Genomic DNA, 102691 nt, shown 5'->3' with positions numbered 1-102691 from the left:
CTCTGGTCCGCCAACGGCACCTGGGAACGGCTCCTGCAACAGGTCCAGGCCGCGGCCGACGCGGCCGGCGAGATCGACTGGGACATCTCGGTGGACTCCACCATCGTGCGCGCCCACCAGCACGCGGCCGGCGCCCGCACCGACCCACCGCCGGCCCTCACCGACTCAAAGGGGGACGAGGCGCTGGAACACCAGGACGAGACTCCGTGGCAGAGCCTCGTCGGCCGGCTGGTGGAGGTGGTGCGGGAGGCGAGGGCCTGGGGCGTTCACGCGGCGGCTTCACCAGCAAGATTCACCTGAGCGCGGACGGTTTCTGCCGCCCGCTGTCCCTGATCGTCACGCCGGGGCAGCGGGCCGACTGCACCCAGTTCCTGCCGGTGCTGGAGAAGATCCGGGTCCCGCGGTTCGAGTCGGGCAGGCCCCGTAAGAAGCCGGACAGCGTCGCGGCCGACAAGGCCTACAGCAACGGCCCTTGCCGCGAGTATCTGCGGCGGCGCGGCATCCGGCACACGATCCCGGAGAAGGCCGACAGCCGGGCCGCCCGCCTGCGCAAAGGATCGCAAGGCGGACGGCCACCCGGCTTCGACGAGGACCGGTACAAGAAGCGCAACACCGTCGAGAGGGCCATCAACAAGCTGAAGAACTCCCGCGCCGTCGCGACCCGCTACGACAAGCGCGGCTACGTCTTCCTCGGCACTGTCACCGCGGCCACCCTGGTCATCTGGCTGCGGGCTTGAGGCCCTCTCACAGGGCGAAGGGCCGGTATTCCAGAGCCTGATCGACGACCTCGACAGCTGTCAGCTCCCGCCCCGTGGGCCAAAAGATCAAGTTGCCCACATAGCCGGCCGGACAGCCGAGGGCTTCGCCCAATGCCTCCAGTACGCCGTACGTTTCAGCATCGTCGGCGTAGTGCGCATCCATGATCTTCTGCACCAACGCAACGGCCGTTGCACGAGTCATCACCGTCACAGCCACCCCTTCCAGAAGAGGGTCAGCCTAGACAGTCACATGATCGACCGGACAGCTCCTAGGCGCTTCCCGAGCGTTGGGCTGCTGACCACCGGAAACATCTTCTGGATCGGGGGCGTGATGACAGCCAAGCGAAGTCGTCTTGAGAAGCGGCGTACGGCTCTGGGCTACAGTCAAGAGAAGATCGCCGAACTGCTGCGCATCGCGACGTCCACCTACGCGCGTTGGGAGACCGGCAAGGCTGATCCTCGGCCTTACCAGCGGCCGAACCTTGCCAAGGTTCTCCGGGTCACACCCGACGAGTTGGAGGGCCTCCTCGCACCCGAGGTGACAGCACTCAGACATCCGGCGGCCGATGGCCCCCTTGCGTCCCCTGGTGATACTGACGACATGAAGCGTCGCGACGTCTTGAGTCTGCTCGCCGTGACCGGCGCGCTGATCGCACTGCCGCGCCCCAACACTTCCCCGACACGTCGGGCTCCTGCCAGCTCCCTCGTTGAGACCGGCCCCGAGCTGAATGCGCACTTGTGGAAGGTGTTCAGCCTCTCCGACTCAAAGCAGGCTGTCCTCCCCATCGTCCGGCATCAGCTCGGGCTCGTCGCGAAAGGGCTGGAGGAGAGCCGGACAGACGCCTCCCGCAAGGAACTCTGCGCACAGGTCGGGGATCTGTATCAGCTCGCCGGCGAGATCTTCTTCGACGCCAACCGGTACATGGACGCGGCGCGCTGCTACACGCTGGCCGCCAGCGCGAGCCGCGAGGCCGGCAACGCGGACATGTGGGCGTGCGCCCTGACGCGGCATGCCTTCGTCGAGCTGTACGAGCGGCGCTTCGCGATGGCGGCGCCGATTCTGTCTGCGGCGTCCCAGGTGGCTCAGAGGGGCGATGGGCAGCTCTCCACGCGGCATTGGGTGGCCGCGGTCCAGGCCGAGGCGTACGCGGGCCTCGGCGACCTCGATGGGTGCAGGCGCGCACTCGACGAGGCCGAGCAAGTTCACGGCTTGTCCGGACAGATCCACAACGGTGGCTGGCTGCGGTTCGACGGCTCGCGGCTGGCCGAGGAGCGCGGGACCTGCTACCTGGAGCTCGGCCGGCCGGACCTGGCCGAGGCAGCGCTGACGTCGGCCCTTGAGCAGAAGCTCTCTCTGCGTCGCCGAGGGGCGGTGCTGGCCGAACTGGCGACGCTGGGCGCGGAGCGCGGTGACCTCGATCAGGTGGTGCACTACAGCCGCGCTGCTATGGAACTGGTCGACCAGACGGGCTCGGGCTACATCGGCAAGAAGCTGGAGGGCCTCCAGGCCCGCCTTGTCCCGCTCATGGGCGATAGGCGAGCCTCGGAGCTGCACCAGCAGATTTCGGCGCTGTCGAGCGCCGCCTGACGAAGGAGCAACTGAATGTCGGACGAGGGCCGGATCTTCCGCGAGGCGTGGATCGCGGGCGTGACGAAGCACTACCCCGGCGAGCCGAGGCCGGGCTACATCGCCCCCTGGGAGGAGACCCCCCACTGGGAGCGGCAGTGCGCCGCCGCCGTCTACGGGCAGGTACTGGACTTCGTTCGGGTAAGCGCGGGCAACACGGCCAAGCTCAGCCGTGAGCAGAAGGGACGCTTTGTCGCGACCTGCTGGATCGCGCAGATCCACAAGCACATCGAGAATCCCAAGCCGGGCTACGTAGCGGATTGGGACGAGCTGCCGAAGTGGCAGCAGGAGACCGACGCGGACGTCTTCGAGCGCATCGAACAACAAGCGAGCTAGTGCCGCATCAGGCAGTACTCTCCCCCGCTGCGCCGTGCTTGGCCGGTGTGGTCGTTGTGCCGGATCGCCGACTCCGGCCCGCTCGGGTTCGCCCTTGTGGGCCGGACGGAGCAGGTAGACGCCCACGCGTCGAGTTCACGTTCGAAGATGCGGCCGTCGTGGTGCCGGTCACCGATCAAGGTCTGCCCCGGCGGGGATCCGGCATGGTCTGGTTCGACGTGGAGCATGCCGAGAAGGGCCTGACAGAAATGGCCCTCCGACCAGAGGATGCAGGTCAGAGGGTTCCGTCGGTAAGGCGGCGGACGAGCAGGCCTGTACGCCGGGTTCTGTCTCCCGGGGTGCTTGCGCGGCCCGGGGAGGCGGCCATCCATCTAGGGCTGCCGTTGCCGGCAGCCTCGTGCGGTCTACCCGCGGACTCGGGCGAGCAGCCCTCGAACATCCGCGCACGGTGCCCGAGGGCACCGATCTTGACCTTGCTCCGAGTGGGGTTTACCTAGCCGGCCGAGTCACCTCGGTCGCTGGTGGTCTCTTACACCACCGTTTCACCCTTACCTGCGGCCGAAGCCGCCGGCGGTCTGTTTTCTGTGGCACTGTCCCGCGGGTCACCCCGGGTGGGCGTTACCCACCACCCTGCTCTGTGGAGCCCGGACGTTCCTCGGCGGGCCCCCGAAGGTGCCCGACGCGGCCGCCCGGCCGGCTCGTCCGCCGTACTGGTCATCGTAGCGGTTCGCGGTGGCCGCCCTGGACGGGCACCCGCGGTGGCGGGTCGAGGCGGTCGGCCACCCGGGCCGCCGTGCCGGCCGCCCAGGGCGTGGTGGAGACCAGGCCGACCAGCAGGATCACCACGCCGAGGCCGGCCACGATCCACCAGCCGCGGTGGCTGGCCTCGGTGAACCCGGGCGACCCGGCCGCGGCCGCCGCGGTGACCACGGTCCCGAGCACCGCGACGCCCAGCGACTGCCCGATCTGCCGGCTGGTGGAGGCGACGGCCGCGGCCACCCCGGCCTGGGCCAGCGGCATCCCGGACACCGCCGCGTTGGTGATGGGCGCGTTGACCAGGCCGAAGCCGAGCCCGAACAGCGCGTACGCACCGATCAGCAGGCCCGCCGGGGAGTCGTCGGCCAGCCCGGTGAGCAGCACGCCGCTCGCGGCCATCGCCGCCCCCGCCACCAGCAGCGGCAGACGCGGCCCGCGCCGGCCCACGATCCGCCCGGAGAGCGGTGCGCAGACCAGGGTCAGCCCGGCCATCGGCAGCGTCCACAGGCCGGCTTCGACCGGGCTGTAGCCGCGGACGTCCTGCAGGTAGAGCGTGTTGAGGAAGAGGAAGCCGCCGAGCGAGGCGAAGGCGCAGACCGCGGTGACGGTGGCGCCGGTGAACGGGACGCTGGCGAAGAACCGGGGGTCGATCAGCGGTTCGGCGACCCGGCGCTCCCACAGCGGGAAGACCGCCAGCGCGGTGAGCGCGACCGAGCCGAGCAGCAGGATGACGGGTGAGGTCCAGCCGAAGCCGGGCCCCTCGATGATGACGGCGGTCCCGGCCCCGAGCAGCAGCACCATCAGCGCCTGCCCGACCAGGTCGAAGCGGCGCGGCCGGGGTGCCCGGGACTCCGGGACGTAGCGCCAGGTGAGCAGGAAGGCGGCCAGGCCGACCGGGATGTTGATCAGGAAGATCGACTGCCAGCCGGCGCTCTCCACCAGGCCGCCGCCGATCAGCGGGCCGAGCGCCATGCTGATGCCGACCACTCCGCCCCAGACGCCGATCGCCTGGGCCCGTTCGCGCCGGTCGGTGAAGGTGTTGGTGATGATGCCCATGGCGACCGGGTTGAGCATCGATCCGCCGACGGCCTGCACCGCCCGGAACGCGATCAGCCAGCCGAGCCCCGGCGCGAGGCTGCACAGCAGCGAGCCGAGGACGAAGACCACCAGCCCGGTGAGGAAGATCCGCCGCCGTCCGACCCGGTCCGCGACCGAGCCGGAGAGGATCAGCAGTGAGGCGAGCACCAGGGTGTACGCATCGATGATCCACTGCAGGCCCGAGGTCGGCGCGTGCAGGTCCTGCTGGATGGCCGGCAGCGCGATGTTGACCACGGTGTTGTCCAGGCCCACGATGAACAGGCTCAGGCAGCAGATCGACAGGATCAGGACGCGGCGCCGCCGGTCCGGGCCGGGGGCCGGGGCACTCGCGGGGGTCGGGGCACTCGCCGGGGTCTGTGCGCTCACACCGTTGATCATGCCACCGGCCCGGGCCGCACCGGCCCCGCGCAGCGGCGGGCCGCTCAGGCCGGGGCGAAGCGGACGGTCCGGGTGACCGGGTCCGCGGTGGTGAGCCGGACCAGGATGCGTTCCCCGAGCGGCAGCCGCAGCGACCCCTCGCACTTGGCGACCACCGCCGGCTCGCGCAGCTGGACGGTGCCGCTCTCCGGCCGGCGCTCGTCGACGTCGATCACCACCGCCTCGAAGTCCTCCCCCACCCGGCCGCGCAGCAGCTCCGCCTCGACCAGGTCCACGCAGGCCCGTTCCAGCTCCCGGGCACGCCGGTCGCCGCTCTCCATCAGCCCGGGGACGGCCGCCAGCGACTCCCGGACCCAGTCCGGCACGTCGGCCCCGGCCGCCACGGCCACGCAGATCTCCTGCGCGTAGCGGTCGCCGAGCCGGCGCAGCGGGGCGGTGCAGTGCGCGTACGGCGCGGCGAGTGCGGCGTGGCCGGGGTCGGCGGGCGGCCGGACGCCCTTGGCGGCGTCGAAGGCGTGGTAGCCGGCGCCGCGCAGCAGGCCGGTGCACTCGTTGAGGAAGGCGGCGTCGGCGGTCCTGGCCGGGTCGAGCGAGCGGATCAGTTCCGGGTAGGGCATCCGGTCCGGCCACTCGACGTGCAGGGCGGCCGCCACCCGGCGCAGCCGGGCGTACGCGGAGGCGGGTGCGGCGGGCAGGGTGCGCAGCAGGCCGATGCCGGCGTCCAGCATCAGGTCGGCCGCGGCCATGCCGGTGAGCAGGGAGACCTGGGCGTTCCAGGCGTCGGCGGGCCGGGGCGCGCGGTAGACCAGGCGGTAGCCGCCGTCGGCGGTCTCCACCTCCTGTTCGGGCAGGGGCAGGCTGACGCCGCCGCGGTCGCGCTCGCGGGCCTCCCGGAGGCTGCCGATCTCGGCGAGCAGGGCGAGCTGGGGGTCGGCGGTGCCGGTGTCGACGGCCTGCTGGACGCCGGCGTAGTCGAGCCGGCGGCGGGAGCGGACCTGGGCGCGGCGGACGTCGGCGAGCAGGACGGCGCCGTCGGCGTCGAGGTCGAGCTGCCAGAGCAGGGCGGGGCGCCGTTCGCCGGGCAGCAGGCTGGCGGCGCCCTCGGAGAGCCGGGCGGGGTGCAGCGGGACGTTGAGGTCGGGGAAGTAGTAGGTCTGGATGCGGCGGTGGGCCTCGATGTCGACGGCGCCGCCGGGGGTGACGAAGGCGGCCACGTCGGCGATGGCGTAGTGGACCCGGTAGCCGGTGCCGCGGCGGGCGAGGTGCATGGCCTGGTCGAGGTCGAGCGAGCCGGGCGGGTCGAGGGTGAAGAGTTCCAGGTCGGTCGCGTCGAGTTCGGGCAGCCGGGGGAGGGAGGCGGTCCGCTCGGCCTCGGCCAGCACCTCGGCGGGCCACTCGGCGCGGACCTCCAGCCGGCTGCGCAGCTCGGCGAGTTCGGTGTTGATCCGCGCGGTTTCGGCGGCTCGGACCCTCAGGTGTCGACGCGGCATGGTCGCAGCGTACGGCCGGGGCGGCCGGTGGGCGCGTTGGAACGGCTCGTAAGGTGGTTGTGGCGAACGGCGGTTGTGGCGAAGGGGGATCGACGTGACGCGCAGGGAACCGGCCGCTCCCCCGGTGGTGCGGGGTGCCGGGGCGGCGGTCTCGGGTGCGCTGGCGGCGGTCGGCGTGCTGCACGTGGTGTGGATGCGCTCGCCGTGGCCGCTGGAGAGCCGGGCGGCGTTCGCGGACGCGGTGGTGGGGGTGGCCGAGGAGCAGGCGCCGACACCGGCGATGTGTGCGGGGGTGGCGGGTCTGCTCGGTGCGGCGTCCTGGCTGCTGGGGCGGCAGGCCGGGGTGGTGCCGGGGCCGGGTGCGGGCGGACTGCCGCGGGCGGGCAGCGCGACCGTCGCGGGGGTGCTGCTGGTGCGCGGCGTGGCCGGGCCGGTGCTGTTCGGCCGTGGCCGGATCCGGCGGTCGGCGCGTTTCGTCCGGCTGGACCGCCGGTACTACGCGCCGCTGTGCGTGGCGCTGGGGGCCGGGGCGGCATTGGTGGCGGCCCGGGGGCGGGGCGGCGGCGCGTAGAGTGGCGGGGTTCGCTGCCACAAACTGTTGAGGGGTGTCGCCGTGCTGGTCCTGCTGCCGCCGTCGGAGGGGAAGGCCGCTTCGGTGGCCGGGGCGCCGGTCGAGCTCGGTGCGCTGTCGCTGCCCGGGCTGACCGGGGCGCGGACGGCCGTGCTGGCGGCGCTCGTGGAGCTGTGCGCCGGTGACGAGGAGCGGGCCCGCGAGGTGCTGGGCCTGAGCGTGGGGCTGCGCGGTGAGGTGGCCCGCAACGCCGGGCTGCCGGCGGCCGGCACGCTGCCGGCCGGTGAGGTGTACACCGGGGTGCTCTTCGACAACCTGGGGCTGGCCAAGCTGGACGAGGCGGCGTACGCGCGGGCCGAGCGGTCGCTGCTGGTGTTCTCGGGGCTGTGGGGTGCGGTGCGGATCGGTGACCGGATCCCGCCGTACCGCTGTGCGATGGGGGTGAAGCTGCCGCCGCTGGGGGCGCTCGGAGCGTACTGGCGGGGCGCGCTGGCCGATGCGCTGCCCGAGGTCGCGGACGGGCTGGTGCTGGACCTGCGCAGCTCGGCGTACGCGGCGGCGTGGAAGCCGGCCGGTGAGGTGGCCGCCCGGACCGCGACCGTGCGGGTGCTGCACGAGCGCGAGGTGGACGGCGAGCTGAAGCGCTCGGTGGTGAGCCACTTCAACAAGGCGACCAAGGGCCGGCTGGTGCGCGACCTGCTGACGGCCGGGCTGGAGCCCGGCTCGCCGGGCGAACTGGTGGACGCACTGGCGCAGCTGGGCCACCGGGTGGAGGTGTCCGCGCAGGGCACCGCGCGCCGGCCGTGGCAGCTGGACGTCGTGGTGGCGGAGATCCACTGACGGCGGGACACCGGCGGGTGGGGGCCTGGCCGGCCCCCACCGGTCAGCGCAGGTGGGCGGTGTCGTTGAGCAGCCGCACCGAGGCGTTGCCGTCGGAGTAGTACTGGACGGCGCACAGCGAGGCGGCCGACAGTTCCATCCGGTACACCGAGTCGGGCGGGGCGCCGAGCGCCAGCCGGACCAGGGTCTTGATCGGGCTGACGTGCGAGACCACCAGCACGGTCTTCCCGGGGTAGCGGGCGAGGATCTTGTCGCGGGCGACGCCCGTGCGGTGGGTGAGGTTGGTGAAGCTCTCCGTGCTGCCGGTGGGCCTCGCCTTGGCGGAGCCGAGCCAGGCGTCGAGGTCCGCCGGGTACCGCTGCTGGACCTCGGCGAAGGTCAGGCCCTCCCAGGCACCGAAGTCGAGCTCGCGCAGCCCGTCCTCGATCCGGACCTCGAGGCCGAGCCGGTCCGCGACGGCCTGGGCGGTCTGCCGGGTGCGCTGCATCGGCGAGCAGACCACGGCCTGCACGGTGCCCCGGGCGGCCAGCGCCTCGGCGGCCCGCTCGGCCTGCCAGCGGCCCTTCTCGGAGAGCGCCGGGTCGCTGCCGCCGCTGCCGGAGAACCGCTTCTCCGGGGTGAGCGGCGTCTCGCCGTGCCGCAGCAGCACGAAGGTGGTGGGCGTGCCGAGGTCGGCGGGAGCGGCCCAGCCGGCCCTGGGTGCGGCGGGCTCGGCGAGCGGTTCCCCGGCCACCGGGGCCGCCGCGTCGACCGCGGGCGCGGCGGAGGGTCGGGTCGTGGGCTCCCACGGGCGGCCGGCCTGGCCCGCGTCCATCGCCTCGTTGGCCAGCCGGTCGGCGTCCTTGTTCTGCTCGCGCGGGATCCAGCGGTAGCTGACCTGGGCGCGCGGCAGGACGGTGCGCGCCTCGGCGGCGAGCGGCTGCATGTCCGGGTGCTTGATCTTCCAGCGTCCGGACATCTGCTCGACCACCAGCTTGGAGTCCATCCGGACGTCCACGGCGGCCTCCGGGTCGATCGCACGGGCGGCCTCGAGGCCGGCGATCAGGCCGCGGTACTCGGCGACGTTGTTGGTGGCCCGCCCGATGAACTCGGCTGCCTCGGCGATGATCAGGCCGGTGTCGCCGTCGCGGACCACCGCGCCGTAGCCGGCCGGTCCCGGGTTGCCCCGGGAACCGCCGTCGGCCTCCACGACCAGTCTGCGGGGGGCCACCGGGTCAGGCGCCCGAGTCCGCGGTGCGGACCAGGATCCGTCCGCAGTTGTCGCAACGCAGCACCGCGTCGGCCGGCTCGGCCTTGATCGCGTTCAGGTCGGAGACCGCGAACTCGACCCGGCAGCCCTCGCAGCGGCGCTGGTGCAGGCGGGCCGCGCCGACGCCGCCCTGCTGCTCCCGCAGCCGGGTGTAGAGCTTCAGCAGGTCGGCGGGCACGGCGGCGGCGACCACCTCGCGGTCCCGCTGGACCTTGGCCACCTCGGCGTCGATCTCGGCGAAGGCGGCGTCGCGGCGAGCCTCGGCCTCCTTGAGCACCACCGTGGCGTGCTCCAGACGGGCGGTCAGCTCGGTGACCCGGGTCTCGGCGGACTCCAGGCGCTCCATGACCTCCAGGACCACGTCCTCCAGGTCGCCCTGGCGCTTGGCCAGCGAGGCGGTCTCGTGCTGGAGGTTCTCCAGGTCCCGGGGGGAGGTGACGGCGCCGGAGTCCATCCGCTGCTGGTTGCGGGCGGCCCGGGCACGGACCTGCTCGACGTCGCCCTCGGCCTTGGCCTGCTCGCGGGAGGTGTCGCCGAGCTGGGCCTGGGCGGCGACGACCAGGTCCTTCAGCGCGGTGTGGTCGGCCCCGGCCTTGTCGATCTCGGCGTGCTCGGGCAGGCTGCGACGCCGGTGGGCCAGCTGGTCGAGGCGGGAGTCGATGGCCTGCAGGTCGAGCAGGCGGATCTGGTCGGCGGGCGCGGCGTTCAAGCGGGGAGCTCCTGGTGTCAGTCGGGCGGCTGCGGTTCGGTCAGCCGGCGACGCGGTCGGGTGGTGACGGCGGGCGGGCCGCGTCGTGGGGTGTCAGGGGGTGAACGGCATCGGCGCGTGCGCCGTCCACGGGTCGGTGACCAGGTCCGAGACCCGGGCCTCCAGCAGCCAGCCGTTGCGGTTGGCGACGGTGAGCAGTTCGCTGGCGGCGAGGCCCAGCCAGGGCCACTCGGTGGCCCAGTGCGCGGCGTCCAGCAGGGCGATCGGGGCGGCCTCGGTGGCCTCCGAGACGGGGTGGTGGCGCAGGTCCGCGGTGAGGTAGGCGTCCACCCCGGCGGCCCGGGCCTCGGCCAGGAAGCTGTCGCCGGAACCCCCGCAGACCGCGACCCGGCCGATCATCCGCTCCGGGTCGCCCGCCACCCGCACGCCGGCGGCGGTGGCCGGCAGGCCGGCGGCGACCTGGGCCGCGAACGCGGAGAGCGGCAGCGGCGGCTCCAGCAGGCCGATCCGGCCGGAGCCGCGGCGGCCCTCGGGGTCGGTCGGGTCCGCCACCAGCGGGCCGGTGACCCGCAGGCCGACGGCGTCGGCGAGGGCGTCGGAGACCCCGGGGGCGGCGTGGTCGGCGTTGGTGTGCGCCACGTGCAGGGCGATCCCGGCCCGGATCAGGGTGTGCACCACCCGGCCCTTGAAGGTGGTCGCGGCAACACTGGTGGTGCCGCGCAGGTAGAGCGGGTGGTGGGTGACGATCAGGTCGGCGCCCCACTCCACGGCCTCGTCCACGACGGCCTGCACCGGGTCGACCGCGAACAGCACGCGCTCCACCTCGGCCTCGGGGTCGCCGCAGACCAGGCCGACGGCGTCCCAGGACTCCGCCCAGCGCGGCGGGTAGACCTCTTCGAGCACGGTGATCACGTCGGACAGTTTCGGCACCTGTCGAGACTACCGCGAAGCGCAGGCGGCCCAGTCCCGGCAACCCGTACAGCTGCTCGTCAACCCGCGCGCCGGGGCGCATCGGCGCCTCCCCCGCCGGCCGGACCGGGTGCCGGGCGGTCGCGGCGGTCCACAGCGCGGGGGTCGCAGGTAATCGAAAACGAATCGAGATCACCCTTACGAGTGAAGTGACCCGAGGGGCGTTGAGTGGCTCCCGTTTCCGAAAGTAACTTCGGTGCTGCAAACGGGAGCCGCCCCGGCCAGGGGGGTCGGAAAAGGGGCGCTCCGCCGAACTCCGCACCGCGCCGTTCACGGCGGCCCGGTGCCGGACCGGAACCGGCGGGGCGGGAGGCGGCACCCGTGAATCCACCAGGACCGACCGGCAGACGAAGGGGTGTGAAGCGGATGGGGAAGGGCACACCGCTGCGTCCGGCCGGGGAGGCAGGGCCGGTCCACGACGGGCCGGCCGGCCGCGACGGCACGCTGGTGGAGCTGGTACGGGCGGCCGCGGCCGGCACCGGGGCAGGGGAGGACCACGACGGCGGCCGGCTGACCGCCGTCGAGGGCCCGCGGTGCACGGTCCGGCCGCCCGGCCGGGACCTCCCCGCGCGGGGGTGGGGGCCGCACCTCGGCCCGGCCGACGTGCCCGACGCGGTCGCCGTGGCCACCGCCGTCGATCCCCGCGCCTTCGAATTCGCCGCCGACCGGGAGAAACGCCACGAGCCGAATTCCCGCGACGGCGGCCGCGGTCCGGCCGGGGAATTCACCACGCCCCGTCCCGCCGACGATCCGCAATTCCGCCGGCCCGCCGAGGAACTCCACCGCGCCACCCGCGGCCTGCCCGAACCGGCGGCGCTCCCCGGTTCGGCGCTCCCGGACCGGCCGTACGCGCCCGGCGGCCGGGGGCACCCCCGGTTCGGCGCCGCCGGCCGCGCCGAACCAGCCGCCGGCCGCGGCGAACCGGGGAGCGCCAGCGCGTACCGGTCGATACCTGCCGGACCCGGCGGGGCCGCCGCCGAGGACGTCCGCACGGCGGGCCCGCGCAGACCCCCGTGGGCGGTCGACCCCGTCGAGGGGAGGGGGTCGACCGGGCGGCGGGGTTCGGCCCGCCCCGCCGTGGCCGGCCGGCGCCCGGGCGGGGTCCTGCTGGGCGGCCGGTACGCCCTCACCTCGGCGGTGCGCAACGGCGCCGCCGGCGGCGTCTTCCTCGGCCGGGACACCGTCACCGACACCGATGTGGTGGTCAGACAGGCCCGCGCCCGGATCGGGGCGGGCCGCTCCGGCACCGACGCCCGGGCCGCGCTGAGACACGAGGCCCGGCTGCTCGGCCGGCTCGACGGCCTGGAGCTCGCCCCCCGCCCGCTGGAGCTGATCGAGCAGGACGACGCGCTCTTCCTGGTACAGGAACGCGTCCCCGGCCACCCGCTCGGCAGCTGGGTCGCCGCCCGGCTCCGCCGGGACGCCACCGCCGGCCTGCCCTGGGCCGAGGCCGGCCCGATGGCCCTGGCCCTCACCGGCCTGCTCGAACGCGTGCACGCCGAGCGGCTGGTCCTGCGCGACCTCTCCCCCGGCCACGTCATGGTCCGGCCCGACGGCGCGCTGCGCCTGGTCGGCCTGGAGCTCGCCACCGGGACCGGCACGGTCGCCGGCTCCGCCGGCACCCCGGGGTACCGCGCGCCCGAGCACCACTGCCTGCGGCGGATCGTCCGCACCGAACCCACCGCCGACCTGTACGCCCTCGGCGGCCTGCTCTTCCTGCTCGCCACCGGCCACGACCCGCTGCTGGCGGAGGACCTCCCGCGGGCCCGGCCGGTCGAGGAGCGGCTCACCCGCTGGCTCGCCCTCGCCGCCCGGGAGGGCGGCACCGCCCGGCGGCTAGCCCCCGTCGTCCTCGCCCTGCGCGAGCGCGCGCCCGAGCGGCGCCTGCCGCTGGCCGGGGTCCGCGCCGCACTCGCCGCCGGCGCACAGCCGACCGCCACACCGATGCCGGCCACCGCACCACCGCAGGCCACCCCGCCGCCGCCTGCCACCACCCCGCCGCAGGCCACCGCACTCACCCGACCCGCCCGACCCACCCCAGCCACCGCACCCACCCCACCCGAACGACCGGAAGCCGACCGGAGGTGACCCCCGGTGAGCGAGACCCCCACCCGGACCGGTGCCGCCCACGCCCTGCGCCGCCTGAGCTTCACCTTCGCGGCCGACGGCTCGCACGCCGCCTGCCTGGCCGCCGGCCCCGACGGCGGCTGGTACCCGGAGAGCTGGCGGCTGCCCGACCACGGCCCCGCCGAGCCGACCGCCCTCCCGCTGCCGGGCAACCGCTCCGAGCACCTGCGCACCCAGCTGGTCTCGCTGCCGGACGGCCGGGTCCTGGCCTGCCGGCACGACGGCGACCGGCACGCCCTGGTCCTGCTGTCGGCGGTGCCCGGCGGCCCGTACGCCGAGGAGCGGGAGCTCGCCGCGCTGCGGCTGCCCGGACTGCGGGTGCTGCCGCTGCCCGGCGCCGGGCCCGGGCGGCCGGTCGCGGTCGCGCTGGGCTCCGACACCCGCCCGGTCACCACCGTCTGGCTGGTCCACGCGGACGGCACCGCCCCCGCCCAGATCGCCGAACTCCCCGGCCTGCACGGCGGCGGTGTCTGGCTCGACCGGACCGGCCGGCTGCTCGCCCTGGACCGGGTCACGGGCACCACCGTGAAGTCCGTCGTGCTCGACCTCGAACTCGGCCTGACCACCCCGCTGCTGGAGATCGGCGAGGACAGCAACGACCGGCTGGTGCTGTTCGACCCGGACACCCGCTTCGGCATGGTGCGCAGCGACGCGCCCGGCGCCGACCGGCTCGGCTGGGGGGTGATCGGCGGCACCGATCCGCTGCGCTTCCCCGACGGCCTGCACCTGCCGGGGGTGTTCCTGCACCCGGTCGCGCTGGCACCCGGCAGCGCCGACGAGCCGGCCGCGCCGCGGGTCGCCGTGCAGCTGGACCGCGGCGCCGGGTCCGCGCTGGCGCTCTGGCGGCCCGGCGGCGGCCTGGAGCCGGTCCCGGTGCCGCCCGGGCGGCTCGGCGCGGTCGGTGACTGGTCGTCGGCGGGGCTGCGGATGCCGTACTCGGCGCCGGACCGGCCGGCCGCGCTGGCCACCATGGACGTGGACGCGCTGCTCGGCCGGCGGCCCGGGAGCGTACCGGGCGCGGTGGCCCTGCCGCTGCAGCTGGCCCCGCTGGCCGGTGGCGGGCCGGGCGGGCCGCCACCGGCGCAGCCGTGGCAGGCCGCGGTCCGGCATCCGAGCGGGGTGCCGGCCGGCTGGCGGCTGGACGCCTCCGCGGTCCCCGGTGACGGCGGGCCGTGGCAGCCCGCCCGGAGCCTGGAACTGGCCGGCCCGGCGGGGCCGGTCGAGGCCGTGGTGTACGGCGGGGACGGCTGGCTGGGCGCACCGCACCTGGTGATCGCGCTGCACGGCGGACCGGCGGACGCCTGGCGGCTGGAGTTCGACCCCGCGCTGCAGCGGATGGCCGCCGAGGGCCTGGCCGTGCTGGCGCCCAACCAGCGCGGCTCCACCGGGTACGGCGACGAGCACGCGACGGCGATCCGGGGTGCGTGGGGCGGGCCCGACCTGGACGACGTGCTGCACCTGGTCGACGCGGTGGCGGGGCAGCGCGCGGCGCTCGGGCTGGAGCCGCCCGCCCTGTTCGGCGTCAGCTACGGCGCGTTCCTGGCCCTGCTGGCCGCGGCGTGGGCGCCGGCCGGCCAGGTGGCGCGCTGCGCGGTGGTCGCGCCGTTCCTGTCCGGTCCGCGGCTGCTGGCCGAGGGGACGGCGCCGGTCCGGGCGCTGACCAGCCGGCTCGGCGGGGACGTCCCGCTGGACGACGCCCGCGGGCCGCGCGACGTGCTGCGGCTGGCCGACCGGCTGACCGCACCGCTGCTGGTCCTGCACGGCGACCAGGACGAGGTGGTGCCGGTGGGCCAGTCCCGTGCGCTGCGGCACGAACTGCTGCGGCTCGGCCGCACGGAGGGCACCGACTTCCGGTACGTGGAGGCCGCCGGCGCCGGGCACGAGCTGCTGGTCGAGGAGGGGGCGGCGGTGCTGCACGAGGTGCTGGCCGGCTTCCTGCGGACCGGCCGGCCCGGGTAGGCCCGGGCCCGGCACGGGAGCCCCGGGTACGGCCGCGCCCCACCCCGCACCGGCCGGCCACCGGCTCGGCGGCGCCGCGCCCGGCCGGGGTGCCCGCCGGGGCGCGGATGCCCGGAAGCCGGGCGCCGCACGGAGGGTCTCGGTGGGCCGCGTCCGACCCGGCCGTTATGGTGATCCGGTCCGGGCGTGCCACCACCGCCCATCCGACGCTGCCGAACGCAGCACCCGTTATCCGCACGGAGAAGACGAGCTCATGTCCGAAACCCTGACCGACACCACCGAGCACGACCTCGGCGCGGCCCGCGCCGAGGAGGCCGCCGACGGCGGCGCGCACGGCCGCCACCGCGGCACGACCGCCCCCGACGACAGCCCCGAGAGCGACCCGCACGGCCGCCACCGCCGCTGAACGCTCCGCGGCCCGGGAACGGCGGGGACGGCATCCGTCCCCGCCCCCGGGCGGCTCCCGGGACGCTCCCGGACCGTTCCCCGGCCGGCGTCAGTCGAGGGTCAGCACCGTGCGCAGTGCCTCGCCGCTGCGCATCTGGGCGATGGCCTCGTTGACCGCCGCCAGCGGCAGCCGGTGGGTGACCATGCCCGCCAGGTCCAGCCGCCCGGCCCGCCAGAGGTCCACCGCGCGGGCCATCGTCCGGCGCACCTCGCCGCCGCCGTACATCGACGGCAGGATCCGCTTCTCGTTGAAGAACAGTTCGGCCATGCTGAACGGCACCTGGTCGTCCTTGGCGCCGGCGCCGATCACCACCACCGCGCCACCGCGCCGGGTGGCGTCGTACGCGGCCCGGACGGTGGCGGACCGGCCGACCGCCTCGAAGACGTAGTCGTAGCCGCCGCCGTCCTGGCCCTTGGCGGCCGCCTTGAGCTCCTCGGGGGCGACGGTGTCGGTGGCGCCGAAGGCCAGCGCCCGCTCGCGCCGGGAGGCCACCGGGTCGACCACGGTGATCCTGGCGGCCCCGCAGACCCGGGCGCCCTGCACGGCCGCGATGCCGACCCCGCCGGCGCCGATCACCGCCACCGAGGAGCCGGGCTCGACCCGGGCGGTGTTCACGGCGGCGCCGAGGCCGGTGGTGACCCCGCAGCCGATCAGCGCGGCCAGTTCGTAGGGCAGGTCGGCGGGCACGGCGAGCACGCTGTCGGCGGCGACCACCACCTCCTCGGCGAAGGTGCCGGTGCTGTAGAAGCCGTAGGCGTCGGTGCCGGCGAAGCGGAAGGTGGGCGTCGACAGCCGGCGCAGGCTCGCCACGCACAGGTGGCTGCGGCCGCCGCGGCACTGCGCGCAGGCGCCGCACGGCGGCATCCAGCACAGCACCACCCGGTCGCCCGCCGAGACCCCGGTGACGCCCTCGCCGACCTCGACCACCTCGCCCGCGCCTTCGTGGCCGGGGACGAACGGCGCCGGCTGCGGCATGATCCCGGCCATCGCCGACAGGTCCGAGTGGCACAGGCTGGTCGCCCGCAGCCGCACCCGCACCTTTCCGGGGCCGAAGCCCACCGCCTCGACGTCCTCGCGGACCTCCAGCTCGTCCTGGCCGGTCTTGTGCAGGATCGCTGCGCGCATGGGCTGCTCCCGGGTTCGCGTCGGTGGGGCCGGTCGTCGGCGCTACGAGAATAGGTTCTGGAACACGTTCCAGGAACAGGGGTCCGACCGCCCTGGCCGGATATTCGACCGACCGACCCCGCCGCGTTCTGGCATGATCACCCGCCATGCCGACCCCCGCACCCGCCGGTGCCGCCGACGCCTCCGTCCCCCGTCCGGCCGGCCACCCCGCCGCCTGCCCCGACTGCCACGCACCACTCGACACCGACCCCGGGTTCCCCGTCTGGTGCCCCGCCTGCGAGTGGAACCTGGTCGTCCCGCCGCGCGCCGAGGGCGCCCCCACCCCGCGCGAGCAGCGGCGCCGGGACCGCGAGCGGCGGCGCACCGAGCGCCGCGAGCAGGCCGTCCGGGCCCGCACCGAGCAGGTGTACGCCGGGGTGGCGGACGACGCCCCGGCCCACCGGGACCTGTCGGGGCCGTTCGCGTCCGTCCTGGCGGGGCTGGTCCACCTGGTGACCCTGCTGGTGCTGGCGGGATCGGTGACGCTGCTGGTGATGGGTCCCTGGCCGCTGCGGGTGCTCGGCGCGATCGGCCTGCCGGTGGCCTACGTCATGCGGCCGCGCTTCGGCCGGCTGGCCCCGGGGGTGACACCGCTGCGCCGCGAGGAGGCCCCCGCGCTGTACGCCCTGGCCGACCGGGTGGCCGCCGCCGTCGGCAGCCGCCCGGTCGACACGATCGTGGTGAGCGGCGACTTCAACGCGAGCTACGCCCGGTACGGGGTGCGCAACCGCAGCCTGCTGGTCCTCGGACTCCCGCTGTGGGCGGCCCTCACCCCGCAGCAGCGGATCGCCCTGCTCGGCCACGAGTTCGGCCACGACGTCAACGGCGACTCGCGCCGCGGCCGCTGGCTCGGCTCGGCCCTTTGGGCGCTGGAGGAGTGGCACCGGATGACCCTGCCGGACCGGTCCCGCTCCGAAGGGGTCGACCTGGTGTTCTTCCTGGCGGGCACCGTGCAGCGGCTGCTGATGGGCGGCCTCAACGCCCTCGTGACCGGCCTGTACCGCGCGCTGGAGCGGCTCACCGTCCGGTCCGGCCAGGCCGCCGAGTACCGGGCCGACGCGCTGGCCGCGGAGACCGGCGGGACCGCCGCCGTCCGCGGCGTGCTGGAGGTCCTGCTCCTCCACGCCACCGCCGAGTCGGTCGTGCTGCGCCGGCGCAACCTGGCCCGGCCCGTCCGCCGGACCAGCGACGCCACCGCGGACGGGCCGGACCTGTGGACCGAGCTGGCGGACCGGATCGCGGCGGTCCCGCCGTCCGAGCGCGAGCGGCGGCTGCGGCTGTCCGCGCGCGAGCTCGGTGCCGTGGACGCCACGCACCCGCCCACCCACCTGCGGCTGCGGCTGCTGACCACCCGTCCGCCGGTCACCGGACCGTCGGTGACGGCCGATCCGGCGCAGCAGGCCGCCGTCGAGGCGGAGCTGGCCCCGCACCGGGCGCGGATCGCCGAGGAGCTGCGACAGCAGGACTGAGCCGCCGTCAGGCCGCCGGGCCGGCCAGCAGCTCGCAGTCCTGGAAGTTCATGCACCCGCAGGCCAGGCAGGCGGCGACGGCGTCGCGCAGCTGCTGGGTCTGGCGGATGAACAGGTCCAGCTCCGGGAGCTTGCGTTCGGCCAGGTCCCGCCACTGCCGGGTGGCGGGACGGTCGGGCTCGCCCGCCAGCAGGCCGCGGATCTCGGCCAGGGTGAACCCCGCCCGCTGCGCCATCCTGATCAGCGCCAGGCGCCGCAGCACGGTGGCCGGCCAGACCCGCCGCCCGCCCTCCCGGCGGGCGTCCGGGAGCAGCCCGAGGCTCTCGTAGTACCGCAGTGCGGAGGGCCGCAGGCCGCTCCGCCGGGCCAGTTCACCGATGCCCAGCTGTCGCACGGCGCCTCCTCGCTCCGCCCGGCGGCGCCCCGCCGGTTGACTTCAAGCGCGCTTGAACCGCTTGCCTGGCCGCATGATCTCAGCCCTGCTCCCGCGGCTGCTGCCGCGGGGATACCGTCCTGTGCTCGCCGACCGCCGGTTCGCCCGGCTGCTGACCGCGCTCGCCGTCTCCGACCTGGGGGACGGCATGAGCACGGTCGCGGTGGCCTGGCTCGCCGTCCGACTCGCGCCGCCCGGGTCGGCGGGCCCGCTGGTGGGGGCGGCGCTGATCGCGTACGTGCTGCCGGGGGCCGTCGGCGGGGTGCTGCTGGGGCGCCTGATGCGCCCGCTGGCGCCGGACCGGCTGATCCGGGCGGACGCCGCGCTGCGGGCGGTGCTGCTCGGCTGCGTACCGCTCGCCCAGGTGCTCGGCCTGCTGCGCCCTGCGGTCATGGTCGCGCTGCTGGCCGGCTCGTCGGTGCTGCACGCGTGGGGCAGCGGGGCGCGGTACGCGATGGTCGCCCGGCTGCTGCCGCCGGAGCACCGGCTGGCGGCCAACGCGCTGCTGTCCACCAGCACCTGGGTGTCGACCATCGCCGGGCCGGTCCTGGCCGGTCTGCTGACCGGGTGGGCCGGACCGGCCTGGATCATCGGCCTGGACGCGGCCACCTTCGGGCTGCTGGCCGTCCGGGCCGGCCGCCCCGGACCCGCGGCCCCGCAGGCCCCGGAAACCCCGGAGACCGCGCAGGCCGCCGCCGGCGGGACGGGCGCGGGTCTGCGGGTGCTGCGGGCCCGGCCGGAACTGCTCGGGCTGATCGGGGTGACCTGGCTGTTCAACCTCTGCTGGGGGCCGGTGGAGGTCGCCCTGCCGCTGTTCGTCGCCCAGGACCTGCGGGCCGGGTCCGATCTGCTCGGCCTGTACTGGGCGGTGTTCGGGGTCGGCGCGGTGGCGGGTTCGCTGACCGCCGGGGCGCTGCGCCGGCTGCCGCTGTGGCCGGTGGTGCTGGGCGTGCTGGCCGGGCACGGCGCCGCCATGCTGGCGTTCGGCCCGAAGGCCCCGGCCGCCGCCTCGCTGCTCGGCTTCGCCCTCGGCGGGGTGGTGTACGGCCCGTACAGCGCGCTGGTCGCCAACCTCTTCCAGGAGCGCACCCCGGCCCGCTGGCTGACCACCGTGCTGGCGCTGCGCGGGACGGTGCTGCTGACCGCGGCGCCGGCCGGGGCGGCGCTCGGCGGGGCGCTGGCCCCGGTGCTGGGGCCCCGGCAGATCCTGGTCGGCACCGGGCTCGCGATGATCGCGGTGGCCGGGGCCGCCGCCCTGCTGCGGGCGCTGACCCGGGCCGCCCCGGCGGCGGCGCCGCTGCCTACCATCGAGTAGGGTCCAGCCACCCACCGACAGCGCGAGCAGGGAGCACCACCATGACCGACCTCCTGGCGGCCACCGCCCACCCCGCGCCCGAGGTACTGGCGGCCTTCGAGGCGGCCACCGGATTCATGCCGGCCGACGAGGGCCTCGCCCTGTACGCGGCGGCGGTGGCCGCGGCGGGCCGCACCGGGCTGCCGCTGCTGGAGATCGGCACCTACTGCGGGCGCTCGGCGATCCTGCTGGCGGACGCCGCCCGGCGGTGCGGCACGGTCGCCCTGACCGTGGACCACCACCGGGGCTCGGAGGAGCAGCAGCCCGGCTGGGAGTACCACGACCCGACGCTGGTCGACCCCCAGGTCGGCCTGATGGACACCCTGCCGGTCTTCCGCCGCACCCTGCACCGGGCCGGGCTGGAGGAGCACGTGATCGCCCTGGTGGGCCGCTCCCCGCAGGTGGCCGCGGTCTGGGGCGGTCCGCTCGCACTGGTCTTCATCGACGGCGGGCACACCGACGAGCACGCCACCGGCGACTACGAGGGCTGGGTGCCGCACCTGGCGCCCGAGGGCCTGCTGGTGGTCCACGACGTCTTCCCGGACCCCGCGGACGGTGGCCAGGCCCCCTACCGGGTCTACCTGCGGGCGCTCGCCGAGGGCTTCGAGGAGGTCTCGGTGACCGGCTCGCTGCGGGTACTGCGCCGAACCGGGGTCTGACCGCGGCGGACTGCGCCGGGTCCCTGCGCGAACGATCAGCGATGCTCTAACGTCGTCCGGGACGGCCGTCCCGCAGGGGTACCGCCGTGGCCCGGCGGCACGGCCGCCGGGTAGCGTGTCGGCGGCAGCCGGAGGCCGGGGGCCGGCCGGCGGCGCACCGGTGCCGCACGAGCCAGGGCCCCGCCACCGTGCCGGGTCCGACTGACAGGTGAGACAGGTCGTCGGGGGCGAGGGCAGGGGCATGACGGATCAGGAGAACACTCCGCCGGCGGTCTGGGATCCGACCGCGCGCGGCGGTGCGGGCGGCTGGGTGCGCCGCAGGACGGACCAGGGTGCCCCGGCACAGCCGCCGGCCCCGCCGGCGGCGCCGTCCGGTTTCCCGTCCGGTTTCGGGTCCGAGCCCGGTTACGGGTCCGAGGTCCGGCCGGGCTTCCCGCCGCCGCAGGCCCCCGCAGCGTTCCCCGTGCCCGGCGCCGATCCGTTCGGCGGCGAGCCGACCACCGTCCTGCCGCCGGTGACGGGGGCCGCGGACGCGCCGCCGCTGTTCCGCTCCCCGCCGCCGTCCGGGCCGCCGGCCGGCTTCCCCGAGCACGTCACGCCGCACCCGGCACCCCACGCGGCGCCGCACCCGGGCGGCTACCCGGCGCCGCCGGGGCCCCCGCACGGCGGCGCGTTCCCGGGGCCGGACGGGAGCGCCCGCCCGCCGTTCCCGGGCGGGTTCGGCGGGCCGCCGCAGCAGCCCGCGTACCCGCCGCCCGGCGACCGTCCGGGTGTCGACGAGGACGAGCCGCCGCGCAGCCGGACGCCGCTGTTCATCGCCCTCGGCGTGGCGCTGGTCGTGGTGATCGGCGTCGGGGTGACCTGGGCGGTCCGCAACAGCGGCACCGACTCCGGGGACCGGGCCGGGCAGGCGCCCGCCGCCACGGCCGGACAGCAGCCGCCGCCGCAGTCCGGGACCGCCGCGCCCGCGCCCGGTGCCTCCGCGCCGGCGGCCGCCTCGCCGTCCGCCTCGGCGGGCCCGGCCGGCGCCGGTCCGAACGCGGCCGCCCAGGCCACCGCCCTGGACGCGCTGCTCGCCCAGGCGGAGAGCGCCCGTTCGGGCATCGGCAGCGCGGTCGCCAAGGTGCGCAGCTGCCCGGCCAAACCGGACACCGACGCCGCCGTGGCGGTCTTCGACAGCGGCGCCCAGCAGCGCGACCAGCTGATCGCCGCCCTGGCCAAGCTGGACCTCGGCGACCTGCCCGGCGGCCCGGACCTCGCGAAGACCCTGAACGCCGCCTGGCAGCAGTCGGGCGACATCGACCGGGCCTACGCGGCCTGGGGCCGGGTGGTCTCGGCCCAGGGGTGCGTGAACGGCACCGCGCCGAGCACGGCAGACTACAAGCGGGCCGGCGACCTCAACCCGCAGGCCACCCAGTCGAAGAACGACTTCGCCGGAAAGTGGAAGCCGATCGCCGAGGCCTACGGCCTGACCCCTCGCACCGCGGACAGGATCTGAACCACTCGTGACCCGCCCCACCAGCTCCCCCACGCCCCCCGAGCACCCCGAGTACGCCGACGGGCCGGCCGGGCACCCCGCCCGCCGCCGGCGGCTGCGCCGCACGGTCCTGCTGGGCTGCGCGGCGGTACCGATCTGCCTGGGCGGCTGGCTCGGCTGGCAGGCCCTGGCCGACAGCGGGCCCGCCGCGTCCGCCGGCTCGGCCGACCGGGCGGGCGCGGCGGGTACGCCGGCGGACCAGGCGGGCGAGGGCCACCTGGACGGCACCACCGGTGCACCGGCCGAGCAGTCCGGCACGCCGGGCGCCGCGGCCTCCCCGGACGCGCCGTCGGCGGCCGCCCCGCCGGGCACCCCGGCCGCGGCGGGCGGCGCGACCCCGCTGGCCGGCCGGACGGTGCTGCTCGACCCGGGCCACAACACCGGTAACGCCAAGCACACCACCGAGATCAACCGCCAGGTGGACATCGGCAACGCGCGCAAGGAGTGCGACACCACCGGCACCTCGACCAACAACGGCTACAGCGAGGCCGAGTACACCCTGGACGTGGCCCGCCGGGCCCGGCAGATCCTCCAGGACCGCGGCGCCAAGGTGGTCTTCACCCAGGACGGCGACCGCCCGTGGGGACCGTGCATCGACGAGCGCGCCGGGATCGGCAACGCGGCCAAGGCCGACGTGGCGCTGTCGGTGCACGGCGACGGCGCGCCGGCCTCGGCCAGCGGATTCCACGTGATCATGCCGGGCAGGGTGACCGCCGGGAAGGCCGACACCTCGGCGATCGTCGAGCCCTCGCACCGGCTCGGCCTGCTGCTGCGGGACACCTTCAAGGCGGCCACCGGCGAGCCGTTCGCCGACTACATCGGGAAGCAGGGGCTGGACACCCGGACCGACCTCGGCGGCCTGAACCTGTCCACGGTGCCGAAGGTGTTCATCGAGTGCGGCAACATGCGCAACGCGGGCGACGCCGGCCGGATGACCGACCCGCAGTGGCGGCAGCGCGCGGCCCAGGGCATCGCGGACGCGCTGACCGCCTACCTGACCACCTCCTGAGCCGTTCCGCGCCGTCGCGGACCGGTCGCCGGCGGCCCCGGGGCGGTCCCCGGCGGGGTGTCCGGAGCCGACCGTTCTGCAACGAGTGCGGACCGTTCCGGGAGGGCGCTGTGCACGTCGCGGCTGCTTGGCCCTAGGCTTTTGCCCCGATCGGCCGGACCGGGCCCGCCCGGCTCCGCCGAGTACCACCCGCCGTCCACGACACACCAACGAGGGGAACGTTCGTGAATCTGCGCGCTCTCACCAGGGGAGACGCCGCCGTCGCAGGTGCGGCTGTCCTGCTCTTCGTCTTCTCCTTCCTCCCCTTCTACGAGGCCAACACCTCGGTGGGCGGACCCTGCCAGACGAACTGCTCGTACAACGTCTGGCACAGCGGCTTCCTGTCCATCCTGGCCACGGTCTTCCTGACCGGCGTCGCCGGTGCCGCCCTGATCCTGCTGGCCCGCTTCCAGGGCGAGGCGGCCGAGACCCGGCTGGTGGCCGGCCTCAAGCTCCGCCAGTGGGGCGTGGCGCTGTCCGTCTTCGCCGCCTGGGGCGGCCTGTGGGCGCTGTTCACCAACGGTGGCGGCTACCTCTCGGCGGCCGACACCACCCGCGGCCTGGACCCCTCGGACCTGGTCGACCACGCGTTCGGCGCCTGGCTGTCGGTGATCGTCGTGCTGGTGCTGGCCGCCGCCGCGGTCGCGGGTCCGCTGGTGCCCGCGCTGCAGGCGCCGCTGCTGACCGACAAGCCCGCCGCCGCCCCGCAGCAGCAGGGCTACGCGCCCTACACCCCGGGGCAGCCCGGCCAGGGCGGCCAGCCCGGCCAGTTCAACGCCCCCCAGGGCGGCCAGTACGGCTACCCGGGCACCCCGGCGGGCCAGGGCGACCCGGCGGCCCAGCAGGGCGGCTACGCTGCCGCCCCGCCGGCCGGCGGCTACGGCTACCCGGCCGCCACGGTGCCGCAGGACGCGGTCCAGGTCCCGGCGCCCGCCCCGGCGGCCCCGGCCGCGCCGTTCACCCCGTTCTGGTTCGCGGTGCCGGCGCTGCGCCAGCTGACCCCGCGTGACAACCCGGCCGGCCCGCCGGTCGGCGACCTCGTCCCGGGCACCTGGTACCTGGCCGTCGAGCAGCGCGGCAGCGCCCTGGTCGCCCAGCTCCAGGACGGCACCCACGGCCTGCTCAACGACACCACGGGCATCCAGCGCGGCTGACCCGCGCCGCGCGACGACGGCGGCCGCGGCTCAGCAGCAGTCGTTGACCACCAGCCCGCTGGGCAGCTGCTCGCCGCCGAAGACCGCGACCGTGGCGGGGTCGCCGCCGAGCGCGGCGACGGCCAGCAGCAGCGCGCCGGCGGTCCAGGTGGTGCGCTCCTCGGGCCAGATGGCGTCGTCCTCGAAGACGTAGCCGGTCCAGTACGAGCCGTCGGTGTGCCGCAGGTGCTGGATCCAGCGCAGGATCTCCACCGCCCGGTCGGACTGGCCGCAGGCCCACAGGGCGAGGGCCAGCTCCGCGCTCTCGCCGCCGGTCACCCAGGGGCGGTCGCTGACGCAGCGCACGCCGAGGCCGGGGACCACGAAGCGGTCCCAGTCGCGGGCTATCCGCTCGGCGGCGGCGGGGCCGCGCAGGGCGGTGCCGAGCACCGGGTAGTACCAGTCCATCGAGTAGCGGTCCTTGTCGAGGAACCGCTCCGGGTGGTGGGCGATCGCGTGCCGCAGCCGCCCGGCCGCCAACTCCCAGTCGGGCTTGGGCTCTTCGAGGTAGTCGGCGATGGCCAGACCGCAGCGCAGGGCGTGCAGGATGCTGGCGGAGCCGGTGAGCAGCGCCTCCTCGACGGGGGTGCCGTCCTCGTCGAGGCGCCAGGCGATCGGGCCGTCCGGCAGCCGCAGGCCGACCGTGAAGTCCAGGGCGCGGCGGACGGTCGGCCAGATCCACTCCAGGAAGGCGTCGTCGCCGGTGCTGAGGTGGTGGTGCCAGGCCCCGACCGCGATGTACGCGCAGAAGTTGGTCTCCTTGGACGCGTTGGTCACCTCGCCGTCGGTGTACGCGGCGTACCAGGAGCCGTCGGTGTTCTGCCGGCCGGCCAGCCAGCGGTAGGCGGCCTCGGCGGCGGCGTGCTCGCCGGCCGTGTCGAGGGCCATCGCGGCCTCGGTGTGGTCCCACGGGTCGAGGTGGCCGCCGCGGAACCACGGGATGGCGCCGTCGCCGTCCTGGTCCGCCAGGATGGAGCGGACGGTGGCGGCGGCCCGGTCCGCGTCCAGCACCCCGTCGAGCAGCAGCACCTCGGGGACGGCGGCGGTCACTTGCCCGCCAGGTGCGGCTTGGAGGCGTACACCACGAAGCTCTTGCCGATCACCGGGTTGAGGGCCTTCTCGGCGGCCCTGGTGAGGGTGCTGATCACCGGGGTGCCGACGATGTCCCAGACCAGCAGCTGGTGGTACGCCTTGACCGGGAGCGCCTTGTCGTTGTCGACGCCCATCGCGCACTTGATCCACCAGTACGGGGAGTGCAGCGCGTGCGCGTGGTGGCTGCCGTACGGGGTGAGGCCGGCCTCGCGGACCTTCTCCACCAGCTCGTCGCCCTTGTAGATCCGGATGTGGCCGCCCTCGACCTCGTGGTACTCGTCGGACAGCGCCCAGCAGATCTTCTCGGGCAGCCAGCGCGGCACGGTCACGGCCAGCAGGCCGCCGGGCTTGAGCACCCGGACCATCTCGGCGAGCACGCCCTTGTCGTCCGGGATGTGCTCCATCACCTCGGAGATGATCACCTTGTCGAAGGTGCCGTCCTCGAAGGGCAGGGCCAGCGCGTCGCCCTCCATCGCCACGGCGGAGGCACCGGCCGGGGCCTCGCCGGCCAGCTCCATGGCGGTGAACCACTTGCGGACCTCGGCGATCTCCTCGCTGTTCTGATCCAGCGCGACCACGTTCGCGCCGCGCCGGTAGGCCTCGAACGCGTGCCGGCCGCCGCCGCAGCCCAGATCGAGCACCCGGTCGCCCGGGGCGAGCGGAAAGCGGGAGAAATCGACGGTCAGCACTGCGGGGCTCCCATTCGTTGCTGCGGTACTGCTGAGGGTTGAGGGTCCGGCGGGCCGGGGGACGGTCAGACGTAGCGCCAGCCGGCGCCGGCCCTGGCCCGGCGCCCCGCACCGGTGGCGATGGCCGCCCGGTAGCGCTCGACGGTCAGTTCGGCGGCCCGCTCCCAGCTGAAGCCGGCCAGCACCCGGGCCCGGCCGGCCTCGCCGAGCGCGGCCCGCAGCGCGGGGTCGTCGAGCAGCCGGCCGAGGGCGGCGGCGAGCGCGCCGGCGTCGCCCGGCGGGACCGCCAGGCAGGTCTCGCCGTCCGGGCCGGCCACCTCGGGGATCGCGCCGCCGGTGGTCGCCACCAGCGGGGTGGCGGTGGCCATCGCCTCGGCGGCGGGCAGCGAGAAGCCCTCGTACAGCGACGGCACGCAGGCCACCTCGGCGGAGCGGTACAGGTCCACCAGTTCCTGGTCGGTCAGCCCGGTGCGGAACTCGATGTGCGCCTCCAGGCCGAACCGGCGGACCGCCTCGGCGACCGGGCCGTCCTCGGCCCGCCGCTTGCCGACCACCACGAGGTGGGCGTCGCGCTCGGTGCGCAGCTTGGCCAGCGCCTCGACCAGGTAGACCAGCCCCTTGAGCGGGACGTCCGCGCTGGAGGTGGTGACGATCCGTCCGGGCACCACCCCGACGGCCCCGGACGGGGACCACAGCCGGGTGTCCGCGCCGATCGGGACCACCGAGACGGCGCGCGGTGCGGCGCCGAGGTGCTCGGTGATCTCGGCCTTGGAGCTGGCGGAGACGGTGATGATGTGGTCGAGGCGGGCCGCGACCCGGCGCTGCATCCGGGTGAAGGCGTACCAGCGGCGCAGCGAGAGCCGGCGCAGCCGGGTGGCGGCGGCGTCCAGTTCGAGCTTGCGGTCCACGGTGACCGGGTGGTGCACGGTGGTGACCAGCGGGAAGCCGTGCCGGGCGAGGCCGAGTAGGCCGTAGCCGAGGGTCTGGTTGTCGTGCACGATGTCGTAGCGGCCCTTGTGCCGGGCCAGGTACTGCCGGGCCCGCAGCGAGAAGGTGAGCGGCTCGGGGAAGCCGCCGGTGCGCATCCCGGCCACCTCCAGCACGTCCACCGCGCCGCGGTACTCGGCCAGCGCGGGGGTGCGGAACGGGTCGTCGGACCGGTACAGGTCGAGGCTGGGCAGCTCCACCAGGCGGACGCTGCCCGGTCCCTCGACCTCGTCCAGGACGGGGTACGGCTGGGCGCCGATCACGTCGACGTGGTGGCCGAGGCGGGCGAGCTCGCGGGAGAGGTGGCGGACGTAGACGCCCTGGCCGCCGCAGAACGGGTCACCGCGGTAGGACAGCAGGGCGATCCGCAGCGGTCGCGGCAGCGCGGTCATCCTGGCCCCTTATCCCTACTCACCGCAGTGGGCACGGCCGGTAAAGTAGATCACGTTTCATGGTGGTGTGGAGCTCGCTGTTGGGCGGGTGAACAACGAGAGACCTCGAAGATACCGGCCCGTAGCTTCCCGTTCTGAGCCAGGGCAGGTGATTCACGCCACGCTGGGACCCGACATCGCGACCAGCCGTCCGGGGGCTTCCTTGACCACCACCACCGCGGCCCGCACCGCGCTGACCCCGCGCCAGGCCGAGCGGCGCCGCGGCATCCTGCGGGCCGCCACCGCGCTGGCCGCCCGGGGCGGCTACGAGGCGGTCCAGATGCGCGAGGTCGCCGAGGGCGCGCAGGTGGCGCTGGGCACCCTGTACCGGTACTTCCCCTCCAAGGTGCACCTGCTGGTCGCGGTGGCCCGGGAGCAGCTGGAGCAACTGCACGGGCAGGTCCGGCGCCGGCCGCCGGCCGGCGAGGATCCGGCCGGCCGGGTCGCCGAGGCGCTGACCACCGCGTTCCAGGCGCTGCAGCGCGAACCGCGGCTGGCCGAGGCGATGGTGCGGGCCCTGTCGTTCGCGGACCGCTCGGTCAGCCACGAGGTGGACGAGGTGTCGCGGCTGACGTCGGCGATCGTGCTGGCGGCCGCGGCCCTGCCCGGCCCGCCGGGCGCGGAGCAGCAGGCGGCGCTGCGGGTGATCGGCCACACCTGGCACGCGACCTTGATCGGCTGGCTGTCGGGCCGCTCCTCGCTGGCCGAGGTCCGGGCCGACCTGCACACCGCGGCCCGCCTCCTGACTCCTCGCTGAGGGGTTCGTCCGGTCCGCGGCGGTGCGCCGCCCCCGCGCACACCGGGGGACACCCCCGCGCCGCGGGCTGGTGAGGGGACGTCGGCCGGGCGGTCCGGCGGCGGGGCCACCTGGCACCTGATGCCCTCTCATCCCGTTCCCCGCCCACGGCGGATCGCACCCGCCCGGGCGGGGCCGTGCCGCCGTGCGACCGAGGCCACACCGTGTTGGCACGGGAGCCGTCCGCCGGGCCGTTAGAGTCGGGGCACGACAACTCCATCCGCCTCCCACCAGGGCAAAGGCCGTACCTGACGCGGTACCGGCCGAGCCGCCGCCGGCCCGTCAGGGCCCGTCGGCGGGCCTGAAGGGGGCGAGCGCCCCGGCGGCACCCCCGTCCGGCTCCGCCCGGGTCCGGGCGGCCCGGCCGGGCCGCTGCCACCGCCCACCGAAAGGCACCACCCCCCATGCCGACCGCCGCCCGTCCGGTCACCGCCGCCGTGGCCGCCCTGCTGCTCGCCGGCCTCGCCGCCGCGCCCGCACTGGCCGACACGCCGTCACCCTCGTCCGCCCCGGTGGCCGTGCCGGCCGGGCTGTACGGCAAGGGGGACCCGACCTACGACGGTGTCTGGCGCCAGTCGCTGGCCCTGCTCGCGCTCGCCGACGACCAGGTCGTGCCCGCCGACTCGGCGGTCTCCTGGCTCACCGGCCAGCAGTGCGCGGACGGCGGCTGGCCGTCGTACCGGGCCGACCCGGCCACCGCCTGCGACCCGGCCACCGAGGACAGCAACGCCACCGCCGTCGCCGTCCAGGCGCTGGTGCGGCTCGGCGGCCACCAGGACGCGGTCTCCAAGGGCACCCAGTGGCTCAAGACCGTCCAGAACGCGGACGGCACCTGGGCGTACAACCCGGGCGGCCCGGGCGACGCCAACTCCACCGCGCTGGCGGTCAACGCGCTGGTCGCGGCCGGCACCGACCCGGCCGGCACCGCCAAGGCCGGCAAGAGCGCCTACGACGGCCTCGCCGCGTTCCAGCTGGGCTGCGCCGCGCCCGCCGACCAGCGCGGCGCCTTCGCCTACCAGCCCGCCCCGGACGGCTCGCTGGCCCCGAACACGCTCGCCTCCGCCCAGGCCGCCCTGGCGGCCGCGGGCGGCAGCCTGCCGGTGGCGCCGCCCACCGGGACCGGCACCTCGCCCTCCCCCACGGCCCCCGCCTGCCCGGCCGGTTCCACCGCGGCGACCGTGCCGCACGCGGACGCGGCCGAGGCCGTCTCGGCGTACCTGACGGCCCAGCTGTCCGCGGGCGGCGACCACCTGGTGCAGAACACCCCCGGTGCCACCCCCGGCCCCGACTTCACCGCCACCTCCTGGGCCGTGCTCGGCCTGGTCCGCGCGGGCCACCCCGACCAGGCCGCCCCGGCCGCCAACTGGCTGGCCAAGAACGGCTACCCGTGGGCCGCCCAGGGCAAGGACGGAACCGACGCCGCGGCCGCCGCCACCCTGCTGCTGGCGGCGCACGCCGCCAAGGTCGACCCGTACGACTTCGACGGCCACAACCTGGTCCAGCTGCTGATCGACGCCGGGCCGGCCCCGCAGTCCGTACCCACCGCCACCAAGGCGCCGGGGGCGACCATCCCGAAGACCGACCCCGGGCTGTCGACCGGCTGGCTGATCGGGGTCGGCCTGCTGATCGGCGTCGGCGGCGGCCTGCTGATCAGCCTCAGCCGCCGCCGCGGCGCCCGGCACCTGAGCACCCACCACCACCCCGAGCACCCCCACACCGCGGAGGCGGCCACTGCGGAGGCGGCGCCGGCCGCACAGCCGTCCGCCGGGCAGCCGGCCGCGGAGCAGCCGGCCACCGGGCAGACGCCGGGCGAGCAGCCGGCCACCGGGCAGGCCGAGCCGCCGCAGGCGCCTGCGGAGCAGCCGCAGGCCGACGCCGGGCGGCCCGAGGACCACAAGGGCGGCCCGGACGACCGGGGCGGCCCGGGCGGCCAGGACGACCAGGGCGACCAGGGCGACCGAGGCGACAAGGGCGACGGGCCCAAGTGACCGGAGCCGTACGCCGGACGGCGGCGGGCCGCCCCGCCGCCGTCCTCGCCGGGCTGCTCGCCCTCGCCCTCGCCGTCCTGCTCGGCCTGGCCGCCGCCCCCGCCGAGGCGGCCGGGTACCGCTACTGGTCGTTCTGGAAGTGGTCCGGCGACGCCTGGGTGTACCAGCAGCAGGGCCCCACCACGTACGTCCCGCCGGACGGCGGTGTCGACGGCTGGCGGTTCGCAGACAGCCCGGACGGCGGCCAACAGGCCGCGCGGCCCGGCGGCACCGTGGACTTCGCCGCGGCCTGCGGGGCCACCGCCGCCGCGGCGGGCCGCAAGCGGGTCGCCGTGGTGCTGGACTTCGGCACCGCAGCGGACGCCCCGCCCGGCGCGCTCGACCCCGGGCAGTCCCCGCCCGCGCCGCGCACCGCCTGCGCGTCGGTGCCCTCCGGCGCGACCTCGGCCGAGGTGCTGGCCGCCGTGGCGCCGCCGCTGCGCTACGACTCCGCCGGCCTGCTGTGCGCCATCGCCGGGTACCCGCGGGCCGGCTGCGGCGAACCGGTGGCGGCCACCTCGAAGTCCTCCGGCGGCGGTGGCCCCTCGGTCGGCCTGATCGCCGGTGCGGCGCTGGTCCTGCTGCTCGGCGCGGGCGCCGTGGTGCAGGCCCGCCGCCGACACCACTGACCCTCCACCAGGATCCCCACCCCGTGCCCCGAACCCCGAAAACCGGAACACGTTCCACCATCGGCCCTCGCCTGCTCCACCCCGGCGCCTGGTGGCTCTGGGCCCTCGGCCTGGCCGCCGCCGCGTCCCGGACCACCAACCCGCTGCTGCTCCTGCTGATCGTCGCCGTGGCGGGGTACGTGGTGGCGGCCCGCCGCAGCGACGCCCCCTGGTCCCGTTCGTACGGCGCGTTCCTCAAGCTCGGCCTGCTGGTGGTCGCGATCCGGATGGTGTTCGCCGTGCTGCTCGGCTCACCCGTCCCCGGCAGCCACGTGCTCTTCACCCTCCCGCAACTGCCCCTGCCCGACTGGGCGCGCGGCGTGCGGATCGGCGGGCCGGTCACCCTGGAGGGCCTGCTGTTCGCCCTCTACGACGGCCTGAAGCTGGCCACCCTGCTGATCTGCGTCGGCGCGGCCAACTCGCTGGCCTCCCCGTCCCGGCTGCTGCGCTCCCTGCCCGGCGCGCTGTACGAGGCCGGGGTGGCCGTCGTGGTGGCGATGACCTTCGCCCCGAACCTGGTCGCCGACGTCCAGCGGCTGCGCGCCGCCCGCCGTCTGCGCGGGCGCGCCGACCGGGGGGTGCGGGCCGTGTTCAGCGTCGGACTGCCGGTGCTGGAGGGCGCCCTGGAACGGTCCGTCGCGCTGGCCGCCGCGATGGACACCCGGGGTTTCGGCCGCACCGCCGACGTCCCGCGCCACCTCTCCCGGGCCACCGCCGCGCTCACCGTGCTCGGCCTGCTCGGCGTCTGCGGCGCCTGCTACGGGCTGCTCGCCCCGGGCGGCGCCGGATGGGCGTTCCCCGTCCTGGTGCTCGGGCTCGCCGTCACCGGTGCGGGCCTGGCCCTGGGCAGCCGCCGGGCGGTGCGCACCCGCTACCGGCCCGACCCGTGGGCGCCGCCGGAGTGGCTGGTCAGCGCGAGCGGGGCGGCCGTCGCCGCGCTGACGATCTGGTTCTCCGGCCGCTACCCGGACGCGTTCACCCCGTCCGTGGTCCCGCTCGCCGCCCCCACCCTGCCCCTGCTGCCGGCCGCCGCGATCCTGCTCGGCCTGCTGCCCGCCGCCGTCGCGCCCGAACCGCCCCGGAGCACCCAGTGATCACCTTCGACCGGGTCTCGGTCCGCTACGCCGACTCCGCCGGATTCGCCCTGCACGGGGTCGACCTGACCGTCCCCGAGGGCGAACTGTGCCTGCTGGTCGGCCCGTCCGGCTCCGGCAAGTCCACCCTGCTGGGCACCGTCAGCGGCCTCGTCCCGCACTTCACCGGCGGCGAGCTGACCGGCCGGGTCACCGTCGACGGCCGCGACACCCGCGACCACCGCCCGCGTGAACTCGCCGACCTGGTCGGCACGGTCGGCCAGGACCCGCTCGCGCACTTCGTCACCGACACCGTCGAGGACGAACTCGCCTACGGCATGGAGTCGCTGGGCCTGGCCCCCGCCGTGATGCGGCGCCGGGTCGAGGAGACCCTCGACCTGCTGGGCCTGGCCGAGCTGCGCGGGCGCGCCCTGCGCTCGCTCTCCGGCGGCCAGCAGCAGCGGGTGGCGATCGGCTCGGTGCTGACCGTCCACCCCAAGGTGCTGGTGCTGGACGAGCCCACCTCCGCGCTCGACCCGGGCGCGGCCGAGGAGGTGCTCGCCGTGCTGCAGCGCCTGGTGCACGACCTCGGCACCACGGTGCTGCTGGCCGAACACCGGCTGGAGCGGGTCGTCCAGTACGCCGACCAGGTGCTGCTGCTGCCCGGCCGGGGCGAGCCGCCGGTCCTCGGCGAGCCCGCCGAGATCATGACCCACTCACCGGTGCACCCGCCGGTGGTCGCCCTCGGCCGGGCGGCCGGCTGGTCGCCGCTGCCGCTGTCGGTCCGCGACGCCCGCCGCAGGGCCGCCCCGCTGCGGACCCGGCTGGCCGGCCACTCCCCCGCCCCCACAGCGCCCGCCACCGGCGAACCGGTCGCCGAGACCGTCCGGCTGGCGGTCCGGCGCGGGCCGGTCGCGGCGCTGCGCGGCGTCGACCTCACGCTGCGGCCCGGCGAGATCACCGCGCTGATGGGCCGCAACGGCGCCGGCAAGTCCACCCTGCTGGGCAGCCTGGTCGGCCTGCACCGGCCCGGCTCGGGCACCGTCCGGGTCGGCGGCCTGGAACCGCACCGCACCGCACCCAAGCAGCTGGTCCGACGGATCGGGCTGGTCCCGCAGGACCCGCGCGACCTGCTGTTCGGCGAGAGCGTCGGCGCCGAGTGCGCCGCCGCCGACCAGGACGCGGACGCCGCCCCCGGCAGCTGCCGCGCCCTGGTCGCCCGGCTGCTGCCCGGCATCGACGACGCGCTGCACCCGCGCGACCTGTCCGAGGGCCAGCGGCTCACCCTCGCACTGGCGGTGGTGCTCACCGCCCGGCCGCCGGTGATCCTGCTGGACGAGCCCACCCGCGGCCTGGACTACGCCGCCAAGGGCCGGCTGGTCGAGGTGGTGCGCGAACTCGCGTCGGACGGCCACGCCGTCCTGCTCGCCACCCACGACGTCGAACTGGCGGCCGAACTGGCCCACCGTACGGTGGTGCTGGCCGAGGGCGAGATCGTCGCGGACGGACCGACGCCCGAGGTGGTGGTCGCCTCGCCGACCTTCGCCCCGCAGGTCGCCAAGGTGCTCGCGGTGCCCGGCTTCCTGACGGTCGGCCAGGTCACCGCGGCCCTGGCGGCGTCCTCGTGACCCGCCCGTCCGGCCGCCCCGCACCTGCCGACCGCCCCGCACCGTCCGGCCGTTCCGCTCCTGCCGACCGCCGGCTGCTGCTGGGACGCCCGGTCCCGCTCGGCCGGCGCTCGCTGGCCGTGCTCGGCCTGGTCTCGCTGATCGGCGTGGCCGGCTTCGGCTGGCCGCTGCTGGCTGCCACCGACTCCGCGCTGGTCGGCCACTCCACCGACGCGCCCTGGCTGTTCGCACTGCTGATGCCGCTGCTGCTGGGCGTGGTGCTGGCCCAGATCGCGGAGGGCCGGGAGGCCGGCGGCGGGCCCGGACTGGAGGCCAAGTCGGTGGCGCTGCTCGGGGTGCTGGCCGCCGCCGGGGCCGCGCTGCGGCCGCTCGGCGCGGGCACCGCGGGCCTGGAACCGATGTTCTTCCTGATGGTGCTGGCCGGACGGGCGCTCGGGCCCGGATTCGGCTTCGTGCTCGGCGCCGTCACGCTGTTCGCCTCCGCGCTGCTGACCGGCGGGGTCGGGCCCTGGCTGCCGTTCCAGATGCTCGCGATGGGCTGGGTCAGCCTCGGCGCCGGCCTGCTGCCAGGCGCCGCCACCCTGCGCGGACGCGCCGAACTCACCATGCTCGCCTGCTACGGGGCACTCGCCTCGATCGCGTACGGGACCGTGATGAACCTCCAGGGCTGGCCCTACATCGCCGGCCTCGGCAGCTCCGTCGCCTTCGTCCCCGGCGACCCGGTCACCGACAACCTGGTCCGGTTCGCGGTGTACTGCCTCACCACCTCGCTCGGCTGGGACCTGCCGCGCGCCGCCCTCACCGCCGTCCTGTGCCTGACCGTCGGCGGCCCGGTGCTGCGCGCCCTGCGGCGGGCCACCCGCCGGGCGGCGTTCGGCGCCCCGGTCGAGTTCCGCGAGAACGGCTGACGCCCGGCCCCGGCCGGGGGCCGGGGGCCGGGCGTCGGAGCGCGGGTCAGCCCTTCGGGCCCGCGGACTGCACCACCTCGAACGACCACAGCGTCGAGTCCGAGGCCGCCGGGCGCTTCGGCGCCTCGTCCGCCCCGGACGGCGGGCCCTGACGGTGCGCCGCCTGCATCGGCCCCTCCATCCACGCCTTGAAGTGCTCCTCGCTGGCCCACCGGGTGTAGACCAGGTACTGCTCGGTGCCCTCCACCGGCCGCAGCAGCTCGAACCACTCGAACCCGTCCGAGTTCTCCACCGCCCCGGCCCGCGCGGCGAACCGCTTCTCCAGCGTCTCCCGCATCTCCGCCGGGACCGTCAGCACATTGATCTTCACGATGCTCATGACCCCATCCTGCCCCACCCGCGGCGCCCGCCTGCGCGGCGCCGGGCCAAAATCGGGTGACCGGCGGGGGTGCGGCATGGCAGCGTCCGGGGCAGCGATCCACCGACCCGGAGGCAGCACCCATGACCGAGGACCGACCCGAGCGATCCGACCGACCCGAGCCGTCCGAGCGGTCCGCGCCGCCGTCCGGCGCGGTGGCCGCGCTCTTCTCGCACGGCCGGCTGACCGCGATCCCCCGCCGGGCCGCCCGGCGCGAGCAGCTGCTGGCCCACCTCACCGAGACCCTCTTCGAGCCCGGCCGCTCGTACACCGAGCAGGAGGTCAACGAGGCGCTGCGCACGGTGCACGACGACTGCTCGGCGCTGCGCCGCTACCTGGTGGAGGACGGCCGGCTGGAGCGTCCGCGCGACGGCAGCAGCTACCGCCGGACCGCCTGAGGCCGGGCAGCCGGCCGCGGTCAGGCGGCGGAGCCGCGGCCCGCTCGGGTCAACGCCCGCTCGGGTCAACGCCCGGTCAGCGTCAACGCCCGGGCCAGGCACGCGAACGCCGCGGTGCCGGCCAGCGCGCGGACCACGTTCCAGCGGACCCAGACCTGCTCGAAGTCGGCCCGCACGGCGGCGAGATCGATCCCGCCGCCCGGGTCGCCGGCCGCCGCGAGCCGGTTGTTGAGGGGCACGTTGACCGCCATCGTGACGACCAGCAGCACCGCGTAGAGCACCGTCGCGGCCAGCACCCACCACTGCGCCGGCCCGCCGCCGCCCCGGAACTGCAGCACCACCGCGGCGACCAGCAGCACCATCGCGCCGGCGAACGACAGCGCGAACCAGCCGTTCAGGATGGCCACGTTGATCCGCTGCATCGCCTCGACGAAGGTCCGGTCGTCCGCCCGTGCCAGGCCCGGCATGACCGAGCAGGCGTAGCTGTAGAAGAGTCCCGCGCTGAGCCCGGTGGCCACGGTGGCCGCGACCAGGGTCGCCGTTCGAAGTACCGTCATGCCCGCAAGTCAACCGCCGGGGCCACCGGGGCGGCCATGGCCGGAACGCTCGGCCGCATGCGTGCGCGTCCAGGCCGGTCCTAAGCTGGGCCCCGTGGACGCACTCGCCGCTCTGCTCGCGGGGCCGCGGGCCCAGGGCGCCTTCCTGTTGCGGTCCGTGTTCGATCCGCCGTGGTCGGTGCGGATCGAGGACGAGGCGCCGCTGACCGTACTGACGCCGGTGCGCGGCGAGGTCTGGGTGGTGCCCGACACGGGCCCGGCCGTCGAACTGCACCCCGGTGACCTGGCCATCGCGCGCGGCCCGCAGCCGTACACCGTGGCGGACCGGCCGGACCGCGCGCCGCGGGTGGTGATCCACCCGGGTCAGCGCTCGACCACCCCGGAGGGGGTGGAGCTGTGTGCGGACATGGACCTCGGGGTCCGGGCCTGGGGCGACGGCCCGGGCGGGTCGACGGTGCTGCTGAGCGGCACGTACCAGCTGCGCGGTGAGGTGAGCGGACGGCTGCTGCGGGCCCTCCCCCAGTTGCTGGTGCTGGACCGCGCGCAGTGGTCCTCGCCACTGGTGCCGCTGCTGGAGGAGGAGATCGGCCGGGACGGGCCCGGCCAGGACGTGGTGCTCGACCGGCTGCTCGACCTGCTGCTGAGCTCCGCGCTGCGGGCCTGGTTCGCCCGTCCCGAGGCACGGGCCCCCGGCTGGTACCGGGCGCAGGGCGACCCGGTGGTCGGCCGGGCGCTGGAGCTGCTGCACACCGATCCGGCCGCCGGCTGGACGGTGGCCGCTCTGGCCGGTGCCGCCGGGGTCTCCCGGGCCGCGCTGGCCCGGCGGTTCGCGGAGCTGGTGGGCGAGCCGCCGATGGCGTACCTGACCGGTCTGCGGCTCGCCCTCGCCGCGGACCTGCTGCGGGAGCCGGACGCCACCCTGGCGGCGGTCGCCCGGCGGGTCGGCTACGGCAGTGCGTTCGCGCTGAGCGCCGCCTTCAAGCGGGTGAACGGCGTCAGCCCGCAGCAGTTCAGGGCCGGCTGACGGACCGTCGGACCAGGCTGCTAGCCTCCGGCGGAGATCGACACCGTCCGGGGGGATGTCATGGGGGCGCGCACGGACAAGGGGCCGCGCACGGGTACGGGACGGCGCCCGGGCACGGGACGGCGCGCGGCGGCCGGGGCGGCCGCGGCCTGCTCGGTCCTGGCGCTCACGCTGTCCGGCTGCGGCGGCGGTCACCGGGCGCCGGACCCGTCGGCCACCGCCACGGCGCTGTCGCCGTACGAGAGCGTCGACCGGGCCGCGGAGGCCCTGCGGGCGGCGCAGTCGCTGACCGTGACGTACCTGGGGAAGGCCAGGGGCCGGGACGTCGAGATCCGGGTCTCGCTGGACCGCCACGGCGCGTGCGCCGGGCGCACCAGCGTGTCGGGCTCCGGCACCTACGAGTTCCTGGCGCTCGGTGACCGCCGCTGGATCAAGCCGGACAGCGGGTCCCTGCCGGCGCTCGGCGGCGGAGCGGGCGGCCGGGCGCTGCCCCCCGGCGTGGCCGGGCACTACCTGGCCGTCCCGCCGGGCGACCGGGAGCTCTGGCCCGCCTTCGCCCCGCTGTGCGACCTGGACCGGCTGCTGGCGCAGTACGGCGGCCTGTCCTCGAACCTCGGGGTGCTCACCCGGAGCGGCACCGACCGGATCGACGGCGCGCAGACCGTCAAGTACCACAGTGCGGCCGCCGTGGACTCGGACATCTACGTCGCCGCCGAGGGCACGCCGTACCCGGTGAAGATCGAGACGCTGACCGGCGACGGCGCGGGTACGGTCTGGTTCGGCGGCTTCGACCGGCCGGTCGAGGCGTCCGCGCCGCCGGCCGAGCTGGTGCTGGACCCCTCGAAGCTCCCCTCGACGGACTCCGCCTGACACCGGATCGACACCGATCGTTCACAACGTTCGTATCGTCATCAACCGGGACAATGACCGCCGGAGCGGGCGAACGAGCCTGTCCACACCCGGCAACCTCCTGCATAATCGGGCCCGTTCACACCCGACCCGAGGAGGACCGGCCCATGCCGGCAGAGCACTGCCACCGGTGCGGAGCGCCCCGTACCGCAGGCGGCTGCGCATGCGCCTCCCCGGTCGAGGAGACCGTGGTGCTCCCGCACATCGAGGGCCCGCCGCTGGTGCGGCCGTACGTTCCGGCGGCGGTCGGCCACGAACCACCGGCGGCGGCCGACCCGTTCGCCACCGAACTGCTGCCGCAGGCCCCGGCCCCGGGCGGCCCCGGGCACCCGGCTCAGGCCCGCGAGCACACTCAGCCGCACGCTCAGGCGCAGCCGCCCACCCGGATGCCGGCGCAGCAGGACCCGTACCGGTACGGCGGGAACCAGGAGACGGCGCTGCTGCCGCCGGTCCCGTCGGCGCCGCCCGCCGGGCCGGAGCCCGTCCACCGGTTCGGGCAGCCGCAGCAGGACCGGACCGGCCGGTCCGACCTCGGCTCGTACCAGGTCCTCGCCCCCGCCGGGGTGTCCGCGCCGGGCGGCCGGCGGGGCACCGCGGGCCGCCGCCGGGCCGTGGTGGTCGGTGCGGGGCTGGGCATCGTGGCGCTGGGCGCCGGGCTGGCGATGGCGCTCGCCCCCTCGGACGGCGGGAAGTCCTCGGACCAGGCGCTGCCGATGCCGAGCGCGTCCTCCCCCGAACAGGCCGCGCCCCCGGTGACCCCGAGCCCCTCGGCGTCCCCGAGCGCCTCCCCCAGCCAGAAGGCCTCGCCCTCGGCGAGTGCGTCCAGGGCGGCCACCAGCAAACCGCCGGCCAGCCCGTCCGCCACCGCGCCGAGCGTCCCGCCGAGCCCGACCGCCCCCGCGTCCCCGACGGCCTCGCCGAGCCCGAGCGCGCCCACCCCGACCATCACCGTCCGGGCGATGCTGCAGCAGGGCGACAAGGGCCCGGACGTCAGCGCCATGCAGCAGCGGCTGGCGGACGTCCTGTACTGGGCGTACGACGACTCGCTGGTCACCGGCACCTTCGACGGCCGCACCAAGCAGGCCGTCAGCTACTTCCAGTCCGTGTACGGGCAGAACATCCCGTCGAATGAGCGCGGCAAGTACGGCCCGGTGACCCGCGGTCAGCTGGAGGCGATGGGCTGATCCGGCCCGCCGGGCCGCCGGGGCGGGCCCCGGCGGGGGCGCGGCAAGGGTCAGCCGACCACGGCCCTGACCAGGCTGAACGCGCCCATCAGCAGCATCACACCGGCCGCCACCCGGATGATCACCCGCATCGGGACGTGCTTCAGCAGCTTCTGCCCGCCCAGGATGGCGATGCCGCTGACGGCGCACAGCGCGAGCCAGGCACCGAGGCCGACGGACAGCGGGTCGGCGTACTTGGCGGCCAGGTTGGCGGTCATGATCTGGGTGAGGTCGCCGAACTCGGCGACCGCGACCACCGCGAAGCTCGCCCCGGCCACCTTCCAGAAGCTGCCGGAGGACGGCTGCCTGGCCTCCTGGCCGTCGTCCTCCTCGTCCTTGTGCCGCAGCAGCATCGCCGCGCCGGCCAGGAAGAGCAGTCCGGTGACGCCCTCGACCCAGCGCTGCGGGAGCAGGGCGAGCAGGCTGCCGGCGGCCAGCGCCAGGCCGACCTGGAGGGCGAAGGCGGCGGCGATGCCCGCGAAGACGTAGGAGGCGCGGTACTTGGTCCCGAGGACCAGGCTGGCCAGCGCGGTCTTGTCGGGGAGTTCGGCGAGGAAGATGATGCCGAAGGTGACGGCGGCAACGGTCAGACTCATCGGGGTGTCGGTCGTCTCTCGGTCGGGCTGCCCGGCCGGAGAGCTCCGCGAGGGGACGCTTCGGCCCGACAGCACTGGAATGATCACAGGACTGCGGCCGAAGGTCTCGCCAACACCCCGGAGTGCGGGTGTCCCGGGCGCCGGGCCCGCGAGCGGGCCAGTATGTCGACGTTCCGGTGGAGGGCTACTCCCCTTCAACAGTCGCCCAGCCTACCCCACGGCCCCGACCGGATCCGGGGTGAGCCGGCCCCGCCCGACCAGTTCCAGCACCGCGACCACCGCGACCGACTCCACCAGGAGCAGTGCGACCAGCACGAACAGCTGCACCGCCCCGGCCTGGACCGGCGTCGCGCCGCCCAGCAGCATCCCGACGAACGCGCCGGGCAGGGTGACCAGCCCGACCGTCCTGGTCTGGTCGAGCGCCGGTACCAGCGAGGTCGCCGCGGCCGCCCGGCAGATCTCCAGCCGGGCGTCCCGGTCCTCGAAGCCCAGCGCGAGGGCCGCCTCCACCTCGCCGTGCCGGGTGCGCAGCTCGTCCATCGCCCGGCGGCCGGACAGCGAGGTGGCGCTCAGCGCGCCGCCGATCAGGATGCCCGCCACCGGGACCACCGCCAGGCCCCGGTGCGGCAGCAGCCCGGTGCCGAGCAGCAGCACCAGGACGGGCAGCACCCCGGCGGTGATCGGTACCGCCGCCCACGCCCAGTCCGGGCCCGCGGTGATCCGCCGGCCCGCGGTGCGCACCGCGACGCCGAGCATCAGCAGCACGAAGGCGGCGGTGGCCCACAGCGAGCCCACCACCCAGGCGATCACCAGGGCCACCGCGCCGAGCTGGAGCGCCGCCCGCAGCCCGGCCCGCAGCACCGCCCGGCCGTGGCCGAGCCGTCCCCATCCGGCGACGGCCACCGCCCCGGCCAGCAGGACCGCGCAGACCACCCCGAGCAGCGGGGTGACCGGTAGCAGCTGGGCCGGTGCCGCCACCGGTCAGATCCAGCTGGTGAACCACATCCGGTCCCGCCAGTCCGACATGGGGATCACCTCCGCCGTGTACAGGGGGTAGAAGAACAGGAAGCAGGCCATGACCGCCAGCACGACGGCCCCGGCGCCGGCCGCACCCCAGCGGCGGCGCACCGGCGAGGCACCGGGCGGGCCGAGCAGCGCGCCCAGCAGCTGCGCCACGGCCAGGCACAGGAACGGCACCAGCACCACCATGTAGAACGAGAAGGTGGTGCGGGCCTGGTACTGGAACCACGGCAGGTAGATGCCGGCGACGGCGGCCAGCACCGCGCCCGAGCGCCAGTCCCGCCGGAAGAACCACCGCCACAGCGCGTACACCAGGGCGAAGCAGGCGGCCCACCACAGCACCGGGGTGCCGAGGCCGAGGATCTGGCTGGCGCAGCCCTCGGGCGCGGTGCAGCCGCCCTGGCCCTGCGGGAGCTGCTGCCAGTACATCGACACCGGGCGGCCCTGGACCAGCCAGCTCCAGGCGTTGGACTGGTAGGAGTGCGGGTCGGAGAGGCCGGTGTTGAAGTCGTACATCTGCGCGTGGTAGTGCCACAGGCTGCGCAGCGGCGCGGGCACCCAGGTCATCGGGATCTGCGGCAGCGGGATGTCGACGACCGGGGTGCGGGGCATCGACAGACCGGCCCGGCCGTCCGCCCAGTGCCGGTCGTAGCCGCCGCCGGTGGCGAACCAGCCGGTCCAGCTCGCCAGGTAGACCACCAGCGCGGCACCGACCGCGGAGAGCAACCCCCACGGCGCGTCCCGGCGCAGCATCGAGCGCCAGGGGCGGTACGCCCCGGCCCGGCGGCGGCCCGCCTGGTCCCACAGCAGGGTGAGCACGGTGAACGCCAGCACGATGTACAGGCCGTTCCACTTCACCGCGCAGGTGCAGCCGAGCAGCACACCGGCGCCCAGCCGCCAGGGCCGCAGGCCGTGCCGGACCTGGTCGCCGGCCCGGCCGCCCTCGGCCCGGGCGGCGCGCAGCCGCTCCCGGGTGCGGTCCCGGTCGACCAGCAGGCAGCCGAAGGCGCCGAGCACGAAGAACATCTGCACGCCGTCCAGCAGCCCGACCCGGCTGAGCACGAACTGCAGGCCGTCCACCGACATCAGCAGCGCGGCGGTACAGCCGAGCAGGGTGGAGGAGAACAGCCGGCGGCCGATCCTGGCCAGCATCAGGACGGTGACCGTCCCGAGCAGCGCGACCATGACCCGCCAGCCGAAGGGGTGCAGCCCGAACACCCACTCGCCGAGCGAGACGACCCACTTGCCGAGCGGCGGGTGGGCGATGAACTCCGGGTCGGCGGAGAGCGGGATCCGCTGCGGCACGCCGAGGATCAGGTCGTTGGCGTCCTTGGGCCAGGTGCCCTCGTAGCCCTGCCGCAGCAGGGACCAGGCGTCCTTGGGGTAGTAGGTCTCGTCGAAGACGAAGGCGTTCGGCCTGCCGAGGTTCCAGAACCGCAGCAGCCCGGCGAACAGCGCCACCGCCAGCGGGCCGAGCCAGCCGGAGTACCGGACCGCCCACGGGGCCGGCCCGCCCGGGGCCGGGGCGGGAGCCTGGACGGGGGCAGGGGTGTCGGTGACTGCCGCGTGCGCCATGACCTCGCCGGTTCGATCGGTGGGTCCGGCTGACGGGGACGCCGGCCGGGCCTGACACTGTGTCGCCTCGGGGTGATCCTAGCCCGCCGGGGGCGGGCGGCCCGGTGATCCGCCGCCCGCGCGCGGGAAAGCGATTTCGCTTTGGGCGCCGCGTGCCGTAAGGTCGTGTTCACCGACGCGGGGTGGAGCAGCTCGGTAGCTCGCTGGGCTCATAACCCAGAGGTCGCAGGTTCAAATCCTGTCCCCGCTACTCAGTAGCACGAAGGCCCGGCAGACCAGTCTGCCGGGCCTTCGCCGTTCCCCGGCCCGGGCGGCCGGCGCGGCTTGACCCTCGACCTGGTCGAGGGCCCAGGGTTCCCGGTGTGGAGAGCGGCATGCGCAGTATCGGTGAGATGGCCCGGGACAGCGGGCTGAGCGTCAGCGCGCTGCGGTTCTACGACGGCGCCGGGGTGCTCTGCCCGGCCCGGGTGGACCCGCGCACGGGCTACCGCTGGTACGCGCCGCAGCAACTGCCCGACGCCCGGCTGCTGGCCCGGCTGCGCCGGGTCGGGATGCCGCTGGCCGACGTCCGGCGGGTGCTGGACGGCGGGCCGGAGGCGGCCGGACAGGCCGTCGAGGCCCACCTGCGCAGGCTCGAGGACGGCCTGGCGGACGCCCGCCGTGAACTCTCCGCGGTCCGGACCCTGATCGAGCTGAGGGAGACACCCGTGGGACAGATCCGCCTGACCGTACCCGCCGCCGCGCTGGCGGCCGCGCTGGACGCCGTACGCTTCGCCGCCGCGGCGGGCCGGGAGCACCCGGCGGTCGCCGGGGTGCTGTTCGAGACCGCCGGCGGGGTGCTGCGCCTGGTCGCCACCGACCGCTACCGGCTGGCGCTGTCGCAGGCCCCGGTGGCCGGGCAGGACGGGCCGGAGCTGAGCGTGATCGTGCCGACGGCACTGGCCGACGAGGTGCGCGCCCTGCTCGAGGGCTCCGCCGGGCCGGCCGGGCTGGTGCTGGACGGCGAGCAGCTGACCGTCACGGTGGACGGCCGCTCGGCGGGCGGGGCGCGGATCGACCAGGACTACCCGGACTACCGGGCGCTGGTGCGGCTGGAGACGACCCACCGGGTCGCGACGGACGCGGACCGGCTGCGCCGGGCGCTGGCCGAGGGGCCGGTACGGGCGGCCCGGCGCGGCCAGGACGGCGCGGACTACCCGGTGTCGGTGCTGGCGGTGGACGCCGGGGGTGCGCTGAGCGTGGCCGCGGACCCGGGCGGGGCCGCGGCGGGGGACCTGCGGGTGCTGGTCAACCGCGATTTCCTGCTCGAGGCGGTGGCGGCGGGCGGCCCCGGACAGCTGGTACTCGAGTTCGGCGGCCCGATCGCACCCCTCGCGATCCGCTTCGCGGACCGCGAGGGCACCTTCTCACTCCTGATGCCGACCGCCCCCTGACCCCCCGACCCGGGGGCCCCTCGGCCCCCGGCACCGCCGGCCGCCCCTTGCAGTCCCGTCCCCACCCGCTTCAGGCCGGAAGGCACCCCCGCCATCCGCCCAACAACACCCACGCCCCTCGCGGTCCCACCCCCGCCCGCGTCAGGCCGGAAGGCACCCCCGCCCCGGCACCGCCCCACGCCCCCTCGCGGTCCCGCCCCCACCCGCGTCAGGCCGGGACGATGTTGTGGTTGAGGTGGAAGGCGTTGTCCGGGTCGTACTCGCCCTTGACCGCCGCCAGCCTGCGGGCGTTGCGCTCGCCGAGCCCCGCGCGTCGGCGCTCCTCGCCCTCGTCCCCGATGAAGTTGAGGTAGACCGCGCCGACCGACCAGGGCCTGAGGTCCGTGCACACCGCGCGGGCCCAGGCCCGGCCGCGCTCGTCGTCGGCCGGGTCCTCCCACAGGCCGAAGGGGTGGACCGCCCAGGGCGCGGAGCGCCACGGCACCGGGAAGTCGTCGCGGCCTGCGGCCACCGCCCCGCCGAGCGGGAACAGCACGTGCTGGGACGGCGACGGCGTGACCATGTCCCGCGCTCGCGCGCAGAACAGGTCCGCCGCCTGGTCGGGGAAGCCTGCCAGGTACTCCGCCGACCAGTAGTTCCGGTACCCCGGGGGGTCGTCGAGCATGCACTGGACGTCCGCGTACGGCAGCTCGGCGATCACTTCGGCCCGGTGGCCGAGCCCGAGCAGCGGTTCGAACACCGGCTCGGCCTGGCCGAGGCCGCCGGTGTAGGTGAGCAGGACGCCGACGGCGAGCCGGCCGACCAGGTCGGACGGGACGAAGGGCTCCGGTGGCGCGGTGAGGTAGAGCAGGGCGCCGCCGACCTCGTCCGGGGCGTCGTCCAGGTAGTCGCGGTAGCGGCGCACCACCTCGGGCCCGGCCTCGGCGGGCCACAGCAGCAGGGCGATGGCGAAGGCGGGCAGCGGGTGCAGCCCGAAGGTGAACGAGGTGACCACGCCGAAGTTCCCGCCGCCGCCGTGCAGGGCCCAGAACAGCTCGGGGTGCTGCTGTTCGTCGGCACGGACCCGGCGGCTGTCCGCGGTGACCAGGTCGGCCGAGAGCAGGTTGTCGCACATCAGCCCGAACCTGCGTTCCAGCCAGCCGGAGCCGCCCCCCAGGGTGAGGCCGCCGACGCCGGTGGTGGAGGCGCGGCCGCCGGTGGTGGCGAGGCCGTACGGCTGGGTGGCCCGGTCGAGGTCGGCCATGGTGGCCCCGCCGCCGACCCGGGCGGTGCCGGCCCGCGGGTCGACCTGGACGGCGTTCATCCGGCGCAGGTCGACCACCAGCCCGCCCTCGGCGACGGCGGCACCGGTCACCCCGTGGCCGCCGCCGCGGACCGACAGCTCGAGCCCGTGCGAACGGGCGAAGGCCACGGCCGAGGCGACGTCACGGGGGTTCGCGCACTGCGCGATCACCGCCGGTCTGCGGTCGACCATGCCGTTGAAGACGGCCCGCGCCTCGTCGTAGCCGCTGTCGCCGGGCCCGATCACGTCCCCGAGCAGTCCGGACCGCAGGGCGGCCGGGCCACCGGAGTCGAGCACGTCGGAAGTCATGCTTCGCCCCTCTCCGGACGGGGACCACTCCGACGTTACCGAGCGTAGTCCCGTCCCGGGAGGGGCCGCACCCGGAGCGGGTGCGGCCCCGGATCCGGCCGGGACGGGCGTCCGCGGCCCCGGTCAGGCGGCGGTCTGCAGCTCCCGGACCGGCTGCTGAGCGACCGTCAGGACCCGGACGTTGTCCTGGGCCGGGGTGAGGTGCCCGCGCAGCCGGACCGACAGCGCGACGATCAGCAGGGTGCAGGCGGCCATCGCGGCCAGGTACAGCGGCCAGGTCCCGGAGCCGACCAGCAGCACGCCGACCGCGGGGCCGACCGCGACGGCGATCTGCTTCACCAGCGCGTACCCGGCGTTGTAGGTGCCGAGCAGCCGGCTCGGGGCCAGGTCGGCGACGATCGGGCCGAGGGTCGGCGCCAGCAGCGACTCGCCGACGCCGAACAGCGCGTAGATGGCGACGATGGCCACCGTGGCGGCCGCCGCCTCGGTCCGGATCAGCCCGGCCACCAGGGCCATCGCCCAGGCGGCCAGCCAGACCACGCCGGCCGCGGCCATCGCGGTGGTGCGGCGGCGGCGCTCGGTGATCCGCACCACGAACATCTGCAGCACCACGATGGTCAGCGCGTTGGCACCGATCGCCACGCCCAGGGTGGACGGCGCGGTGCCGACGGTGTCGGTGGCGAAGGCCGCCACACCGGACTCGAACTGCCCGTAGCAGGTGAAGAAGATCAGCCCGGCCAGCAGGCACAGCCGCAGCATCGCCTTGTCCCGGACCAGCGCGCGCAGGCCGGTGGGCGCGTCCCGGCGGACCGGCCCGCTCTCCTCTGCGGCGGCGGCCGGGATCCGGGCGGTGCCGGTGACGGCGGCCAGGCCCAGGAAGGTGAGCGCCTCGATGGTGAACAGCCGGGTCAGGCTGGCCGGGTCGGCGACGTCCACGATCTGCCCGCCGACCAGCGCGCCGATGCCCATGCCCAGGTTGACCAGGGTGAACTGGAGCGCGAACGCCCGGGCCCGGTCGGCCTTGGCCGAGCTGCGCACGATCATGGTGGCGAGGGCCGGCTGGCAGGTGGTGACACCGGCGCCGAACAGGAAGGACGCCACCAGCAGGGTCGGCGTGGTGGTGGCCTGCCCGAACGAGAAGGCGCCGACGGCGGCCAGCGCGGCACCGGCCAGCAGCACCGGGCGCGGCCCGTACCGGTCGATGCCGCGGCCGGTGAACGGCAGGACGGCCAGCGCGGCCAGCGCGAAGAGGGTGAACACCATCCCCGCGGCGAGCGAGCCGAGCCCGCGCACCTGGTCCACGTAGACGAACATGTACGGCATCGTGAAGCCGCTGCCGAACGCACTGAGCGCGTTGCCGATCTGGACGCGGCGCAGCGGGCCGCCCGCCCCGTACCGCTGCTGCCTCTGCTGCTTCACCGTGCCGGTCACCGTGCACACCCCTTCGCTTGAGACTTCGGACCTGTCGTGTTTAGGCCGGAAGATTTAAGAGCTAAACTTTAGGCCTGAACTCTAAGCATCGAAAGGTTGAGACGTCAAAGGCTTAACGACTGCAGGGTTGCGTGGGACAATGGTCCGCATGAGCGCACGCAGACCCGCGCCGCCGGACGACGGCGAGCTGGGCATCGCCGAGCAGGTGGCCGTCTACCAGCGGGAATTCCCGACCGTGGACCCCCAGGTGGAGACCATCGTGTCCACCCTCTCCCGGCTCGCCCGCAGGATGAACGTGGCCTACAGCCGGCAGCTGGCTGTGCTCGGAATCACGTCCGCCGAGTGGGAGGTGCTCAAGGCGCTGGTCATCTCCGGCAGCCCGTACCGGCTCGGACCCGGTGAGCTGGCCAAGCGGCTGGGGCTCACCCCGGCCGCGATGACCCACCGGATCGACCGCATGGTCACCGACGGCCTGGTCACCCGCGACCGGGACGAGACCAACCGGGTCCGGGTGATCATCGAGCTGACCGAGGACGGCCGCGACAAGTGGCTCGAGCTCATGCGGATGGCCGCCGTCTTCGAGGCCGACCTGCTCCAGGACATCACCCCCGAGGAGCGCCCCGCCCTGTCCGCCATGCTCGGCCGGATGCTCCGCCGCATCGAGGTGACCCAGCCGGACGCCCTCGGCCGCACCGAGGACCTGGACTGACCCCACGCAGACGCGGGCAATCTGGCCGTTCGCCCGGAAGCCGGGCCATGCGCCCGTTCCGTGACCCCGATGCGGCACGGGCGCGCCGGGGTCAGCCGGTCTTCACCCAGGCCTGACAGCCCTGCGTCTTGAACACGGCGTCGGTCTTCTTGATCGTGACCACCCCCTGGCCGGTGAGGTTGTCGTTGGCGAGGATCGACTCGAAGCCGCCGTCGCTGCTGCTGGCTCGCTCCCAGTAGCACAGACCGAGGCTGCCGGGACCACGTGTCTTGTAGGTACCCGGCTGGATGTCGACGCCGACCTGATAGGTCCCGCTGCCGGCGATCTGACCGTCGGGCTCGACAGCGGGAGTCTCGCCGTCTTCGGGCGCCGCGGTCACGGTGATGGTGGCTGTCGCTGTGACCGTCACGGCCGGGGCGGGTACGTGGATGGTCAGGGTGGGTTGCGGTCTGGGCGACGCACCGGCGACAGCAGCGCTGCCGCTGCTCGAACAGGCGGTCGCCCCGACGAGCAGAGCAATGGCGATCAGAGTGGTGCCGCGCATACAGAAGGCCCCCGGGGCAGTCGTCGTGAGGGCTGGACCGTACCGAGGCATCAGGGCGGCGCGCAGTCGCGTTGCCGAGCTGTGATTCGCCCATCAGATCGGGTCGAACGCCGAACTCGCCGCCGAGGCGGTAAGAGGCCCCTAGCCGAGCCACTGACAAGCAGTAATCACCAGAGCACCTCCCGTAACGACTTCGCAACTCCCCCACCGCGCGAACACGCATCCTGCGAGCGTGTCCGGGTCACCGCACCTGCAGGGAGCCGTCCGTGCGTCAGCAACGCTTCTTCACCCCCCAGCCACCCCAGTGGGGCACCCCACCTCCGCAGAAGCCCTCGTTGGCCGACTGGGTGAAGGCACACAAGGTGATCTCCGCCGGCGTCGGCGCGACCGTGATCGTGATCGCCGCAGGCCTCGCCGGAGGGCCCGGGCGGCAGCCGGCCGCCACGCCGGCGGGGGCGCAGGCCGCGACAGCGCCCCCGCCCGAGGCGGCAGCGTCTGCCTCCCCGGCCGCGGCCACCTCCGCTCCGGCGAACACGCGGACCGCAGACCTGCCGAACTTCGTCGGTATGGGCCTGCAGTCCGCGCAGGACAGGGCGCAGGCGGCCGGATTCTCCACGATGACCAGTCACGACGCTCTCGGCCGCGGCCGCATGCAGATCCTGGACCGGGACTGGAAAGTGTGCACCCAGTCACCCCCGGCCGGCCAGCAGTCCAGCAGTGCGACCGTCGACATGGGTGCGGTGAAGCTCGACGAACAGTGCCCGACACAGGATCAGGGTGCCCAGACACCGAAGGCCGGAACGACCACGCCGGACTTCAGGGGCAAGTCCGCAGCCGCGGTGCGAAACGTCCTCGACCGGTCGACCTCCCTCCAGGTGAAGGACCTGAAGGACAGTCGCATGGTGCTGGTCGAATCGAACTGGCAGGTGTGCACGCAGGACCCGAAGCCGGGTACCGACCTGAACGGGCAGCCGGTGTCGCTCGGCGTGGTCAAGTTCGAGGAGAAGTGCCCGTGAACGGGCTGCGCCCCGCCGCTGTCACGAGCGCCCACCTCCGCCGGGACACCGGACGCGCGAAGCGCCCGGCCGGGTCCCGGCCGGGCGCTCAGTTGCACGGTTGGTCAGTGGTTCAGCAGGCGCCGTTGTCGGTCCACACGCCCCACTGGCCGCTGAGCGTGGGGTCCTCGTTGGTGGTCCACCACTTGTTGGTGTAGTTGTGGCCCTTCCAGCTGACCTTGGTGCCGGCCGTGGCGTACACGGTGGCGGCGTTCCAGCTCGGCGCGGTGCAGGTGCCGGGCGTGGTCGGCGAGCTCGACGGGGACGCCGAGGTCGACGGCGAGGAGGACGGCGAGGCCGAGGTCGACGGGGAGGCCGAGGCGCTCGGCGAGGCCGAGGTGGCGGACGGCGAGGGGCTGCTCGGGGCCGCCGGGCAGTCGGCCGCGGAGCCGTTGGTGGCGGTCACCATCTTGTCGAACAGGGCCGTCTTGGTGCCCATGTCGTACAGCGAGAAGGCGAACGAGCCGCCGAGGCCGTTGCAGTGCGCGTAGTCGACCTTGGCCTGGATCGACTTGGCGTCCTCACCGCTCCAGAAGGTGGTGCCGTCGTAGAAGTAGGTGGCCTTCGCCTGGTCGTCCCAGAAGGTCCTGGCCGGGTTGTCGACGAAGCCCGCGAGCTCCTTGTACATCTGGATGCCGGGGACGCTGCCGGACATCGCCGCACCGGCGGCCGGACCGGTCGCGCTCTGGAACAGGCCGTTCTTGCCGTTGTTGGGCACGCCGGTCCAGCCGCGGTAGTAGAACGGGATCCCCATGTTGATCTTGTTGGCGGGGAAGCCGCCCGCGATGCCGTACTGCGGGTCGCCGACGGTCCAGGCCTTGATGGCGGCGTCGATCGAGTACTTGCCGGTGCCGCCCGGGATCGGCGTCATCGGGTCGTTCGGGCCGGAGTAGAGCGGCGCCTGGTGGTTGGTCGGGCCCTGCGCCTCCCAACCGCCGTGCATGTCGTAGGTCATGACGTCCAGGAAGGTCAGGTACTGGCCGACCTTGTCCGTCTCGATGTTCTTGATCTTGTCCTGGCCGGCGCCGACCGCCGCGGCGAGCGCGTACGTCTTGTGGTCGGCCGCGCCCTGGGCGTCGAGCTGGGTGCGGAACTCGGCCAGCAGCTTGGTGAAGTTCTGCTTGTCGCTCGCGCTCTCGTGGTTGCCGAGGTGGCCGCCGCCGCCCGGGTACTCCCAGTCGATGTCGATGCCGTCGAAGATCCCGGCCGCCGAGCCGGCGCCGCCGTACCCCGCGTCGACGGGCAGGTTGCCCTTGATGAACATGTCGAGGCAGGAGGAGACCAGCTTCTTGCGCGAGGCGTCGGTGGCGGCCGCGTCGGAGAAGTACTTGGAGTAGGTCCAGCCGCCGATCGACAGCAGCACCTTGAGGTTGGGGTTCTTCGCCTTCAGCTTCTTCAGCTGGTTGAAGTTGCCCGCGATGGGCTGGCCCCAGGCGTCCGCCACCCCGTCGACCGAGATGTCCGCGCCGAAGCTCTTCTGGTAGTCCGCGAACGCGTCCGCCGCGCCGTCACCGGCGCTGGGGTTGTTCTCGTCCTGGGAGGCGGCCTTGGTCGCCTCGAAACACGACAGCGTGGTCGGGTTGATGTTGGCGAAGTCGTAGATCAGGTAGTCCAGCTTCCCGGCCACGCCGGTGTCCTGGATGGTCTTCGGGTAGTACGCGTTGCCGTAGATCGACCACTGGTCGAAGTAGGCGACCTTGATGCCGCCGCTGGTCGCGGGGGCGCCGGTGGAGTTGGTCGGCGCGGCCTGGGCGGTGGCGCCCGAGGTCAGGGCGAGGGCGGTGCCGAGGAGGGCGGAGGCGGCGGTGCCGGCCACCAGAGCCGTCAGGCTCTTGGACCGCCGCCGGCCCTGCGGCCGGGGGGCGGGAACGGAACGATGCATGGCTGCGTGACTCCTGGTCGTGGGGGATCCCGCCACGCCCCGCGGGTGCGACGCTCCGGGGTGGGGCCGTGGCGTCAGGGGCATGACAGTGGAATCGAGCGGGGCCTTCGTACTGCGTCAACGGGTGGAGCGGATGGAGCGGATGGAGCGGGTCGAGCCGGTGGACGGGCGCCCGGATAAGCCGAACCGGCGCCGGAGGTCCAGGACCTCCGGCGCCGGCCCAGGGGCTCCCTGCACCTGGCCATAAAAATGGACTAGACCAACTCCGCCGTCAAGACCACCACTTGCCCCTTGAGCCGCCCTTAAGGTTGGGCACCCCCGGGACCGCGTGCCGGGTCAGCGCCGGGTCAGTACCGCAGCGCGGAGGCGACCTCCGCCTTGACCGTCCCCGACAGCGTCCGGTTGGTGGTCGCGGTCGCCTGCGCGGTACCGCCGGCCGTCACCTCCGGCACGTTCACCAGCACCACGTCCAGCAGGTTGCCGCTGGCGTCGTTGAAGTTGACCTGCACCGTGTACTGGTAGCCCTGGGAGCCGGTGTTCTTCACGGTGATCGGCACCTGCAGGTGGCCGTCGGAGGCCGAGGTGACCGAGCCGAGCGAGATGTCGCTCTTCGCGTCCAGCCCGCCCTTGACGCTGGAGAGCGCCGAGGACGCGGCCGCCGCCGCCGAGGACACGGCGGAACCCGCCGCCGAGGCCGCCGCGGAGCCCGCGCCGGAGGCGAGGCTCTGGGCCGCCGACCCGGCGGCCGAGGCGGCCGCCGACAGTCCGGACTGCAGCGCCGAGGACACCGTCGGCGACGGGCTCGTGCTCGAGGAGCAGGCCGACAGTGCGGCTCCGCCCACCAGCGCGGCCACCACCGCCACCGCCGTCACCGCGGCCCGGCGCCCTGACCCGCTCCCACGACCCGGCACGATCCGACGCTCCATGACCACTCCTCACTCGGCTGGCCCCCGCCCACCACCCTTGGCCCGCCCCCCGCCACCGGCCACCCGGCAGAGCGGTTCGGGTGAGCGGTTCGGGTGAGCGACGGCCACCCCGGACCGGCACACCCCGGGCCGCCCGGGTCCCGCGGGCGCATACCATGACGCGGACGGCCGGGGCGGCCCGGCAGGCGACGGAAGAGGTACCGCGGTGGCGCGCAAGCTCGGCGAGCTGGAGGCGGAGATCATGGACCGGCTCTGGGGCTGGGGCCGCCCGGCCACCGTCCGCGAGGTCGTGGACGACCTCAACCTGCACCGTCCGGTCGCGTACACCACGGTGCTCACCGTCGCCGACATCCTGCACACCAAGGGCCTGCTGAGCCGGGAGAAGTCCGGCCGGGCCTGGGTCTACGCGCCCACCCGCAGCCGCGAGTCCTACACCGCCGAGCTGATGCGCGAGGCCCTCGGCGGCACCCCGGACACCCCCGCCGCGCTGGCCCGGTTCGTCGAGCAGATCTCCCCCGCGGAGCTCGCCGCGCTGCGCCGGGCGCTGGCCGGCCTGACGGAGAGCGGGCCCGGCGCGGACGGGCCCGGCGCGGATGGCCCCGGTACGGGCGGGCCCGCGGGCGGCGGCGCCGGAGCCCGGCCGTGACCGCCGCCCTGCTGCTGGCCGCCTGGGCCGTCACCGTCGCGGCCGTGCTGCCGCGGCGGCTGGCCGGCGCCGCCTGGACCCGGCGGGCGCCGGTGCTCGGCGTGCTGGCCTGGCAGGCGCTCGGGGTGTCGGCCGTCGCCGCGGTCGCGCTGGGCGTCCGGCAGCTGGTCGACCCCGCTCCGCACCACCACGACCGGCTGCTGCACCTGTGCGGCCTGTCCGCCCCGGCCGAGACGGTGTCCCGGCTGGCGCTCGCGGCGGCGCTGGCGGTCGTCCTGGTGCCGGCCGCGCTGTTCGCCCGGCGGCTGGCGGCGGCCGCCCGCGGACGCGCCCGGCACCGGACCCTGCTCGACCTGGCCGGCCGACGCGACCTGGTCCCCGGCGCCCTGGTGCTGGAGCACCCGGCGCCCACCGTCTACTGCCTGCCCGGGCGCCGGCGGCGGGTGGTGGTCAGCCGGGGCGCCCTGGACGCGCTGACCCCCGAGCAGCTGGCCGCCGCCCTCGCCCACGAACAGGGCCACCTGACCGGCCGCCACCACCTGGCGGCCTGCGCGGCCGAGGCCTTCGCCCGCAGCTTCGCCCCGCTGCCGCTCGGCCGGCTGGTCGAGGAGGAGACCCGGGCCCTGCTGGAGATGGCCGCCGACGACCGGGCGCTGCGCGGGCACTCCGTCCGGGCGCTGGCCGGCGCGATGAGTGTGGTCGCGGCCGGTCCGGCACCGTCCACCGCACTCACCGCCGGACACCACGCGCTGGCCCGGGCCGGCCGGCTGGCCGCCCGGCAGCCGCGCCCGCCGCGCACGCTGGTCGTGCTCGGTGTGGCGGCGGCCGCACTGACGGCCGGGGTGCCGCCGGTACTGGCCTGCCTGCCGCACCTGCTCTGAGCCGCCCGCGCCGCCCCGTCCGACCGCCGGTCGGCTCAACTCCCCGGGTCCGGGGGCCGGTCCGCGTACGCCTTGAGCGCCGACAGCAGCGACCCCAGGCCGAGCAGCAGCAGGACGACACCCAGCCAGATGGCGGCCGGGGTCGCGGCGTGCTGCTGCTCGGCGACCGAGGAGTAGTTGCCCGGTGGGGGCGCGCCGGTAGCGGTGATCACCCGCCCCGCGACCGGGCCGCAGAAGTCGTCGGTCCCCATCGGCTCGCCGTGGCAGGTGACCGGGCCGTCGTCGGGCAGGCCCAGGAAGAGGCAGACACCGCCGACCGAGATCAGCACCAGCGCGCCGACCAGCTCACCGGCGCGGTCCTCGGTCGGTGCCACGGCCCGCCTCCCCCGCATCGCCCGTCGACTGCACCCCCATCATCGGCGCGGGCCCGGCCCGGGCCAAGGGCTGCGACGGCTTGCCTTTCGGGGCGAGTTCCTACTAATTTGCTTAGGAGATTAGTAGTGAGCGATCGACCCGACCCCAGGGAGCAGCACCACATGGGCCAGCACCGCCTCCCCTCCCCCGCCGGACGGCGCCGCCTCGGGGCCCTGGCCCTCGGCGCGGGGGGCGCCCTGCTGCTGCCGGCGGTCGCCGCGCACGCCGAGCCCAAGCCCTCGGAACAGGTCCAGCGGCAGGTGGACACGCTGTACGAGGAGGCGGAGGCGGCCACCGAGCAGTACAACGGGCTCCAGGAGCGCCAGCAGCAGCTGCAGGCCCGCACCGGCACCCTCCAAGAGGAACTCGCCGTTCAGCAGGGGAAGTTCAACGCGCTGCGGGAGACCCTCGGCGCGGTGGCCGCCGCCCAGTACCGCTCCGGCGGCCTCGACCCGGCCGTGCGTCTGATGCTGACCTCGGACGCGGACGACTACCTGGAGAGCGCCGGCCGCCAGGACACCGCGGCCGCCACCCAGCTCGGCGCCCTGGAGCAGCTCAAGGGCCAGCAGCGCCGCCTCGACCAGTTGCGCGCCGAGACCGCCGGCCGGCTCGGTGAACTCGACGGCGCCCGGCAGGCCGCGGCGGCCAAGAAGGCCGAGGTTCAGGGCCGGCTCGCCGAGGTCCAGCGGATCCTGGGCGGCCTCAAGGCGGGCGAGCGGGCCCGGGTGCTGGCCGGCGACCAGCCCGCCGCCTCCCGCAGCAGCGCCCGCACCCCGTACACCGGCCCGGCCACCGGGCGCACCAAGGACATCCTCGAGTTCGCCCACGCCCAGCTCGGCAAGCCCTACGTGTACGGCGCCACCGGCCCCGGCTCGTACGACTGCTCGGGGCTGACGCTGAAGGCGTTCGCGGCGGGCGGGGTGTCGCTGCCGCGTACCTCGCAGGCCCAGTTCGCGGCCGGCCAGAAGATCGCCAAGAGCCAGCTCCAGCCCGGTGACCTGGTGTTCTACTACGCGGACCTGCACCACGTCGGCATCTACCTGGGGGACGGGAAGCTGCTGCACGCCCCGCGCACCGGCAAGACCGTGGAGATCGTCGGCGTCGACGTGATGCCGTACGCGGGTGCGGTCCGCTACTGACGCCGCGGCCCGCCCTGCCCGGGCGGGCAGGGCGGGGGCCTCACAGCGGGGGGCTCAGAGCGCGGGGCTCAGAGCGCGGAGACGTTGACCGCGCTCGGGCCCTTCTGGCCGTCCTGGATCTCGAACTCCACGTGCTGGCCCTCGGCGAGGGTCTTGAAGCCGTTGCCCTGGATCGCCGAGAAGTGGACGAACACGTCCTTGCTGCCGTCCTCGGGTGCGATGAAGCCGAAGCCCTTCGTCTCGTTGAACCACTTGACCTGGCCCTTGATCTTCGCCATCGGAGCTCTCCTCGCGCACGCGTCGGGGGGGGCCGGCGGTCGCGCCGACGCGATCATGCCCAGCGGGAGGGCCCGGCTAACGGGGACCGCCGCGGCGGCCGCCGTCCGCGCCCCGGGCGGGCGGTCAGGAGAGTCCGGTGCCCGCCTGGTCGGCGGCCTCGTCGGCGGCCCGGGCCTCCCGCCGCCGGACCACGTCCTGACGGCGGGTCACCACCGCCACGGCGCCGAGCGCGGCGGCGGTGAAGGCGAGCACCCCGAGCCAGGGCCGGTCCACGGTGTGGCCGAGCGCGTGGTCCAGCGAGTAGCGCCCGGCGCCCGCCACACCGAGCGAGAGGCCGCAGGCGCCGAGCAGGGCCGGGTACTCGAAGCCGCCGCTGGTGACGAAGAAGCCGGCCGGCGCGTGCACGGAGATCGCACCGGCCATGGTGCCGGCGACCACCGACCCGGCGACGGGGGTGGCGAGGCCCAGCACCAGCATCGCGCCGCCGCCCGCCTCGCCGAGCCCGGAGGCGATGGCGCTCTGCCGGCCGGGCTCGAAGCCCATGTGTTCCATGGCCTGGGCGGTGCCCTCCAGGCCGCCGCCGCCGAACCAGCCGAACAGCTTCTGCGTGCCGTGGGCGACGAGGACACCGCCGACGGCGGTGCGCAGGGCCAGCAGGCCGAGGTCCTTGCGGTACAGACTGGTCATGGTGACGCCCCTGGGTCAGGTGGCACGGCCGGCGCCGCGTCCGTCCTTCCCATCCCAGCCCAGCCGCCGGGGCCGCTCGACCCGGGACCGCCATTCGGGCTAATCCGTAGCCCGATCCGTCCGACCCTGGAGCGCCGTGCCCGACCACCCGACGACCCCGGCCCACCCCGCTGACCTGCCGGTCTACCGGCTGTCCGGCGCGGACGTGACCGACCCGGCCGCGTTCTGGACGGCGCTCGGCCGCGCGGTCGGGGCTCCGGGCGGCTACTACGGCCGGAACCTCGACGCGCTCGCCGACTGCCTGCGCGGCGGCTACGGGCCGGTGCCGCCGTACGTGCTGGAGTGGGAGGACGCCCAGGTGGCCCGCCGGCGGCTGGCCGGGTGGCCCGGGGCGGCGGCAGGGGGCGGCGGGCCCAGCTACTTCGAGGCGATCGTGGCGGTGCTGGAGGAGGGCGGGGTGACGGTCCTGCTCCGCTGAACGGAACCGGACCGCCCCCCGCCCTCCGAGGGCGCGTCCTGCGGGCCCTCGTGATCCCCCGGCTGCCCCGCCCCGGTCAGTCCGCCCGGCGGGCCATCGCGACCCGGGAGCGGGTGAGTCCGGCGGCGAGCGCCCAGGAGAGCAGCGGCAGCCCGACCAGCACGGCGGCCAGGTAGGGCCACGGCAGCACCATCGGGTGGGTGCCGAGTTCGATCCCGCCGGTGGGGTCGACCGAGGCCACCGCGCCCGCGTTCTGCACCTGCTGGACGGCGGCGGCGGGCAGCAGGCCGGCCGCCGTGCCGAGCACCGCGCCGACGGCGGCGATCAGGGCGCACTGCAGACCGGAGAGCCTGCGCCGGATCCGGGTACCGGCGCCGACCGCCGCCAGGGTGGCGAGGTCGCGCTGGGAGTCCGCGGCCGCCAGGCCGCTGGCGATTCCGGCCGCGGCGAGGGCCACCACCGAGGCGGCGACCCCGAGGCCGAGCGCCACCACGTCGTCGTGGCCGCCCCGGTAGCCGCGCTCGACCCGCAGGTCGTTGCGGATGCCGTCCGCGGTGACCGCGGCGGCCGCCCGCTGTTCGGCGGCCGCGGTCGGTGCCTGCGCGGGCCGCCACACCGAGCCCGCGGGGGTGAGGACGAGACCGGCCCGCCGGGCCGCGTCCGGCGAGAGCACGGCCCGGACCGAGGGCACCTCGGCCTTGGCCGCCACGGCCGGCAGGGTGAGCGTGGAGGCGGTGTTGCCCTCCGGTCCCGTGGCGCCGAAGCGGGTGAGTGCGAGGGCCACCGAGCCGTCCTTGACCAGGGCGGGGTCGAGGACCACCACCCGGCCCTCGGCCAGCGCGGCGGCCGCCTCGGGCGCGTCCGCGCCGAGCAGGTTGTGCAGGACTGCGGCGTCGCCCGCGACCAGTTCGCCGAACGTCCGGGCGTCCGGGGCGACGGCCGGCCGGCACCGCGGGTCGGTCGCCAGCAGCCGCTCGGCGTTCTCGGTGGTGATCCGGGCGCCGTAGCTGTTGGCCGGCAGGCCGGACACCGGCGGGCAGAGGTTCTCCGCCGGGGTGGTCAGGGTGATCCGGCCGCAGAAGCTGTCCGGCGTACCGTCGCAGGCGCCGTAGCCGACCGTCTGCAGGTCGGCGCGCGGGCCGAGGCCGGGCACCGAGCGCTCGACCGCGGCCCGCGGACCGGCCGGGTCGCCGGCCTGGACCCGCAGGGTGACGGCGCCGGCCGGGGCCGACGGCGCGTAACCGGCGCGGGCCGCCGCCTCGGTGCCGGACTGGAAGGTCAGCACCGCCACCGCACCGGCCACCGCCGCCATCACCGCCGCGACGGCGGGCGCGGTGCGGCCGCGGTGGCGGCCGGCGTCGCGCAGCGCCAGCCGGGGGCCGAGCGGGAGCAGTCGGGCGAGCCGGCCGAGCCGCCCCACCAGGAAGGGCACGCACAGCACCAGGCCGAGTTCGGCGAGCACGGAGCCCGCCGCCACCACCCGGGTGCGGTAGCCGCTGGTGGCGCCGAGCAGGGCGAGCGCCGCGCCGGCCAGCACCGTCGTGGCGCCGAGCAGGGTGAGCCAGCGGGCCGGCGGGCGGACGGTGCCGCGGTCCGCGAGGGAGGCGGCCACGTCCTGCCGGGCCGCCTGGACGGCCGGGACGACCGCCGCGAGGACGGCCGTCAGCAGGCCGATCGCGGTGATCCCGAGCAGGTCGGCGGGCTCGACCGCGAAGTGGCCGAAGCGGGCCCCGGAGCGGCTCTCCAGCCAGGGCCGGCCGAGCGCCACCGCCAGGGTGCCGAGTCCGGCGCCGGCCAGTGCGCCGGCCCCGCCCAGCACCACGCCGCCGGCCAGCACCACGCCGCGTACGTGCGAGCGCTCACCGCCGCCGGCCGCGATCAGGCCGAGCTGCCGGCGGGAGCGCCGGGCGCCGACCGCGAAGGCCGGCCCGGCCAGCAGCACCATCTCCAGCAGGGCCATGCCGACCACGGTGGCGGCCACCGTGGACTTCTTGTCGGCGGCGAGCACGGCCTCGGTGTGGGAACGGGAGCCGTCGCGGTAGAGCGGGACCTCGCGGTCCGGCGGCGGGTCGGCCAGCACGGTGCGGGAGGCGACCGTGAAGCCGTACGCGTTGGCGTGCTGGACGTCCTGCCAGCCGAGTCCACCGCCGCCGGGGACGGTGACCAGCCAGCCGTGGGCGGCCGGGTCGTTCGCCGTGGACCGGCCGGCGGCGTTCAGGACGGGTTCGAGCAGCCCGGACAGCTCGCCCGGCCGGCCGATCAGGCGGTCGACGCCCAGGTCGCCCGGGTACTCGACGGCGGCGGTGATCCGCAGCGGCTGGGTGGTCCCGGCCAGGGTGGTCTGCTGGCCGACCTTCAGCCCCGCGTGCTCCAGGAAGGCGGTGGTCGCCGCGACCTCGTGGCCGCCGGACGGCCAGGCGCCCTCGCGCAGGGTGGTCAGGCCGCGGGCGGCCGGGGCGCCCAGGTCGACGCCGTACGCCTGCACGGGCAGCTGCCCGTAGGCGGTGCTGGTGCCGACGTAGCCGGCGGGTGTCTCGACGGGCAGCAGGACGGCGCCGCGCGGGAGGGCGGCTTCGACCAGCCGGTCGAGGGGCTGGCCGGCCCGGGCCGCCTCCTCCTCGGTCGGGGTGGGTTTGGCGCCGCGCTGCGACAGCACCTGGACGTCACCGGCCGGGTCCGGCGACTGCTGGAGCCGCCAGCCGGGCTGCCGGGCGGCCACGTACGCGTCGGCGGATCCCATCACCCGGGTCGCCTGCTCCTGCGGGGTCAGCCGGCCGCTGCGGGCGGTGATGTCGGCGGCGGTGACGCCGAGCACGGGGAGCGCGACCATGGCGATCACCAGGGCGCTGCGGCCCTTGGCCCGCAGGGCGTCGCGGCGGGCGATCCGCAGGGCGGCCCGCCAGGCGGAGAGCTTCACCGGGCACCGCCGTGGGCGCCGGGGGCGGTCGGGGCGGCGGGGCCGGTCGGGGCGGCGGGGCCGGTGGCCTCGGCGGGGTCGGTGATCCGGCCGTCGTGCAGCACGACCACCCGGTCCGCCCAGTTCGCGTGCCGGGGCTCGTGGGTGACCATGACGGTGGCGGCCCCGGCGGCGCAGCGGGAGCGCAGCACGGACAGGACGGCTTCGCCGGTGGCGGAGTCGAGGGCGCCGGTGGGTTCGTCGGCGAGGACCAGGCGGCGGTCGCCGATGAGCGCCCGGGCGATGGCCACCCGCTGCTGCTGGCCGCCGGACAGCTCGTCCGGGAAGCGGTCGGCGAGGTCGGCGATGCCGAGTTCGTCGAGGGCGGCGAGCGCCTCGGTGCGGGCGGTCCGGCCGGCGGCGCCGTCGAGTTCGCGCGGGATGGCGACGTTCTCGGCGGCGGTCAGGGCGGGGATCAGGTTGTAGTCCTGGAAGACGTAGCCGACCGAGCGGCGGCGGACGGCGGCGACGGCGTTGCGGGAGAGCGACCCCAGCGGGCGGCCCTCGATCACCACCTGGCCGGAGGTGGCCCGGTCCAGGCCGCCGGCGAGGGCGAGCAGGGTGGACTTGCCGGAGCCGCTGGGGCCCATCACCGCGACGAACTCGCCGGGGCGGACGGCCAGGTCGACGCCGCTGAGCGCGTGGACCTGGGCCGCGCCGCGGCCGTGCACCCGGGACACCCCCTGCAGGTGCAGGACGGCGCCCCCGGGTTCCCTGTGCTGTGTCGTCACTCTTCGGTTCTCCTCGCGTACGGGCGCTGTGCGCGGCCGCCCCCCTCGGTGCCTGCCGCGTCGCCGGGTGGCCCCGACGGTAGCGCATACCGAGTATGTATACCCGGTATGCCCATGGGCGGCAAGGTCAACAACGGCGGAGCCGAAGGCCCGGCGAACGGCGCACGGCCGGGCGGTACGGGCGGCGCGCAGCCGGGCGGTACGGGCGGCGCGCAGCCCGCCGGAGGCGGCCCCGCCGCACGCCAGGGAACGGGCTGGCCCGCGCACAGCGCCGAACCACCGCACCGGCGGAGCCGAAGGCCCAGCCGGGCGGTACGGGCGCAACGCACCCCGCCGGAGGCGGCCCCGCCGCACGCCGGGGACCGGGCCGCGGCGGGCTCAACACCCAACCGCCGCAGCCGCGGAGCCCGCGGCGACCGGCGCGCGGTTCACCGCCTCGGCGCCCGCACACGCCCCGACCGCACCGGCCGCCACGACGTCAGCGGCCTCAGCGGCACACACCCCGCCGGAGGCGGCCCCGCCGCGCGCCGGGGACCGGCCCGGGCACAGTGCCGAACCACCGCACCGGCGGAGCCGAAGGCCCAGCCGGGCGGTACGGGAGCAACGCACCCCGCCGGAGGCGGCCCCGCCGCACGCCAGGGGCCTGGCCGCGGCGGGCTCAACACCCAACCGCCGCACCGGCGGAGCCCGCGGCGACCGGCGCGCGGTTCACCGCCTCGGCGCCCGCACAGACCCCGACCGCGCCGACCGCACCGGCCGTCAGGACGTCAGCGGCCTCAGCGGACGCACGCCGCCGGAGGCGGCCCCGCCGCGCGCCGGGGACCGGCCCGGGCACAGTGCCGAACCACCGCACCGGCGGAGCCGAAGGCCCAGCCGGGCGGTACGGGCGCCACGCACCCCGCCGGAGGCGGCCCCGCCCCACGCCGGCGAACGGGCCGGGCTCAGTCCAAGGCGGCGGTGAACGCGCGGGCGCGGTCGGTGATCTCCCGCCAGCGGCCCGCGGCGACCAGGGCCGGGGTCACCACCTCGCTGCCCGCGCACACCGCCAGCGCACCGGCGGCCAGGAACTCGGCGGCGTTGTCGGCACTCACCCCGCCGGAGGCGATCAACGGCGTGCCGGGGAACGGGCCGTGCAGGTCCCTCAGGTAGCCGGGCCCGAAGGCGCGGGCGGGGAAGATCTTGACGGCGGCCGCGTCCAGGTCGACCGCGGCCGCGACCTCGGTGGGCGTCAGCGCGCCCATGATCACCGGGACCGTGCTCACCGCCGCCACCTCGGGCCGCAGCCCCGGCGTCACCAGGTACTCGGCGCCCGCGTCGACGGCCTGCGCGGCCGCGGTGGCGGTGAGCACCGTGCCCACCCCGATCCGGCAGCCGGTGCCGGCCGCCACCGCCCGGCGCAGGTGCGCGGTGACGCCCGGCGTGGTGAAGGTGAACTCCACCCAGCGGATGCCGCCCTCGGCGAGGGCGGCGCACAGCGCGGCGGCGTCGGGGATCGCCGGGGCGCGGACCACGGCTATCACGCGGTCCGCGGCGAGCGGGCGAAGGACGGTCATCGGGTCTCTCCGGTGGGTCGGCGGCGCAGGGTGCGGCCCGGCAGGGCGCCGGTCGGCCGGGAGTCGTCGATCACGGCGGTGCCGTTGACGAACACGTACGGGAGGCCGGCTGCGGGCTGCCGCGGCGCCTCGAAGGTGGCGGTGTCGCGGACCGTCATCGGGTCGAACAGCACCAGGTCGGCGGCGTACCCCCGGCGGATCAGCCCGCGCCGGTGCAGACCGAGCCGGCGGGCCGGCCGGCCGGTCATCCTGGCCACCGCCCCTTCCAGCGTGAGCACGCCCAACTCGCGCGCGTAGTGGCCGAGGTAGCGCGGGAAGGTGCCCCAGGCCCGGGGGTGCGGGCGGGCACCGGTGAGCAGCCCGTCGCTGCCCGCGGTGTGCACCCGGTGCCGCATGATGGCGCGGACGTTCGGTTCGTGGCCGACGTGCTGGAGGATGGTGGTGCCGAGCCGGTCGGCCAGCAGCAGGTCGAGGAAGGCCTCGGTGGCCCCGCCGTCGCCGGCCAGTTCGGCGACCGTTCGGCCGACCCGGTCGGCCAGACGCGGGTCGCGCACCCCCGAGATCTGGACGGCGGCCCAGTCGGCGACCACCCCGTGGCAGCCGTCGCTGCCGGACTCCTCCATGTCGACCCGGATCCGCGCCCGGGCGCCCGGGTCGGCCAGCCGTTCCAGGGTGCGGTCCGGGCCGCCCTCGGTGGACCAGGAGGGCAGCAGCGCGGCCAGCGTGGTGGAGCCCGGCAGATACGGGTAGCTGTCCAGGCTGAGGTCCAGGCCGTCGGCCAGGGCGGCGTCCACCAGTGCCAGGAACTCCTCGGCGCGGCCCTCGTTGACGCCGAAGTTCATGGTGGCGTGGGTGAGGTGGAGCGGGGCGCCGCTGCGCCGGGAGACCTCGATCATCTCGGCGTAGGCGGCCAGCGCCCCGGCGCCGTACGAGCGGGTGTGCGGGCAGTGGTAGCCGCCGTGCGCGGCCACCACCCGGCACAGTTCGGTGAGTTCGGCGGTCGGGGCGTACATGCCGGGGGTGTAGGTGAGTCCGCTGGACAGGCCGACCGCGCCCTCGCGCAGCCCCTGGGCGAGCAGCGTCCGCATCCGGTCGAGCTCCGCCGCGGTGGCGGGCCGGTCCTCCCAGCCGACGGCCAGCGCGCGCAGGGTGCCGTGCGGGACCAGGTAGCAGGCGTTGGCGGCGAGGCCGGAGGCGTCCAGCCGGTCGAGGTACTGGCCGACGGTGCGCCAGTTCCAGGCGAAGCCGTCCGGATCGCCGTTCCAGCCGGCGAGTTGGCGGCGCAGCCGGTCCAGGGTGTCGTCGTCCACCGGCGCGTAGGACAGGCCGTCCTGGCCGAGCACCTCCGAGGTGACGCCCTGGCCGACCTTGGCGAGGTGCGCCGGCTCGGTGAGGACGGCCAGGTCGGAGTGGGCGTGCATGTCGATGAAGCCGGGGGCCAGCACCAGTCCGTCGGCGTCGATGGTGCGGGCGGCGGGGGTGCCGTCGGGTTCGGTGATCACGCCGCCGGTGACGGCGAGGTCGGCGCGGCGGCGGCCGGCTCCGGTGCCGTCGATGATCCAGGCGCCCCGGATCAGCAGGTCCGGCATCAGAAGAAGGTCCTCACCAGGTCGACCACGCGCGGGACTTCGGCGTCGGCGGAGTCGAGCACCGGGATCAGGGTCCACTTGTCGAAGGCGGTGCACGGGTGCGAGATGCCGAGCCGTACGACGTCGCCGATCCGCACGTCGGCGTCGCGCAGGAACGCGTGCTGGTCGTTGAGCGCGCTGACGGTTCCGGTCAGCGGGCCCCGGCCGCGCACCAGTTGCGGCTGCGGCAGGCCCAGGTCGTACGGCAGGTCGCGGCGGCCGCCGTCCAGCAGGGCGAGGGCGGGCTCGGGCCGGGAGACCACCCGGGCCCAGCCGTGCAGGGCGGCCCGGAAGGGTTCGGCGTCCGGGGTCCGGCCGAACGGCGAGATGCCGCGGTAGAAGCCGTCGTCGTGGGCGGCGTACGCGCCGGAGCGCAGCACCACCCGGGTGCGCGGCCCGGCCAGCGGCGCGAGGTGGTCCGCGACGGTGTCGAAGAAGGCGCTGCCGCCGGCCGTGACCCAGACCTCCTCGGTCTCGTACCGGCCGGTCAGCTCGTGGTGCAGCTCGGCGAGGTGGGCGAGGTAGCGGATGACGGTGGCGACCGAGTCGTCCGAGCCGTCCGGGCCGAGCGGTCCCTCGTAGCCGCTGACCCCGGCCAGCCGCAGGCCGGGCGCGGCGAGCACGGCGTCGGCCACCTCGACGGCCTCGGCGACGGTGCGGGCGCCGGTCCGGCCGCCGCGGGCACCGAGTTCGACGCAGACGTCGACCGGGGCCGGGGCGCCGCGCAGCGCCCGGTCCATCAGGGCGACGGAGTCGGTGGAGTCGACCCAGCAGGCGAACCGGAACTCCGGGTCGGCGGCGAGTTCGCCGGTCAGCCAGCGCAGGCCGGCCGGGTCGAGCAGGGAGTTGGCCAGGTGGATCCGGCGCAGGCCGAAGGCGCGGCCGACGCGCAGCTGCGGCAGGTTGGCCAGGGTGATCGCGACGGCCCCGGCGTCGAGGTGGCGCTGCCACAGCGCGGGGGCCATCGAGGTCTTGCCGTGCGGGGCGAGCTCCACGCCGGCGCGTTCGCACCAGTCCGCCATGGTGCGCAGGTTGTGGTCGAGGGCGCCCGCGTCGAGGGTGACCAGCGGGGTGCCGAGGTCGTCCAGGGTCGGGCCGGTGGCCAGGTACTCGGCGACGGTCCGGCCCGCGGCGGCGGCCGGCGCGGCCTTGAACCGCCAGTCCAGCCGCTCCTCGGCGAGCGCCGCCACCCTGGCACGGTCGATGGACTCCACCGGGACCACCCCTTCTCTGTTGCGTTATCCGCAACGGTCGTTGCACAGGCTGTGGACGTGATCTAACCTCAGGTCCAGACCACTGGTCAACGACCCCGCCCCCGCCCGTCTGGAGCCGCCCGGTGACCACCCCCGCCGCCGTCTGTCTCGGTGAGTCGATGGCCGTGCTGATGCCGGAACGGACCGGGCCGCTGGAGGACGCCGAGACCTTCCGGCGCGGCTTCGGCGGCGCGGAGTCCAACGTCGCCTGCGCCCTGGCCGCGCTCGGCGTCGGCGCCGCCTGGATCAGCCGGGTCGGCGCGGACGGCCTCGGCCGCAGCCTGGTGGCCCGGATCGCCGCGCACGGCGTCGACACCTCGGCGGTGTCCGTCGACCCCGACCGCCCCACCGGCCTCTACCTCAAGGAGACCGGCGCGGGCGACGGCCACCCGTACGACCTGGGCGCCGGCCGCAGCCGCCTGCACTACTACCGGCGCGGCTCGGCCGCCTCCGCGATGGGCCCCGAGGTGCTGGCCGACCCGGTGGCCGCGCCGCTGCTGGACGGCGCGAGCCTGATCCACCTGACCGGCATCACCCCCGCGCTCTCCGACAGCTGCCACCGCCTGGTGCGCTCACTGCTGGCGGTACCGGGCCGCCGGATCAGCTTCGACCTCAACTGGCGGCCCGCGCTGTGGGCCGGCCGGGACCGGCAGGCGCTGCGGTTCCTGATGAACGGTTCGCAGATCGTGCTGCTGGGCGCCGACGAGGCCCGCGAGGTGCTCGGCACCGACGACCCGGCGGCCCTGCGCAGGCTGCTGCCGCGGCCCGAGGTGCTGGTGCTCAAGGACGACGGGCACCGCTCGACCGCCATCGCCCCGGACGGCTCCACCCTCGCCGAACCGGCCCTGCGGGTCGAGGTGGTGGAGCCGACCGGCGCCGGGGACGGCTTCGCCGCCGGCTACCTGGCGGGCGTCCTGCGCGGCCTGCCCGAACGCGGCCGGCTGCGGCTCGGGCACCTGACCGCGGCCGCGGCGCTGACCCACCGGGGCGACCTCGCCGTCCCGCCGCCGCCGGAGACGGTCGACCGGCTGCTCGCCGCGGACGAGGCCGGCTGGGCCGCCGTCCGGGTGGACGCGGCCGGTTTCCACCCGGACGGCGCCCGGTGAGCAGCACGACGGTCGCCCGCGCGATGCGGCTGCTGGCCGAACTCGCCGAGGGCGAACGGACCCTGGAGCAGCTGGCGGCCGTCCTGGACGCGCACAAGAGCACCGCGCTGCGGCTGCTGCGGCCGATGGAGGAGGCCCGGGTGGTGCAGCGCGACGCCGCCCACCGCTACCGGCTGGGCCCGCAGCTGTTCGCGCTGGCCGGCCAGGCGCTGGAGCAGCGCGGGGTGCGGACGGTGGCCGCCGGGCACCTGCGCGAGCTGAACGCGGCCACCGGCCAGACCGTGCACCTGGCCGCCTACGAGGGCGGCGAGGTGGTCTACATCGACAAGTACGACTCCCGGCACCCGGTGCGGATGTACTCCCGGATCGGGCTGCGGGCCGCGCTGCACTGCGCCGCGGTGTCCAAGGTGCTGCTGGCCGGGCTCCCCCCGGCCGAGCGGCGCAGGGTGGTGGCGGGGATCGAGCTGACGCCGTTCACCGCGAACACCCTGACCACGCCCGAGGCGCTGCTGTCCGAGCTGGACCGGGTGGCCGAACGGGGCTGGGCCCGGGACCGCGCCGAGCACGAGTCGTTCATCAACTGCGTGGCCGCGCCCGTCCGGGACGCCACCGGCCGGGTGGTCGCGGCCGCCTCGCTGTCGGTGCCGGACGTGCTGCTGCCGTACGAGGGGGTGCTGGCGCTGCTGCCGCAACTGCTGGCCACCGCCGCCGCCATCTCCGCCGACTGCGGCCACCGGCCCGCCGGCTGACCGGCCGACCGGCCGACCCACCGCCGGATCGCACGACCGACCCGAACCAACGACCCGACCCGACCGACTGGAGCGATGCAGATGAAGACCGAGGTCCGTACCGACGGCGCGCCCGCCCCCGCCTGGGTGTTCTCCCAGGGCGTCCGCAAGGGGCCGCTGCTGCAGGTCTCCGGGCAGGGCCCGCAGGACCCGGCCACCTCCGCGTACCTGTACCCGGGGGACGTGAAGGCGCAGACCCTGCGGACGCTGGAGAACGTCCGGGCGGTGCTGGAGGCGGGCGGCGCGACCGTCGAGGACGTGCTGATGTTCCGGGTCTACCTGACCAAGCGGGAGGACTTCGGTCCGATGAACGAGGTCTACGGCGAGTTCATCGCGCGTCACCTGCCCGAGGGCGGGGTGAAGCCCTGCCGCACCACCGTCTTCGTGGAACTGCCGCACGAGGCGATGCTGGTGGAGATCGACGCCCAGGCGTACATCGGCTGAGCCGCCTCCGGGCGGGGCCCGCCGTCAGGCGCAGAGGCCGTCGACGTACTCCTCGAAACCGGGGAACTCGGCCTGCGCGGCGGCGACGATCTCGGCCGCGGGACGCCGGGCTCCGGGCGCGTGGCGTCCGGCGATCGCGGCCAGCGCGGGCATCGGGTGCTCCGGCCGGTCCGGGTACTCGACCGCCTCCAGCGGGCCGAGCCCGGCGGCCAGCAGCCACAGCAGGTCGGCCAGCGAACCGGCCGCCACCCCCGCCTCGCCCTCGGAACCGAGGAAGACCACCGGCTGCTCGGCCACCGGCCGGCCCGGGCGCACCAGCCAGAAGGCGGCGTAGCCACCGGTGCCGTCCTGGCCGAACACCCGGAACGCGGCGGCGTCGGCCTCGGGGTTCCCGGTCCAGGACAGCAGCCAGTCGGCGGTGTCCTCGGCCGTCAGGAAGGCGTCGAACGGCTCGTAGTCGATGCCGTCCTCGGCGTAGTCGAAGGCGGACCCGGCCACCTCGGCCACCTCGGCGAGGGCTGCGGGGAGGGTCCGGTCGTCGGTGATCGTCATGGCGGCAGGCTAGCCCGTGTCCGACGGGTCGCGCCGGACCGGCGTGCGGCGCCGGTCGCCCGGCCGGGCGCGCGGGACGGGCGCCCCGGGACGCGCCGCTCAGCCCGGGGCGATCAGCGGGCGCCAGGGCACCGGGCTGGAGAGGATCATCGAGCTGGCCGGCTGGCCGTAGCCGGCCAGCCGGTCGATCAGCCGCTCGAAGGCGGCCATGTCGGCGACGCCGATCAGCAGGGTGCAGCAGGCGCCGCCGGTCACCCGGTGCAGCTGGAGGACCTCGGGCCAGTCCGGCACCGCAGGGTCCCGCAGCAGGCAGCGCGGGCCGTAGCACTGGATCGATACCAGGGCCATCACGGCCACCCCGGCCCGGGCCGGGTCGATGTGCGCGTGGTACCCGGCGATCACCCCGTCGGCCTCCAGCCGGCGGACCCGTTCGGCGACGGCGGGCGCGGAGAGGTTCACCCGGCGGGAGAGCTCGTTGTAGGAGAGGCGGGCGTCGGCCTGCAGTTCGGCCAGCAGCAGGCGGTCCACGGCGTCCATCACGGCTCCCTCCGGTCGGCGGGCACCGGCCCCATCCGCCGGCGGTCGCGGTTTGTCGGATCCGGCTTTGCGTTCGGAAGGCCGAACCCGGCGAACGGCTTGCGTCCGCAAGGCTGACAGCCGCATCGGATGCCCGTCGCCCATTCAAGACCAGCGCGCGCCACCGCACAATAGGTGCCACCCCGCCGGTAGGCGGGCGATCCCAGGCGCTCCAGGAGGAACCGGTATGAATGGGGACGCCGCAGACCGGCCGAACCTCTCCTTCCGCGACGGGGAGGAGCCGGGCACCGGCACCCCGTACGCCCGCTACGTCCACCTCGACACGCTGCACAGCCTCCAGCAGCCCCGCAGCAAGGTGCCGGCCGAGCTGTCGTTCATCATCACCACCCAGGTGATGGAGCTGCTCTTCGACCTGCTGCAGCACGAGTGGACCTCCGCCCAGCACGCGCTGCGCGAGGACGACCTGACCGCCGCGCTCGCCGCCCTGCGGCGCGGCGCCCACGTCCAGGACGTGCTGGTCTCCTCCTGGGACCTGCTGGCCACCATGACCCCCGCCGAGTTCAACGGCTTCCGCTCGGTGCTCGGCGAGGCCTCTGGCTTCCAGTCCTCGGCCTTCCTGCGGCTGGAGTTCCTGCTCGGCAACAAGAGCGAGTCGCTGCTGCGGATGTACGAGCAGTCCCCGGCCACCCACGCCGACCTCGCCGCCGCGCTGCACGCCCCCAGCCTGTACGACGACGCGCTGGCGCTGCTGGACCGGCGCGGCATCGCGGCGCCGCACCGGCCCGTCCCCGCCCGCCACCAGGCCAGCGAGCAGGTCGAGCAGGCCTGGCACACCGTCTACTCGGACCCGGAGCTGGCCGAACTGGCCCGGCTCGGCGAGGCCCTGCTGGACACCGCCGAGCGGGTCACCCGCTGGCGCCAGCGGCACTACGCCGCCGTCAAGCGCTCGATGGGCGCCAAGCCCGGCACCGGCGGCTCCAGCGGCCTGAACTGGCTGAAGCAGTCCGCCGACCAGGACGTCTTCCCCGAGCTGTGGAACGTGAGGAACGCCCTGTGACCGCCACCCGCGCCGACTGCGCCGCCCTCGACGCCGCCGACCCGCTGGCCCACCTGCGCGAGGAGTTCGCGCTGCCCGCCGGTGTGCTCTACCTGGACGGCAACTCGCTGGGCGCGCTGCCCCGCGGCACCTCGGACCGGATCCGCCGGATGGTCGAGCTGGAGTGGGGCCAGGGCCTGATCCGCAGCTGGAACGACGCCGGCTGGTACCAGCTGCCGCAGGGCCTCGGCGAGCGGATCGCACCGCTGGTCGGCGCCGCGCCCGGCCAGCTGGTGGTCTGCGACTCCACCTCGGTCAACCTGTTCAAGGTGCTCGGCGCGGCCCTGCGGCTGCGCCCCGGCCGCACCACCGTGCTCGCCGAGCACGGCGCCTTCCCCACCGACCTGTACATCACCGAGGGCGCCACCGCCCTGTTCGACGGGGTCGAGCCGGTCCTGCTGCCGACCGCCGCCGACCTCGGCCGGCTGCTCGACGAGCAGGTCGCGGCCGTGGTGCTGTCGCACGTCGACTACCGCACCGGCGAACTGCTGGACATGGCCGCGATCACCGAACAGGTGCACCGCGCCGGGGCCCTGATGATCTGGGACCTGTGCCACAGCGCCGGCGCCCTGCCGGTCGCCCTGGACGCCTGCGGGGTCGACTTCGCCGTCGGCTGCACCTACAAGTACCTCAACGGCGGCCCCGGCGCGCCCGCCTTCCTGTACGCCGCCGACCGCCACCAGGCCGACGCCCGGCAGCCGCTCAGCGGCTGGTTCGGGCACGCCCGGCCGTTCGCCTTCGAGCCCGGCTACGCCCCCGTCGACGGCGTGCGGCGCTTCCTGACCGGCACGCCCCCGCTGCTCGGGATGGGCGCCCTGGAGGCCGGCCTGGACGTCTGGGAGAAGGTCGACCTGCACGCCGTACGGGCCAAGAGCCTCGCGCTGAGCGGCCTGTTCCTCGACCTGGTCGCGCCGCTCGGCCTGCCGTCCGTCACCCCGGCCGAGGACGCCCGCCGCGGCAGCCAGGTCTCGCTGCGGCACCCGGACGGCTACGCCGTGATGCAGGCGCTGATCGGGCGCGGGGTGATCGGCGACTTCCGCGCGCCCGACCTGCTGCGCTTCGGCTTCACCCCGCTCTACCTCTCGTACACCGACGTCTTCGACGCCGCCCGGCACCTCGCCGAGGTGCTGGACGGCGGCGAGTGGCGCGAGGAGCGCTTCAGCCGGCGGGGGGCGGTGACGTAGCGAAGGCGTTCTCCAGCGACTCCCAGGACAGCGGCCGGGCGGCCGGGATCCGGGTCTCGTGCGCGACCTGGACGATCCGCACCGCCAGCCGGTGCACCGTCAGCTCGTAGCGGCCCCGGGACCGGCCGGTGCGCATCAGCCCGTACAGGCCGCCGCCCTGCGGGTCCGGCCCCGGGCCGACGTGCTCCAGGCCGAGCCGCCGGGCCGGCTCGGGCAGCAGCGCCGGCTCGGTCGGCAGCCACTGCACCGGCACGATCCCGCTCGACCAGCCGGCCGCCGCCCTGGGCGCGCGCTCGGCCCGCCGGGCGAAGCCGTACCACTCCCGGCCGCACCGCTCGTCGGCGAAGTACTGCGGCGAGTACAGCGGGACGAAGACCCGGCAGCCCGCCAGCGCCTCGGTGATCTGCCAGCGGGCCCAGCTGTCCAGCTCCGAACCGCGGTCGGCGAACCCCGCCGGGACCGCCGTCGGCAGGTCGGTGAGCTGCAGCACCTCCTCGCTCAGGTCGTCGAACAGCTGGTCCACCCAGCGACCGGCCGCCGGGCCGCGCGCGTAGCTCAGGAAGAAGTACGGCCGCGGGACCTCCAGCGGCTGCACCTCGCGCCACCGGCCGCCCCCGTGCGAGGGCCGCACCGCGGCCGGCCCGAGCCCCAGCGGCAGCGCCGCGTTGCGCGACAGCGGGAAGGTCCGCCCGCCGTCCGGCTCCCGGACCCCGAACGACGGCGCGGGCTGCTCGAACAGTGCCAGCGAGATCACCTGACTGGCCGTCAATTCTCGGGGCAGGGAAGGGTCGCCCTGCCGCAGTGCGGCGGCCAGGCAGCCCGCGACCGAGCGCTCGGCCGGATCCCGCACCCCCATCACCAGATGGCCGTCCAGCTGCACCGCCGGGGCGGGCGGCGCCTCCGCCGACGGCTCCGCCGAGCCGTCCAGGATCAGCAGCCGCTTGGCGGCCGCCGCACCCGCCACCACCGCCGCCACCGCCTGCCAGCCCACCACGGGCACCCGCTCCGCGGCGGGGGTCCCCGGTTCGGCCCCCGGCAGCGGCGCCGGACCGCCCAGATGGACGATCAGCGCGTCCTCGGCCTCCTGGGCGGCCCGGCGCAGCGCCCGCAGGAAGCCCTCCGGGTCGTCCTCGCCGAGCCAGATGTGCCGCCGGTCCAGCCCCACCAGGTACGGATCGGCCAGGGCCTCGGCCAGCCCGGCCAGTTCGCGCAGCGCCCGGTACTCGTCGGGGGTGCGCGGCTCGCCCGGGTCCTGCCGGGCCGTGGTGAGCAGCAGCACCGCCCGGGAGCGCTCCGGGTCGGGCAGTCCCTCGGCGGCCGGTGCCGCGGCCGGGGGCTGCGGGGTGCCCTGGCGGTGGGCGGCGCCCGGGGTCCGCCCGGCCGGCTGCCCGGGGCCGGAGGCCCGGTCGCGGTCCCGGTCGCGGTCCCGGCCCTCGGCCCCGGCCCGGTCGAAGGGCCGGAACTCGGCGCGGCCGCGGGCCCCGAGCAGGTCCAGCGCGTCCGGGTCGACCAGCGCGAACGGGCGCTGCTCCAGCAGCGCCGCCATCCCGCCGCGGTCGGTGGGGGCGAGCGCCGGGAACGGGCTGCGGGCGGCGCCGCGGCCGGAGGCGTCGGCGAGCTCGCCGCCGATCCTGGTCAGCAGCTCGACGGCCTGGTGCGCCAGCGAACGTGGCACGGTCCCCAGCAGGACGTCCCGCACCCCGGCCCGGAAGTCGTAGTAGCCCTGGCGTCCGGTGTGCTCCCGCAGCAGCCCGCTGACCACGATCTCGGCCAGGTGCTGCGGCTGCGGGCGGGCGAATCCGGCCCGCTGGAGCAGCCGCATCACCGGCAGCGCCGGGGTGGTCAGCGCGGTCAGCCCGGCCAGCGCGAAGGCCTCCCGGGAGGCGGTGGAACGGAACCGCAGCACCAGCTCCTCGGCGGTCAGCTCCTCCGGCTCCGGACCGGTCCCGCCCTCGGCACCGCACCGGTCGGCGCCGACCAGCAGGGCCGCGCCGAACACCCGCCCGCCGGTCGGACTGCCCACCAGCTGGGCCCAGTTGGCGAGCCAGATGGCGGAGGGCTCCAGGACCGGCAGCGCGACCGTGCCGGGCGGCCGGGCCGCGGCGGCCGGCGCGAAGCCGTACCCGGCGGCGGGCTGGCCGGCCTCCGCCGCGGTGAACTCCCCGGCCGCGGCCGGCACCGCCGCCAGCGGCCACAGCCGCTCGGGCAGCGGCTGCACCACGGCGACCGGCACCCGGCGGGCCAGGCCCAGCATGGTGCGGTGCCAGCGGTCGCCCGCCGCGCCGGGCCGCCACTGCGGGCCCATGCAGTCGCTCAGCACCAGCACGGCGCTGCGGCCGTCGGTCGGCCGGCACTCGGTCAGGGCGCCGTCGGCGCCGAGCCGGGCGGTCTCCACGGTCCGGAAGGCGCCGGTCTGCTGGAGCACGCCGCGCAGTTCGCGGGCGAGCGGGCGCCACATCGCCATGGTCGGGCCGCAGTCCAGGACCAGGTGGACGTCGAGCCAGCGCTCGGTGTCCGGGCGCAGCACCGGCAGCCAGCGCAGCCCGCCGCCCTCGCGGGGTGCCGCGCCCTCGCGGGGTGCGGCCGGCCCGCGGGGCCGTTCCGGGGAGCGCAGGGCCTCGGCGAGCCGGTCGGCGGTGGCGGCCTCGTCCAGCAGGCGGCGCCGGGGGTGCGCGACCAGGCGCTTGAGCGGGCGCAGCGCACGCTGGAGCATCAGCGGGCGGGCCAGCATCGGGGGGCTGGCGGCGGAGACCGGGGCGGCGTCGGTCAGCCCGTCGGCCGGGTCGAGGGAGGGCAGGTGCAGGGCGGTGCGGGCCGGTCCCGGCTCCTTGCCGCCGCCCGTGGTCCAGCCGGCGCCGCCGGTGCCGGCGCCGCCGGGCCCGTCCGGGTCCCGCCCGTCCTCGCCGGGCGGGGCGGCCGGTTCCGGCTCGGCGTCGGCGCCGGCCTCGGCGCCGCGGGCGGCCAGCCAGAGCAGCTCGGCCAGCTCGACCGGGCCGGGTTCGCCCAGCCCGAGGCCGGTGAGCAGGGCGGCCAGCCGGTCGAGGCCGCCGGTCTCAGAAGACATCGTCGTCCCGGCCGCGGCTGAGGTAGGGCATCACCTGGGCGGCGAGCGCCGCCCGGTCGGCGGCGTCGGCCAGTTCGGGCCGGCTGGTCAGGTAGATGGCGTTCAGCAGCTGGTCGGTGGCCAGTTCGCCCTCCTCCCGGCGGGACAGGAAGACCTGTACCAGCTCGTCCACCAACTCGGCGTCCGCCTCCGGCAGGTGGGACTTGACGATGGCCTCCAGCTCGGGGCCCTGCGGCCGGCGCAGCTCCAGCACCACGCAGCGGCGCAGGAACGCGGCCGGGAACTCCCGTTCGGCGTTGCTGGTCAGCACGGTGAACGGGAAGGCCCGGCAGCGGACCCGGCCGCCGCGGATCGGCGCCCGGGTGCCGCCGTCGGCCGTCAGCACCCGGGCCTCGGGCTGCTGCGGGGCGGCGCGGACCAGTTCGTCGATCTCGTACTGGCCCTCCTCCAGGACGTGCAGCAGGTCGTTGGGCAGGTCCAGGTCGCCCTTGTCGATCTCGTCGATGAGCAGCACCCGGGGGCGTCCGTACGGCAGCAGGGCGGTGCCGAGCGGGCCGAGCCGCAGGTGTTCGTCCAGGTCGGAGGAGCGGGCGTCCGGGCCGGCCTGGTTGGCGGCGTAGAGCCGGGACAGCGGGTCGTACTGGTAGAGGCCGTCGCGCAGGCTGGAGCGGCTGGTGACGTTCCAGCGCAGCACCGGCCCGAGCCCCAGCTCCCGGGCGACCGCGTACGGCAGGCTGGACTTGCCGCCGCCGGGCGGGCCGGTGACCAGCAGCGGGCGGCGCAGGTGCAGGGCGGCGTTGACCAGTTCGACGGTCTCCCGGGTGGGGCGGAAGGTCTGGGCCCGGTGGCCGACCGGGGTCGGTCCGGCCCCGGCGGGGCCGGCGGGCGGGTCGAGCACGGGGCCGCCGTCGAAGGCCCGCCAGGGCGGCGGGGCGGGCAACTCGGCGATGCCGTCGTGGGGTTCGGCGGCGCCTCGGTAGATCCGCTTCAACGGCATGGGCCTGTGCTCCTGGTCGGTCTCGCGTCGCCGGTGGGCGCTGAACGGGGTGCGGTCGGGGCTCGGGGACTTCTCGCGGCCGGTCACGGGTCGGCGCCGCGCAGCGGTGGTGCGGTCGGGACGGTACGGAACGGGCGGGCCGGGCTCGGCACGATCTGCGGGTCCTCCCAGAGCAGCACCAGGTCGGCCGCCCAGTGCCCCCGAGGATCGTCACTCTCCTCCGCCCGGTGCCGCAACTCCTTGACCCGGCGCGGGAGATCGGCGGGCCCGAGATCGACCAGTTCGGCCGCCAGTCTGGCCAGGAACTGCTCTCCGCGGCAGCTTCGGGCCGGTGCGTGCTCGGTGGGGCAGGGGCACCGGGCCCAGAGCACCGCGGGGGCGCCGGCCTTGAGGGCCGCGGCCAGCAGCCGGTCGTAGGGGGCGCCGCGCGGCGGGCCGGGGAAGGCGGGCAGTTCGGGCCGCTCGGGCGGGCGCAGCTGGTGGTAGAGCTTCTTGTGGTCCGGCGGGTCGGCGCAGGCCAGGGCGTGCAGCCGGGTGGTCCGCTGGTCCCGTAACGCGGCCCACTTGCGCTCCAGTTGGAGCCGGTCGGCGGGGTCGGCACGGCGCTGTTCGTCGACCACGACGACCGCGTGGTCGGCGCCGAGCGGGCCGTAGTCGGTGTCCCTGGCCCAGGTGTGGACGGGCTCGGTGAGCAGCCGGCGGGGCAGGGCGAAGACCACCAGTTCGGCGCCGTCGGTCTCCAGCAGGCCGAGCTCGTGGTCGATCCGCTCCCGGACGAAGCGGCGGATGCCGGGGCCGAGGCGCAGCGCGGCCCGGCTGTGCGGGTCGACCGTCCGGCCGGCCCGGACGGCGGAGACGGTCACGTGGAACAGTGCCCGGCCGGCCCCGCTCGGGCTGATCTCGACCAGGATCGGGCGCCAGCGCTCGCCGCCCGGCGCCGCGGCGGCGGGGGGCGTGGCGGGGGCTCCCGGCGCGGGGGCGCCGGGGGCGGGGGGCGGTTCGGCGGGGCCGTCGTAGGTGAGCGCCCAGTCGGCGAGCCAGCTGCGCAGCTCGGTGCCGAGCCGGGCGGCCGCCGTGGCGCCCGCGGCCCCTGCGGCTTCGGCGGCCTCGGCGGTGCGGCTCACGAAGGCGACCGCGGGGTGGGCCCGGCCGGGCGGCGCCAGGGTCTCGGTCAGCAGGTACCAGCAGGCCTCCCAGAGGGTGGCGGGCCGGGTCGGCGGTTCCTGGCAGCCGAGCGGGCCGACGGCCGCGCGGTACAGCTCCAGCGGATCGGCCGGAGCTGCGGCGCCGACCAGCAGCAACCTCAACTCCCGTACGGCCAGCGGCGGCAGGGGCAGCTGAGGGAGCCGGTCGGCGAGCTGCGGAACATAGCCGGCGATCACTTCGCCGGGCAGCATCCGGCCGAGCCGGACCGCCGGACGGCCGCGGTCGCCGGGGCTGCGCGGGATGCCGAGGGTGTCCTGCGCGGCGGTCACCATCCCGACCACCTCGCCGGTGTCGGCGATCACCACCGGTCCGCCGCTGAACCCCGGGGAGAGCGGCATCCCGGTCCCCTCGTGCTCGAGTTGGAGCTGCTCGCCGCCGATCCGGAAGCCGCCCCTGGTGAGCCGGACCTCGCTGCTGAGCCCGCTGTCGTGGCCGACCGGGAAGCCGTACGCGGCGAGGGCGGCGCCCTGCCAGGCCCAGCGGTGCGGCGGGGCGAAGACCGCGGGTCCGGCCACCTCCGGCGGCACCGGGCGGTCCAGCAGCAGCACGGCCACGTCACCGCCGCCGGCCGGACGTCCGGGCCAGGGGCCGCGCAGCACCACGGTGGCGGACAGCGGCGGGTGGTCGGGGCGGTTGACCAGGCGGACGGTGGCCCGCCGGGCGCCGTGCACCACGTGGGCGCAGGTGAGCACCTCCCGTTCGGAGATCAGCATGCCCGCCCCGACGCTGGGGGCGGCCGCCTCCGTGTCGATCCGGGCCAGCCAGCGGACCTCCTGCATCGGCGGGCTCAGGGCCGGTCCGGACGGCCCGGGCTGTCGCCTCCCCAGGAGAGTCTGACGGTCAGGTGGGCCTCGCCGCCGGTGCGGGCTATCAGGGCGCCGGCCTCGGCGGTCAGTTTCACGCCGAACTCGATCTCCACCCCGTCGGGCCGGAGCGTGCCGTCCCGGAACACCGCGAGCGCGGCCGCGGCGGCCGCCCTGACCCCGTCCAGCGCCTGCTCGAACCCGGCCCGGGCGTGCCGGACCTGCCCGTCCACGCCCCGGCCGACCGGCTCCATGCCGTAGGGGGCGCCGTACGGGTCCGGGTGGCCGTCCGCGGTGGCGGCGGTCTCGACGCGGACCACGGCGCCCTCGTCGGTCAGGAACTCGATGCAGTCCGGCACGGCGCGCCCCCCGGGGAGGTTGTGGTGGCCCGATCTGGTCTGTGGCGATCGTTGCACAGCCTGCACGCACCACGCAGCAGTCAAACCTGATCCGGATGTGAGCTGTCTCCCCGTCAATTCACGCGACACACAAGCAGAATCATGCATATCGTCGGCACCATGGGACCTCTGGAGCCGAACTACGCCGAGCTCGCTCTCGGACTCGTGGTGTTCTTCCTGATCTTCGCCGCGCTGGCCAACGTGATCCTCCCCCGGGCCGAGCGAATACTCTCCGAGCGGCGGGACGCCACCGAGGGCCGGCAGGAACGCGCCGAGGCGCTGCGGGCCGAGGCCGACGCGACGCTGGCCGCGCTCCGCGCCGAGATCGGCGCCGCCCAGCACGAGGCCGCCCGGATCCGCCAGGAGGCCACCGACGAGGGCGCCGCGCTGATCGCCGCGATCCGGGCCGAGGGGCAGCGCGAGCGCGCCGAACTGGTCACCTCCGCCCGCGCCGCGATCGCCCTCGACCGGGAGCTCGCCGAGATCGAACTGCGGGCCGGGCTCGGCGGGCTCGCCGTGGAGCTGGCCGGCCGGGTGGTGGGCGAACCGCTCGCCGCCTTCGCCGCGGAGCGGGACAGCGTCGAGCGGTTCCTCGCCGAACAGGACGGCACCGCCCGGCCGCAGCGCCACTGACCGACCGCCGCCCTCCCGTCCCGGCCGGGACGGGAGGGCGGCGGGAGGGCGCGCAGCCGGGATCAGCCGTGTCGGCCGCGGCGCCGCCGCGACAGGTGGAACGCGGTCCCGCCGGCCGCCAGCAGACTGCCCGCGGCCACCCCGACCGGCAGCAGCGCCCCGCTGCCGGTGGACGGCAGCGGCTCGCCCGAGTGGGTGCCGCTCGGGGAGTACGGGTGCGTGGAGCCGCTCGGGTGCGGGCGGCCGGAGGAGTGGCTCGGTTCGGGCGTGTCCGAGCCGGAGGCCGTCGGGGACGGCGTCGGGCTGGGCGTGGGCGTCGGTGTGGACGTCGGACTGCCGGAGTCGGAAGCGCTGGCCGAGGTGGTCGGCGGGGTGGTCGCGCAGTCGGGCAGGTCGCCGTTGAACGGGTAGTTGTGGATCTCGACACCGGTCGAGGCCGAGGTGTGCACCAGGCTGCCCGCCAGGTACACCCGGCCGTCCAGGCCGGGGGTCGACACGGTGGTGGTGCCGGCCCGGTTTCCGCCCAGCACCGAGCCCTGGAACTGCGCACCGCCGGAGATCCGTGCGGTGGTGGCGTTCGGGAAGTTCCACAGCAGCTTCGGGCCGAGCTCGGTGACCGGGTCCCCGGGGAGGCCCGAGCCGGTGTTGGTGTTGACCAGCGCGTCGTCGGCCAGCAGGTTGACGATCACGGTGGCGCCCGCCGGGATGCCCGCGAACACCAGATCGGCGGCCTGCGCGGCGGTGCCGATGGAGCCCGTCACGTTGAAGACCTGCCGGGCGCTGGTGCCGTCGCCGGTGAAGGTGACGGTGGGCGCGGCGGTGGTCACGGTGCCGGTGGCCGTCGCGGTGCCCGCGCACGTCGACAGGTCGGCGATGGTGGTGCGCAGCGACGCGTACCTGTCGCCGGCCGCGGCGTCCTGGATCTGCTGCCCGGGCGGGGTCAGCACGACGCTGCCCGACGTGGTGCCCCGGTAGCGGACGTTGCCCCAGGCGGTGGCGGGGGACAGGTCGCTGCCGCCGATCAGCAGGCTGCTGCCGGCGGCGACGGTCAGGTTGCCGCCGGTGGTGACGTGGTCGCTGCCGTCCGGCGGGGGCACCCGGGAGCCGACCCCGGCCACGCCCATGTTGTAGACCCCGCCGCCGGTCTTGTCGATGGTGAGGTCACCGAGCACCACGACCTGGCCCTCGGCCTCGGCCGCCCGGCCGGTCGCGGTGAACGTCCCTCCGGCGAAGACGCTGATCGAGGCGTCCCGGCCGGCGAAGTTCCCGTTGTGCGCGGGCCGCGGGAAGGGGTCCGGGCACTGCGCGCCGGTGCACGCGCCGAGCGGTGGCGGCAGCGGCGCGGCGCTGATCAGCGCGGCCACCCCGAACAGCGGCGCGGTCAGCCCGGTGACCACCGCCGCGCGGCGCAGCGCCGTTCGGCGCGGCCGGGTGGTGGGCGGCGCGGTGGGCGGGGCGGCGGGCGTGCGGGTCCGTGGTCGCACGGAGGTCTCCAATCCGGTCGGGGAACGGGCATTCGACTGCCACCCAAAGGCCGCCGCTCCCCCGCCCACGGCTGCCACGCCCCGCCGCCGCCCCGATTCATCCGCCCGGCCCCGCCGACCGCGGCGGCCCGACGACGGGTTAGGTTGGTCACGGTCGACAACGGCCAGGGGAGGAACGGCATGCCGAACGGAACCGACGGCCAGTCACCACTCGCGATCGTCGCCACCACCGCCGAGGTGCTCGGGCACCCGGACGCCAGCCGCCAACTGCTGAACCCGATCGAACGGGAGCGGGCCGACCGCTTCCGCCGGGAGTCGACCCGGCGCGACTTCATCGCCGCGCACATCCTGGTCCGGCTGTGCGCCGCCCGGCAGCTCGGCCTGCGGCCCGCCGAGCTCGCCCTGGAGCAGGTCTGCCCGGGCTGCGGGCTGTCCGGCCACGGCCGCCCGGTCCTCACCGACCGGCCCGGTTTCTGGCTCAGCCTCTCGCACACCGCGGGGGTGGTCGCGGCGGCCGCCGGCTGGGCGCCGGTCGGCGTCGACGTGGAGGTGCTGGACCGCCCGCAGCCCGATCCGGCGCTGCTCGCCCGGGTGCTCACCGACGCCGAACAGGTCCAGGTCGCCGGGCATCCCGACCCCTCGTACGCGTTCCTGCGGCAGTGGGTGCGCAAGGAGGCGATGGTCAAGATCGGCCGGGCCGACCTCGACACGCTGGCCTCGCTGGACCTCTCCGCACTGCCCCCCGGCCGGCCGGGCGGCCCGGCCGACGCCGTCCACACCTTCGGGGACCTGCACGTCCTCGACCGGGACGACCGGCTGCGCGGGGCACTGGCGGCGGTCGTCAGCACCGTGCCGGTGGTGGTCGGGACGGCCTGAGCCGGGCCGCTCCCCCGCCCGGCGGGCGCCGGATAAGCGGGTGTTAGCGTGCTGGCGGCCCGCTCCGGGGCCCGGCCGTAGCTCTGCGGCACACCTTTGCGCGTAAGGATTCCCGCACCATGGCCAAGCTCCTGCTGAGCCTGCACGTCCTGGCCTCGGTCCTGTTCATCGGTCCGGTGGCGGTGGCGGTGAGCATGTTCCCGCGCCGCGCCCAGCAGGCGCTGGCGGCCGGTCCCGACCGGGCGGCGGCCGAGGCCTCGGTCCGGCTGCTGCACCGGATCACCCAGGTCTACGCGCTGCTCGGGATCGCCGTACCGGTCCTGGGGGTGGGCACCGCGCAGGTGATGGGCATCATCGGCGAGCCCTGGCTGATCGTCTCGATCGTGCTGACCACGCTGTCGGCGGGCACCCTGCTGCTGTCCGTGGTGCCCGGCCAGCAGGCCACCGTCGACGCGCTGGACGCGGGCGGGCCGGACGCGGGCGAGGCGGCCGGCGAGGAACTCGGCCGGGCCGGGCGCGCCCTGCGGCTGCTCCCGATGACGGCCGGGGTGTTCAACCTGCTGTGGGCCGTGGTGGTGGTCATGATGGTGATCCGCCCCGGCTCCACCACCGGCGCTTAGCACCGCCGCCCGGGGCCTCCCGCACCGGCTCGGCGGCCGACCGACCAGCGAAGGGACCGATCCGCCGTGCCGGACGCCCCCGTGATCCGTCTCGACGAGCCCGGCTCGTTCGCCCGGGACGTCTTCCACCGTCGCCACCCGGTGCTGATCCGCCAGGTGCTGGACGCGCTGCCGTACGGGCCCGCGGAGCGCGCGGCCCTGGAGCGGCTGCTCGCCGAGAGCACCACCGGGGTGCTGGAGCCGCCCGGGCCCGGCGCGCCGGACCGCGGCGAGTGGCTGACCTGGGGTCAGGGACTGTGGGGCACCCGGTGGGAGAGCGCGCCGTTCCTGTGGGCGGAGAGCTGGTTCTACCGGCGGCTGCTGGACGCCACCGGCTTCACCGGCCCCGGCGCCCGGCAGGGCGTCGACCCGTTCGGTCCGCTCAAGGCGGCCGAGCTGGCCGGGCCGGCGGTGGACGAGGAGCTCGCCGCCCTGGACCGGCTGCCCGGGCTGCCGGTGGCACACCGGCGGGCGGCGCTGCTGTCCTCGGCGCTGTGGGGCAACCGGGCGGACCTGAGCTTCGGGATGACCGCCGCGCCGGACGGCGGGCGGGGCGGACTGCTCGCCGACGACGGCGCCCTGCTGTGGGAGTGGCTCGAGCGGCACCCGGGCGGCCGGGTCTGCCTGCTGGCCGACAACGCGGGCCGGGAGCTGCTGCCGGACCTGGTGCTGGCCGACCACCTGCTGACGGCCGGACCGGCCGCCGCGGTCGACCTGTTCGTCAAACCGCAGCCCTGGTTCGTCTCGGACGCCACCGCCGCCGACGTGTTCGCGGCCCTCGCCCGGCTGCGCGAGGCCCCCGGGGAGCAGGCGGCGGCCGTCGGCGGGCGGCTGTGGCGGGCGGTCGCCGACGGCAGGCTGGCCGTGCGCACGCACCCGTTCCTGTGCGCGCCCCTGCCGTTCCACGACCTGCCCGGTGATCTGCGGGCGCGGCTCGCGGGCGCCTCGCTGACGATCGTCAAGGGCGACCTGAACTACCGCCGGCTGGTGGGTGACCGGCGCTGGCCGCCGACCACGCCGTTCGAGCGCGCCGCCGGGCACTTCCCGTCCGCCGTCGCGGCCCTGCGGACGCTGAAGTCCGAGGTGGTGGTCGGCCTCGACGGGGACCGGGTGGCCGGGCTGGAGCGCGGCGGCGAGGCCTGGCGCACCGGCGGCGGGTACGCGGTCGTGCAGTTCCGGCCGCGGGGCTGAAGCCCTCGGGGGTGACCGCCCGCCGGACGACACTGTTGCACATAACTTGCAACTGCAACTTCCATGCCCCAGCATGGTGGCAGCGGGGCCGCCGGGTCGGCCACCGGACGGCACTCCCCAGCGGGGCGCCCGTCCTTCCTGACCGATGATCGTCTTCCCAGCCGGCGCCCGCCGGGACGCAGCCGCCGGCCCCGCGCAGCCCGCCCGCCTGTCCCGCCGCCTGCTTACCCCGCTGCCTGCCGGGGCTCGGCGGCGCCGCGGACCTCCAGCCCGTCCAGCAGCCGCGCGGTGGCCTCGGCGACGGCCTCCACGGCCTCGTCGAAGACCGCCCGGTTGTGCGCGGCCGGAGCGCGGAAGCCCGAGATCTTGCGGACGTACTGGAGGGCGGCGGCGCGGATGTCCTCGTCGGTGACGTCGAGCGCCATCGGCGGCCTGAGGGTCTTGATGCTTCGGCACATGCCCCTAGTCTGCCGCGCCCGCCGCCGGCCGGGGCGGGTCACGGCAGACTCGGCAGCACCACGCCGGCCCGCTTCACCGCCCGCGCCACGATCGCCGTCTCCACCCGGTTGACGCCCAGCGGTCCGAGCGTCCCGGTCAGGAACCGGTACAGGCCCTGGTGGTCGGCGCAGAACACGGTCGCCATCAGGTTGGCCGGACCGCTGGTGGCGAGCACGCCGTGCACCTGGGGGTGGGCCGCCAGCTCCTCCCCGACCGCGGCCAGCCGCCCGGGCGGCACGTCCAGCCACAGGTTGGCGTCGACCGCCATGCCCAGCAGCCGCGGGTCCACCGTGGCGTGGGTGCGCAGCCGGCCGGCCGCGGCCATCCGGTGCAGCCGGCGCCGCACGGTCGACTCGGGCGCGCCCGCGGCGGCGGCCAGCGCGGCGTGGGACTGCCGGGCGTCGGCCGCGAGGGCGGCCAGCAGCCGCAGGTCCAGCGCGTCCGGCTCGGGCGGCGGCGTACCGGCCGGTGCGGGGTCGGCCGCCGGCGGGGCGAGGGCCGCCTCCTGCCCGGGGTCCAGCCAGCCGGCCCGCCAGTGGCCCGCGTCCGCGAACAGGTGCAGGACCGCGTGCGCCGCCGTCTCCACCACCGCTCCGGTGGCGGGCAGTTGGGTGTGCAGCAGGTGGTCCCGGGCGCCGCCGTCGGCGAGCACCACGGCGCCGATCTCCTGGCCCCCGAGCATCACGTCGACGAACGGCACGTCCGGGCGGGCCGCCAGCGCCTGCGCGATCGTCCGGACCTTGCCCTTGAGCACCCGGACCCGCAGCAGGACGGCGCCCATCGCGGCCTCGCGCGCGTCCGGCATCAGCACCACCTTGACCAGACCGGTGCCGGTCAGCCGGGACAGCCGGCGGGTGACGGTACGGGCGGAGACCCCGAGCACCTCCGCGATCCGGCCGGTCTCGGCCCTCCCGTCGACCTGGAGCGCGCAGACCAGCTGCCGGTCCAGCAGGTCGAGCATCTTGGCGGGATCCGCCGCATCCGTGTCCATGGTGTCCGATCTCCGCAGCATCACCGCCGCCGTACGTCCCCGGCGGCCGGATCCACGGTACTTCTTGTCCGCCGGGCCGACGAGGGCCGGACGATCACGACTCAGGAACGGGAGTACCGGGATGGACCTGCTGGCCGATGTGGTGGAGGCCGTGCACGAGGTGGGTGCGCACCTGGCGCGCGGGCAGCGGCCGGAGCCGCTGCCCGCGGCGACGGTCGCCGAGGCGATGGCCGGCTTCGCCGCCGTCGACGGCCCGGCGGCCGAGCTGCTGCGGGGGCGGCTGACCGCGCTGTACCCGCGGGCGCGGTGGTGCGAGGACGAGCTGGACGACGCGGTGCCGGCCGACGGCGAGTGGTGGAGCTGCGACGCCACCGACGGCGCGGTGCAGTACCTGAGCGGCCTGGCGCACTGGGCGGTCACCGCGACCCTGGTCCGCGACGGCGAGCCGGTGCTGGCGGTGGTGCACGCGCCGCTCCAGCGGCTCACCTACACCGCGGTGGACGGCGGCGGCGCCCGGCTCGGCGGCCGTCCGGTCGCGCCCCTCACCCGGGAGCTGGCGGTGGCCGTCGCGGCGGGCGGTCACCCGCCGACCGCCGGCCAGGACCCGGTGGCCCGGCGGCGGGCCGGCGAGTCGCTGACCGCGGTGCTGCCCCGGGTGCTCGCCGTCCGCAACCTCGGGCCGACCTCGCTGCAGGTCGCCCAGGTCGGCTCCGGCCACCTGGGCCTGTTCTGGGAGTACGGGCCGGACGCCGTCAACCTGCTGCCGGGCGCGCTGATCGCCCGGGAGGCGGGCGCCGCGGTGACCGACGCACAGGGCCGGCCGTGGACGGCCCGGGCGGACAGCTTCGTGGCGGCCGCGCCGAGCCTGCACCGGGAGCTGCTGGACGTGCTCAGCCAGGTGGGGTGAGCGGCAGCGGGACGGGCGCGGGCGGGACGGGCGCGGGCGGGGTGAGCGCGAACAGCCGGGCGGCGTTGTGGTGGCAGACCGCCCGCAGCCACCCGTCGCCGAGGCCGAGGCGGGCCAGCCCGTGCAGCGCGTGCGGATAGCCGTACGGAATGTTCGGGAAGTCGGTGCCGAACAGCACCCGGTCCCGCAGGGCCGCCAGGCGCGGGAGTTCGGCGGGCGGGAAGGGGGCGGTCAGCTCGGTGAAGTCGGTGAACACCATGGTGGTGTCCAGGTGGACGTGGTCGTACCGCTCGGCGAGGCCGAGGAAGTCGGCGTACTCCGGCAGCCCGAGGTGCGCCACGATCAGCCGCAGCCGCGGATGGCGGGCCAGCAGCGCGCCGACCGGCCCCGGGCCGGTGTGCTTGCCGGGCGCCGGGCCGGAGCCGCAGTGCACCACCACCGGGGTGCCGCTGTCCGCCAGCAGGCCCCAGACCTCGTCCAGCAGCGGGTCGTTGGGGTCGTAACCGCCCACCTGGAGGTGCGACTTGAACACCCGGGCACCGCGTTCGAGGGCCGCCGCCACGTACCGGTGGGCGTCCGGCTCCGGGAAGAAGGTCGCGGTGTGCAGGCAGTCGGGGGTGCGGGCGGCGAAGTCCGCGGCCCAGGAGTTCAGCCAGGCGGCCATCGCGGGCTTGTGCGGGTACAGCATCGCGGTGAACGCCCGGACCCCGAACCCCCGCAGGGTGTCGACGCGTTGCTGCTCGTCCTGGCGGTAGCGGATCGGCCAGGGCCGGCCGGTGAGCGGCCCGGCCGAGTCGAAGTACGCCCACACCTTGGCCAGCACCCGGTCCGGCATGAAGTGCGTGTGCACGTCGACCAGGCCGGGCAGGCCCAACTCCCGCCAGAACGCCCGGACCTCGGCCCGCTCGGCGGCCCCGGACGCCGCCGTCACAGCCGGACCCGGCCCAGCACGGCCGCGGTGTCGGCCCCGACCGGCAGGGTCCCGAAGGCCGCGCCGTGGTCGCCGCCGAGCCGGGAGGCGCAGAAGGCGTCGGCCACCGCCGGGTCGCCGTACCGGATCAGCAGCGAGCCCTGGAAGGCCAGCGCCATGGACTCCACCAGGCGGCGGGTGCGGTACTCGAGCTCGGCACGGTCGCCGAGCTGCTTGCGCAGGGCGGCGGCGGCGGCGTCGAGGCGGCGGTCGGCACCGGCGGCGAGGTCGAGCTCGCCGAGGAAGGCGTCGACGGTCTCCGGGCTGCGGGCCATGGCGCGCAGCGCGTCCAGGGCGGCGACGTTGCCGGAGCCCTCCCAGATGGAGACCAGCGGCGCCTCGCGGTAGAGCCGGGGCATCCCGGACTCCTCCACGTAGCCGTTGCCGCCCAGGCACTCCAGCGCCTCGGCGGCGTGCGCCGGACCGCGCTTGCACACCCAGTACTTGGCGACGGCGAGGCCGAGCCGCCGGACCAGCGCCTCGTTGCCGTCGCCCGCCAGGGCCCGGTCGGTGGACTCGGCCAGCCGCATGGCGACCGCGGTGGCGGCCTCGGACTCGACCACCAGGTCGGCCAGCACGTTGCGCATCAGCGGCTGGTCGACCAGCGCGGCGCCGAACGCCCGGCGGTGGGTGGCGTGGTGGATCGCGCGGACCGCGCCGTAGCGCATCCCGGCGGCCGCGCCGATGGTGCAGTCGAGCCGGGTCATGTTGACCATCTCGATGATGGTCGGCACGCCCCGGCCCTCCTCGCCGACCAGCAGGCCGACCGCGCCGTCGTACTCGATCTCGGCGGAGGCGTTGGACTTGTTGCCGAGCTTGTCCTTGAGCCGCTGCAGCAGCAGCCGGTTGCGGCTGCCGTCGGGCAGCACCCGCGGCAGCAGGAAGCAGCTGAGGCCGCCGGGCGCCTGGGCCAGCGTCAGGAAGACGTCGGACATCGGGGCGGAGGTGAACCACTTGTGCCCGGTCAGCCGGTAGCTGCCGTCGGGCTGCGGGGTGGCGGTGGTGGTGTTGGCGCGGACGTCGGAGCCGCCCTGCTTCTCGGTCATCGACATGCCGGCGATCAGGCCGCGCTTGGCGGACGGCTCGCGCAGGCCGAAGTCGTACTCCCGGGAGGCGAGCAGCGGCTCCAGCCACTCGGCCAGCGCCGGGGTGGTGCGCAGCGCGGGGACCGCGGCGTAGGTCATCGAGACCGGACAGGTGTGGCCGGCCTCGACCTGGCTCCAGACGTGGAACTTGGCGGCCCGGGCGGTGTGCGCGCCGGGGCGCTCCTCGCGCCAGGGCGCGGCGTGCAGGCCGTGGCCGACGGCGACGCCCATCAGCTCGTGCCAGGCGGGGTGGAACTCGACCTCGTCGATCCGGTGGCCCCAGCGGTCGTGGGTGCGCAGGACGGGCGGGTGCTCGTTGGCCAGGCGCCCCCACTCCCCGGCCTGCTCGGAGCCGGCCAGCACGCCGAGTTCGTGCAGCTCGGGCTCGGCCCAGCCGGCGCCGGCCCGGTGCAGGGCGGCGAGCAGGGTCGGGTCGGCGGCGACGTCGTGGCCGTACGGGGCGGGCACCTGGTTGGTGACCTCGTGGGTGGCGGGCATCAGCCTTCTCCTCGGTTCGTCGGGGCGGGCGCCGGATCGCGGTCGCCGAGTGCGCGCATGGCGAAGGTGACCAGGGCGGGGATCACGTCGTCGGGGTGGCTGCCGCCTTCGCACAGCGGGCCGACCAGGGCCTCGCCGACCGCGCCGACCAGCGCGGCGGCGGTCATCGCGGGGTCCTGTTCGGGGAGGATGCCGTCGGCGAGGGCCTCGGAGATCTGGGCGGCGAACAGGTCGCGGAAGGCCCGGCGGAAGATCAGCCGCTCGGCGTCGACGATCGCGTCGGCCGGTTCGGCGAGCAGGGCGTAGGCCAGCCGGGGCGCCTTGAGCGCGCGGGCGGCGAAGGTCTCCACGATGGCGGCGATCCGCCGGTGCGGGGTGGACTCGCGGGCGAGTGCCTCGGTGACGGCGGCCAGTTCGCGGCCCACGGTGACCCGGAAGAGTTCGACGGAGAGCTCGGCCTTGCCGGCGAAGTGCTGGTACATCGAGCCGGTGGCGATGCCCGCCCGGTGGGCGACGGCCGCCATCGAGCAGCCGCCGTAGCCGCGCTCCGAGAGCAGGTCGACGGCGGCCAGCAGCACCGCCTCGCGCTGTGCGTCCAGCCGGGCCTGTACGGCGGGGGTTCGTCGGTATGCCACGGAAAGAATTGAAGCACTGATTCACTTCTTCGAACAGGGGGCGCCCCGGGCGGCGCGCCCCGGGCCGCCCGCCGGAGGGGGACGGGCGGCCCGGGGCCGGCGCGACCGCGGCGCCGCGGCCGCTACGGCCGGGGCAGCACGCAGCCCGCGAGGGTCAGGTCGAGCCGGTTGCCGGGGGCGAAGCAGGCCGGGATGCCGTAGGTCTCCTCGGCGTAGTTGATGCCCTGGCGGACCGTCACGTTGCCGTTCTGGTCGACCTCGCACGGGTTGTTGTCGGTGCAGCGCTCGCCGTCCTCGTTGCCCGTGTTGTTGACGGCCGTCACCAGGCCGGTGGCGGTGTCGATGACGGGCGAGCCGGAGGTGCCGCCGATGGTGTTGCAGCTGGAGGTGTAGCGGACCGAGTCCTTCCAGGTCCACGCCCCCTCCTTGAGCCGGTAGGCGAAGCCGTCGATGTTGCAGGAGTAGGTGCGCTTCCAGTAGCCGGAGACCACCTTGATCGCCGCGCCCTGGGTCGGGTGGCCGGCCGAGATGGTCAGCGGGCTGATCCCGTACCGGGACTGGATGCTCGCGTAGGTGCTGGTCAGCTGGTAGATCGAGATGTCGGTGTCGGTCATCGTGCCGTAGACGATCTTGTTGGCGCGGACCGTGCCGAGGCTGCCGCCGGTGGCGCTGAGCAGGGTGAAGCTCCGGCTGGAGGAGCGGTTGACGAGCACCTGGCCGGGGCCGGGGAAGCCGGTTTCGAGGCAGTGCCCGTTGGAGAGGATGAGGGCCGGGTCCGCGGTGGTGGAGTTGGGGAGCCGCACCAGGGAGCCGGAGCAGTTGCTGAGCGCCACCGTGCCGGCGTAGGTGACGGCGGCGGAGGCGGCCGCGGCGGGGGACGCGCCGGCCAGCGCGGTCGCGCCGGAGAGCAGCAGGGCGGCGCAGGACGCGCCGATGAGCGGCTTCTTCATGAGAGTGCCTCTCGGTGTGGGGGTCCTCAAAATTTGACGCGGCCATGACGACCTGTCAATACCGCGGCCCCTACCACCGCGCCCGCCCCGGACGCCCCGTCACCCCTCGCGCCAGTGCCGCCGCCCGACGCTGATCAGCCGCAGCCGGGTGCGCGCGGTGCGGGCGACCTCCCGCTCGCCCTCCGGACCGGCCTCCAGGAAGGCCGTCGCGGAGGTCACCAGCAGGTCGACGTAGAGCTCGGCGAGCATCCGGACCTCCTCCGCCGACCACCCCCGCGACACCGGCTGAGCAGCCAGCGCCCCGGCCACCTCGTCGGCGAACCGGCGCAGTTCGGCACCGATCGCCTCCCGCACCTCGCGGACCCCGCCGTGCCGCTCGCGCGCCAGGAAGCGTACGTGCGCCCGGTGCTCCCGCACGTGCGCGGCGACCACCTCCACCGCGCTGTCGATCAGCGCCTCCGGGTCCTGCTGCCCCCGCTGCTCGGCGAAGGCGCCGCGGATCATCCCGTGCAGGCTGGCGAGCGACTCCTCCACCAGCGTGACGCCGAGTTCGGACATGCCGCTGAAGTGCCGGTAGAAGCCGGCCGGGGACATCCCCGCCGCCCGGGTCACCTCGCGGACGCCGAGGCCGCTCAGGTTCTGCTGCTCCAACAGGTGCAGGCCCGCGTCGAGCAGGGCGCGCCGGCTCTGCAGCTTCTGGGCCTGCCGCACCCCTACACCGTTCTCACTGTGACTCACATCATTCAGTAAACAACTGTTTGCCGAGTCGGGGAAGCGTAGAGTGGGGAATGTCAGCGAACAGTTGTCAGCTGAAACTCCCCGGAGGCCGCCATGCTCCTCTTCGCCCTCGTCCTGCTCGGCGTCCTGGCCGGCGCCGCGGTGCACACCTCGATGCCGGTCTTCCTGCTCGCCGCCGGCGCCATCGGCGCCTGGCTGCTGCTCTTCGGCGCCCGCGAGCACCTGCCGCGCCTGCGCCGGCACTGAACCCAAGCGGCCGACCCGACCCGGCCGACCGGACCCAGCCGACCCGCCCTCAGGAGACCCGCCGTGAACCCCACCGCGCACAACCTCCCCCGCACCCGGTTCGAGGCCGACCAGATGGCCGTCGCCTCCTTCGTGCTCGCCCTGCCGGGCCTGCTCCTGCTCAACCTGGTCCTCGGCCCGATCGCCATCACGCTCGCCACGCTGGCCCTGGTGCGCGGCACCACGCGCCGAGGGCGGGCCCTGCTCGGGCTCGCCCTCGGCGTGGCCGATCTCGCGGTCCTGGCCGGCGCCCTGGTGGCCGGCCACGGCACCCTGCTCCAGCTGGGCTGAGCGGCGCCTCAGGCCGCCGGCGCCGTCCACTTCTGGTTGGCCGCGCCCGTGCAGGTCCAGATCTGCGCCCGGGCGCCGTTGGCGGAACTGTTGTCCGTCACGTCCAGGCACCGGCCCGCGGCCGGGTTGACCAGGTCGTGCGAGGCGGCCGAGTAGGTCCAGCGCTGCGCGCCGGTCCCGTTGCAGTCGTAGAGCTGCACCTTGCTGCCGTCCGCCGTCGCACCGCCCGCCACGTCGAGGCACTTGCCGAGCGCCCGGACGCTGCCATCGGCACCGAGGCTCCAGCGCTGGGCGTCGGTGCCGTTGCAGTCGTAGAGCTGGACGGCGGTCCCGTTGGCCGTCGAACCGGCCGCCACGTCGAGGCACTTGCCCGCCAGTCCGGTGATCGGCCCGGAGCCGCCGCCACCGCCGCGCCCGCTCCAGGTGAAGGTCGCGGAGGTCCGCGCCGGCAGGCTGTACGAGAAGTTCTGTCCGCCCCAGGTCACCCGGACCGTCTGCGCCGAGCCGCTGTCGTTGTACGCCACCAGCGCCTTCGAGCCGTCCGGGTTGAGCCAGGCGACGTTCGGCACGGCCTGGTTCGCGGTGGAGGCGATCCGGTACGCGCCGGGCTTCACGAACTTGGTGAGGTGGCCCATCGTGTAGTACTCGACCGTGTAGTCCACCTGGCCGCTGCGCCCGTCCCCGTCGTGCACCGTGACCAGTCCTGTGCAGGTGCCGCAGCCGCCGTAGTGCGGGCCCATGTCCTGGTCGACGGCCAGGCTCCACTTGGTCACCGACTTCCCCCAGTTGCGGGTGTAGTCGATGATGTTGTGCATGTCCTCGCGCTGCTGGTCGCCGATCCAGGTGCCGCCGGAGTGCTCGGTGTCGAAGGCGTCCAGCGCGGGGTACCGGTCGTGCACGGTGGTCTGCGCGGAGACGTCGCCGCCGTAGCCGTGCCAGGCGATGCCGCCGAAGTTGGGGTGGCTGCGGATCGCCGGGTCGTCGACGGTCGGGGCGGCGTACGCCCCGTACTGGTCCCAGTTCCAGTCCAGCGCCAGGACCTTGGCCGACAGGCCCGCGTTCTGCAGCGCGGGCAGCAGCCGGCCGGTGAAGTACTGCAGGCCGGAGCCGTTCCAGCTCATCGACGGGTAGCCGGCGCAGCAGGTGGGCTCGTTCTGCACGGTCACGTAGTTCACCGGGACGCCCTGCGCCTGGTACGCCTGGAGGTACTTGACGAAGTACTGGGCGTACGCGTCGTAGTACTCGGCCTTGAGCCAGCCGCCGTTCAGGCTGCCGCTGTCCTTCATCCAGGCGGGCGCGGTCCAGGGCGAGGCCATCACGGTGAGCGCCGGGTTGAGCTGCCGGGCCTGCCGGGTGAGCGGCAGCACGTCGGCGAGGTCGTGGGCGACGGAGAAGCCGGCCAGCGCGGGGTCGCTCTGCCCGGCCGGGAGGTCGTCGTAGGTGTAGCCGTAGCGGGCGAGGTCGGAGGAGCCCATCGGGTTGCGGACGAAGGACAGCCCGATGCCGTCGGTGGGCGAGAACAGTCTGCGCATCGCGTCGTCCCGGGCGGCCGGGGTGAGCGCGCCGCTGCCGTTCAGCAGCCAGGCGGCGGTGTCGGTGAAGGAGGCTCCGCCGCCGGTGAACTGCTGGTAGCGGGTGGACTCGTCCACCGCGATCTGCTGACCGCCGCTGCCGGTGCCGGCGGTGAACGCGGTCGGCTGCTGCGGCTGCAGACCGCGGGTGACGTGGCGTCCGCCGGCGTCGTCGGTGGTGGTCAGCCAGATCGAGACGGGTTCGCCCGCCGCGCGGGCGCTGCCGGCGCCGGCCAGCAGACCGGTGGCGGCCAGCGCGCCGGCCAGCAGGGCGGCGGCGGTGCGGCGGGGACGGGCGGCATGGGGGTGCCTGGGCATGTCGGCTCCGCCTTTCGGTGGCCGAGAGGTGGGGTGGTGGGGCGATGGGGTGCGATTCAACTCCTGGACACGTCAAAGCGTCAAGGCTTTGGTCTGAACCAATTGTCGTCAACCTGTGAAGGCTCAGCTCAGGGCATTTCGCAGTGATCGTTCGAGAATTGACACCTGATCAGTTAGGAAAGGTTCCCAACGGTAACCCTTGACGGCACCTCCGGCGGCTAGTTGACTCCGGTGCCACCTCCCCGCGCACCTCTCCTCCGACGATCCGTCAGAGGCCGTTCCCCCATGGCCCGCCCCCCACATGGTCCCCAGGAGGACTCCCGTGCCACGTCGCTCACGCCTGGCCGCCGCCGTCGCCCCGCTCGCCCTTGCCGCCGGCACCCTGCTGGCCGCCGCACCACCCGCGAGCGCGGCCGCCGCCCCCGGCCCGGGCTTCCCCGCGCAGTACGCCGCCCCCTACGTCGAGACCTGGGGCTCCCCCGGCGCCCTCGCGAACGCCCGGTCCGCCACCGGGCTCAAGTACTTCACCCTCGCGTTCGTCATCAGCGACGGCAGCTGCAACGCCACCTTCAACGGCAACACCCCCGTCACGGACGCCGGTTGGACCTCCGCCGTGAACAGCCTGCGGGCCGCCGGCGGCGATGTGATCGCCTCCTTCGGCGGCGCCGCCGGCACCGAGCTCGGCCAGGCCTGCACCTCGGTGAGCAGCCTGAAGGCCCAGTACAAGAAGGTCGTCGACGCCCTCAACCTGACCAAGATCGACCTCGACATCGAGGGCGGCGCGCTCGGCGACACCGCCGCCAACGACCGCCGCAACCAGGCCCTCGCCCAACTCCAGCAGGAGTACGCCGCCGCCGGCCGGACCCTCGCCGTGCACTACACGCTGCCGGTCGACCCCACTGGGCTGGAGGCCGATTCGATCAGCCTGCTGAACAACGCCAAGAGCCGGGGCCTGAACGTCGGCGTGGTCAACATCATGACGATGGACTACGGCCCCACCCTCGACATGGGCAGGGCCGCCACCGACGCCGCCACCGCCCTGCACACCCAGCTCGGGCAGATCTGGACCACCAAGACCTCCCAGCAGCTGTGGGCGATGGAGGGCAACACCCCGATGATCGGCGTCAACGACTCCACCAACGAGGTCTTCACCACCGCCGACGCCGCCACCGTGGAGAGCTTCGCCGCGAGCAAGGGCATCCAGCTGCTCGCCTTCTGGGCGCTCGGCCGGGACAAGGCCTGCGCGGTCGACGGCACCCTCTCGGACTCGTGCAGTGGCACCCCGCAGAGCGCCTATCAGTTCGCCCGTACCTTCAACGGGATCACCGGCGGCAGCACCCCGCCCGGACAGCGGACCGGACAGATCACCGGATACGGCGGCAAGTGCGTCGACGTCGCCGCCGCGGCCACCGCCAACGGCACCGCCGTCCAGCTCTACGACTGCAACGGCACCGCCGCGCAGAACTGGACCGTCGCCACCGACGGCTCCGTGCGGGCGCTCGGCAAGTGCCTGGACGTGACCAGCGCCGGTACCGCCAACGGCACCAAGATCCAGCTCTGGGACTGCAACGGCACCGGCGCCCAGAAGTGGCAGCCCGGCACCGGCTCCACGCTGGTCAACCCGGCCTCCGGCCGCTGCCTGGACGCCACCGGCCCCAGCTCCGCCAACGGCACCCGGCTGCAGATCTGGGACTGCTCCGGCGCCGCCAACCAGCAGTGGCACCTGCCGGCCTGACCCCCCGATGGCACCCCCGCGCGGGTGCGGCCCGGCAGCGCTCGCAGCGCCGCCGGGCCGCACCCGGGCCGGACCGGTCAGACCGCCAGGGCCTTGATGGCGGTGGGGGCGTGGCCGGGCTCGGTGGCCAGCTCCTCCCACTCGTTGACCGCGTCGATGCCGGCGCCGCCCATCGAGATGTTGGTGACCCGCTCCAGGATGGCCTCGACCACGACCGGGACGCGGAACTCGGCGGCCAGCTTCTTGGCCTCCTCGAAGGCGGGCAGCAGCTGGTCCGGCTCGGTGACCCGGATCGCCTTGCAGCCGAGGCCCTCGACGACCTTGACGTGGTCGACGCCGTAGACGCCCAGCTCCGGGGAGTTGATGTTCTCGAACTCCAGGTTGACCTGGAAGTTGATGTCCAGGTTGCGCTGGGCCTGGCGGATCAGCCCCAGGTAGGCGTTGTTGACCAGCACGTGGACGTACGGGATCCGGTGCTGGGCGCCGACCGCGAGCTCCTCCAGCATGAACTGGAAGTCGTAGTCGCCGGAGAGCGCGACGACCGGGGTCTCGGGGTCGGCGGTGGCGGCGCCGAGCGCGGCCGGGATGGTCCAGCCGAGCGGGCCGGCCTGGCCGCAGTTGATCCAGTGCCGCGGCTTGTAGACGTGCAGCATCTGCGCACCGGCGATCTGGGACAGGCCGATGGTGGTGACGTACCGGGTCTCCGGGCCGAAGGCCTTGTTCATCTCCTCGTAGACGCGCTGCGGCTTGAGCGGCACGTTGTCGAAGTGGGTGCGGCGCTGCAGCTGCGCCTTGCGCTCCTGGGTGGAGGCGGCCCAGGCGCTGCGGTCGGGCAGGCTGCCGGCGGCCTTGAGCTCCTTCGCGACCTCGACGAACAGCTCCAGCGCGGCCTTGGCGTCGGAGGCGATGCCGAAGTCCGGGGCGAAGATCTTGCCGAGCTGGGTCGGCTCGATGTCCACGTGGACGAAGGTGCGGCCGCGGCGGTAGACGTCGAGGGCGCCGGTGTGGCGGTTGGCCCAGCGGTTGCCGATGCCCAGGACGAAGTCGGACTCCAGGAAGTTGGCGTTGCCGTAGCGGTGCGAGGTCTGCAGGCCGACCATGCCGGCGTTGAGCTCGTGGTCGTCGGCGATGATGCCCCAGCCCATCAGGGTGGGGATGACCGGCGTGCCGGTCAGCTCGGCGAACTCCACCAGCAGGTCGGCGGCGTCGGCGTTGATGATGCCGCCGCCGGCCACGATCAGCGGGCGCTCGGCGGCCAGCAGGAAGCCGATCGCCTTCTCGATCTGGGCGCGGGTCGCGGCGGGCTTGTAGACCGGCAGCGGCGCGTAGGTCTCCGGGTCGAACTCGATCTCGGTCAGCTGGACGTCGATCGGCAGGTCGATCAGGACCGGGCCGGGCCGGCCGGAGCGCATCAGGTGGAAGGCCTGCTGGAAGACGCCGGGGACCTGGGCGGCCTCCAGGACGGTGGTGGCGGCCTTGGTGACCGGCCGGGCGATCGAGGCGATGTCGACGGCCTGGAAGTCCTCCTTGTGCAGGACCGCGGTCGGGGCCTGGCCGGTGATGCACAGGATCGGGATGGAGTCCGCGATGGCCGAGTACAGGCCGGTGATCATGTCGGTGCCGGCCGGGCCGGAGGTCCCGATGCAGACACCGATGTTGCCGGCCTTGGCCCGGGTGAAGCCCTCGGCCATGTGCGAGGCGCCCTCGACGTGGCGGGCGAGCGTGTGGCGGATCTCCCCCGAGGCCTTGAGGGCCGCGTAGAACGGGTTGATGGCAGCGCCCGGCACGCCGAACGCGACCTCAACGCCTTCGCGCTTGAGGATCTCCACTGCCGCGCGGGCGGCTGTCATACGAGGCATCGGGTTTCTCCTGCGTCCGGCCCGAGATGGTCGGGGGCTCCTCCGCCGCGGGCCGCCGACTGCCAGCGTTTCCACGATGCGGAAGAATAGTTTTGGTATGCGAAAGCAAAGTAAGCCGACCCCCGCGCGGCCGTCAAGGGGAGTCCGCCCGCACCCCGACCGTCGCCCCCGGTCACCGCACCCCGCTCGGCACACCTGCGCACCCGCCGCACCCGCCCCGGCGCGCGCGGCGGCGGCCGACGGCAGGAGGCCGCCACAATGGGGTCCGGACGACGGGCGGGCGAGGGGACGAGGGACGCGATGGCCCACATCACGGTGAGCGCACTGAGCCACGACGGTCTGCTGCGCGACCACAACGAGGACAGCCTGGTGATCGGCCCGTGGACGGTCTGCGGCACGGTCACCGAGAGCCCGCAGACGCTGCTCTTCCCGCTCGGCAGCCCGTGCCTGGTCGCGGTCGCCGACGGGCTCGGCGGCCACCCGGGCGGCGAGGTCGCCAGCGCGCTGGTGGTCCGCCGGCTGGCGTCGCTCGGCACCGGGCTCGCGGGCGAGGAGGCGGTCCGCGAGGCCGTACTGGCCTGCAACCAGGAGGTGTTCGAGGCCGCCGAGCAGGCGCCGCACCTGATCGGGATGGGGACCACGCTGGCCGGCCTGGTGGTGACCGGCACGGAGGTGATCGTCTTCAACGTCGGCGACAGCCGGGTCCTCGACGCCGCGGGCGGCACCCTGCGCCGACTGAGCACCGACGACAGCCCGCCGCCGGCCCCCGGGCAGCGCACCACCAACATCGTCACGCAGACCCTGGGCGGCTCAGTCTCACCGCGCACCGTCGAACCGCACGTCACCAGCCACCCGCTGCCCGCCACCGGCGGGCGCTACCTGGTCTGCAGCGACGGCCTGACCGACCCGGTGACGGACGAGGAGATCATCCGCATCCTGGCGGAACCCTCCGACGACCGGGCCGCCTTCGAACTCTGGCGGGCCGCGATCGAGGCGGGCGGCCCGGACAACATCACCCTCGCCCTGGTCACCGTCCACCTCGACGACTGACCCGGCCCCGCGCCGGGCCGCCGGACACCCCTCCCCGCCCGCCGGGCAGCTGGTTCGCACACCTCCCGCCCTTTCCCGCGAAGGCCCGGCCCCGGGGGCGGCGATCGGGGGTGGGTAGAATCCGGGACGGGCCGTATGGCCTGATGCGCCATCATCCGACCGCGGGCCGGGCTCCGGCCCGCGCGGCGGCCGACCAGGGGGAGATCCGACATGACCGACGTACGGATACCGGCGGCACCCACCGGGCCCGCACCCGCGCTCCGGCCGGGCACCGCGGCCCGCGACGGCGGCCGGTGGCGGGCCGCCCGCCGCGCGGCGGCGATCCTGCTGGGCGCGCGCCGGCTGCGGACGGTCCCGGTGGGACGCCCGGCCCGGGAGAGCGACTACCGCTGACGACCGGCGGACGCCCGGCCCGACCGGCGGACGGCCCGGCGGGCGCCGTGCGGGTCTCAGGCCGCCCGCACGTCCACCGGGGCGCAGGTCGGGCAGCCGGACCCGGGGTGCCGCTGGGCCGGTACCCGCGGCGCGGTGGACATCCGGCCCGCCAGGGCGGCCGACGCCCCGGCCGGGTACCCGGCGGTCGCCGCCCGTCCGGTCACGGCCGAGCAGGTCAGGGCCCGGGCGCGCAGCCGCGCCGGGTCGTCGAGCAGGCTCTGCTCCCGGGCGAACGACCGCAGCAGCGGGTGGTACCCGTAGCAGCCCGGCGCCGGGGCGGCCAGCAGGTGGGCGTCGACCAGCCGGTCGAGCAGCTCCTCGGTCCGGGCGGTGGCCTCGTCCAGCGCCGCAGCGGCGGCCGCCAGGGTGATCACGGGCGCGTCCGACCAGGCCAGCAGCCGGAACGCGCGGGCCTCGTCCGGGTCCAGCGCCCGATGGCTGCGGGCGATGCTGCCGCGCACGTCGAGGCCGCCGATCCGCAGCTCGTCCAGCGGCCGGCCGCCCTCGGACAGCCGGTCCGCCAGGTCGCGCACGGTCCACGCCGGCCGGGCGACCAACCGGGCCGCGCCCGCCCGGACGGCCAGCGGCAGCCGGCCGCAGGCCGCCACCACGTCCGCCGCCGCCCGCGGGTCGGCCGCGGCCCGCTCCGGACCGATGATCCGCCCGAACATCAGCCGGGCCTCCGGCTCCGCGGGGAGGCCGAGCCCCAACTGCCGGGCGCCGGCCACGTCCGCCAGCAGGCCGCGGCTGGTGATCAGCACCGCGGCGGCCGGGTCCGCCGGCATCAGGTGCCGCACCTGGGCGCCGTCGCGGGCGTCGTCCAGCACGACCAGCAGCCGGCGCCCGGCCAGCACCGACCGGTAGAGCGCGGCGCGGGCGCCGGTGTCCGCGGGCAGGGCGTCCGCCGCCACCCCGAGGGCCAGCAGGAAGGACGCCAGCACCGCACCGGGGTCGACCGCGGCGCCGGTACCGCCGAGCTCGGCGTACAGCACCCCGTCCGGGAACGCCGCCGCGGAGAGGTGCGCCGAACGCACCGCGAGCGCGCTCTTCCCCACCCCTGGCTGGCCGGAGACCGCGATCACCGCGGGACAGCCGCGCTCCTGGACCAGGGCCTCGGAAATCTGCCGGATCTCCGTCTCCCGGCCGGTGAAATCCGCAATATCGGGCGGAAGCTGAAACGGGATCACCGGGAGAGTGCGCTCCTCCGGCGCCAATGCCCCGTGCAATTCCCCCCCTCCGGTGAATTCCCGGCCGGCGGCGTTCTCCCCGATCGCCGCCGACCCCTTCACCTCCGCCCGACCGCTCGCCCGCACCGGGCCGCTCGCCCGCATCGGACCGCTCGCCCGCACCGGGCCGTTCGTCGCCGCCGGGGCGGTGAGGGTCGCCGGATCGGGCCGCCGCGGGGCGACCGGCTCGTCCCGGAGGATCACCTGGTGCACCTCGCGGATGTCCGCCCCGGGCTCCACCCCGATCTCGTCCACCAGGGTCCGGCGGACCTGCTGGTAGACGCCGAGCGCCTCGGAGCGGCGGCCGCTGCGGTACAGCGCGGTCATCAGCTGGGCCCACAGCCGCTCGCGGCCGGGGTGCTCCGCGGTGAGCGCCCGCAGTTCGGCGACCACGGCCGGGTGGCGGTCGAGCCGCAGCTCGGCCTCGACCCGGGCCTCGACGACGTCCAGGCGGCCCTCGTTCAGGCGGTCCGCCTCGGACTGGTGCAGCAGGTCCGACGGCACGTCGGCCAGCGCGGGCCCGCGCCACAGCCCGAGCGCCGCCCGGAGCAGCCCGGCCGCCTGCTCGCACTCCCCCTCGCGCAGCGCCGCCACCCCCTGGGCGCGCAGCGCGTCGAACCGGTGGATGTCGAGCTCCCCCGGCTCCACCTCGATCAGATAGCCGCCCTCACCCGTCCCGATCCGCTCGCCGGCCTCCCCCAGGCCGCGGCGCAGCCGCATCACGTAGTTGCGCAGGGTGGTCGAGGCGCTGGGCGGCGGGGCGAAATTCCAGATGGTGTCGGCCAGGACATCGGCCGGCACCACCTGTCCCGGCCGCAGCAGCAGGGCGGCCAGCAGCACCCGCTGTTTGGCCGCCGGGACGACACGGACGCCTGAACCGTCCCGGACCAGCAGCGGTCCAAGAACGCAGAACTCCATCTACCGGCTCTCCCTCCGGGATCCGGCCCCGGAGTGACGGGGCCCGGATCACCGCTGACGATCAACGCCTCCGTTTCTATCGAGCGGGCGAGTTGTCCAGCGCCGCTCAAGCCTCCGGTCAATCAATGGCGGACAATCCGCGCCGGTTCTGTCCCGGTTCGGGAGGGTATGGGGAGCGTCAGCCCGTGCGGGGGAACCCGCAGGCGGCGATCGAGGCGGCGGCCGCCTCGGCCGCGCTCAGCTCCGCGGCGGGCAGCTCGCCCTCGACCCCGGGACGGTAGTGCCGGGCGTCGTAGATCCCGGTCGGCCCCTCCCCGCCCATGCAGGCGACCGCGACGACCGTGATGTCCCCCTTCTGCGCCAGCTCGGACCGCACCGGGCCGAGCCGCCAGTTCTGCACGAAGCCCGGATGGTCCTTCTGGTCGGTGAACCCGATCTGCTGCCACTGCGGATTGGGCGCCGCGAGGCCACCGGCCACGAAATACCCGGCGTATCCCACGATCCCCAATTGCGCACCGGACGCCCGGAGTTCCACCGTATCCATACTACCCATCGGCTGGGAGACCGTAAAGGATATCGCGGACGGCATTCCCACGCCGCCCTGACAGTCCGTCGGCTTCATCCCCTTCGGCGGATTTCCGTGAATGACCGCCGACGAGGTGACCCCGCCGCCGCGCACCTGGAACCACCGCATGTCCGGGGTGCCCGAGGTGCCGTCGCTGACCACCTCGCCGATGCAGTAGCCCATGAACTCCACCCGGCAGCCCGGCGTGTACTGCTGCAGCGTCTCGGCCGTGATGCTCGGCTGCGCCCGCACCCGGGTGGTGGTGAGGTACGTGGTGCCGGAGAACGCACCCGGGCCGCCGTAGTCCGCGCACGGCGGCACCACCGTGGCGCTCGGCGTCACCCCCGCGGAGGCGGCGGCCCCCGAGGCCGACCGGCCGAGCATCTTGGGCAGCACCAGCGCACTGACACCCACGGCCAGCGCCACGACCACCACCGTCAGGACCGCCGGCAGCCGGCGGAACCGGCCCGCCTCGACGGCGTCCTCGGAGCTCTCGCCCAGGGCCGGGGGCAGTACCTCGCCACCGTCGTCGGCCAGCCCGTCCACCGGCCCGCCGGCCGGCCCGGGTATCCGCTGCCGCTCCCGCCCCTCTTCACGCCCCCGCCCCGGCCCGGGTTCGGGTTCCGGCTCGGGCTCGGGCTCGGGCTCGGGTTCGGGTTCGGACTTCGACGCGGGCGCCGGCTCGGACTCGGGCTCGGACTTCGGCGCGGGCTCGGGCCCGGCCGGGGCAGCACCGTCCTCCGGGGCCTCCGCCTCCGCCCGACGTTCGGTCAACTCCTGCTCCAGGGCGTGCCATCGATGCTCCCAGAGCTCGACGTCACCACCGCAGGCGCCGACGTACGCGAGGGTGACCTCCAGGCTCGGCTGCCGCACGCCACCGGCGGCGTCGCTGAGCGTGGTGGCGCCGAACCCGGCCCGGGCGGCCAGAACGCGGTAGGTCGGGCTCCCGGCATCCTCCCGCACGGCTCTCAGGTCGTACGCGAACGCCTGGAGCGGGCCTTCGGTCGGATCGATGGGGCGGGGCTTGCGAGCCAACGCGTCTCCTAGCCTCTACTCGAACGCCGCAGCGGTGCGAGGGCCGGGGGTGCCCGTCCGCACGGCGCAAGCTGACCAGGGCAACCTACAAGTCGCCGCGTCAGTCGTGCTGCACCGGCCGGGGGCTGACACACCCACAGGGCCAGGAGCTGGGAAACGACAGGGGTGCGCCGGCGGAAGAAGTCCCACCGGCGCACCCGCGTCCGAACGGCCGTCCGACATCGGTTCGTACCGGATTCATCGAGGGTGCCACCCTCGGTCCGGTTCACGCGTGCCGGGCGCCGCCGGTCGGGCACCTGCGGTCCGGCCTGTCCACTCCCCCGTGGTGCCAGGCCGGACCGGTCACCGACCGGTCGGCTACCGCCGTCCTGAAAGAGGCGGAGTGCTGCCGGGTCGCCCCGTGCCAACCGGTCGCCGCACCGCCTTCGACCATGGTGGTGCACCGGCGTATCGCCGAGGTCGCGCGACGGTATCCGGGCGGCCCGCCGCCCACCGGGCCGCGCCCCGCGCTCCCGCGCACGCCGGGCCGGTGAAGGGCCGGTGCGGGCCGGTGCGGGGCGGTGCCGTATGGGGCGGTGCGGCCGCGTCGCCGTCCGGGAACGACAGGAGCCCCGAACCGGGAACGGTTCGGGGCTCCTGTGCTGTTCACCTGCTGTGGGCGCAGACGGTTTCGAACCGCCGACATCCGCCTTGTAAGGGCGGCGCTCTACCGCTGAGCTATGCGCCCGCGTGCCGCGGATCCGGTGGCCCGGCCGTACGGCGACAGCCAAGAGTACCTGGTCCGGCGGCGGCCGTGCCGCCGCCTTTGCGGGCGGTACCTCCCGGGGGTGCCGGTGGGGTGCGGAGATCGGCAAGAATGGGCGCACGGATGAGGCGTACGGAGCTGGAGAGGGAGCGCGGAGTGAGGGTGGCCGGCGGTGGCGGCGGGCGGGGCGGCTGGTGGCGTCGGAGCGACAACCTGCGGGCGGACGCGAAGGCCGCCCGGGATGCCGCCCAGGAGGCCTTCTACGAACTCGACTCCACCCAGCGCGAGGTCCAGCTCGCGGTCGAGACGGTCCGCGCGGTCGAGGACGAGCAGACCGTGCGGCGCACCCAGGCCGACTTCCAGCAGATCTCCGCCCGGGTGGACGAGGTGACCGTCGGCTACCTGGCGGCGCTCGACGCGCACGACCTGGAGGCCGAGGAACTGGAGTCCTCGACCGCCGCCCGGGCCCGGCAGCAGCTGGAGCAGGCGCAGCGGCAGCTCGACGCCGCGCGCGGCGAGCTGACCGGCTTCCTGGGCCGGCTGCAGCCGCTGGTGGACCGCGCCGAGGCCCAGCTGATGAAGGTGACCCCGGCGGTCGAGCAGGCCAAGCGGTCACTGCTGGGGGCGACCACGGCACTGGAGTCGGTCCGTGAGGCCGGGATGCGGGCGGACGACCTGGCGGCCCGGCTGGCCGAGCTGGCCCCGGAGCTGACCCGGCTGAACGAGGGCGCGGGCCGGCACGGCGTGCAGGACACCCTGCGCCGGGCCGAGGACGTCCGGCGGCGCGCCGACGCGGTCCGCGACGAGGCCGGGCAACTGCCCGAGCGGGCCCGCGAGATCGACCGCCGGGTGGGCAGCCTGCGGACCAGGATCCAGGCGCTCGAGACCCGTTCGGCGAGCGTGGAGCCGGCCCTGAGCGAGCTGCGCCGCCGGTACGCGGTGGCCTGCTGGCAGGACCTGCAGCACGTACCGGCGCAGATCCCGGAGGCGGTGCGGACGGCACAGGCGAAGCTGGCCGAGGCGGTGCGGGCGCGCGACGAGCAGCGCTGGCCGGACGCGACGGCGGCGATCGGTACGGTCCGGGCGCTGCTGGACACCGCGGAGGGCTCGGTGGCCGCGGTGACCGACCGGCTGCGGCAGCTGACCGAGGTGGAGCACGATCCGCAGCGGGAGATCGACCGGGCCCGGTTCGCACTGCGGGACGCGCAGCGGCTGGCGATGTCCGGGCGCCAGACGCCGGACCCGCGGCACGCGGCGCCGCTCGACGCGGCGGTCGGCCGGCTGGACCGGGCGGTGGCCCAGCTGGAGGAGGCGGGCAGGCACCCGGACTACTGGCACTTCCTGACCGAGCTCGAGGGGGTGCGCCGGACGGCGGCCGAGGTGGTGGCGATGATCCGGGGCAGCCACTGACGGCATTCCGGTGGTACCGGACTCCACCCTACCCGCGAGTAACTTGCTTGCTAGAGTGACCGCATGGCACGAAAGAGACAGCTCTCCGCGTCCACCTTCCGGCGCGTGCTCACCATCTGGCCGCCGTACCTGTTCGCCGGCATCCGGGTCATCCGGCTCGACCCGGACTTCCGGACGGCCAGGGTCCGGCTGCGCCTCGGGCGCCTGAACCGCAACTACGTCGGCACCCACTTCGGCGGCTCGATCTTCTCGATGACCGACCCGTTCTGGATGCTGCTGGTGATGCAGAACCTCGGGCCCGGCTACCTGGTCTGGGACAGCGCCGCCGAGATCGAGTTCGTCTCGCCGGGCCGGGGCGACATCTTCGCCGACTTCCACCTCACCGACGACCGGCTGGCCGAGATCCGCGACCTGACCGCGGAGGGCAAGAAGGCGCTGGTGTGGTTCGACACCGAGGTCCTGGCGGCCGACGGCACGGTGGTGGCCCGCGTGCGCAAGCAGATCTACGTCCGCCGCAAGCCCGCCACCACCTGACCGCCCCCCAGGGGCGC

The 102691-nt window shown here is 75.5% G+C and carries 94 protein-coding genes, 2 tRNA genes, 1 other RNA gene and 1 pseudogene; 49 read left to right on the top strand and 49 right to left on the bottom strand.

The window, feature by feature from the left end; genetic code table 11:
• Nucleotides 1-737 (top strand): annotated as a pseudogene (locus AC2TEW_RS22710) (IS5 family transposase); the annotation flags it as partial.
• A gap of 7 nt (nt 738-744) precedes the next feature.
• Here the strand turns inward: AC2TEW_RS22710 and AC2TEW_RS22705 are convergent.
• The gene (locus tag AC2TEW_RS22705; RefSeq protein ID WP_484625167.1) at nt 745-960 is read right to left on the bottom strand and encodes a bacteriocin immunity protein; all 216 of its coding nucleotides are present in this window, start codon (nt 958-960) and stop codon (nt 745-747) included.
• Nucleotides 961-1008: 48 nt separating this feature from the next.
• Here AC2TEW_RS22705 and AC2TEW_RS22700 point away from each other — a divergent pair, with 48 nt between their 5' ends.
• Together AC2TEW_RS22700 and AC2TEW_RS22695 are read left to right on the top strand one after the other, a co-directional pair.
• Entirely contained in the window at nt 1009-2346 is a 1338-nt protein-coding gene (locus tag AC2TEW_RS22700) for a helix-turn-helix transcriptional regulator (protein WP_484625164.1), read from the top strand.
• Nucleotides 2347-2361: 15 nt separating this feature from the next.
• Entirely contained in the window at nt 2362-2721 is a 360-nt protein-coding gene (locus AC2TEW_RS22695) for a hypothetical protein (protein ID WP_484625163.1), read from the top strand.
• Between the two features lie 299 nt (nt 2722-3020).
• On the opposite strand, the gene rnpB is transcribed toward AC2TEW_RS22695, so the two are convergent.
• From rnpB to AC2TEW_RS22680, 3 genes are all read right to left on the bottom strand, one after another.
• Nucleotides 3021-3422, bottom strand: an RNA gene (gene rnpB / locus AC2TEW_RS22690) — RNase P RNA component class A.
• A 13-nt stretch (nt 3423-3435) separates the two neighbouring features.
• On the bottom strand, nt 3436-4953 hold the full coding sequence (locus tag AC2TEW_RS22685) for an MFS transporter (RefSeq protein WP_484625162.1): 1518 nt from the start codon (nt 4951-4953) through the stop codon (nt 3436-3438).
• Between the two features lie 44 nt (nt 4954-4997).
• Nucleotides 4998-6443, bottom strand: coding sequence for an RNB domain-containing ribonuclease (locus AC2TEW_RS22680; RefSeq protein ID WP_484625161.1), 1446 nt, complete (start codon nt 6441-6443; stop codon nt 4998-5000).
• Between the two features lie 94 nt (nt 6444-6537).
• Here AC2TEW_RS22680 and AC2TEW_RS22675 point away from each other — a divergent pair, with 94 nt between their 5' ends.
• Nucleotides 6538-7014 (top strand): DUF3995 domain-containing protein, encoded by a 477-nt coding sequence (locus AC2TEW_RS22675; RefSeq protein WP_484625160.1) that lies wholly within the window; start codon nt 6538-6540, stop codon nt 7012-7014.
• A gap of 42 nt (nt 7015-7056) precedes the next feature.
• Nucleotides 7057-7854, top strand: a complete 798-nt coding sequence (yaaA, locus tag AC2TEW_RS22670) for a peroxide stress protein YaaA (RefSeq protein ID WP_484625159.1) — start codon at nt 7057-7059, stop codon at nt 7852-7854.
• A gap of 43 nt (nt 7855-7897) precedes the next feature.
• Here yaaA and AC2TEW_RS22665 read toward each other — a convergent pair whose 3' ends face one another.
• From AC2TEW_RS22665 to AC2TEW_RS22655, 3 genes are all read right to left on the bottom strand, one after another.
• Entirely contained in the window at nt 7898-9064 is a 1167-nt protein-coding gene (locus AC2TEW_RS22665) for a bifunctional RNase H/acid phosphatase (RefSeq protein ID WP_484625158.1), read from the bottom strand.
• A gap of 4 nt (nt 9065-9068) precedes the next feature.
• The gene (locus AC2TEW_RS22660) at nt 9069-9812 is read right to left on the bottom strand and encodes a zinc ribbon domain-containing protein (protein WP_484625157.1); all 744 of its coding nucleotides are present in this window, start codon (nt 9810-9812) and stop codon (nt 9069-9071) included.
• A 93-nt stretch (nt 9813-9905) separates the two neighbouring features.
• Nucleotides 9906-10742 (bottom strand): Nif3-like dinuclear metal center hexameric protein, encoded by an 837-nt coding sequence (locus AC2TEW_RS22655; protein WP_484625156.1) that lies wholly within the window; start codon nt 10740-10742, stop codon nt 9906-9908.
• Nucleotides 10743-11147: 405 nt separating this feature from the next.
• Between AC2TEW_RS22655 and AC2TEW_RS22650 the strand changes: the two genes are divergently transcribed.
• The 3 genes from AC2TEW_RS22650 (at nt 11148) to AC2TEW_RS22640 (ending at nt 15273) form a co-directional block, all read left to right on the top strand.
• Nucleotides 11148-12869, top strand: a complete 1722-nt coding sequence (locus AC2TEW_RS22650; RefSeq protein WP_484625155.1) for a class III lanthionine synthetase LanKC N-terminal domain-containing protein — start codon at nt 11148-11150, stop codon at nt 12867-12869.
• Nucleotides 12870-12875: 6 nt separating this feature from the next.
• Nucleotides 12876-14867: a S9 family peptidase gene (locus AC2TEW_RS22645; protein ID WP_484625154.1), complete on the top strand. Its 1992-nt coding sequence runs from the start codon at nt 12876-12878 to the stop codon at nt 14865-14867.
• 253 nt (nt 14868-15120) lie between these two features.
• Nucleotides 15121-15273, top strand: coding sequence for a hypothetical protein (locus AC2TEW_RS22640; protein WP_484625153.1), 153 nt, complete (start codon nt 15121-15123; stop codon nt 15271-15273).
• A 90-nt stretch (nt 15274-15363) separates the two neighbouring features.
• Here AC2TEW_RS22640 and AC2TEW_RS22635 read toward each other — a convergent pair whose 3' ends face one another.
• The gene (locus AC2TEW_RS22635; RefSeq protein ID WP_484625152.1) at nt 15364-16440 is read right to left on the bottom strand and encodes an alcohol dehydrogenase catalytic domain-containing protein; all 1077 of its coding nucleotides are present in this window, start codon (nt 16438-16440) and stop codon (nt 15364-15366) included.
• A gap of 146 nt (nt 16441-16586) precedes the next feature.
• Between AC2TEW_RS22635 and AC2TEW_RS22630 the strand changes: the two genes are divergently transcribed.
• Nucleotides 16587-17948 (top strand): M48 family metallopeptidase, encoded by a 1362-nt coding sequence (locus tag AC2TEW_RS22630; protein WP_484625151.1) that lies wholly within the window; start codon nt 16587-16589, stop codon nt 17946-17948.
• A 7-nt stretch (nt 17949-17955) separates the two neighbouring features.
• Here AC2TEW_RS22630 and AC2TEW_RS22625 read toward each other — a convergent pair whose 3' ends face one another.
• A complete protein-coding gene (locus AC2TEW_RS22625; protein ID WP_484625150.1) occupies nt 17956-18342 on the bottom strand; it encodes a MerR family transcriptional regulator in 387 nt (128 codons plus the stop codon).
• Between the two features lie 73 nt (nt 18343-18415).
• On the opposite strand from AC2TEW_RS22625, the gene AC2TEW_RS22620 reads away from it, so the two are divergent.
• From AC2TEW_RS22620 to AC2TEW_RS22600, 5 genes are all read left to right on the top strand, one after another.
• The gene (locus tag AC2TEW_RS22620) at nt 18416-19696 is read left to right on the top strand and encodes an MFS transporter (protein WP_484625149.1); all 1281 of its coding nucleotides are present in this window, start codon (nt 18416-18418) and stop codon (nt 19694-19696) included.
• 41 nt (nt 19697-19737) lie between these two features.
• Entirely contained in the window at nt 19738-20394 is a 657-nt protein-coding gene (locus AC2TEW_RS22615; RefSeq protein WP_484625148.1) for a class I SAM-dependent methyltransferase, read from the top strand.
• 241 nt (nt 20395-20635) lie between these two features.
• Nucleotides 20636-21892: a hypothetical protein gene (locus tag AC2TEW_RS22610; protein ID WP_484625147.1), complete on the top strand. Its 1257-nt coding sequence runs from the start codon at nt 20636-20638 to the stop codon at nt 21890-21892.
• Nucleotides 21893-21899: 7 nt separating this feature from the next.
• Entirely contained in the window at nt 21900-22940 is a 1041-nt protein-coding gene (locus AC2TEW_RS22605; RefSeq protein ID WP_484625146.1) for an N-acetylmuramoyl-L-alanine amidase, read from the top strand.
• Between the two features lie 224 nt (nt 22941-23164).
• Nucleotides 23165-24133: a hypothetical protein gene (locus AC2TEW_RS22600; protein ID WP_484625145.1), complete on the top strand. Its 969-nt coding sequence runs from the start codon at nt 23165-23167 to the stop codon at nt 24131-24133.
• Between the two features lie 30 nt (nt 24134-24163).
• Here the strand turns inward: AC2TEW_RS22600 and AC2TEW_RS22595 are convergent, their stop codons facing one another.
• From AC2TEW_RS22595 to AC2TEW_RS22585, 3 genes are all read right to left on the bottom strand, one after another.
• Entirely contained in the window at nt 24164-25222 is a 1059-nt protein-coding gene (locus tag AC2TEW_RS22595; RefSeq protein WP_484625144.1) for a prenyltransferase, read from the bottom strand.
• Complete coding sequence (locus AC2TEW_RS22590) at nt 25219-25953, bottom strand: class I SAM-dependent methyltransferase (protein WP_484625143.1); 735 nt, start codon at nt 25951-25953, stop codon at nt 25219-25221. The genes AC2TEW_RS22595 and AC2TEW_RS22590 overlap by 4 nt, the downstream gene beginning before the upstream one ends.
• A 65-nt stretch (nt 25954-26018) precedes the next feature.
• Nucleotides 26019-27332, bottom strand: a complete 1314-nt coding sequence (locus AC2TEW_RS22585) for a glycosyltransferase family 4 protein (protein ID WP_484625142.1) — start codon at nt 27330-27332, stop codon at nt 26019-26021.
• 202 nt (nt 27333-27534) lie between these two features.
• On the opposite strand from AC2TEW_RS22585, the gene AC2TEW_RS22580 reads away from it, so the two are divergent.
• From AC2TEW_RS22580 to AC2TEW_RS22555, 6 genes are all read left to right on the top strand, one after another.
• Nucleotides 27535-28128 (top strand): TetR family transcriptional regulator, encoded by a 594-nt coding sequence (locus AC2TEW_RS22580; protein WP_484625141.1) that lies wholly within the window; start codon nt 27535-27537, stop codon nt 28126-28128.
• Between the two features lie 443 nt (nt 28129-28571).
• Entirely contained in the window at nt 28572-30155 is a 1584-nt protein-coding gene (locus AC2TEW_RS22575) for an SCO2321 family membrane protein (RefSeq protein ID WP_484625140.1), read from the top strand.
• Nucleotides 30152-30823 (top strand): SCO2322 family protein, encoded by a 672-nt coding sequence (locus AC2TEW_RS22570; protein ID WP_484625139.1) that lies wholly within the window; start codon nt 30152-30154, stop codon nt 30821-30823. Before AC2TEW_RS22575 ends, AC2TEW_RS22570 begins: the two co-directional genes overlap by 4 nt.
• A gap of 23 nt (nt 30824-30846) precedes the next feature.
• A complete protein-coding gene (locus AC2TEW_RS22565; RefSeq protein ID WP_484625138.1) occupies nt 30847-31956 on the top strand; it encodes a CbiQ family ECF transporter T component in 1110 nt (369 codons plus the stop codon).
• Nucleotides 31953-33563, top strand: coding sequence for an ABC transporter ATP-binding protein (locus AC2TEW_RS22560; protein WP_484625137.1), 1611 nt, complete (start codon nt 31953-31955; stop codon nt 33561-33563). Before AC2TEW_RS22565 ends, AC2TEW_RS22560 begins: the two co-directional genes overlap by 4 nt.
• Nucleotides 33560-34471, top strand: coding sequence for an ECF transporter S component (locus tag AC2TEW_RS22555; RefSeq protein ID WP_484625136.1), 912 nt, complete (start codon nt 33560-33562; stop codon nt 34469-34471). The genes AC2TEW_RS22560 and AC2TEW_RS22555 overlap by 4 nt, the downstream gene beginning before the upstream one ends.
• A gap of 46 nt (nt 34472-34517) precedes the next feature.
• On the opposite strand, the gene AC2TEW_RS22550 is transcribed toward AC2TEW_RS22555, so the two are convergent.
• Nucleotides 34518-34850: an antibiotic biosynthesis monooxygenase family protein gene (locus tag AC2TEW_RS22550; RefSeq protein ID WP_484625135.1), complete on the bottom strand. Its 333-nt coding sequence runs from the start codon at nt 34848-34850 to the stop codon at nt 34518-34520.
• A 122-nt stretch (nt 34851-34972) separates the two neighbouring features.
• On the opposite strand from AC2TEW_RS22550, the gene AC2TEW_RS22545 reads away from it, so the two are divergent.
• Nucleotides 34973-35287: a DUF2087 domain-containing protein gene (locus AC2TEW_RS22545; protein ID WP_484625134.1), complete on the top strand. Its 315-nt coding sequence runs from the start codon at nt 34973-34975 to the stop codon at nt 35285-35287.
• A gap of 65 nt (nt 35288-35352) precedes the next feature.
• On the opposite strand, the gene AC2TEW_RS22540 is transcribed toward AC2TEW_RS22545, so the two are convergent.
• The gene (locus AC2TEW_RS22540) at nt 35353-35844 is read right to left on the bottom strand and encodes an anthrone oxygenase family protein (RefSeq protein WP_484625133.1); all 492 of its coding nucleotides are present in this window, start codon (nt 35842-35844) and stop codon (nt 35353-35355) included.
• Nucleotides 35845-35938: 94 nt separating this feature from the next.
• Here AC2TEW_RS22540 and AC2TEW_RS22535 point away from each other — a divergent pair, with 94 nt between their 5' ends.
• The 3 genes from AC2TEW_RS22535 (at nt 35939) to AC2TEW_RS22525 (ending at nt 38961) form a co-directional block, all read left to right on the top strand.
• The gene (locus AC2TEW_RS22535) at nt 35939-36868 is read left to right on the top strand and encodes an AraC family transcriptional regulator (protein ID WP_484625132.1); all 930 of its coding nucleotides are present in this window, start codon (nt 35939-35941) and stop codon (nt 36866-36868) included.
• 60 nt (nt 36869-36928) lie between these two features.
• Nucleotides 36929-37738: a hypothetical protein gene (locus AC2TEW_RS22530; protein WP_484625131.1), complete on the top strand. Its 810-nt coding sequence runs from the start codon at nt 36929-36931 to the stop codon at nt 37736-37738.
• Between the two features lie 146 nt (nt 37739-37884).
• Nucleotides 37885-38961 (top strand): peptidoglycan-binding domain-containing protein, encoded by a 1077-nt coding sequence (locus AC2TEW_RS22525; protein WP_484625130.1) that lies wholly within the window; start codon nt 37885-37887, stop codon nt 38959-38961.
• Nucleotides 38962-39011: 50 nt separating this feature from the next.
• On the opposite strand, the gene AC2TEW_RS22520 is transcribed toward AC2TEW_RS22525, so the two are convergent.
• The 3 genes from AC2TEW_RS22520 to AC2TEW_RS22510 form a co-directional block, all read right to left on the bottom strand.
• The gene (locus tag AC2TEW_RS22520; RefSeq protein WP_484625129.1) at nt 39012-39596 is read right to left on the bottom strand and encodes a TMEM165/GDT1 family protein; all 585 of its coding nucleotides are present in this window, start codon (nt 39594-39596) and stop codon (nt 39012-39014) included.
• Nucleotides 39597-39806: 210 nt separating this feature from the next.
• The gene (locus tag AC2TEW_RS22515) at nt 39807-40574 is read right to left on the bottom strand and encodes an ABC transporter permease (RefSeq protein WP_484625128.1); all 768 of its coding nucleotides are present in this window, start codon (nt 40572-40574) and stop codon (nt 39807-39809) included.
• 3 nt (nt 40575-40577) lie between these two features.
• Complete coding sequence (locus AC2TEW_RS22510) at nt 40578-42191, bottom strand: dolichyl-phosphate-mannose--protein mannosyltransferase (RefSeq protein ID WP_484625127.1); 1614 nt, start codon at nt 42189-42191, stop codon at nt 40578-40580.
• A 176-nt stretch (nt 42192-42367) separates the two neighbouring features.
• Here AC2TEW_RS22510 and AC2TEW_RS22505 point away from each other — a divergent pair.
• Both AC2TEW_RS22505 and AC2TEW_RS22500 read left to right on the top strand, forming a co-directional pair.
• Nucleotides 42368-42441 (top strand) — tRNA-Met (locus AC2TEW_RS22505).
• A 124-nt stretch (nt 42442-42565) separates the two neighbouring features.
• On the top strand, nt 42566-43624 hold the full coding sequence (locus tag AC2TEW_RS22500) for a DNA polymerase III subunit beta family protein (RefSeq protein ID WP_484625126.1): 1059 nt from the start codon (nt 42566-42568) through the stop codon (nt 43622-43624).
• Between the two features lie 208 nt (nt 43625-43832).
• Here the strand turns inward: AC2TEW_RS22500 and AC2TEW_RS22495 are convergent, their stop codons facing one another.
• On the bottom strand, nt 43833-45215 hold the full coding sequence (locus AC2TEW_RS22495) for an FAD-binding oxidoreductase (RefSeq protein WP_484625125.1): 1383 nt from the start codon (nt 45213-45215) through the stop codon (nt 43833-43835).
• A gap of 123 nt (nt 45216-45338) precedes the next feature.
• Nucleotides 45339-46634 (bottom strand): MFS transporter, encoded by a 1296-nt coding sequence (locus AC2TEW_RS22490; RefSeq protein WP_484625124.1) that lies wholly within the window; start codon nt 46632-46634, stop codon nt 45339-45341.
• A 160-nt stretch (nt 46635-46794) separates the two neighbouring features.
• On the opposite strand from AC2TEW_RS22490, the gene AC2TEW_RS22485 reads away from it, so the two are divergent.
• Entirely contained in the window at nt 46795-47355 is a 561-nt protein-coding gene (locus tag AC2TEW_RS22485) for a MarR family winged helix-turn-helix transcriptional regulator (RefSeq protein WP_033822500.1), read from the top strand.
• 91 nt (nt 47356-47446) lie between these two features.
• On the opposite strand, the gene AC2TEW_RS22480 is transcribed toward AC2TEW_RS22485, so the two are convergent.
• A complete protein-coding gene (locus AC2TEW_RS22480; RefSeq protein WP_484625123.1) occupies nt 47447-47899 on the bottom strand; it encodes an Rv1352/Rv1906c domain-containing protein in 453 nt (150 codons plus the stop codon).
• 335 nt (nt 47900-48234) lie between these two features.
• Between AC2TEW_RS22480 and AC2TEW_RS22475 the strand changes: the two genes are divergently transcribed.
• Nucleotides 48235-48915 carry a hypothetical protein gene (locus tag AC2TEW_RS22475; protein ID WP_484625122.1) on the top strand — a complete coding sequence of 227 codons (681 nt, stop codon included), beginning with the start codon at nt 48235-48237 and terminating at the stop codon, nt 48913-48915.
• Between the two features lie 112 nt (nt 48916-49027).
• Here the strand turns inward: AC2TEW_RS22475 and AC2TEW_RS22470 are convergent, their stop codons facing one another.
• Together AC2TEW_RS22470 and AC2TEW_RS22465 are read right to left on the bottom strand one after the other, a co-directional pair.
• Entirely contained in the window at nt 49028-50836 is a 1809-nt protein-coding gene (locus AC2TEW_RS22470) for a glycosyl hydrolase family 18 protein (protein WP_484625121.1), read from the bottom strand.
• A 347-nt stretch (nt 50837-51183) separates the two neighbouring features.
• Complete coding sequence (locus AC2TEW_RS22465) at nt 51184-51762, bottom strand: hypothetical protein (protein WP_484625120.1); 579 nt, start codon at nt 51760-51762, stop codon at nt 51184-51186.
• A gap of 205 nt (nt 51763-51967) precedes the next feature.
• Between AC2TEW_RS22465 and AC2TEW_RS22460 the strand changes: the two genes are divergently transcribed.
• Nucleotides 51968-52408 carry a BlaI/MecI/CopY family transcriptional regulator gene (locus AC2TEW_RS22460; protein WP_484625119.1) on the top strand — a complete coding sequence of 147 codons (441 nt, stop codon included), beginning with the start codon at nt 51968-51970 and terminating at the stop codon, nt 52406-52408.
• The gene (locus tag AC2TEW_RS22455) at nt 52405-53289 is read left to right on the top strand and encodes a M48 family metalloprotease (protein ID WP_484625118.1); all 885 of its coding nucleotides are present in this window, start codon (nt 52405-52407) and stop codon (nt 53287-53289) included. The genes AC2TEW_RS22460 and AC2TEW_RS22455 overlap by 4 nt, the downstream gene beginning before the upstream one ends.
• 35 nt (nt 53290-53324) lie before the next feature.
• Here the strand turns inward: AC2TEW_RS22455 and AC2TEW_RS22450 are convergent, their stop codons facing one another.
• Complete coding sequence (locus tag AC2TEW_RS22450) at nt 53325-53663, bottom strand: hypothetical protein (RefSeq protein WP_484625117.1); 339 nt, start codon at nt 53661-53663, stop codon at nt 53325-53327.
• Nucleotides 53664-53789: 126 nt separating this feature from the next.
• Between AC2TEW_RS22450 and AC2TEW_RS22445 the strand changes: the two genes are divergently transcribed.
• A complete protein-coding gene (locus AC2TEW_RS22445) occupies nt 53790-54842 on the top strand; it encodes a C40 family peptidase (protein ID WP_484625116.1) in 1053 nt (350 codons plus the stop codon).
• A gap of 68 nt (nt 54843-54910) precedes the next feature.
• On the opposite strand, the gene cspE is transcribed toward AC2TEW_RS22445, so the two are convergent.
• Together cspE and AC2TEW_RS22435 are read right to left on the bottom strand one after the other, a co-directional pair.
• On the bottom strand, nt 54911-55120 hold the full coding sequence (cspE, locus tag AC2TEW_RS22440; RefSeq protein WP_033824473.1) for a transcription antiterminator/RNA stability regulator CspE: 210 nt from the start codon (nt 55118-55120) through the stop codon (nt 54911-54913).
• A 124-nt stretch (nt 55121-55244) separates the two neighbouring features.
• On the bottom strand, nt 55245-55808 hold the full coding sequence (locus AC2TEW_RS22435; RefSeq protein ID WP_484625115.1) for a DoxX family protein: 564 nt from the start codon (nt 55806-55808) through the stop codon (nt 55245-55247).
• 136 nt (nt 55809-55944) lie between these two features.
• Between AC2TEW_RS22435 and AC2TEW_RS22430 the strand changes: the two genes are divergently transcribed.
• Nucleotides 55945-56286, top strand: a complete 342-nt coding sequence (locus AC2TEW_RS22430; RefSeq protein WP_484625114.1) for a barstar family protein — start codon at nt 55945-55947, stop codon at nt 56284-56286.
• A gap of 76 nt (nt 56287-56362) precedes the next feature.
• On the opposite strand, the gene AC2TEW_RS22425 is transcribed toward AC2TEW_RS22430, so the two are convergent.
• The 5 genes from AC2TEW_RS22425 to AC2TEW_RS22405 form a co-directional block, all read right to left on the bottom strand.
• Nucleotides 56363-59203 (bottom strand): FtsX-like permease family protein, encoded by a 2841-nt coding sequence (locus AC2TEW_RS22425; protein ID WP_484625113.1) that lies wholly within the window; start codon nt 59201-59203, stop codon nt 56363-56365.
• Nucleotides 59200-59973: an ABC transporter ATP-binding protein gene (locus tag AC2TEW_RS22420; protein WP_484625112.1), complete on the bottom strand. Its 774-nt coding sequence runs from the start codon at nt 59971-59973 to the stop codon at nt 59200-59202. Before AC2TEW_RS22420 ends, AC2TEW_RS22425 begins: the two co-directional genes overlap by 4 nt.
• Before the next feature lie 941 nt (nt 59974-60914).
• A complete protein-coding gene (locus AC2TEW_RS22415; RefSeq protein ID WP_484625111.1) occupies nt 60915-61526 on the bottom strand; it encodes a bifunctional 4-hydroxy-2-oxoglutarate aldolase/2-dehydro-3-deoxy-phosphogluconate aldolase in 612 nt (203 codons plus the stop codon).
• Nucleotides 61523-63115, bottom strand: a complete 1593-nt coding sequence (locus AC2TEW_RS22410) for an N-acyl-D-amino-acid deacylase family protein (RefSeq protein WP_484625110.1) — start codon at nt 63113-63115, stop codon at nt 61523-61525. Before AC2TEW_RS22410 ends, AC2TEW_RS22415 begins: the two co-directional genes overlap by 4 nt.
• On the bottom strand, nt 63115-64368 hold the full coding sequence (locus AC2TEW_RS22405) for an alanine racemase (RefSeq protein ID WP_484625109.1): 1254 nt from the start codon (nt 64366-64368) through the stop codon (nt 63115-63117). The genes AC2TEW_RS22410 and AC2TEW_RS22405 overlap by 1 nt, the downstream gene beginning before the upstream one ends.
• A gap of 122 nt (nt 64369-64490) precedes the next feature.
• Between AC2TEW_RS22405 and AC2TEW_RS22400 the strand changes: the two genes are divergently transcribed.
• The 3 genes from AC2TEW_RS22400 to AC2TEW_RS22390 all read left to right on the top strand — a co-directional run bounded on the left by AC2TEW_RS22400 (nt 64491) and on the right by AC2TEW_RS22390 (nt 66745).
• On the top strand, nt 64491-65513 hold the full coding sequence (locus AC2TEW_RS22400) for a sugar kinase (RefSeq protein WP_484625108.1): 1023 nt from the start codon (nt 64491-64493) through the stop codon (nt 65511-65513).
• Nucleotides 65510-66262: an IclR family transcriptional regulator gene (locus AC2TEW_RS22395; RefSeq protein WP_484625107.1), complete on the top strand. Its 753-nt coding sequence runs from the start codon at nt 65510-65512 to the stop codon at nt 66260-66262. Before AC2TEW_RS22400 ends, AC2TEW_RS22395 begins: the two co-directional genes overlap by 4 nt.
• 81 nt (nt 66263-66343) lie before the next feature.
• Nucleotides 66344-66745 carry a RidA family protein gene (locus AC2TEW_RS22390; protein ID WP_368666614.1) on the top strand — a complete coding sequence of 134 codons (402 nt, stop codon included), beginning with the start codon at nt 66344-66346 and terminating at the stop codon, nt 66743-66745.
• A 24-nt stretch (nt 66746-66769) separates the two neighbouring features.
• Here the strand turns inward: AC2TEW_RS22390 and AC2TEW_RS22385 are convergent, their stop codons facing one another.
• Together AC2TEW_RS22385 and AC2TEW_RS22380 are read right to left on the bottom strand one after the other, a co-directional pair.
• Complete coding sequence (locus tag AC2TEW_RS22385) at nt 66770-67297, bottom strand: SMI1/KNR4 family protein (RefSeq protein WP_484625106.1); 528 nt, start codon at nt 67295-67297, stop codon at nt 66770-66772.
• A 99-nt stretch (nt 67298-67396) separates the two neighbouring features.
• Nucleotides 67397-67834, bottom strand: a complete 438-nt coding sequence (locus AC2TEW_RS22380; RefSeq protein WP_199520432.1) for an Lrp/AsnC family transcriptional regulator — start codon at nt 67832-67834, stop codon at nt 67397-67399.
• Nucleotides 67835-68060: 226 nt separating this feature from the next.
• On the opposite strand from AC2TEW_RS22380, the gene AC2TEW_RS22375 reads away from it, so the two are divergent.
• Together AC2TEW_RS22375 and kynU are read left to right on the top strand one after the other, a co-directional pair.
• Nucleotides 68061-68891 (top strand): tryptophan 2,3-dioxygenase, encoded by an 831-nt coding sequence (locus tag AC2TEW_RS22375; protein WP_484625105.1) that lies wholly within the window; start codon nt 68061-68063, stop codon nt 68889-68891.
• A complete protein-coding gene (gene kynU, locus AC2TEW_RS22370; protein ID WP_484625104.1) occupies nt 68888-70114 on the top strand; it encodes a kynureninase in 1227 nt (408 codons plus the stop codon). Before AC2TEW_RS22375 ends, kynU begins: the two co-directional genes overlap by 4 nt.
• On the opposite strand, the gene AC2TEW_RS22365 is transcribed toward kynU, so the two are convergent.
• The 4 genes from AC2TEW_RS22365 to AC2TEW_RS22350 all read right to left on the bottom strand — a co-directional run bounded on the left by AC2TEW_RS22365 (nt 70089) and on the right by AC2TEW_RS22350 (nt 76543).
• Nucleotides 70089-73178 (bottom strand): TIR-like protein FxsC, encoded by a 3090-nt coding sequence (locus AC2TEW_RS22365; protein WP_484625103.1) that lies wholly within the window; start codon nt 73176-73178, stop codon nt 70089-70091. The genes kynU and AC2TEW_RS22365 overlap by 26 nt on opposite strands.
• Nucleotides 73168-74175 (bottom strand): AAA family ATPase, encoded by a 1008-nt coding sequence (locus AC2TEW_RS22360; protein WP_484625102.1) that lies wholly within the window; start codon nt 74173-74175, stop codon nt 73168-73170. Before AC2TEW_RS22360 ends, AC2TEW_RS22365 begins: the two co-directional genes overlap by 11 nt.
• 83 nt (nt 74176-74258) lie before the next feature.
• Nucleotides 74259-76160 (bottom strand): VMAP-C domain-containing protein, encoded by a 1902-nt coding sequence (locus AC2TEW_RS22355; protein WP_484625101.1) that lies wholly within the window; start codon nt 76158-76160, stop codon nt 74259-74261.
• 8 nt (nt 76161-76168) lie between these two features.
• The gene (locus AC2TEW_RS22350; RefSeq protein ID WP_484625100.1) at nt 76169-76543 is read right to left on the bottom strand and encodes a CU044_2847 family protein; all 375 of its coding nucleotides are present in this window, start codon (nt 76541-76543) and stop codon (nt 76169-76171) included.
• Nucleotides 76544-76702: 159 nt separating this feature from the next.
• On the opposite strand from AC2TEW_RS22350, the gene AC2TEW_RS22345 reads away from it, so the two are divergent.
• Nucleotides 76703-77215, top strand: a complete 513-nt coding sequence (locus AC2TEW_RS22345; protein ID WP_484625099.1) for a F0F1 ATP synthase subunit B family protein — start codon at nt 76703-76705, stop codon at nt 77213-77215.
• Between the two features lie 62 nt (nt 77216-77277).
• Here the strand turns inward: AC2TEW_RS22345 and AC2TEW_RS22340 are convergent, their stop codons facing one another.
• The gene (locus tag AC2TEW_RS22340) at nt 77278-78699 is read right to left on the bottom strand and encodes a choice-of-anchor A family protein (RefSeq protein ID WP_484625098.1); all 1422 of its coding nucleotides are present in this window, start codon (nt 78697-78699) and stop codon (nt 77278-77280) included.
• Nucleotides 78700-78879: 180 nt separating this feature from the next.
• Here AC2TEW_RS22340 and AC2TEW_RS22335 point away from each other — a divergent pair, with 180 nt between their 5' ends.
• The 3 genes from AC2TEW_RS22335 to AC2TEW_RS22325 all read left to right on the top strand — a co-directional run bounded on the left by AC2TEW_RS22335 (nt 78880) and on the right by AC2TEW_RS22325 (nt 81425).
• Entirely contained in the window at nt 78880-79575 is a 696-nt protein-coding gene (locus AC2TEW_RS22335; RefSeq protein WP_484625097.1) for a 4'-phosphopantetheinyl transferase family protein, read from the top strand.
• Between the two features lie 119 nt (nt 79576-79694).
• A complete protein-coding gene (locus AC2TEW_RS22330) occupies nt 79695-80195 on the top strand; it encodes a DUF2269 family protein (RefSeq protein WP_484625096.1) in 501 nt (166 codons plus the stop codon).
• A 66-nt stretch (nt 80196-80261) separates the two neighbouring features.
• Complete coding sequence (locus AC2TEW_RS22325; RefSeq protein ID WP_484625095.1) at nt 80262-81425, top strand: damage-control phosphatase ARMT1 family protein; 1164 nt, start codon at nt 80262-80264, stop codon at nt 81423-81425.
• 224 nt (nt 81426-81649) lie between these two features.
• Here the strand turns inward: AC2TEW_RS22325 and AC2TEW_RS22320 are convergent, their stop codons facing one another.
• Nucleotides 81650-81883, bottom strand: coding sequence for a DUF2277 domain-containing protein (locus AC2TEW_RS22320; RefSeq protein WP_484625094.1), 234 nt, complete (start codon nt 81881-81883; stop codon nt 81650-81652).
• A gap of 38 nt (nt 81884-81921) precedes the next feature.
• Nucleotides 81922-82914, bottom strand: a complete 993-nt coding sequence (locus AC2TEW_RS22315) for an Lrp/AsnC family transcriptional regulator (protein WP_484625093.1) — start codon at nt 82912-82914, stop codon at nt 81922-81924.
• Between the two features lie 121 nt (nt 82915-83035).
• Between AC2TEW_RS22315 and AC2TEW_RS22310 the strand changes: the two genes are divergently transcribed.
• A complete protein-coding gene (locus tag AC2TEW_RS22310) occupies nt 83036-83821 on the top strand; it encodes an inositol monophosphatase family protein (RefSeq protein ID WP_484625092.1) in 786 nt (261 codons plus the stop codon).
• On the opposite strand, the gene AC2TEW_RS22305 is transcribed toward AC2TEW_RS22310, so the two are convergent.
• The 5 genes from AC2TEW_RS22305 to AC2TEW_RS22285 all read right to left on the bottom strand — a co-directional run bounded on the left by AC2TEW_RS22305 (nt 83805) and on the right by AC2TEW_RS22285 (nt 88697).
• Nucleotides 83805-84752, bottom strand: coding sequence for an amidohydrolase family protein (locus tag AC2TEW_RS22305; RefSeq protein ID WP_484625091.1), 948 nt, complete (start codon nt 84750-84752; stop codon nt 83805-83807). The two genes, AC2TEW_RS22310 and AC2TEW_RS22305, sit on opposite strands and share 17 nt — an antisense overlap.
• Nucleotides 84749-86374, bottom strand: coding sequence for an acyl-CoA dehydrogenase family protein (locus AC2TEW_RS22300; protein WP_484625090.1), 1626 nt, complete (start codon nt 86372-86374; stop codon nt 84749-84751). Before AC2TEW_RS22300 ends, AC2TEW_RS22305 begins: the two co-directional genes overlap by 4 nt.
• A complete protein-coding gene (locus tag AC2TEW_RS22295; RefSeq protein WP_484625089.1) occupies nt 86374-87009 on the bottom strand; it encodes a TetR/AcrR family transcriptional regulator in 636 nt (211 codons plus the stop codon). The genes AC2TEW_RS22300 and AC2TEW_RS22295 overlap by 1 nt, the downstream gene beginning before the upstream one ends.
• A gap of 122 nt (nt 87010-87131) precedes the next feature.
• On the bottom strand, nt 87132-87959 hold the full coding sequence (locus AC2TEW_RS22290) for a S1 family peptidase (RefSeq protein ID WP_484625088.1): 828 nt from the start codon (nt 87957-87959) through the stop codon (nt 87132-87134).
• Between the two features lie 99 nt (nt 87960-88058).
• Nucleotides 88059-88697 carry a TetR family transcriptional regulator gene (locus AC2TEW_RS22285; protein WP_484625087.1) on the bottom strand — a complete coding sequence of 213 codons (639 nt, stop codon included), beginning with the start codon at nt 88695-88697 and terminating at the stop codon, nt 88059-88061.
• Nucleotides 88698-88790: 93 nt separating this feature from the next.
• Here AC2TEW_RS22285 and AC2TEW_RS22280 point away from each other — a divergent pair, with 93 nt between their 5' ends.
• A complete protein-coding gene (locus AC2TEW_RS22280) occupies nt 88791-88943 on the top strand; it encodes a hypothetical protein (RefSeq protein ID WP_033820724.1) in 153 nt (50 codons plus the stop codon).
• 114 nt (nt 88944-89057) lie between these two features.
• Nucleotides 89058-89273: a DUF4190 domain-containing protein gene (locus AC2TEW_RS22275; RefSeq protein WP_484625166.1), complete on the top strand. Its 216-nt coding sequence runs from the start codon at nt 89058-89060 to the stop codon at nt 89271-89273.
• 8 nt (nt 89274-89281) lie between these two features.
• Here AC2TEW_RS22275 and AC2TEW_RS22270 read toward each other — a convergent pair whose 3' ends face one another.
• Entirely contained in the window at nt 89282-91162 is a 1881-nt protein-coding gene (locus tag AC2TEW_RS22270; protein ID WP_484625086.1) for a ricin-type beta-trefoil lectin domain protein, read from the bottom strand.
• Between the two features lie 322 nt (nt 91163-91484).
• Between AC2TEW_RS22270 and AC2TEW_RS22265 the strand changes: the two genes are divergently transcribed.
• Nucleotides 91485-92897, top strand: coding sequence for a ricin-type beta-trefoil lectin domain protein (locus AC2TEW_RS22265; RefSeq protein WP_484625085.1), 1413 nt, complete (start codon nt 91485-91487; stop codon nt 92895-92897).
• Between the two features lie 77 nt (nt 92898-92974).
• Here AC2TEW_RS22265 and gcl read toward each other — a convergent pair whose 3' ends face one another.
• Nucleotides 92975-94756 (bottom strand): glyoxylate carboligase, encoded by a 1782-nt coding sequence (gcl, locus tag AC2TEW_RS22260; RefSeq protein WP_484625084.1) that lies wholly within the window; start codon nt 94754-94756, stop codon nt 92975-92977.
• Between the two features lie 300 nt (nt 94757-95056).
• Here gcl and AC2TEW_RS22255 point away from each other — a divergent pair, with 300 nt between their 5' ends.
• Nucleotides 95057-95806 (top strand): PP2C family protein-serine/threonine phosphatase, encoded by a 750-nt coding sequence (locus AC2TEW_RS22255; RefSeq protein WP_484625165.1) that lies wholly within the window; start codon nt 95057-95059, stop codon nt 95804-95806.
• Between the two features lie 210 nt (nt 95807-96016).
• Nucleotides 96017-96199 (top strand): hypothetical protein, encoded by a 183-nt coding sequence (locus AC2TEW_RS22250; protein ID WP_484625083.1) that lies wholly within the window; start codon nt 96017-96019, stop codon nt 96197-96199.
• A gap of 56 nt (nt 96200-96255) precedes the next feature.
• Here AC2TEW_RS22250 and AC2TEW_RS22245 read toward each other — a convergent pair whose 3' ends face one another.
• The 3 genes from AC2TEW_RS22245 to AC2TEW_RS22235 form a co-directional block, all read right to left on the bottom strand.
• The gene (locus AC2TEW_RS22245; RefSeq protein ID WP_484625082.1) at nt 96256-98385 is read right to left on the bottom strand and encodes an AfsR/SARP family transcriptional regulator; all 2130 of its coding nucleotides are present in this window, start codon (nt 98383-98385) and stop codon (nt 96256-96258) included.
• A gap of 178 nt (nt 98386-98563) precedes the next feature.
• Nucleotides 98564-99985, bottom strand: a complete 1422-nt coding sequence (locus AC2TEW_RS22240) for a helix-turn-helix domain-containing protein (protein WP_484625081.1) — start codon at nt 99983-99985, stop codon at nt 98564-98566.
• A 655-nt stretch (nt 99986-100640) separates the two neighbouring features.
• Nucleotides 100641-100712, bottom strand: a tRNA-Val gene (locus AC2TEW_RS22235).
• Between the two features lie 141 nt (nt 100713-100853).
• Here AC2TEW_RS22235 and AC2TEW_RS22230 point away from each other — a divergent pair.
• Entirely contained in the window at nt 100854-102140 is a 1287-nt protein-coding gene (locus tag AC2TEW_RS22230; protein ID WP_484625080.1) for a hypothetical protein, read from the top strand.
• A 63-nt stretch (nt 102141-102203) separates the two neighbouring features.
• The gene (locus AC2TEW_RS22225; RefSeq protein WP_484625079.1) at nt 102204-102674 is read left to right on the top strand and encodes a DUF4442 domain-containing protein; all 471 of its coding nucleotides are present in this window, start codon (nt 102204-102206) and stop codon (nt 102672-102674) included.
• Nucleotides 102675-102691: the final 17 nt, after the last annotated feature.

This window comes from Kitasatospora sp. NEAU-CNBT7 (assembly GCF_057220535.1).
Note: the sequence above shows the minus strand (reverse complement) of the source record. Positions and strands in the feature narration are given on the sequence as shown.

Bases quoted from the DNA above. Each gene is read 5' to 3' on its own strand.
- AC2TEW_RS22705 (WP_484625167.1), bottom strand. From the start codon at position 960: ATGACTCGTGCAACGGCCGTTGCGTTGGTGCAGAAGATCATGGATGCG.
- AC2TEW_RS22700 (WP_484625164.1), top strand. From the start codon at position 1,009: ATGATCGACCGGACAGCTCCTAGGCGCTTCCCGAGCGTTGGGCTGCTG.
- AC2TEW_RS22695 (WP_484625163.1), top strand. From the start codon at position 2,362: ATGTCGGACGAGGGCCGGATCTTCCGCGAGGCGTGGATCGCGGGCGTG.
- AC2TEW_RS22685 (WP_484625162.1), bottom strand. From the start codon at position 4,953: ATGATCAACGGTGTGAGCGCACAGACCCCGGCGAGTGCCCCGACCCCC.
- AC2TEW_RS22680 (WP_484625161.1), bottom strand. From the start codon at position 6,443: ATGCCGCGTCGACACCTGAGGGTCCGAGCCGCCGAAACCGCGCGGATC.
- AC2TEW_RS22650 (WP_484625155.1), top strand. From the start codon at position 11,148: ATGGGGAAGGGCACACCGCTGCGTCCGGCCGGGGAGGCAGGGCCGGTC.
- AC2TEW_RS22640 (WP_484625153.1), top strand. From the start codon at position 15,121: ATGTCCGAAACCCTGACCGACACCACCGAGCACGACCTCGGCGCGGCC.
- AC2TEW_RS22635 (WP_484625152.1), bottom strand. From the start codon at position 16,440: ATGCGCGCAGCGATCCTGCACAAGACCGGCCAGGACGAGCTGGAGGTC.
- AC2TEW_RS22630 (WP_484625151.1), top strand. From the start codon at position 16,587: ATGCCGACCCCCGCACCCGCCGGTGCCGCCGACGCCTCCGTCCCCCGT.
- AC2TEW_RS22620 (WP_484625149.1), top strand. From the start codon at position 18,416: ATGATCTCAGCCCTGCTCCCGCGGCTGCTGCCGCGGGGATACCGTCCT.
- AC2TEW_RS22615 (WP_484625148.1), top strand. From the start codon at position 19,738: ATGACCGACCTCCTGGCGGCCACCGCCCACCCCGCGCCCGAGGTACTG.
- AC2TEW_RS22610 (WP_484625147.1), top strand. From the start codon at position 20,636: ATGACGGATCAGGAGAACACTCCGCCGGCGGTCTGGGATCCGACCGCG.
- AC2TEW_RS22585 (WP_484625142.1), bottom strand. From the start codon at position 27,332: ATGACCGCGCTGCCGCGACCGCTGCGGATCGCCCTGCTGTCCTACCGC.
- AC2TEW_RS22575 (WP_484625140.1), top strand. From the start codon at position 28,572: ATGCCGACCGCCGCCCGTCCGGTCACCGCCGCCGTGGCCGCCCTGCTG.
- AC2TEW_RS22550 (WP_484625135.1), bottom strand. From the start codon at position 34,850: ATGAGCATCGTGAAGATCAATGTGCTGACGGTCCCGGCGGAGATGCGG.
- AC2TEW_RS22545 (WP_484625134.1), top strand. From the start codon at position 34,973: ATGACCGAGGACCGACCCGAGCGATCCGACCGACCCGAGCCGTCCGAG.
- AC2TEW_RS22540 (WP_484625133.1), bottom strand. From the start codon at position 35,844: ATGACGGTACTTCGAACGGCGACCCTGGTCGCGGCCACCGTGGCCACC.
- AC2TEW_RS22530 (WP_484625131.1), top strand. From the start codon at position 36,929: ATGGGGGCGCGCACGGACAAGGGGCCGCGCACGGGTACGGGACGGCGC.
- AC2TEW_RS22525 (WP_484625130.1), top strand. From the start codon at position 37,885: ATGCCGGCAGAGCACTGCCACCGGTGCGGAGCGCCCCGTACCGCAGGC.
- AC2TEW_RS22520 (WP_484625129.1), bottom strand. From the start codon at position 39,596: ATGAGTCTGACCGTTGCCGCCGTCACCTTCGGCATCATCTTCCTCGCC.
- AC2TEW_RS22510 (WP_484625127.1), bottom strand. From the start codon at position 42,191: ATGGCGCACGCGGCAGTCACCGACACCCCTGCCCCCGTCCAGGCTCCC.
- AC2TEW_RS22500 (WP_484625126.1), top strand. From the start codon at position 42,566: ATGCGCAGTATCGGTGAGATGGCCCGGGACAGCGGGCTGAGCGTCAGC.
- AC2TEW_RS22495 (WP_484625125.1), bottom strand. From the start codon at position 45,215: ATGACTTCCGACGTGCTCGACTCCGGTGGCCCGGCCGCCCTGCGGTCC.
- AC2TEW_RS22485 (WP_033822500.1), top strand. From the start codon at position 46,795: ATGAGCGCACGCAGACCCGCGCCGCCGGACGACGGCGAGCTGGGCATC.
- AC2TEW_RS22480 (WP_484625123.1), bottom strand. From the start codon at position 47,899: ATGCGCGGCACCACTCTGATCGCCATTGCTCTGCTCGTCGGGGCGACC.
- AC2TEW_RS22470 (WP_484625121.1), bottom strand. From the start codon at position 50,836: ATGCATCGTTCCGTTCCCGCCCCCCGGCCGCAGGGCCGGCGGCGGTCC.
- AC2TEW_RS22465 (WP_484625120.1), bottom strand. From the start codon at position 51,762: ATGGAGCGTCGGATCGTGCCGGGTCGTGGGAGCGGGTCAGGGCGCCGG.
- cspE (WP_033824473.1), bottom strand. From the start codon at position 55,120: ATGGCGAAGATCAAGGGCCAGGTCAAGTGGTTCAACGAGACGAAGGGC.
- AC2TEW_RS22435 (WP_484625115.1), bottom strand. From the start codon at position 55,808: ATGACCAGTCTGTACCGCAAGGACCTCGGCCTGCTGGCCCTGCGCACC.
- AC2TEW_RS22415 (WP_484625111.1), bottom strand. From the start codon at position 61,526: ATGACCGTCCTTCGCCCGCTCGCCGCGGACCGCGTGATAGCCGTGGTC.
- AC2TEW_RS22410 (WP_484625110.1), bottom strand. From the start codon at position 63,115: ATGCCGGACCTGCTGATCCGGGGCGCCTGGATCATCGACGGCACCGGA.
- AC2TEW_RS22390 (WP_368666614.1), top strand. From the start codon at position 66,344: ATGAAGACCGAGGTCCGTACCGACGGCGCGCCCGCCCCCGCCTGGGTG.
- AC2TEW_RS22385 (WP_484625106.1), bottom strand. From the start codon at position 67,297: ATGACGATCACCGACGACCGGACCCTCCCCGCAGCCCTCGCCGAGGTG.
- AC2TEW_RS22380 (WP_199520432.1), bottom strand. From the start codon at position 67,834: ATGGACGCCGTGGACCGCCTGCTGCTGGCCGAACTGCAGGCCGACGCC.
- AC2TEW_RS22375 (WP_484625105.1), top strand. From the start codon at position 68,061: ATGAATGGGGACGCCGCAGACCGGCCGAACCTCTCCTTCCGCGACGGG.
- AC2TEW_RS22365 (WP_484625103.1), bottom strand. From the start codon at position 73,178: ATGTCTTCTGAGACCGGCGGCCTCGACCGGCTGGCCGCCCTGCTCACC.
- AC2TEW_RS22360 (WP_484625102.1), bottom strand. From the start codon at position 74,175: ATGCCGTTGAAGCGGATCTACCGAGGCGCCGCCGAACCCCACGACGGC.
- AC2TEW_RS22355 (WP_484625101.1), bottom strand. From the start codon at position 76,160: ATGCAGGAGGTCCGCTGGCTGGCCCGGATCGACACGGAGGCGGCCGCC.
- AC2TEW_RS22345 (WP_484625099.1), top strand. From the start codon at position 76,703: ATGGGACCTCTGGAGCCGAACTACGCCGAGCTCGCTCTCGGACTCGTG.
- AC2TEW_RS22335 (WP_484625097.1), top strand. From the start codon at position 78,880: ATGCCGAACGGAACCGACGGCCAGTCACCACTCGCGATCGTCGCCACC.
- AC2TEW_RS22330 (WP_484625096.1), top strand. From the start codon at position 79,695: ATGGCCAAGCTCCTGCTGAGCCTGCACGTCCTGGCCTCGGTCCTGTTC.
- AC2TEW_RS22320 (WP_484625094.1), bottom strand. From the start codon at position 81,883: ATGTGCCGAAGCATCAAGACCCTCAGGCCGCCGATGGCGCTCGACGTC.
- AC2TEW_RS22315 (WP_484625093.1), bottom strand. From the start codon at position 82,914: ATGGACACGGATGCGGCGGATCCCGCCAAGATGCTCGACCTGCTGGAC.
- AC2TEW_RS22310 (WP_484625092.1), top strand. From the start codon at position 83,036: ATGGACCTGCTGGCCGATGTGGTGGAGGCCGTGCACGAGGTGGGTGCG.
- AC2TEW_RS22300 (WP_484625090.1), bottom strand. From the start codon at position 86,374: ATGCCCGCCACCCACGAGGTCACCAACCAGGTGCCCGCCCCGTACGGC.
- AC2TEW_RS22290 (WP_484625088.1), bottom strand. From the start codon at position 87,959: ATGAAGAAGCCGCTCATCGGCGCGTCCTGCGCCGCCCTGCTGCTCTCC.
- AC2TEW_RS22280 (WP_033820724.1), top strand. From the start codon at position 88,791: ATGCTCCTCTTCGCCCTCGTCCTGCTCGGCGTCCTGGCCGGCGCCGCG.
- AC2TEW_RS22275 (WP_484625166.1), top strand. From the start codon at position 89,058: ATGGCCGTCGCCTCCTTCGTGCTCGCCCTGCCGGGCCTGCTCCTGCTC.
- AC2TEW_RS22270 (WP_484625086.1), bottom strand. From the start codon at position 91,162: ATGCCCAGGCACCCCCATGCCGCCCGTCCCCGCCGCACCGCCGCCGCC.
- gcl (WP_484625084.1), bottom strand. From the start codon at position 94,756: ATGCCTCGTATGACAGCCGCCCGCGCGGCAGTGGAGATCCTCAAGCGC.
- AC2TEW_RS22255 (WP_484625165.1), top strand. From the start codon at position 95,057: ATGGCCCACATCACGGTGAGCGCACTGAGCCACGACGGTCTGCTGCGC.
- AC2TEW_RS22250 (WP_484625083.1), top strand. From the start codon at position 96,017: ATGACCGACGTACGGATACCGGCGGCACCCACCGGGCCCGCACCCGCG.
- AC2TEW_RS22245 (WP_484625082.1), bottom strand. From the start codon at position 98,385: ATGGAGTTCTGCGTTCTTGGACCGCTGCTGGTCCGGGACGGTTCAGGC.
- AC2TEW_RS22230 (WP_484625080.1), top strand. From the start codon at position 100,854: ATGAGGCGTACGGAGCTGGAGAGGGAGCGCGGAGTGAGGGTGGCCGGC.
- AC2TEW_RS22225 (WP_484625079.1), top strand. From the start codon at position 102,204: ATGGCACGAAAGAGACAGCTCTCCGCGTCCACCTTCCGGCGCGTGCTC.